We start from the raw sequence: 115,343 nt of genomic DNA, 5'->3' as shown, positions 1-115,343 counted from the left end.
TTGTTGCATTGTCTTATGGTCTGTACTTTAAATTTGGCGCCTCACAACAGGTCATGGAATGGCAAGAGGTGAGCGCTAACTTGCCAGCTCTCTCTAAAAAACTCATGGCCCCTGAGGGTACGGCGCTCAGTGATGATGAGATGCAAGATCTCACGCTTGCATTGCGCACTCGACTTCATTATCAACCTGATGATTCAACAGGTTGGTTATTACTGGGTCGAATTGCGCTTGCCAATCGGGATGTCGAAACCGCTATCGGTGCGATGAAAAAAGCTTATAAGCTGGAAGCTGACAACACCGATATCATGCTCGGGTATGCGCAAGCGTTAATGCTGTCTCAAGACGATGTTGACCAAGATACGGCTCGTAACCTACTTGGTAAACTGGTTCAGCAAGACTATGTCGATTTGCGCGTATTCTCTTTGCTCGCGTTCGACGCGTTTGAAAGGAAAGACTTCCCAGCCGCTGTACGTTACTGGCGTGTGATGCAACAGATGATTGGGCCAGAAGACAGTCGCTATGAAATGCTCTCGCGCAGTATTGATAATGCGAGAAAGCAAATGGGCGAGCAAGTCGGCACTGGTCAGTCAGTGTCTGTCACCATTACTCTTGGGCAAAATGTAATGGCCGACCCAGATGCAGCGTTGATCGTTTCGATTCACTCAGCCGATGGTTCACCAATGCCAGTGGCAGCAGCGAGATACCCAGTGGGCACATTACCACGCACTGTGGTATTGGATGATGGCAACAGTATGCTGCAAGAGCGCAAACTCTCATCACTTGACTCTTTGATGGTACGCGTTCGTATAGATAGTGACGGAAACGTCGCCACTAAACAGGGGGACTGGTTTGGTGAGAGCGAAGCCGTTAGAATGGGCGAACCCGTTGAAGTGGTAATCAATAATCAGTACTAATAAAGGCTGATTATCAGGACGACTAAGGCTGGTGGAGACATCAGCCTTTTTTAATGGATATTATAATAATGAAATCGATCAAACCGCAGCAGTGGCTTTTGCTGTGTACAATGTTAGTGGCATCAGGGTGTGCATCGACACCCGAAGAACAGCAAGGCGAGTTTAGTGAACCTCAAGTTTACGACCCCATTGAAGGCTTTAACCGCTCAATGTGGACGTTTAACTATGACTATCTTGACCCTTATTTTGTTCGACCTGTCTCTCTGGCTTACGTTAATTACGTTCCGGTTCCTATTCGCTCTGGGATCAGTAACTTCCTTGGCAACCTCGATGAACCCGCCAGTATGATCAACAACCTATTAATGGGTAACGGCGGCAAAGCACTGGACCATTTCAATCGCTTTTGGATCAACACCACTATTGGTATTGGTGGCTTGTTCGATGTTGCATCAGAAGCCGGAATCATAGACCACAATGAAAAGACATTCAGTGATGCAGTTGGTCACTATGGTGTCGGCAATGGCCCTTATGTCATGGTTCCTGGTTATGGTCCTTGGACGGCGCGCGAAAGTGTCGACTTGGTTGACAGCACCTACTTACCGCTCTCTTTACTGAACTTTTGGGCAGCAGTAGGAAAATGGGCGTTTGAAGGAATGGAAAGCCGCGCGGCGTTAGTCAGTCAAGAGGCAATGCTCGAAAACTCTCCCGATCCTTACGCACTGACACGAGATGTGTATATTCAGCATCAAAATTTCAAAGCAGAAATTGAAAGCGATGACTATAATGCCGAAGAAGAAGCGTACCTTGATGAGTATCTAGATGATTTCTAAATCAAAAAAGGCTTGGTAACCCCAAGCCTTTTTAGTTTGTACCACGTCGTTTTAGAAAGTGTAGTTGGCTTGAATACCGATAAGCCAAATGCTTCCACTGACTTCGCCGACAAACTCACCTGCGACTTTCTGCGCTGCGTCATCAGAAGCATAGCCACGAGACTCTTTAATTGGTGCGTCTTTAGCAAGGATATAAGTGATACCGCCATCAAGGGTGAATTGCTCACTCACCTCATAACTAGCACCTACACTTAACCAAGTGCGGTCGGTTTCGGGAATAGTAATGGTGCGATTCTTGTCGCTAACCGCTGAGGTATCGTAGGCGATACCGGTACGTAAAGCGAGTTTCGAATCGAGTTGGTAAGTAGCACCGAGAGCAAAACGGTAGTTGTCTTCCCAGTTCTCTTCTTTCACCATTTTAGTGCCGTACGTGTTCAATTCTGCTTCAAGCTTTTCGAAACTGCTCCAATCCGTCCAGTTTACGCTCGCATGGATAGCCCACTTATCGTTTAACTGGTGGAAACTGGCGAGCTCTGCTGTTGCTGGTAATTCCAACTTCATTGAACCACTGTCACGTGCATTGGCAAGTGCTGGGTTAAAACCTAACCCTGTGGCGTAACCCTCAAGATTGAGCTTTACCGCGGACTTGTAGGCGAAGCCAACTCGGTTATCTTCGTTGATTTGCCACGCAGTACCTACTTGCCAGCCAAATGCGGTATCGTCTCCCTCCATGTACTTTAGGGTCGTCCCTTTAGCTGCTGACAATACGTTGTATTGAGGTGTTTTAGCGCCAAAACTACCTTCACCCATCACGTATCTTACACCACCGCCGACACTCCATTGCTCGTTCAATTGGTAAGCAAGGTTGAGGTTGGCTTCCATCGTCATCACACTGGCTTCATTACCAAAGTGCGAGGCAGCAAAGTCATTGCCTAAACTTGTTTCCATGCCATAGTTGGTACCAAGTGCAAAACCGACTGCCACTTTGTCGTTATAGCGATGTGAGATATATAAGTTAGGGATAACCGCATCGTGCGCAAAGTCAGATGAAGAAGCATTTGATGTTGGTAACAAAGGGCTTGCCGATTTAGAACCAACTACCGTGCCATTGACATCAATATTGGGGTCCACATAAATCGCACCAACAGAGATTTGGGTACCTTCAAGGTGTGTCAGCATTGCTGGGTTACGCCACTGCGCACTGGCATTGTCAGCCATCGCAGCCTCACCAGCATAGGCGCGGCCAAGGCCAGTGGCAGAGTACTCTGCCAATTGGAAACCCGCTGCATGAATAGAAGTTGACGTTGTTACTAGGCCGCAGGCCACTGCCAGAGAAAGGAGAGTCTTATTGGTTTTCATTATAATGTTCGCTGAATTAAAGTTATATCCGTGGCAGTGATGATAGGTTTAGAGTTATTGCTTTAAAAATAAAAAACACTGTACTTGATGTTTTTGGAGTTATATTTTGAAAATTGCACATTTTTAAGTTTAAGCGACTGCTTGTTAAGGGGTTGTTTCATTATTTCAGCGTACACTTGTGTTGGATAGAAACCTTTGCGAGTACAGTTGTTCGCTAACAATCAGAGGCTTGGCGAGGAAATTATCAGTCTTTGTAGAGGGTTACTCAGTAAAAAGGCCAGCAGATGCTGGCCTTGAAAGAGTGCTATTGTTAGCTGAGCTTAGAAACTATAGCTGTATTGTAGGCCGTAAAGCATAGCATTAGCATGCGTCGTAGCTGTTAACACTGGAGTGGTTCCGGCATATTCGGTTACCTGAACATCTTTACCCATTAGGTATGTGAAACCAAAGTCGACAGTATGATGATTATTGAACGCATAGCTTGCACCTACAGATAACCAGTTACGATCTGAATCTGGAACGGAAATAGAAGTCAACTGATCTTGAGCGGCAGTATCATGCATATAACCAGCTCGTAAAGTCCAGCTATCATCTAGATAGTAAGTTCCGCCTAGTGAAAGATGGTAACCATCTTGCCACTTATAGTTTTTAATCGTGGTATTGTTGCTAGTTTCTAGCTTCTCGAATACGTCCCAGCCGATCCATTGAAGACTATAATGAACAGCGAATTTTGTATCTTCAATACGATGGTAGCCAGAGAACTCTAGCATACTAGGTAGCGGTAGGATCACGTCCTGACCTGCTACTGCATTTTGTCCAATGAGGGCGTTATTACCTGTTGCAATACCAGCATCTACATACACAGTACCAGAAGCTTTTACTTCAGGGCTGTAGTGGTATGCGAGTCCAAATCTATTGTTTGAATCGAGCTCGAAAACAGTACCAAGATTAAAACCAACACCAACACCGTCAGCGTCTATGTTAAGTGCGTTTACTCCACTATACGCATCGCGTTTAAGTTTACCGCTACCTTGAACTACATCAATACCGCCACCAAGGCTCCACTGCTCATTTATGCGGTAAGCAACATTCAGAGTGTAATTGATAGTTTCAATTTCTGTAATTCCCCCGAATAGACTCGCATCTGGCAAACCTGCACCAGCACTACCGGTACCCACACCAAAGCTAGTCGGGAAGTTGTTTTTTGTTCCGAAGTTAGAATAGATACCCGCACCAATGGCCAGATCTTCATTCAACTTATGAATGTAGTAGATATTTGGAACTGGCGAGCTACTTGAGTTGGTTACACTATCAATGTTGCCAGTCTTGTATTTGATATCGCTGACTTTAATATCTGTGTCGATAATGTTGACACCACCAGAAAACTGGTGAGAGTCAAATAAGGTCATCGCAGCAGCGTTACGAGACATTACTGATGCGTTATCAGCAATGACTGCATCACCGGCAAAAGCACGGCCAAGTCCAGTAGCTGATTGAGAGTTAAGTTGGAAGCCAGCAGCGAGAGCTTGCTGCGAGGCTAGAGTGGCGGTAGTAATGGTCACTGCTAATAGTGATTTTTTAAACAGACGCGTCTTGTTCATTTTTGCTTTTTCCTTTTTGCTTCGCCTCTGCTGGGCGATATTATTTGAGCAAAAGCTCAGTGGTGGCTGATACTAAGCTCAAGTATAAGATATAGAAATCCGACCATTGCCAACTTGGACGATAAAATTATGGAAATGATGTATATCTGGCAGGAAAGTGTTGCAAAAATGGTCTTTTTAGAGTCTTGACTCTAATTTTATGCTAAAAAAATGGCTTGGAGTAAATTTCCAAGCCATGATGGCGATCACAAAATGTTGCTATTTTGTTAAATTGACAGCTTGATGATTGATGACAGCTTTTGGGCGATGATAGCAACATTTTCACCTTGCTCACCGACTAAGATCAGACTGTTATTTCCCATCGGTTCAATCATTCCTGACATGCCATCTTGCTCGAAGTGAGCGCTTTGCTCAGCTGAGACTCCGGTTAAGAACAGGGTGACTTTGCCTTTTTCACCACGAAATACCATATGCAGTGCGTTCGATTTACCAAAACCGCAGTGATTGAGGTAATACACATGGTATGGAAAATTGCTCACCAGCTGGTGGTTAAACGGCGCCATCTTGGCATTGATCTGCGAAGAGGGCACTTGTTCATCCAAATGTTCGACAAACGGCTTCTCATCGACCACATGTTGGATTGCAGTGGAAGCCAAACTTGCCTCAGCAGGCGATACCACAATATTTCCCCAATTGATTTGGCCAACTAGCAAACCGGCCACAAAAGCAATCGATGCGGCCATCGCCATCGCTTTGCGGGCAAAAGTCGGTCGAATGACTTTTCTCTCTTCTAGTGAAGACGTTTGGTTAAACAAGATGCGATCGGCGAGGTCATCAGGGACATCTACCTGCATCGCTTTGGCTATCTTTCTATCCAACTCGGCAATCTCTTCGGCAAATTGGCTGTTTTTATCGCTCGATTGCATCGCCGCTGACACATCTTTATCGCGGCATTTAGGGTCGGACATGATGCGTCGACGGAATTCTAACTCATCCATTTTGCTGTCCTCTTTGCTTGCTATCTGTATCTAACATCTCTTTGAGTTGGTTCCTGGCTCGAAACAGGCGAGTCATTACTGTGTTTTTATTGAGATCCAAAATCTCACCAATCTCCTCACCACTGAATCCCCCAACGACTTGGAGAAAAAGTGGTTCGCGATACTCTTGTTCCAGTTTCATGATTTGCGCTTGAATCCACTCGGTTTGATGGTGTGGGTCATCACTGACCTTGGCATCATTGCCATGGTCGTCAATATCCACTAAATCAAACTGCTTACGTTCGAAGCGGCGAGCGTTCTCGCGGCGTAATATGGTAATTAACCACGATTTGGCCGCTTTCTCATCTTGAAGGCTGTCGAGTGATTTCCAAGCTCGCAAGCAAGTCTCTTGCACTAAGTCTTCGGCGATACTCTGATCTTTGCATAACCAGTAAGCATAGCGAAACAAGTCTCGGTGGTAGGCTCTGACGAGCGCTTCGTATTTTCTTTGTCTGTCCATATCCGAGTTGACCGGAGTGGTTGACTTTTTCTTTCCAAAAAATTTGGCTATAGACACTCAGCCCTCCTTAACTGCCCGGCAAAGTCCCGCGTTGTGCTCTTTATTCATTGTTATTCTCCAGACTCGCTATTGCCCTGTATTCATCACAGCGCCTTTATTAATCTTCCAAAGCATAGGATTTGGTGATGCTGAACTAGGTTAAATTTCACTAATGGGCGATAAATCCACTTAAAATTGATCTAATTCAAAATCTAGCCAACTCTAACGGTTATAGTAATCCCTGTCATCTAGTCGGTGTTTTCACTGACAAGTTGAGCAAGATGACACTTCCTTTTGAAGGCTGACTTTACTTTCTCCTAATCAGGAAACTGATTATTTCAATTGGCGTAAGTTAATTGCTTTATACATTCCAACCACACAGTTCTGTGTGGTTTTTTTTTGCTTTCTATTCACCAATGAACCGAATTTTCTATCCTGCTATAGTTTTTATCCCACACTCGCTGGTTAGGGAATCTGGCTTAAGTCACGTTTATTCAAACGAGCGTTTGATTGAATTAACATTCTCGTTACAATGACCTGGTCAGACCTCTAAAAGATTAAGGAGCAACAATGGGCAAGCAGGAAGTGAAAACTCGCTCAGGAGAACGTGTCGCGATTGTCGCTGGTTTGCGGACGCCGTTTGCACGTCAAAGTACAGAATTTAGCCAAGTTCCCGCTGTCGATCTCGGCAAAATGGTGGTGAGTGATATGCTCGCTCGCACCGAAATCGATCCTAAATTGATTGAGCAAGTGGTGTTTGGTCAGGTTGTGCAAATGCCGGAAGCGCCAAACATTGCTCGTGAGATTGTACTCGGTACAGGTATGCACATTCATACCGATGCTTACAGTGTGACACGAGCTTGTGCCACCAGTTTTCAGTCGGCGGTGAATGTTGCAGAAAGCATCATGGCCGGGACGATTGATATTGGTATCGCAGGTGGTGCCGATTCTTCTTCTGTATTGCCTATTGGGGTTTCGAAAAAGTTAGCGGCCAACTTACTGGCTCTGAGTAAAACCAAAACCGTTGGTCAAAAACTCAGCATCCTCAAAACCCTCTCTTTCAAAGATTTGATGCCAGTTCCGCCTGCCGTTGCGGAGTACTCAACCGGATTGTCTATGGGCCAAACCGCTGAACAGATGGCGAAGTCTCACGGGATCACGCGTCAAGCTCAGGACGAACTGGCGCACCGCTCACATACCCTTGCAGCGCAAGCATGGAATGAGGGCAAAATAGAAGGCGAAGTGATGACGGCTTTCCCAGAGCCTTACAAACAGTGGATCAGTAAAGACAACAATATCCGCGAAGATTCGACGATTGAGGGATACGCGAAGCTTCGCCCGGCCTTTGACCGTCAATACGGCAGCGTTACCGCAGCCAACAGTACCCCACTGACCGACGGTGCAGCGGCGATTATGCTCATGCGCGAAGGCAAAGCAAAAGAGCTTGGTTTAGAGATCATGGGTTACATTCGCTCCTACGCATTTTCGGCGATTGGCGTTGAGACAGACATGCTGATGGGGCCATCTTATGCCACGCCGATGGCATTGGATAGAGCCGGTATCTCGTTGTCGGACCTGACCTTAATCGATATGCATGAGGCGTTTGCAGCGCAAGCACTATCTAATGTGAAAATGTTTGCCAGCGACAAGTTCGCTCAGGAGAAACTGGGCCGCTCGAAAGCGATTGGTGAAATCGATATGGACAAGTTCAATGTGTTAGGTGGCTCGATTGCGTATGGTCACCCATTTGCTGCGACTGGGGCGCGAATGATCACCCAGACCTTGAGAGAGCTTAAGCGCCGAGGCGGTGGCTTGGCATTGAACACCGCTTGTGCAGCAGGTGGTTTGGGCGCGGCAATGGTATTGGAGGTTGAATAATGAGCGAGCAAACAGCATTTAAACTAGCAATTGACGAACAGAATATCGCTTGGCTTTCGATTGATGTGCCGGGAGAGAAAATGAACACCCTCCAGGCGGCATTTGCTGAGGAAATGGAGGCGATTTTTGTTCAGTTAGCTGAGCATAAATCGAGCTTGAAGGGATTAATTTTGCATTCGCTTAAGCCCGATAACTTTGTTGCGGGTGCCGATGTGCGCATGCTCGATGCGTGCACCAGCGCCAAAGAAGCACAGGCTTTGGCAGAGAAAGGCCAACAGATGTTTCAGCAGTTAGCGGACCTCCCGTACCCAGTGGTGGCTGCTATCCACGGCCCATGTCTTGGGGGTGGTTTGGAGCTTGCGTTGGCGTGTGATTATCGCGTTTGTACTGACTCAGATAAAACGCGCCTAGGTCTGCCTGAAGTACAGTTGGGTTTATTACCGGGGTCGGGCGGAACACAGCGCCTACCTCGTTTAATCGGCTTGCTGCCATCTTTGGATATGATCTTAACTGGTAAGCAGCTGCGCGCGAAAAAGGCGAAGAAGCTGGGCGTGGTTGATCAAGTAGTGCCGCACACTATTTTGCTCGATGTGGCAAAGGATTTGGTTGAAAAGCAGAGTGGCAGCAAAAAAGCCAAGCGTAAAGTCTCGGCCAAAGAGAAGCTGATGGCCAATACTGGCCTCGGACGTAAGGTGATCTTTGAGCAAGCGGCGAAGAAAACCCGTGAAAAAACCCGTGGTAATTATCCTGCTGCCGATGCCATCCTTGAGGTGATTCGTTTTGGTCTTGAGAAGGGCTTCGACAAGGGCCAGCAAAAAGAGGCTGAGCGTTTTGGTGAGCTGGTGATGACGCCAGAATCGAAAGCGCTGCGCTCTATCTTCTTTGCCACCACAGAAATGAAAAAAGAGCACGGTAGCGACGCGGAGCCAAAAACGGTATCTCGCGCTGCTGTGTTAGGTGGTGGATTAATGGGAGCGGGTATTAGCCATGTCAGTGTTGCCAAAGCTAAGGTTCCGGTACGCATCAAAGATGTCAGCAATGACGGCGTGCTCAACGCGCTCAAATACAACTATAAGTTGTTTGATAAGCAAAGAAAGCGTCGCATCCTTTCTAAAGCGGAGCTTCAAAGCAAAATGTTGCAACTGTCAGGCGGTACTGACTTTACCACCTTTAACCACACTGACATGGTGATTGAAGCGGTTTTTGAAGATCTTGCCCTAAAACAGCAAATGGTGGCGGATGTCGAAACTCATGCAAAACCGAGCACAATTTTTGCAACTAACACATCGTCGCTGCCTATCCATCAGATCGCGGAAAAGGCGCAGCGTCCTGAGAATGTCGTCGGCTTGCACTACTTTAGCCCGGTCGAAAAGATGCCTTTGGTCGAGGTGATTCCGCATCAAGGTACGTCGGATGAAACCATATCGACCGCGGTCGATTTTGCTCGTAAGCAGGGCAAAACGCCGATCGTTGTCAAAGACTGCGCTGGGTTTTACGTCAACCGAATCCTAGCCCCTTACATGAATGAAGCGGCGCAAGTACTGATGTCTGGTGAACCGATCGAGCAGCTTGATACTGCACTGCTTAACTTTGGTTTCCCAGTTGGACCTATCACCCTACTTGATGAGGTTGGGGTAGATATCGGCGCGAAGATCATGCCGATTTTGGTTGCCGAGCTGGGAGAGCGATTCCAAGGGCCGGATGTGTTCGATAAGTTGCTCAATGACGACCGTAAAGGGCGCAAGAGTGGCAAAGGCTTCTACACCTACAAAGGTAAGAAAAAAGAAGTTGATAAGTCTGTCTACAAGCTGCTAGGACTGACTCCAGAGTCAAAAATGGCAGAGAAAGAGATGGCGATGCGATGCGTACTGCCAATGTTGAATGAGGCCGTGCGCTGTCTTGACGAAGGCATCATTCGCAGTCCACGCGATGGCGACATTGGCGCTATCTTCGGTATTGGCTTCCCGCCGTTCCTTGGAGGGCCGTTCCGTTACATGGACCAGATCGGCATCAAGCAGTTGGTTGAAATCATGAATGAGCACGCGCAGAAGTACGGCGATCGTTTCGCACCGTGTGATGGTTTATTGACTCGAGCAGGCATAGACGCAAGTTTCTACTCTTAACTACTAGTCACTCAAAGGCGAACCGAATGGTTCGCCTTTTTTGTTGATGAGAGTTATTATCAAGAAGAAATAAGAACCTGTTCAAAAGGATAATAAATGGATGCTCTAGATCTCTTGCTCAACCGTCGTTCAATCGCGAAACTCTCCGAACCCGCGCCAGAGGGTAAGGCACTAGAAAATATCATTCGTGCAGGCCTGCGTGCCCCCGACCATGCGGGACTGACCCCGTGGCGTTTCGTTATTTCTCAAGGGGAAGGGCTACACAAACTGTCTAAGATTTTGGTTCAAGCGGCACAAGCGGACCAGAGTGAGGCGAGTGTGGTTGAGAAGGTGAAGAATGCGCCGTTTCGCGCACCTATGGTGATTACCGTAATCGCCAAAGTGACACCGCACGACAAGGTGCCTGCCTTCGAGCAACACCTCTCTGCTGGCTGCGCCGTGCAGGCGATGCAAATGGCAGCAATCGCACAGGGTTATCAAGCGTTTTGGCGCTCAGGCAAATGGATGTTCCACCCTCATGTTCATCAAGCATTTAATCTCAGCGGCGAAGACCAAATTGTTGGTTTCCTCTATTTAGGAACCCCAGGTTGCACGCCGATGAAGGTGCCAGAGCGCGACTTGAGTCAGTTTGTCGAATACCTGTAAAACGCAAGAGCTTGGCAGCATACCAAGCTCTTTTTGTTAATGAATGTTGTAGGCGATGACAAAGTCGATAAACAGCCTCACCTTTTCTGGTAGGTGATCCTTGTGGTTATAAAGCATGTAGATATCGCGCGGGTTAGCGCTCCAGTCTTCTAACACTCGAATCAGACTACCATCGTCAATAAACTCTTTGATCATCACATCCGGCATCAACGTAATGCCTAGCCCGTCAGAGCAAGCGCTGCGCACAACGTTGAGGGTATTCGCCTGAAAGCGCCCCTGGTCGTTGTTAATCACGGTTTCGCCACTATTGTTCGAGAGCTGCCACTTTATTAGTGGTGCGCCTTTGACCAGAGAATGTTGGTGCAACTGCTCGGCATGCTTTGGGGCGGGGTGATGCTTCAGATACTCGGGACTTGCCACCAAAATATCAGCCACAGAGCTGATTTTACGTGCGATAAGACTTGAGTCGCGTTGTGGGCCAACACGGAAAATGACATCCCACTCGGTAGGGTCAAGCTGATCGGCATGGTTACTGGTGGTCAGTTCGATGTTGATGTCGGGATATTGCTTCATAAAAGCATTGAACATCGGCATCATCATTCGCTTGGTCAGATTAGACGGCGAATTGATACGAATCCTACCCGCGGCTCCGCGACATTCATCGCTGATTTCTTCAGCGGCGCTGGTCAAGCGATTAAGTAATGGCGAGCACTCATTGTAAAAACGTTCCCCAGCTTCTGTCAGGGAAAGTTTACGCGCATGGCGGTTAAGCAGTCGCAGGTTAAGAGACTCCTCCAAAGCTTGAATTCGTCGCGTGATAGTGGCGACAGGTATCATGGTTTTACGGGAAGTTGCGGTGTAACTCCCATTTTCTACCACCAATCTGAATAGGTTGAGATCATCTAATTTCATTGCGCTGGACACATACTTTTACGAATTTGATTAATTTATCGTTATATCAAACGTCAAAGCTTGAGTGACATCAACAACTTTGGCGAAATTTGATATTCCATACATATAGTATGCAACCCAGATCAAAAGTGGAAGATTTGTATAAATCGCCTTTCGAGACTACTTTTAAAGAGCAATTTAACAACAAGGGTCTGCTGCCCTAAGAGCAACAGACCCTAATAACTATAACAATATGAGCAGTCTTTCTTTTTAGGTGTGAGGCGAAGATGTATGCATAAAACAATCGAAGTTGGGACTAGTCAGACCCCCTCGGTGTCCACTGGTCAAAAAATGATTATGCTGGTCGACGATGATCCGATTTTTCGTCGCATTACCTCTGGCTTTTTGTCTGCACAAGGCTACCAAGTGGTTGAAGCTCAAGATGGCCTCGATGGTCTACAAAAGCTTCGTTGCAACGCCCCTGATCTTATCTTGTGCGATCTCTCTATGCCAATTCTTGACGGGATCGAGTTTGTCGAAGAGGTGAGCCTAGAATACCCGTCGTTACCCATGATTGTCGTTTCTGCGACCGATGAAATCTCGGATGTGGCTAAAGCGCTGAGGTACGGAATCAAAGACTTCCTCGCTAAGCCAATTAGCAACCATCAACACCTCGCCTGTGCGATTGAGAATACGCTCGATGATTCAGACAATCACTTGAGTGATCAACGAGACTTTTCGAGCCAATGGTTTCGTATTGATAGCGGCGATGTTCCGGAAGAGCAGGAGTTACATTGGCACCTCGAATACCTGGAAGATAACCCCAGTGCGGCCAAAGATCTTCTCCATGCTTTGCTCCCAGATAAAGACACCTCGCAAGGCGATTGGAAATGCAGTTATCGGCTGTTGCAGTCCACCGACGTAATGCCATTGGTTTTTGATTACGCTTGGCTGATCAACGGGCAGTTCGCTTTTTACTTGGTCGACTCGGCCGCTGAAGGGGCGCACGGCGCGGCAACAACCTTGTTAGTGCGAGCCTTGTTCCATGATTACTTACGCAATCTCAAATCGTTTAATGCCGATCTCAAAGACCTTGCTTCTTTATTAGAAAGAGGGATTAAATGCTCAGATTGCAGTACGCCGGTTAGAGCCTTGTTTGGTGTCGCTGACTTGTCTGAAGGGACACTAGATATACTACCAGCTGGCCTTGATGCGCAATGGGCCAATGGTTATTTCTCGCAGCATATTTCAGCAGGTGTGCCACTGGGGGAAAACTGCGTCAAGAACTTTATGACCATCGACTTGCCGATTCAGTCGGGCTGTCAACTCACTCTCAGTTGCCTCGGCTCGAGCAGTTTTAGTCTCGATATTTACCGCGGTAATAAAGCGTAAATCCACCTCTATTAACATTTCTATAAAAACCCTAATTTTACTCGGTGTTTGTCATCGAGTGATTAGGGTATAGTCCGCCACAAACAAAAATAGCCCATCTCGTTAACATCTGAGAATAGGGCGAACGTATCGTCACTTTTTTTAGAGAAGCAAGCTCATGGCAGACAAAGATTTTAAAGAACCTTATAATATCTTCTATTTTCTTGGATTTATCGCGGTGCTGTTGATCCCAACGTTACCCGCGACCTTGACTTGGATTCGCGTATTCAACGGCTACGCGGGTTTCTAACTGAACCACCCAAAGGAGCATACCATCATCATTCGTCGAGTCTTTCTCAATATGGTGGGTATGCTCAGTCTGGCGCTAGGCGTGCTAGGCATTTTTCTCCCTCTTCTCCCAACCACTCCCTTCATTATCTTGGCCAGCGCTTGTTTTATGCGCAGTAGCCCAGCATTCCATTCATGGCTTCATCAACACAAAGTCTTCGGACCGATACTCGATAATTGGCACCGACACCGAGCGGTTACGCGTAAGGTCAAAATCCGCGGCGCATTATGTATGGCGCTCAGTTTTGGCTTTTCTATCTGGGTGGTGCCGCACGACTGGTTAAAGATTATGCTGCTAATGATGTTAGTGGTCATGCTCACTTGGTTTATTCGTTTACCTGTGATTGAGTACCTTGCCGATAGCGAAGAAAATCACTAAGATTGCTGGGAAGTGTGCCCGCTTTTATAGTGGGCGTTTGTTTTTTAGGCACAGCAAACCTGGGTATCTGTTTCGATTGACGGCCGCAGGTAATAATGTGCTGAAACTATGCTAGACCTCGCGATAAAGTGAGTTAGCTAATTGAAGTAAAGAGTTATGACAACTGAAACTATTGCTCTGATCAAATCGAGCATCAAAAGCATTCCAGATTACCCAAAACCAGGCATTCTATTTCGTGACGTCACCAGCTTGATGGAAGATGCTCAAGCTTATCAAGCGACCATTCAACTGCTCGTCGATCGTTACAAAGAGATGGGCTTTACCAAAATTGTTGGTACTGAAGCACGCGGTTTTCTATTTGGTGCGCCGCTAGCGTTAGAACTTGGGGTGGGTTTTGTGCCAGTGCGTAAACCGGGCAAGCTACCACGTCAGACGATTGCACAGTCGTATGAGCTTGAATACGGTACTGACACGCTTGAGATCCACGTTGATGCCATCAACGAAGGCGACAAGGTACTGGTTGTTGACGATTTGCTTGCAACCGGCGGCACCATTGAAGCGACCACTAAACTGATTCGCCAACTTGGCGGAAATGTAGAACACGCTGCCTTTGTGATTAACCTTCCGGAAATTGGTGGTGATAAACGTCTTGAGGGCTTAGGACTCGACGTTTACAGCATTTGTGAATTTGAAGGTCACTAATCAGCTAGGTTATCTATGGGTATAGTTTCATGAGCTATCTTGCTTTAGCACGTAAGTGGCGTCCTACTAAGTTTGATGAAGTGGTAGGACAATCACACGTATTAACCGCGCTGGAAAATGCGCTTGCGCAGAATCGTCTTCACCATGCCTACTTGTTCAGTGGCACTCGAGGCGTCGGTAAAACAACCATAGGTCGATTGTTTGCGAAAGGGTTGAACTGTGAGACGGGCATTACCGCGACACCTTGTGGCGTATGTGATACCTGTCAAGAGATTGACCAAGGGCGATTTGTTGATCTCCTTGAGATAGATGCTGCGTCGCGAACTAAAGTTGAAGATACTCGTGAGCTACTCGATAACGTTCAGTACAAACCGGCCCGTGGACGGTTCAAGGTTTACTTAATCGACGAAGTGCACATGCTCTCGCGCCACAGTTTCAACGCGTTGCTAAAAACGTTAGAAGAGCCGCCGGAGTATGTGAAGTTTCTGCTCGCCACCACCGATCCGCAGAAATTACCGGTCACGATTTTATCGCGCTGTCTTCAGTTTCACCTAAAACCGATCAGTGTCGATACCATCCATCAGCAATTGGATCATATCCTTGCTCAAGAGCAGGTCGACGCTGAGCCGCGAGCACTGGGTATGATTGCCCATGCTGCCGATGGCAGTATGCGCGATGCGCTCAGTTTGACTGATCAAGCGATCGCGTTGGGTAACGGACAAGTGTTGACCGACAGTGTGACTCATATGTTGGGTACGCTTGATACCGATCAAGCGCTGCACTTGTTGGAGTCTGTGGCGTCGAAGCAACCGCAAGCCGCCATGGCTTGCATCGCATCATTAGCGCAAAACGGCGTGGATTGGGATGGATTACTGCAACAACTCGCGAGCCAGTTACATCGCATCGCTATGTATCACGCTTTGCCTGCAACGCTTGATACCGCGCAGCCAGATGCCGAAAAAATTGAACTGTTAAGCCGAGCGCTGTCACCAGAAGACGTTCAGCTTTACTATCAAATTGCGTTGAAAGGTCGTCAAGATCTGCCGTTAGCGCCTTCGCAGCGAGTTGGACTAGAAATGGTTGTGTTGCGAATGTTGGCGTTTCGTCCGGCAATCCCGCAAATCAACCTAGTGTCAACCGCAGTCGATGAGCAGCCTCCTGCTGAACCAGCACCTGTTAGCCAAGCTCAAACAGCGTCGCAGCCAGCGCAAGCCTCTCCAGTTGCGCCGCAACAGCCTAGCTACGAGCCACCTGAGTACATGCCTGAGCCTCCTCCTTATGAAGGGCCAGAGTATCAGTCGGCACCAGAGAGTGAGTCTTATCCACCGCAACCCATGGCTAAGCAAGAGAGCGCTCCTCAGGCAAATGAGACCCGAGCGAGCTCGCCTTTAAGTGGTTTGCGCCATCAACTGCGCTCTCAGCGCAAAGGTTTGGGTGCAACCCAAGGTAACTCGCCAAAAAAGACTAGTGCGACATCTGTAAAAAATGAATCGGTTCTTGAGCGTGTGGCACAAAAACACCCTGGATCGACGCAGATGTCGTCACTCTCTTCCGTATCACAATCTGCGACTGCACCAGCGAAAGATGAGCCGTATCAGTGGAAGCCGACTCAACCTGTCGCTGAGAAACCCACTTCGCAGCTCACGCCGTCATTGCTAAAAAAAGCGCTAGAGCATGAGAAAACGCCAGAAATGGCGCAAAAGCTGGTGGATGAAAGTTTACAGCTTGATGAGTGGGCTAAGTTAATTAGTCAGTTGACCACGGCCAAACTCACTGAGCAGTTAGCCTTAAACTCAAGCTTTCAACGCAATGGTAATACCATCGCCTTGACTCTGCGACCATCGCAAGCTCATCTGAATACAGACAAAGCACAGAGCGAACTGTTGCAGGAGCTAAATAGAGTGTTGGGTGAGGAACTGCATCTCACTGTCGAAGTCGGTGAAGCAGGAGAGACGCCACTCGAACTGAGAGACAGATTGTACCAAGGTCGTTTGCAGCAGGCATTTACCAGCCTAGAGACTGACCCTCATGTTCAGTTTATTGAGCGCCGATTTGCAGCGCAGCTCGATAAAGAGAGCATTAGACCGATTTAACCTCGTGGGGTTGAACTTAACGGTTTTGACCCCATCTAAATAACGAAACAAGCTACACAACCAGAGAGATAAACATGTTTGGTAAAGGCGGTATGGGCAACCTAATGAAGCAAGCCCAGCAGATGCAAGATCGCATGCAAAAGCTTCAAGAAGAGATCGCAAATATGGAAGTCACCGGCGAGTCTGGTGCTGGCCTTGTTAAAGTGACGATCACAGGCAGCCACAGCGTGCGTCGTGTAGAAATCGATGAAAGCCTGATGGAAGACGACAAAGAGATGCTAGAAGACTTGATCGCCGCTGCGTTCAATGACGCTGCACGTCGTGTCGAAGAAACTCAAAAAGAGAAAATGGCGAGCGTTACCGGTGGCATGCAGCTACCGCCAGGCATGAAGATGCCATTTTAATTGAGTTATCGTTAATGCGTACCAGTCATATGCTGGAACAATTGATGGAGGCCTTACGTTGTCTACCTGGGGTGGGTCCCAAGTCGGCACAGCGTATGGCCTTTCATTTGTTACAGCGGGATAGAAAAGGTGGCCTGCAGTTGGCTGATGCTCTAAGCCAAGCGATGACTGAAATTGGTCATTGCAACGAGTGTCGTACCTTTACCGAAGAAGAAACGTGCCATATCTGTACTAACCCCAAGCGACAAGAAAATGGTCAGATTTGTGTGGTTGAAAGCCCTGCGGACATTGCGGCGGTAGAGGCGACCGGGCAATATTCTGGACGTTACTTTGTGTTGATGGGACACCTGTCGCCACTTGATGGTATCGGTCCAAGTGATATTGGCTTAGACGTGTTAGATTACCGTTTGCGCCGCGGTGATATCAGTGAAGTGATATTAGCAACCAACCCGACAGTCGAAGGGGAAGCCACCGCTCACTATATCGCTGAGCTCTGCCGCGAGCATCAGGTTCAGGCGAGTCGGATTGCCCATGGTGTTCCTGTGGGTGGTGAGCTTGAGTTAGTCGATGGCACTACCTTGTCTCACTCACTGCTAGGTAGACAAAAGCTGTAGCTCTTGAACAAACTGAAATAAAGGCGATTCCCTGAGGATCGCCTTTTTTGTCTATTGCAGGATTAACCCGCTGGTTAGGGGTAAGCTCGGAGTGAAGCTAAATGTATCGCCTCCTAGATTAATAGTATCGATATACTCGGCAAGCTGTGCTGCAGATTTGCTGTGTTCAGCGCCCCTGACGCGCAAAGAGACCCCACGCAGCTTATCATTCGCCGCGATAGTCACACATCCTTGCTCTGCATCTGTCCCGGCCAGGCAAAGGCGCATGTTGGTGGTGGTAAGTCGAGTCAGTAAGGCGAGAAAAATTTGGTCATCAAATGCCCCGCTGGCGCTAAAATCCAGTTCGATGTCTTTGGTGGATGATAGTTTCGCTAAGGCAGTGTCGAGCTCTAGTAGTAACGCTTGGCTGCTGAAGGCATGTAACGCGTGAAACGCCACTGTTCCGACCCCGTTGTTTTGTGACCACACCACGGATTGGCCTTTTTCTGTGCTGTTAGCAAGATTAAGCTTGTGCAGTTCGAATGAGTCAGTTTCCAGTTCTTCGACCATCTTAGTCACTAACTCTAGCCATTGTTGATGCGATTCGATTTGGTCAGCCTCGACTAGATAGGGTTGATAGAGAACTTGCCACTCATCCTCTACCGCTGGGTAGCGGTTTGGATCGCTGGCCAACGTATTCCACATTAAATCGTAATCGTCGCTGTAGGTCAGGCTGCTGCGTGCTGCAGCGACTTCGGCGCTCTGGGTGAGAATGATGGTGACACTGTCGGTGTTGCTGCGTCCTCCGCTATCTTTGACATACAGCTCAAACCTATAGCTTCCAGTGATTGTTGGGTTAAGTATGGTCGCTGTCAGTTTGTCAGCGTTGAGAATGGTCAACTGCGCTGGACCCGCCGTTTGAGTCCATTTGGTCTCTTTGATCGAGTAGACGTGTTTAGGGTAAGTCTTCGCTGAGCCAGACAAAGTGATTTGGCTTTGCGGCAAGGTATAGACTTTATCGCTACCGGCATTGACGGTGGGTTTAGTGTATTTCTCGACATCACTACTGCCACTACCACACCCTGAGGCAGCGATCGTCACTAAAACGAACAGTAGTCGCATCAACCCATGCATGGTTTGTTTAAGGTTAACTTGTTCAGTGATTTGATGGCGTTTAACAGAGAAGAGAGATGAACCAGCGTACATGTAAGCTCCTTGAAAGAGTGAGTGGCTTTATCCACTTCACACTAACATTCACGCTGGTTATTATTCGTTAGCAGTTTATGGACGAATTGTGTCCGATTTGGTCACAATCGCTTCTGGCTTATCTAGCTTGTTTGTTGCTGGCCAAGCGAGGACGAACTGAGCTCCACCCATAGGAGAGCCAGAAACCGTGACACTGCCCTGATGCCATTGCATTATTTGGCGCACAATCGCTAGACCTAAACCATGGCCTTTGTCACTGCTTCGCTCTCGATTGTCGAGTTGGACAAAAGGCTCGAAAATGTTGTCATGCTCATGGGGTGGTATGCCTGGTCCATCGTCTTCAATGATGATCCGATATCCTCCGCAGTGGTGGGAGAACGAAATGGCAATCTTGCGCTTGGCGTACCGACTGGCATTAGCCAATACATTCTTCACAGCACGCATCATTGCCGCTTTATCAATCAATAAGGTGAGACTGCGCAGTTCCGGAGAGCAGTAGAATCTGACGTCGATATCGGCGTGCTCCAAGTGGAAAAACTCGACTTCCTTGGCCAAATCATCCGCCAAGCAACATTGGGTAAATTGAGTGATATCGGCAATTCGGCTATAGCGAGATAACAGCAGGTTTTGGTTTATCAAATGGTCTAAGTCATCAATGCTAGAGTGAATCGTGTTGTGGTACTTGTGTTTTTGCGCCTCTGATAGAGATTGATCTTCTAGCATTTCCAACGCAAAGCGAAGTCGATAGAGAGGGGTACGCAGATCATGCGCAACCGCATTGGTCAGCTCTCTTTGGCCTGCGATTAGCCTCTCAATATTATCTGCCATGGTATTAAACGAACGGCTTAACTGGGACACCATAGACAAGCGCGATGCGTTTGCTCGCTCTGATAATACACCTTTACCAAATTCGTTAGCGGTCTTTACCAGTCGCTTCAGATCTCGCCAAAGTGGGAACACCCAAAGTACCAATGCTAGGGATATCAACAAGAAAAACAGCCCGCCGATAGCCGATGTTAGCTTCATCTGAGTGCTTTGCGACATATCGTCTTGCACATGCAACCAGACATCTGGCTCCACTGGCGCGAGCAGTTCTACTTGCCCAGCAGAGTTGAGGTAGCTGACTATCTCACCAGTGGAACGCTCGACCGCTTTGCGCCCTGTAGCAGACAGCTCGTTCGCAGACTTGAGGCTGATTTCAAATGGGATGCGTGCGTTTTTTTCTGCCAAATCTTGCTGCCAAAGCGCTGTTGGCAGGGTACGTAATTGCTCCGAGGCAAGATAGAGAGTGCCCTTGGCCTGATTGAGTACCGCAAGCTCCGTTGACTCATTCAGTGCAAAATAAATCAGATACTCGCTAGCACCAACACGCTTGAGAAGCGCCATAGGATCGCCAAATAAAAAGGCGGTGTCTCCCGTCATCAGGGAGTCGATTACCTGGCTGTTGTGCTGGTAGTTATCAACCCGCTCCAATCTGAGAGGATAAGCAAAGTGCTTGGCGTAAGATCGTACGATGTCTTGCCACTGACTCTCTGGCTTATCAATGAGTTTATCGATTAGGATATCAAAGCTGACGGTGTATATCTGCTTGTAGAACTGCTCAGAGAATGACTCGTTCAAACGTTGGATTGGATTAAAGGAAGTGGGGAGAATTAGCAGGATAATTGGCACGAATACTGCCAACCACAGAACCATGAACGCTCTAATCATAGACTTTTTCCTGATGGGAGACACACAACTGGTAGCCAATGCCGCGTACGGTTTTGATTAAGGTTGGCGCTTGAGGATCATCATCGAGTGTACGGCGCAGGCGGGAAATGCGCCTATCGATGGAGCGGTCGAGACCATCATATTCAAACCCGCGTATTGATTGCGCAATCTCATCACGTGACACCACATGGCCTGCATTTTTCGCCAGTAAAACAAGAAGATCAAACTCTGAAGTTGTCAGCTTTAGCGCTTGACTGTTTACCATCACCGCGCGGTGCTGCAGGTTAATGGTCAGTCGACCTAGCTTCATTTCATGTTGTTGTGATTCGGTTAATTGGCGCTCTTGGCGACGTAGTAATGCGCGGATTCGCGACAAAAGCAGGCGCGGCTTTATCTGTTTAACGACGTAGTCATCGGCGCCAAGTTCAAGTCCCATAACTTGGTCGATATCGTCATCGAGTGCGGTTTGCATCAAAATCATGCCGCGGTATTTCGATCGTATTGCTCGACAGACGTCCATGCCATTGAGCCCGGGTAGCATGATATCGAGAATAACCAAATCGGGTGGAGCGCAAAGAATGGCATCAACAGCATCCATGCCATCTGAAATAATCGTGACGTCAAACTCGTGATTGTGCAGAAAGTCTTTAATTAAATCAGCGAGCTCGAGATCGTCTTCCACCAGAGTGATCGAATAGGTTTTGGCTGCGGTCATAACTCATAAAGCGATAATGAATAATAGCCAACTATAACTTACTCATATGGATTGCAATGTGACGATTTGTGACACGAAGGGAAAGTTGTGACGCGTTTACTAAAAATGGCTAGGCGTTTCGTGAGGTGATAGAAGTGCTCAAGTAGCGAGTTCAAGCTCAGTAATATTCTCCAATGCCTGTTGATTGGATGAGCCACATACCACAGCACATGGCTTAAACTCATGGCACACCTTAGGCCTTTCCGGTTTGCCAAACAGTTGGCACAAGTTGTCGTCGTTGAGTTGCACACATCTTACACCAGCAGGTTTGCCGTTTGGCATCCCGGGAATAGCAGAAGAAATACTCGGCGCGATACAGCAAGCGCCGCAGCCTAATCGACAGTCCATTTTATGTTCCTCAAGTGATAATGGCCGGAATGCTACCATCCAATGTGATCTATGTCACCTCTTGCTGGTCAATTTGTGACCAGTAAGGGCGCATGTTTAAGACATCGGATCAGTCAATTTGTGACCGCGATATCCATACAATTGACTGATGTATCAACAAGTTTGCAACAAGACTAACCCGATAAGACCGAGAAATGGGTGGTGAGTGTATTGATGTTTGCTTAAGTAGCTAGCGCTAATGCCACTTACTAAAGTGTGCTTATATGGGTGGGATTGCTGAATAAGGATAACGTAATTCTATCATCTAATTGACAGTATGCTGTATTAATCTTGTAACCGACATATTTGTCATTAATAACTATTATAGTTAGTGATAATTCTCTTTATTTTAATGGCCTAATTTAATTAAAGCTAAATTAGTTGCAATTACAAAAATACTGGCAGTTTATTGCCTAGTGTCTGGTAAAAATTTGCTTGAAATATACGCTTTATTGCTTAAGGATATAGCGCAAATCAGCCACAGCAGTGTTATTAGCGCTGATATTTATTGGTGTGTTATTTGCTAACAGTTGGTGCTTTGTTATTTGTGAGGTCGAAACCAATATGGGAAATGGAATTATTGTCGGGCACATAGGAACAGACCATGATGGTTTTCCACCCACACCGGTGATTGCTGGTTCCGGCACGGTTAAAATTGATGGTATACCGGCGGCTCGTCAAGGCGATCCCCTTGCCCCTCACGATAAGCCGAAAAACCCGACTCACGGGCGCTCAATTTCCGCGGGGTCAGGCACGGTTAAAATGGATGGTAAGCCAGCGGCAAGGGCAGGAGATGCGGTTAGCTGTGGTGGCGTTTTGCAAGGTGGAAGCAGTGTCAATATTGGTTAATTTACGCTTTTGCCTGTTGTTTTTTTTGCTATCAAGCCTACCGGCTCACGCGACAGAAAATTACCACATCGATCAAATGAGTGCCGATGAGGCGTACGCCCATGGGGCATTATTGCGTGCTCAATTTAAAACTCGTGAGGCTCGCCAATACCTGAAGTATGCAGCAGACAAAGGTCATGCCGATGCCGCGTATTTGTACGCTATGGATTCACTTGAATACCGTCACTCTGCGCGTATTAGTGAGCATGCGCAACAGTATTTAGAGCAAGCGGCTGAAGGGCAAAGCCTGTTTGGTTTAAATTATATTTATCAGTTTGGTGACTGGGTGAGTCGAGCCAAGCGCAGCAACTATCAAACTCAGTACTTCAACCTGCTGATTGAACTGGGCGCAACACAACCCGGAAGAGCATTTTTACTGTTATCCGAATATTTTCATCATAGTGATCCAGAGCTTTCAAACTATTACTTATCCAAAGCGAGAGCGTTTGAGTTGCCGCAAGCCGAAATGACTTACGCTACGCGTTTAGAGCATGGCGAAGGCGATTACTTTTTTGACAGCTCGCGCAATGCGGCGATTAGAGACAGTTATTTTACTGCGGCGAGTGAGGGTTATATCCCTGCGACCAAAAAATATGTGGCTTTGTTAGAGCAACAAGGAAAGTTTGAGCAAGCATTGCAATGGCGACAAAAGGCACTTGCTCAAGGGGATGTCACTTCTTTAGTCACGCTCGCGAGAATATACAGCGGTCAGAGTACACGTTATCGCTTTGTCTCCGCCGACTTGGCTAAAGCCAAAGCCTATCTAGAACACTATTTGGAAACGGCGGGGAAAGATCGCTTGCTTCAGACGTATGAAAAAGTCGAGCAAGATTACAAAGACATAATCGAGATGATGTCTGCCCCACAACTTGCACAAGCTGACCAAATAAAACAAGAGTTAGTCAATCAGCCACCGTTTTATCATCACGATTATTTGTGGCTCGAGAATGCAGAAAGAGTGATTTTCGAGTGAGTTATTCTAATCAGTATCTAGAATAAGTGTGGCATGACAGACAAATAACCAAGCATCGTATTAAATGAGTGCCTTCTTTTTGTCTTGTTATTTTAAAAGTGATGTTAATTCAAAAAAGCAGCTAATTATATATTGAGTCATTAATTAGTCTTTTTTGTGATTGTTTTTAAATAAATAGAATTTGATGAAATGCTTAATAAGCCTGTATTGAAAAAATACATGGGCTGTGGGCTGTTTTGTCATAAATACCACCATCCATTTAATTAATATCGGAGAACTTTGATTATGTCTAAGGAAGGAAGCGTTGCTCCTAAAGAGCGGATTAACATTAAGTATATCCCTGCTACCGGCGACGCTCAGGCTGAAGTTGAACTACCACTTAAAACCTTAGTGGTTGGTGATTTCAAAGGCCACACCGAAGAAACACCAGTCGAAGAACGCAGTACCGTTTCAGTTGATAAAAACAACTTTGAGTCTGTGATGCGTGAAAGTGAGCTGAGTCTGTCGACTTCGGTCAAAAGCAAACTCAGTGACGACGAAAACGCTGAATTGCCTATCGAATTGCGTTTTAACTCTTTAGCCGATTTTGCGCCAGATTCGATTGCCAGTCAGGTTCCAGAGCTGAACAAGCTAATCGAACTGCGTGAAGCACTGGTTGCGTTGAAAGGTCCACTTGGCAACATCCCTGCGTTTCGTGAGCGCTTACAAGAACTCCTCCACTCGCAAGACTCACGCGACAAGCTGCTCGAAGAGCTCAACCTAGTGAGCGAAGAGTCTAAATAGAACAAGAGATCAACTAACAACAATCGTCATTTATTGGATTAGGAAATACCTGATGTCTACAGAAACGGTACTAGAAAGACCCCAGTTAGCTGAGGGCGGCTTACTAGACGAAATCATGGCTCAAACTAAGATTGCGCCAAGTGAAGAAGGCTATGATATTGCGAAAAAAGGCGTTGCCGCCTTTATCGAGAACTTGATTGGCTCACAACAAACAGAAGAAGCAGTAAATAAATCTCTCGTTGACCAGATGTTGGTTGAGTTAGATAAAAAGATCAGTGCGCAAATGGATGAAATCCTCCACGATAGCCAGTTCCAACAGATGGAATCTGCATGGCGTGGACTAAAACTCCTGGTAGACCGCACCGATTTTGGCGAAAACAACAAAATCGATCTGCTCCACGTGACTAAAGAGGAGCTGCTGGAAGACTTCGAGTTTGCACCAGAAACTACTCAATCTGGTTTATATAAGCATGTTTACTCGTCAGGTTATGGCCAGTTTGGTGGCGAACCAACAGGCGCAATTCTGGGTAACTACATGTTCACCCCATCAACGCCAGATATGAAGTTGCTGCAATACATGGGATCACTCGGTGCGATGGCTCATGCGCCATTTATCTCAAGTGTTGGTCCTGAATTCTTTGGGATTGACTCATTTGAAGAGCTGCCAAACATCAAAGACGTTAAGTCTATTTTTGAAAGTCCAAAATACACCAAATGGCGCTCGTTGCGAGAGTCAGAAGATGCACGTTATCTTGGTCTGACCGCGCCTCGCTTCTTGCTTCGTGTCCCATACGACCCAGTCGAAAACCCAATCAAATCGTTTAACTACTCAGAAAGTGTTGCCCAGTCTCATGAACACTACCTTTGGGGTAACACGGCGTTTGCTTTTGCAACGCGCTTGACCGATAGCTTTGCAAAATATCGTTGGTGTCCAAATATCATCGGTCCTCAAAGCGGTGGTGCGGTTGAAGATCTGCCAGTACACGTGTTTGAGTCTATGGGCGCACTGCAAGCCAAGATCCCAACCGAAGTACTCATTACTGACCGCAAAGAGTTTGAACTAGCGGAAGAGGGCTTTATTGCGCTAACCATGCGTAAGGGTAGCGACAACGCGGCGTTCTTCTCTGCCAACTCGATTCAAAAGCCGAAAATCTTCCCGAACACCAAGGAAGGTAAAGAAGCCGAGACCAACTACAAGTTGGGTACACAGCTTCCTTACATGATGATCATCAACCGTCTTGCGCACTACATCAAAGTGCTGCAGCGCGAACAGATTGGTTCTTGGAAAGAGCGTCAAGACCTGGAACGCGAACTCAATACTTGGATTAAACAGTACGTTGCTGACCAAGAGAACCCGCCAGCAGACGTACGTAGCCGCCGTCCTCTTCGTGCAGCCAAGATTGAAGTGGCTGATGTCGAAGGAAACCCAGGCTGGTACCAAGTGTCTCTCTCTGTTCGCCCTCACTTCAAGTACATGGGTGCAAACTTTGAGTTGTCACTGGTTGGTCGCCTTGATCAGGCGTAGATCAGCATGACGTACTTTGCTCCTGAAGAAAGTACGTTCGGTGTTGGCTTCTTCGAACGTTTAGAAGCCAACACTCAGAACGTTTCGCTAACGCAAGGTCCACAGCCAAGTGATGTTGTTAGGTCGATAAAGCGCAATGTATCGATGATTTTGAATACACGCGTTGGTGGGGCGCAGAGCTCTCCAGGCCTAGGGTTGATCGATTTTAATGATGCGACGCTCGACACGTTAGATCTGTCGCTCAAGGTTAAGTTGGCGATTCAAGATTGTCTGCAGAACTACGAACCGCGACTTAAAAACATCGAAGTGGTTGCAGAGACCGACAGTTTTAGCCCGCTATCGCTGCAGTTTCGAATTACGGCACAAATCAATAGTGAGGCGATCCATGACCGAGTGCAAATCAACTTGCTATTGGATCAAAACAGAAAATACCGAGTGATTTAGGGACTATGACTCAAGACAAGTATTTCAGAGAAGAGCTGGCTTTTTTGAAAGAACAAGGGCGTGAATTCACCGAAATTCACCCACAGCTATCTCGTTTCTTGCATGGCCGAACGATGGACCCTGATGTGGAACGGCTACTGGAAGGGTTTGCGTTTTTGACCGCACGCCTGCGAGAAAAAGTAGAAGATGAATTCCCTGAGCTGACTCACTCTATGATCAACATGCTGTGGCCAAATTATTTGCGACCTATTCCTAGCATGTCGATTTTGGCATTTACGCCCGATAAAAGTGTCAGTGAAAAACAGATCATCAACAAAGGAACACAAGTTGACAGCAATCCTGTATTTGGGACCAAATGTCACTTTCGTACTTGCCGCAGTGTCGACCTATATCCATTAACGTGTACTGATGTTAAAGCTCAGCATACGCGAGAAGCAACCACGATCGACATTTCGCTTCAAATTCAAGGAGAAACCACAGTAGGCAGTGCGTTGCTTGATGCATTGCGCTTCTATCTTGGCGGCGATAAGTACAGCTCACAAATGATCTATCTGTGGCTCAATCACTACCTCGACAAGGTGAGCATCGAGGTAAAAGGTACTGAGTTCCCTCTGCCTGTCAGCCATTTTAAAACGGTGGGTTTTGACAGTGATGATGCGTTGCTTCCGTATCCAACCAACGTTTACGAAGGCTATCGGGTACTGCAAGAGTATTTGTCTTTTCCCGAAGCGTTCCACTTTTTTGACTTAACGGGATTGGATAAAGCGCTCCCGAGCAGTGTTACCGGCGCCTTCTCGATACGTCTTCATTTTTCCAAGACGTTACCGGTGGATGTCAGAGTGCAAAAAGACAATTTCCAACTGTACTGCACACCGATCATCAACTTGTTTGAACATGACGCTGACCCGATAGCGCTGTCTGGTCGTCAGTCTGAATATCGGATAGCGCCTTCAAGTCGTTACCCGGCGCATTATGAAGTGTTTAACGTTGAAAGCGTTACCGGTTGGCAAGACTCCGGCGAGCAAGGCAAGCGTGTGCGCGGAGCTAAGCGTGTCTATTCGTCGTTTGAAAGCTTTCAACATGAGGTGGAGCGAGTGCGCAATCGCAATGCGCTTTACTATCGTACTCGGGTCAAAGAGAGCATTCGCGGTGATGGCTTTGACACCTTTATCTCCTTTGTCCGCAGTGATGAAACGGTCTCATTTGATGTAGACGAAGCCGTGTCGATCAAACTTAACTGTACTAACCGTTTGTTACCGCTAGAGCTTGGGGTGGGAGATATCTGTCAGCCCACCGATACCTCGCCGCCCTTTGCGACGTTTGAGAACATTTCAGTGCCTTCTCAGTCGCTGCGCCCTGTGTTGGATGGCAGTTTATTGTGGACACTGATCTCCAACTTATCGCTCAACTATCTATCGTTGCTATCGAAAGATGCCTTGAGCAGTGTGCTGCGCGCCTACGACTTTCGCGCCTTAGTGGATCGCCAGGCTGAGCGCGTTTCTAGGCAGCGTTTAGCCGCGATCGAGAAAATTGAATCTAAGCCCGTTGATAAAGTGCTGCGAGGTCTGCCAGTGAGAGGCCTGCAATCAACCTTGCATATCGATCAGAGAGGTTTTGGCTCTGAGGGCGACCTATTCTTGTTTGGCACAGTGCTCAGTCATTTCTTTGCCCTGTATGCAAGCATCAACTCGTTCCACGAACTCAACGTGGTGAATACCACCAATCAGGAGAGGTACACATGGGGTACTCAGGCGGGGATGCAGCCACTCATTTAGTCGATGAGTTGGGTCAAACCGATGAGGTGGTGTTACCGAAAGACGTTTATGACTACAACTTCTATCAACTGGTTGAGCTACTGCAAAAACTCTTTGAACTGAATCCAGAATCGGATGATTGGGAACGGCAATGTCAGTTGGTCTTTAGTGCCAACCCGAGTTTGGGCTTTTCGCCTTCCGATGTCAGCCGGCTCGACCTACGACAAGACGAACGATTAGTGATGCTAACCAACTTCTTCGGTTTGTCCGGTGCACAGTCACCATTACCAGGGTTTGTGGTTGAGCAGCTATTGAACGAGGAGCCTGGCGGTTTTAAGCAACCTTTTTTCGACTTTTTTAACAACCGCTTAATTAACCTCGTTTATCGAATCTGGCGAAAGTACCGCTACTTTGTGCGCTTTCAGCCTGATGCCCAGGACGACTTTTCTGCTCAGTTATTGTCCTTGGTTGGCCTTGGCTCGCCCGATCTGCGCGGCGATACGCCGATTAACTGGTGCAAGATGCTGGCTTATTCCGGCACATTGGCGGGGCGCAGTCGCTCGCCGCAAGTGGTGTCTGGGATCATTGCCCACTGTTTCGACCTAGATCAGGTTGAAATCCGTCAATGGACGCGGCGTAAAGTTCACATTGATTCTGCTCAGCAAACCAGACTGGGCGAGGCGAACTCGCAACTGGGGGTAACGAGTATGGTGGGAGAGTCTATCGTCGATTGTAACGGTAAGTTCACCATCTGTATTGCTCAGCTGTCGCGCGCGAAATTTTCTGATTTCTTGCCGTCAGGTCAGGAATTTGAGCCATTGTGCAAGTTAGTGGAGTTTATTTTGCGTGAGCAGATGGCCTACGACCTCGAGTTAACGATGGCTGATGATGAAGCGCCTGACTTTATCCTCAATGAACAATCAGGCATTGCTTTGGGCTGGACCTCCTTTCTCGGTACTAGCTCACAACAGAAAAGCGTTTTAATTCAAGTAAGGCAATAACCATGGATTCTTCGGTTCAACCCACACTTACTCTTTTGGTCATCAATGCGCAGCGACTTGAGTCTGGCTTATCTGCGGTGATGCATTGGGATCGCCATGGCGGCACGATTGGCTCCGGCTCTCACTGTACCTGGATGCTTAAGGACTCAAGCGGCGCTGTGGCGAGTGAGCACTGCGAAGTCGTGCTGTTCGATGGCGCTTTCTGCCTGCGAGATCTGAGCGGCGAAACCTATATCAACGCGACAGAGATGCCGATCGGTAAGGGGCTATTGGCTAAATTGGTTCACAAAGATCACATCAATATTGGCCCGTATCAAGTGCGAGTGATGTTGGGCGACTTTGAGGAAGAGAGTACCTCAGGTCCATTGAGTCAGCTGTTTGAAGAGACAAGTATCGATCTGTTGGCCGATGAAGAGCCGGAGTTACCGGCGCAGACGGAAGAGCAACAGCCGGTCAACCACGATCCTTTGGCAGCGCTGGATGACTTAATGGCCGGGAGTGAAGAGGTGTGCCTAATCGATGGTCAAGAGATCGCTGAGGAAGAGCAGCCACATTCTATTGTTCCAGAAGATGACCTCACGTTACGTCAGCCAAGCTTTACCTTACAGGCGGACAGTGACAATGAGATCAGCTCGTCAATGACGCTTAAACGCATTCTTAGCTTTGGTTTTGGCAAAAAAAAGGCCGACCAGAAAAGAGCAGATAACTTAGATAAGCAAACTCAGGCAACTTCGCTTGAGCCACAACAACAAATAATCAACGACAACGTTTCAGAGGGCTTTGATATGGATGAGCAAACATTAGATTTGCTAGAGGAAGAGGTAGCAAAGAGTATTCAACCTGAGTCGCAAGAGGCTGTACAACCTACCACGGGTGGCCACTTATTGACTGGACCTATGCTCAATGGCTTAGGCGTGCAGGTAGAGCAAACGGACAACATTGAACGTATGCACATGCTGTCTCAAGAAATGGGAGAATCACTGCAAGCCTGTATTCAAGGTTTACTCGACCTTCATCAACAGGTGAGCGAAGGGCGCTTTGGCACTTTGAACCGAAATTTACAGCCGATTGAAGACAACCCGTTGCGCTTGGGGCTCTCTTACCAAGAAACCATTAAAACGCTGTATGACTCAGAAAAAAGCGCGGTGCACCTCTCTGCACCTGCGGCCATTGCTGAAAGCTTGCGTAATGTTCAAGCGCACAACGAAGCGATGCAACACGCCACCGGTGAAGCACTCACTCAAATTCTGGGCGCCTTTTCTCCGCAGGTACTGCAACGCCGTTTCCAAAACTACAAACGTTCTCATCAAGAGAGCATCCAAGATCAAGACGCGTGGGCGTGGAATATGTACTGCAACTACTACCAGGAGCTGACGTCACACCGTCAAAAAGGCTTTGAGAAGCTGTTCTGGGAAATTTTTGAGCAGGCGTACGACAAAAAAATTCGCGAGAAGCAATTGGAGTTTTAGTGGTGAGAAACCTGTTATGGATGAGCTTTCTCGCCGTTGTACTCTCTGCATGTAGCAGTGAACCGCAGCCTTATGACCCAACACAGCTCGCCACCAAAGTGACGTTCAGTATTGTCGCTGGTGACGACGTTAACCCAAGCCTGTGGGGGCAAGCGTCACCGGTGGAAATCCAAGTGTTTGAGTTGGTCGACGACTCGATGTTTATGTCCTCGAGTTATGACCAGTTAAAGGCGGATTACAAGAAAGCGCTAAAAAGCAATTTCGTTAAAAGTTACGACTATGTTCTGACGCCCGGTCAGTTCAAGTTTGTCAACCAAATCGAGGTCGATGAGGAGACCAACTACATCGGCATCATGGCGAACTTTTCTGATATCGAGCTTAGCGAGTGGAAGAAAGCGGTCAAAGTATTGAACAAAGGCAGGGAGTATCACCTTTTGATGCTGCTTGATGAGTATGACGTGAAGTTGGAAAAGGTGGAATAAGTAAGATGTTTTCACGCAATCGTGTTATTTGGAATGAAGGTTTGTTTATCAAACCGCAGCACTTCCAACAGCAACAGAGATATACCGAATACTACATCGATGAACGGATGAGTTCGGTCAGCCGCTATCTGTATGGTGTCTCTGAATTCTCATTGAACCCTGAATACTTGTCATTTGGTCGCATCGCGATTGAACGAGCGGTCGGTATTATGCCTGATGGCACAGCGTTCCGCATTCCGCAGGAAGATACTTTGCCCGATGCATTGGAAATCGATGATGCATCTTTAGCTAACCAGTTGGTTTATCTGGCTATTCCACTGCGCAGTGAATCTTTAATGGAAATCAATTGGCCAGAAACCCAAGGGACTGGACGCTATGAAAGTCGCCGTTTAGAGGTGCGCGACGTGCACACTGTTCAGGGGGATATGACCACGATAGATGTATCGCCGATGCGCATCCAACTGATGCTAGAGAAAGAAGATCGCAGCGCCTATGCCTCTATGGCCGTTGGTCGAATTTTGGAAAAACGGCCAGATGGTAGCGTGGTGATGGACCCTGACTTCATTCCGTGTCACCTCAACGTAGTCGGCAACCTAGCACTGCATCGTTTCGTCAATGAAATCTCTGGGCTGATGCGCGAACGAGCGAAAAACATTGCCCAGCGTATCAGTTCGCCATCGCAAGGTGGGGTAGCTGATGTCTCAGACTTCATGCTGTTGCAAGCACTAAATCGCCTGCAGCCGCAGATGCAACATTTGGCCGAGCTGCGCAGTTTGCATCCTGAACGTTTGTTTGAGTGCTTATCAACAGTGGCGGGGGAGCTGGCGACCTTTACCGATGAAAGTCGTTTGCCGCCAAAGACAGTCAGTTACAACCACGATATGCCGACCGAATCATTCTGGCCGCTCATTCGTAATCTGCGTCAATCACTCAGTGTTGTACTCGAGCCAAGAGCGGTCTCAATCCAGCTTGATAAACGCAAGTACGGTCTGATGGTTGCGCCAATACAAGACCCACAATTAATGGATAGTGCGGACTTTATCATTGCAGTGAAAGCGCGTATGCCGATGGATGAGCTGCGCCGTCAGTTCACTCAGCAGACCAAAGTGTCTTCGGTTGAGAAAATTCGCGAACTCATCTCATTGCAACTCCCCGGCATTCCTTTGGTCGCATTGCCAGTGGCACCACGTCAGTTGCCGTATCACGCGGGCTACACCTATTACCAACTGGATAAGACCAGCAGTGCTTGGAGCATGCTGCAACATTCGAGTGGGTTTGCTTTCCATGTGGCTGCGGCGTTTGAGGAGCTGGATCTACAGTTCTGGGCTATCAGGAGCTAATCATGGATATCAGTAAAAAAGAAAGTAAATACAGCAGCTTGCTGTTTGATGATGTCGAGAAAATTAATCACGACCAAGATTATTGGTTCCAGCTGCGTGGCAGTTTGAGTAATCCATTGATTGACGCTGCCACTCCGCTATTGGGGTTGGCGCTGCGTGTTAGGCAGTTGGCTGAATGTGACAATATTGAGTCAATTTACGAACAAACCGTCGAAGAGATTAAAACCATTGAAATCGAGCTGACCGAACAGGGGTATGAACATGCGGTCTTGATGGCATACCGCTATATCTTGTGCACCTTTCTCGACGAAGCGGTGATGGGCACGCCATGGGGAGCGTCGACTGTTTGGGCTGAGCATTCGATGCTATCGCGCTTTCACAACGAAACCTGGGGCGGGGAAAAGGTGTTTACTATCCTCAAGCGCTTAGAAGCGGAACCACAACAGTACAAGTTGCTGCTGGAGTTCATTTATCAATGTTTAGTGCTTGGCTTTGAGGGCAAATATCGCGTGATTGAGTCTGGAAAAATCGAGCGCGAAAAAGTGATAGCGCAACTTCATAAGTTACTCAATCTCGACCAAGACACAGATATTGCTCAACTCACGAGTGCCACTGAACACGTGGTGCGCTCTAAATATAAGCTAAGCAAGCAACTGCCACTGTGGTCGATATTTGCTGGTTTTGTCGTGCTTTGGGTTGGCGCGTTTCTTGGCTACAGCTATTTACTCCACGTCAAAACCAGTGACGTCATCGAACAACTAAATCAAATTCTATAAAAATAACTTATAAAGGCTAGGTGATTGCCGTGATCCGTATTGAACTACCGACTCTTATTGCCAAATTAAATCCACAGAGCAAGCTCGCCTTAGAGCAGGCAGCATCTGTGTGTATTGAGCGTCAGCACAGTGAAATCACATTTGAACACTATCTAGAAGTGTTACTGGATAATCCGCTCTCTGATGTTCGCGCGATTATTAAACAGGCTGAACTCTCGCTCGATGAAATCAAACAGGCGATTGTGACCAGCTTTACTCGTGAGCAAGCGCTCGATAGCTATCCTGCATTCTCGCCACTGCTGGTCGAGTTGATGCAAGAGGCTTGGTTGCTGTCAACCACTGAACTGAATCAGTCAGAGCTGCGCTCAGGGGCAATTTTACTGGCAGCACTGACTCGAGCAGATCGCTATATGGACCAAAAACTGGTGCGACTGCTTGATTCGATCAATCGTGAAAGCTTGAAAAAACATTTTGACACTGTGTTGGCCGACTCTGCCGAAACACAGGTTGAGACAGCCGAAAAAGCCAGCAACGGTTCTATCGGCGCAGAGAGTGGCTCAGTGTTGTCTAAGTACTGCACCAATGTAACAGAGCAAGCGCGTCAAAATGAACTTGATCCTGTGCTGTGCCGAGAGAATGAAATCAATCTAATGATTGATATTTTGTGCCGCCGCCGCAAAAACAACCCCATTGTGGTCGGAGACGCTGGTGTCGGCAAAAGTGCCATGATTGAAGGGTTGGCGTTACGAGTCGTCGCAGGCACTGTGCCACTGAAATTACAAGGCGTTGAACTTTACTCACTGGACCTTGGCTTGTTACAAGCGGGAGCGTCTGTCAAAGGTGAGTTTGAAAAGCGCCTTAAGGGTGTGATTGATGCGATAAAACACTCGCCAAAACCTATCATCCTGTTTATTGATGAGGCCCACACCTTGATCGGGGCGGGTAACCAAGAGGGCGGTGGAGATGCTGCAAACCTGCTCAAACCTGCGCTTGCACGCGGCGAACTGAGTACCATTGCTGCTACAACGTGGAAAGAATACAAAAAGTATTTTGAAAAAGACCCGGCTTTGACGCGTCGTTTCCAACTGGTGAAACTGGAAGAGCCGAGTGTCGAGCAAGCGGTGGATATCCTACGTGGCCTCAACTCCGTCTATGAGAAAACGCACAATGTCTTGATTACCGACGATGCGCTTAAAGCGGCCGCGGAGCTTTCAGTGCGTTACATTTCTGGGCGTCAGCTGCCGGATAAAGCGATTGACGTTCTAGACACCGCATGTGCCCGCATCGCCATCAACCTAACCGCGCCACCTAAGCGTTTAGCCTTCATCGAAACGGCTTGTCATCAGCGTCAACTAGAGATTGCTATGCTGGAACGCGCACAACTACTCGGTAAAGAAGTTGATCACCAACGTCTCGAGGAGCTTAAAATCGAGGAAGCGGCGGACGAGTGTGAACGTGATAAGTTAACCGAGCAGTGGCAACAGCAAAAGCAGCTGGTGGAAGAGATCATTGAGCTTCGTGCGGCGGTGAGTGCAGATGCTGAAGTACCACTTGAGCTAGAGCAGCGTGACCAGGCGTTGGCGACCATTGGCGAAAAGTACCAGCAATTGGAGCAAATTCCTCACAACGAGCGCCTGATTCATCCTCAAGTGGACGCGCAACAAGTGGCAGAAGTGATCGCTGATTGGACGGGTGTTCCCGTTGACCAAATGAAAAGCGATGAGCTACATAAGATTACCCATCTGGCAGAGATTCTTGGTCAGTCGATTAAAGGTCAGGATGTCGCCATTGAGCGTGTACATCAACACTTGCTGACTGCGCGTGCCGATTTGCGTCGTCCCGGTCGCCCTAAAGGTGCCTTTTTGCTTGTTGGTCCTAGTGGTGTGGGTAAAACAGAGACGGTAGTGCAATTGGCTGAGCACCTGTATGGCGGTAAGCAATTCTTAACCACGATTAATATGTCGGAGTATCAAGAGAAGCATACCGTATCACGTCTCATTGGCTCGCCTCCTGGCTATGTCGGTTATGGTGAGGGCGGTGTGCTCACCGAAGCGATTCGCAAAATGCCGTATTCGGTGGTACTGCTCGATGAGGTTGAGAAAGCCCATCCAGAGGTTCTTAACTTGTTCTATCAAGCGTTTGATAAGGGCGAATTGGCCGATGGCGAAGGGCGAGTCATCGACTGCCAAAACATCGTGTTTTTCCTCACCTCGAACTTAGGTTTCCAAACCATTGTTGACCATGCCGAGCAGCTCGACCAGTTAGATGATGCGCTCTACCCAGAGCTGGCCGCTTTCTTCAAGCCAGCGCTGTTAGCGAGAATGGAAGTGGTCCCCTACATGCCGCTAAGCCCAGATGTGTTGGAGTCTATCGTCCGATTTAAGCTTGAGCGCCTAGAAACCTTGTTCAGTGAGCGTTACTCAGCCAAGGTAGAGATCCAAGACTCACTGATCGACGAAATCCTGGCCAGAGCGACACGTTCTGAAAATGGCGCACGGATGCTCGAAGCGATCATCGAAGGCCAGTTGCTGCCGCCCGTCTCTTTAGCGCTACTGAATAAGCTCTCACAGCAGCAACCTGTCACCCGTATCTATCTTGCGGCGCAAGAGGGTGAGTTTATCGGTGAGGTTGAGTAGTAATGGCTAACTGGTTAGAGCGAGTCACAGAGTTAATTGGTATCAAGACCAAGAGTGAGTTGATGACGCGGTTCGTGGATATGCTGGTCACAGAGCTCAGCCTGTCTAACTGCATGGTACTCACGCCAAATTCTGAGGGGCGACGACTTGCCCCTCACCACGCCGAGTCTAGCGTGAGCTGGGGCGTTGATGATCTCAATACCCCTTTTGCGCACGTGCTGCAAAGTGCAACGCCAATGACACTCTCAGCGGATGAACTGTTGTTCTGGCAATCTGATCGCGCTTTCGCCGATTTAGTTGCAGGAGTGGGTATGTTCGAGAGCGTATGCATTCGACCTTTGCCCATGAACTCGAAGCAAGTGCAACTGCTGCTGTTTATGCAAGGAGACCAGCGAGGCATAGAAAAAATGTTTGCTAGTCAGGAGTGCTTGCAGTTTGTGGATGTGTTCACCAAGCAGTGGCAATTGTTAGACGAAATGGAGCGTGAACAGCGCGATATCAAGGTGCTTTCGGAGTCGCTGAGCGACATGCAGCGCGATAGTCAGCAGCGTGATATGGCCGATAAACTGTCACAATCGCTGATCGGAAAAAGTGCGGCGATGCAACGTTTGAGACAGCAAATAGTCAGTGCGGCGGCGTCTCAGTTGTCGGTGATGATTCAAGGGGATACTGGGACCGGTAAAGAGTTGGTAGCGCAGGCCATTCACCAACTCTCTAACCGCAATGCTCAACCTTTGGTTGCGATCAATTGTGCTGCAATTCCGGAAAACCTGTTAGAGAGTGAGCTATTTGGCTATTGCAAAGGGGCGTTTTCTGGTGCGGAGTCAGATCGTAAAGGTCTGATTGCCCAAGCCGATGGCGGCACCCTGTTTCTCGATGAAATCGGTGACATGCCTCTCTCTTTGCAAGCTAAACTGCTGCGTGTACTCGAAACCAAGCAGTTTAGACCTATTGGCGGTAAGGAAGAGCTAAGTTCTGATTTTCGCCTAGTTTCGGCAACCCACGTCAACTTACTGGCTCAAGTGCGCAATAAGCTGTTTCGACAAGACCTTTACTACCGTTTGTTCCAATACCCGCTCACTTTGCCGCGGTTATCAGAACGACTTGAAGACCTGGACCAGCTCAGCCAACACTTCGTGAATGAGTTCAATCAACAACACGGCACTCATATTCGTGGCTTGCACTATCGTGCGCTCGATTGCTTGAAGCAATACAGCTTTCCAGGCAATGTCCGCGAGCTGAAACACTTAGTTGAATTCGGCTGTGCCCAATGCCGTGATGAACTAGAGGTGGGCGAGGGGAGCTTTGCAAATCGCATTGCCTGTTTGAACTTTGAGCTTCAACATGCTGAGCCTACCAGCGCCCAAGCTGTGCAACCCAATTTCATTAATGACAACCCGTATGTGTCGCCAAGCAATGATTTCTCGGCGATCAACGATCTCAAGCAAGCGATGAACGACTACGAAGAGCAAATTATTCGTGAACGCCTGAATCAGTTCGCGGGTGATCGTGGCAAGGCGGCCAAAAGTCTTGGAATTCCCAAACGCACGTTGGCGTATAAATGCCAGAAGTTGGAGATCAAAGCACTATGAGCACGGCAACTTGTAAAGCGATTTCAGCCATCGTGGTGCTGTTGTTTTGTTCTCCATCGTTTGCCGCGGAGACGGCTGAGCAACGTCTCAAGCAAGCACAGCAATGCACTGTAATTGCAGAGCGGCTTGAGCGATTAAACTGCTTTGATCGTGTAATGCAAACCCCCAATCTACATCAGCGTGTGCAAGAAAAAGAGGACAAACCTCAAGCATGGCATAGCGCGTTTGAGAGTGCACGGGCATCTCAGCCGATCAATGTGGTGCAGCAAGGTGATGATGGAGATGCGTGGTTGACCTTGTCCCAGCCACTTGAGTCAGACAAGTTGTCTCCGGTACTGATGATGAGCTGCGTCAACAAAATCAGTCGCATTGAACTGGCGCTGCCTAGTGAGCTAGCTGACGGCCGTGTTCGAGTGTCTGTCGCCTACGGGCCAGAACAGTACTGGCGCAGCGACGACACTGGCGTTCTGTTTTCCTCTGCGCGTGGATTACCAGCCATTGCCATGATGAAGGCGATGAGCCAACAGTCTCGACTGGTGCTACGTTCCAACTCACCACACATTGATGGATTGCAATTTGATGCGGTGGGACTGGCTGAGGCGCTGCAACCATTAAGACAAAGGTGTGGGTGGTAACCATGGATATAACTCAATACCGAGCCAGTGTGATTCGGCCGATTAGTGCAGAGTCTCCTGTTGGTGAGCGCCTGCTTGATGAACCTTTGTTCGACTTTGTTGAAGATCAGATGATGAAGGTTGGCTCTCTGTCTCATGCCAGTGTTCAGTGGCAAGAAGTTGAGCACAGTACCATGACGCTTTTGAATGAAAAAAGCAAAGACATCAAGCTACTGGTTTACCTTTTGCAATGTTTACATCATCAATTGACCCCCCAGCGATTGATCACCTCATTTGGCGTGATGAGTGATTTTGTCGCTCACTACTGGCATGACTGTTACCCCGCGCCGGGTAAGCGTGGCAATCTGCCGCGGCGCAAATTCTTCAGCCAGATCTGTCAGCGTTTTTCGCTAGCGGTCGAGAAATTTGATTTTGCCGCCCTTGATAGCCAGGACCGAGAGGAACTGCAGCAAGCGGTGCAGGAGTGGCAGAGCGTTATTGAAGCCAATGAGTTGAGTTCAGAGGTCGCCGATTCAGTGGTGGTGACGATCCTCAATCAGCTGAAAAAAGCGCAAGAGCGAGAAAAGGTGGCACGCGCCGCGGAGCAAAAATCGCCCACGCCAACAGCAAGTGCCTCATCATCGAGTTCCACGCTAGCGATAGACAATTCTAGCGACAAAGCGGCTAAGCAGACGCTGCTTAAAGTGGCTGAGTATCTCGCTGAACAAGAACACTCTGGCGCGTTAGCGATTCGTGTGCGTCGTCACGCGCTGTGGGGGGCGATTTCAACGTTGCCGGATCACGATCATCTTGGCCAAACTTTGCTGCGAGGGATGCAGACCGAGCGGGTTAAGGAATATCAAGATCAGATGCATCAGCCTGATTTGGCTTTGTGGCGTCGTGTCGAGCAGAGCTTAACCATCGCTCCTTATTGGTTCGAGGGGCAACTGATGAGTTATGACATTGCCAAAGCGCTGGGCCAACAACGTTGGTGTACAGCCATCCTTGAAGAAGCTCAGGTATTTGTTGAGCGTTTTCCAACGGTTATCGACCTTAAGTTCAAAGGCGGGGCCCCCTTTATCAACGATAGTGTCAAGCAGTGGCTCAGTGGTAGTCCTGCCAGTGCCGGGTCGACATCGAAATCTGGCAGTTGGCAGCAGCAGCGTGAAGAAGCGTTTAATCTCGCCAAAGAGGGAGGGATCGCGGTCGCGATGTCGATGCTCAACGACGGGTTAGTCGCAGCGACAGAGCCGCGAGACCGATTCTATTGGCGGCTGATCAGTGCAGATTTGCTCAAGCACAACCAGCTCAATGCGATGGCCGATGAACAGTATCAAACCTTAAAACAAGAAATTATACAGACGAGCGTTACCGATTGGGAGCCGTCACTTATCGAACAACTACAGCGAAATACAGCGTCAGATTAAGCAAGGGACAATCCATGTGGAAAAGTATCATTGGGATAGTGAAAAAATTTAAGCCAGGTATCGCAGCAGCGCTTCCCATTCTGCTGTTTACCCTCTTTATCCTGTTAAATGTCGCCATTTGGTGGGCAGGGCCTTGGCTTGAAATTGAGGGGAGTAAACCGTTATCCAGTGTCATCGCGCGCTCGGTAGCGAGCGCCATTTTTGTACTGTTCTCTCTTTCTGGATGGGGAATATGGCAATGGCGCAAATTGCAAGGTTATAAGAGCCAGCAAAAACGCGAAGAACAATTGAAGCAAGACCCGATTCAACTGTATGAACAGCGTCAGGAAGCAGAGCTCAATGACGTGATGAAGGAGATGAAACAGAGCCTTAACACGCGCAATTACCTCTATGCACTGCCATGGTATTTGGTACTTGGGCTGGAAAATGCGGGCAAAACCAGCTTAATCAATCGTTCAGGTCAAAACTTTGCATTATCGTCCGTGATGCGTGCGTCAGGTCAAAAGAGTGAAAACCCTTACTCGTTTGATTGGTGGATTGGTGATGAGTCGGTATTGATTGACCCTGACGGCGAGCTGTTAACTCAGGGCAATCGCAACCAAGATAATGATGGCGAGCTCGAGCGCCGCTTGTGGTTGAATTTTGTTAACTGGTTAGAGAAAACCCGTAGCCGCCGACCGCTAAACGGTATTGTGCTGGCACTGGATGTTTCGCACCTTGCCACCTCGACGACAAGTGAACGCAAAGCCTACGCAAACTTACTACGAGCCCGAATTCGTGAGCTTATGGAAACGCTGGCCACACGTTTGCCCGTTTATATTACGCTGACCAAACTCGATTTGCTGTACGGCTTTGAACCTTTCTTCAAACACTATTCCAAGTCTGAGCGCGAAGAGGTGTTGGGCTTCACCTTCTCTTTGGAGTCGGTCGATAACCTTGATTACTGGTTGGAAGAGTTTTCCAATGACTATGGCCAATTTGTGGCGCGGATAAACGAGTTGTTTCCGCACGCAGTTGCTGAGCCGATGGAGCAAGAAGAGCGCGACGCCATCTACAGTTTTACCCGCCAGATGTCGGGCCTGCAGAGTATCTTAAAAGAGTTTTTTCAAGATGCGTTATCGAGTGATCAGTTTTCTACTTCCGCGCTGGTACGAGGGGCTTATTTCACGTCAGTGTATCAGCAAGGGGTGCCAAGCAACGCGTTTGGCGATTCCGCGTCTCGACGCTACGGCTTATCGCACGCGGTGAATAAGGCGCAAAACGCTAAGAACTCGACGGTTTACTTCACTCAGCAGCTATTTAGCAACATCATCTACCCAGAAGCGGGCTTGGCGTCGGACAACTTTCGCGTCGCCAAACACAAGCGACGTTTAATGGGACTCTCTTTTGCGGCCTGCTTGGTGGCGTCGGTGATGCTGTTTGGCACTTGGCATCGCTATTACCTGATTAATGTCAATCAGTCAGATGCTGTACTGACTAAGGTCAATGAGTACAAGGATAAGTATCCATCGAATCTAGCGCTTGCGTCGCAGCGAGATATTTTGGAGCCGCTCAATAAGATTCGTCAGGCGACACTGGAGTTCGGTTTCTTCCGCGACAAACCGCGTTACATTTCCGACTTTGGGCTGTACCAAGGTCACACGATTGGTCCTATGGTTGAAGATACCTATCTTAACTTGCTCGAGAATCGCTTCTTGCCGCTATTGATGGCCGATGTTGTGGTCGCTTTAGAACAAGCACAGAGCGAAGAAGAGAAGCTAGCCGTGTTGCGTGTTTATCGCATGATGGTCGACAAGAGCGGTCGATATAAAGACTATGTCCTGGATTACTTTGCCAAGTATTGGCAGCGTGCTTTCGCCGGTCAAAAGCGCGTTCAAGGGGAGCTCATCGAGCATCTTGACTATGCGATGCGTCATACCGACCTTGCTGGCGCACGCGCCGACGGTGACCTGTATGCTGAACAAGTAATGAAACCGTACGACAAGACGATTGCCAGCGTTCAAGCGGAACTGAGCACTATGCCCAACGATCAACGGGTATATCGTAACCTCAAGCTCAATGCACAAACCGTATTGGGGCCCTCGATCAGCATTCGCAACTTAGTGGGTCCGATCTTTGACGTGGTGTTTGAAGAGCGGGTGGCAAACAGCAGTCTTTACATTCCACAAATGCTGACGAAAGAAGGGTTTGAAAATTACTTCATGCCGCGTTCTGAGTCGGTGTCTGAGCTTGCTCTGATCGATGGCTGGGTGCTCGGCCAATCTAAAACCGCCCAGTTTAGTGAAGCGGATAAGCAGGTCCTGCGCGAGAAGATTCGTAATCTCTACGTTGCGGATTACGTCAACACTTGGCGCGCGGCGCTCAATGACATCGACATGAAGTATTTTGGCGATATCAACGATGCTGTGATGGTGCTAGAAAACCTTACCGGAAATGTTGAGCCGTTGCAGCGTCTGCTGCGCACCCTTGACAATAATACTCATGTTGTCGCCGGTTTGGATGCAGACAATGATGCCAAAGACGAGCTGTTGAAAAGTGCCAAGTATCAGGTGGCATCGAATATTCAGTCGCCGTTTGCTGAGTTGAACTTAATGTTAAAACCGGTGGGTGACCAACCTGCGTATATCAATGAAGTACTGTCGTCTGTGGATGAACTCAAGACGTATCTAAAAGCGATTCAAGAGTCGCCAGATGTGGGGATGGCGGCACTCGATGCGACGAAAGCGCGCGTTAAGTTGGTCAGTGCTGACCCTATCTACACGCTGAAACGCATCGCATCAGGGCTGCCAAGACCGCTTGATAGCATGGTGGCGAAACTGGCCGATGAAAGCTGGTATGTGGTTAAGCAAGAGGCCATTAAGCACTTGGAAGTGCGCTGGTATGAGGATGTCTATCAGCCTTACTACACTAAGCTTGCGAGCCGTTATCCATTTAATCAGCAGTCGAGTAAAGACGTTGCACTTGAGGACTTTGAGTCATTTTTTGCCCCTAATGGCACCCTAGATAGCTTCTACAGCAACCAGCTTAAGGTCTTCATCGAAGAAAACATCGCTGTCGATGACGTCGACAATGCTCAATCGATTATTCGACCGGAAGTATTGGCGCAGATTGCCCAGGCGCAGCGTATTCGCCAAGCTTTCTTTAATCGAAAAGGGATTTTAGATGTCAATTTCTCGGTTGAACCTTTGCGGCTAAGTGGCAACAAGCGTCGCAGTGTGCTGAATGTGGATGGTCAATATTTGACATACAGCCATGGCCCGCGCGACGGAGTTGAATTGATTTGGCCGAACACTCTGCGTGACTCGGCAGTATCAAAAGTGACCTTAGTACCGACCAAGTCAAACTTGTCGCCAAGAAGTATCAACCTGAAAGGTCCATGGGCATTTTTCCGCTTGCTGGAAAAGGGTGACGTGTTATCAGCCAGCAAAACCACGGTTGACTATCAGTTTAACGTCGATGGTGGTGAGATGATTTATCGCATCAATGCGGAGTCAGACGCCAACCCGTTTACCGAAAGACTGTTCAAATCCTTCAAACTATCGAAAACCCTCTATTAACCCCATAAAGGAGCAAGGTGACTTGCTCCTTTAACGATTAGGACCGTAGTATTCATGTCCAGCATATTTCTTGAACATCACCTTTACCATATTGCTCTAGACGCCTCGTCGGTCAGGCACCTTGATGGGTATCAGCGAGTTCGCGATGAAATCAATGCGCGCTTTAATCCCCTTTCTGGTGGGACCAATTGGCAAACGGTTTATGAGTGTTGTGAAAACTTAGCCAAAGGGCCAGGTGTCGACCTACTGCTGAGTAGTTATATGACCATCGCCAAGCTCAAAATAGAGGGGCTTAGCGGTTTTGCTAATGGGCTTGAGTTGATGATGCAGTGTTTGCTCTGTTTACCCAAAGCGGACAGCAAATCGGCCAAGATGCGCAAGGAAGTGTTTGATTGGGTTAATGGCAAAGCGATCCCTGAGTTAAAAAAACTGAAACCCACTCAGGAGCAGCTTCGCGACTTGTACCGCAGCGAAAATCTTTGCCAGCGAATCAATGATTGGCTCGCTATCGAGCAGCCTGATCATCAAGTCGATTTCGAAGGGATTGGGTTCGTGTTGTTTGAGCATATCGACCTGATTGAGACTCGCTACCATACCGCGATCAAGCGTCAAGAAAAGCAGCAACAGCAGCACAGTGACAAAGTCAGTCGCCAACGCTTTAGTATTGGTCTATTGGTTTCGGCTGTATCTGGTCTGTTACTGGGGGGCAGTGCGTTGTGGTTGTATAGTCATCCGCAGGTGTTTCATCCATATTATTACAAGCAGTCGATTGAGATACCGAGCCTAGATTCAAACAGTGTCGGGGATTTCGTCGCAGCGACGAGTCCTAGCACACTGGCCTCATTTAGTCGTGAGTTGGTGCCTATGTATCAGGCGGCGATAGAGCGCGAGACACAAGCGTCGATTGAGCAGCCTTATTTGCGGGCGATGGAGCAGTTGGACGTGTTGCAAAAACTCTATGCGGGCAACCAACAAGTGTCGCAGATTGGCAATCAACTCACACAGCAACAGCAGCAAGCGCTGCAACAAGCTGATCAGTTTGTCGCGCGATTTGGCGACATCCGAACTAAGATGGCGAACATCGCATTATTGGCGAAGAAGCGCCGTTGGCAACAAGTGGCAGATGAGACCAAGTCGTTGGAAGCCTTTGCCGTTAGCCTGTCACCGATCTACGGCCGCGTCGGCTATGTTGAAGATCTGATTGCGCAGCAGCAGTATCAGCAAGCACAGCAAGAGTTTGAGGAACTTAAACGTCGACTCAATAATTTAAGCTGGAAAGTTGCTGAGCTAAATCAGCTACTTGAAGATTAAGTGACAGATTGTTAGTCCCAATGGCTTGCACTTTGATGTCAGGATCGATATAAATTCGCCTTTCCGCTTTCCATCACAGGCTCGAGTAGTTGGGGTTAACGCACATGACGCACTTTTGGCAACAAAAATCATTAGAACAGATGACAGAACAAGAGTGGGAGTCTCTGTGTGACGGCTGCGGCAAGTGTTGCCTGCACAAGCTAATGGATGAAGATACAGATGAGGTTTACTACACCAACGTGGCGTGTAGTTGGCTTAATAGCAAGACCTGCGCATGTAAAGATTACCCAAACCGATTTAGTTCAGGTGAAGAGTGCACCAAGCTGACGCGCGAAGATATTGATGATTTTACTTGGTTGCCCCATACCTGCGCTTATCGTTTACTGGCAGAGAACAAGCCGCTGCCTGAGTGGCACCCATTACTAACCGGTTCCAAGTCGGCCATGCATGCGGCGGGAGAGAGCGTACGCAACAAAGTGGTTTACGAGATTGATGTGGTGAATTGGGAAGACCACATTTTGAATCATCCGCACCGTCCATAATCGATACTACAGCCGCGAGTTAGCGGCTGTTTTTTTATCTGTCCTCTTCATTGTCAATCAAACTGCCTCATTGCCCGAGTTGTGGTGTACACTAAAAAGCAATAACTTTTGAAACAAAGACTTGCTCAAGTCTTGTGAGGTGAACATGAATCAACTCGGCCGCGTTAACTACCCACTGTTTTTCGCTCTGCTGGTGCTCAGTCTTGCGTTAGTCACGAGCGTTGTCCATGCCAATGAGGCGGAGACCGCTGCGCCATTGAGCAAAGACGAGATCAGCATACAAACATTAAACGATGAGATGAAAGCGCTGACTGACTCACTCAACAGCGCCAGTGGTGATGAAAAAGATGCACTGCAGCTCAAACTGTTTCAAAAAAATGATGAGTTGAGAGCTCAGCTGAGTAATGCGATTCGCAGCAAGAGTGTTAACGAGCAGACCTTAATTAGCCAAGTTGAGCAGCAACAGAAATACATTCGTAGCGCGACACTCTACCTTGAAAGTCAAATTAAAGCCTTGAATGTGAAGATAGACGAAGCTCAGAACGAGGAACGTCTTTCCTTATTGACGGATTATCAAGATCTTCAACATTATCTCGATCAGATTGTGGCGTCGAACTGGCAGAGTATTCAATGGCTTAAGGAGCTGGGTTTAGATGAAACTGCCGCCGAGCAAAAACTACGCGATCTGGTTGAAAGGCGTCTACGATTGTTGTCGGCATCGGTAGAGTTCTTTAATCAGCAGTTGGGGACGGTAGGCAAACAGCTCTCGGTTAGCCCAGAGTCGGAGAAAGCTGCGCTGCAACTGAGCCAGTTGGTCATTAAGCAGCGAATGAACATCGCCGTTGAAAGCATGTCGACCCTGATTAGTCTCGGCGACAAGCTTGATATTGATACTGCAGAGTACAAACGGCTTCAGTTTGAAGTGACGGGCAGTATTACTCAGGATCTGCTCAATGGACAGGTAATTGCGGCAATCCTAACCACGTGGTCGAATAGCCTGTGGGATTGGATTGCCAACAATGCTCCGCAGCATCTGTTCCAACTTCTTGTGTTTGGTCTGATTCTTTTTGCTACCAGTTTGGTGGCTAAACTGGTGCGCAAGGTGGTGAGCAAAGCGGTGGTTACTAAAAACCTCAATTTGTCGCACCTGATGCAAGACTTTTTTATCGGCATGTCGGGCAAGTTTGTCTGGGTAATAGGGATACTGGTTGCACTATCGCAAATTGGCCTCAATTTAGCGCCGGTGTTAACCGGTTTTGGTATCGCCGGTGTCATCATCGGTTTTGCTTTGCAAGACACGTTATCGAATTTCGCTGCCGGGATGATGCTGCTTATCTATCGCCCATTCGATGTCGGTGATTTTGTGTTTGCCGGCGGGGTTGATGGCAAGGTCAGCCACATGAGCTTGGTCAACACCACAATCAAGACGTTTGATAACCAAATTATCATCATTCCGAACAGCAAAATCTGGGGTGACGTCATTAAAAACGTGACTCATGAACGCATCCGCCGAGTGGACATGGTGTTTGGCATTGGCTATTCCGATGATGTGCTGAAGGCTGAGCAAGTGCTAACCGACATCGTCAACGCGCACCCAAGCGTGCTTCGCACTCCTGAGCCGAATATTCGAGTGCATACCCTGAACACCTCATCGGTCGATTTTATTGTTCGTCCTTGGGTTAAAACGGATGACTATTGGGATGTGTATTGGGATGTGACCAAAGAAGTGAAACTGCGGTTTGATCGTGAGGGGATCTCGATTCCATTCCCACAGCAGGATGTGCATCTGCATATGGTCGAGCGCGATACTACTGCATAACCACCGACGGCGCCCAATGGGCGCTGTTTTTCTAGCGGCTAGAATGTGGTTCGTATCGACAAAAAAACGCCCCGAAGGGCGTTGAAATGTCACAAGCAAAATTATTCAGGCTTATTTTACTTGCGCTTTAATAAACTCACCAAGCTCTGAGTGATGCATAATTTTTGATACTGGCAACACTTTATCCGCAGGCCCCCAAGCAAAGACATTGACCGGCGTATGCGTGTGAGTACCCGTACCCCAGACAATGTTCTGGCTGGTGGCCTGTTCGCGAGCCAGCAAGTTGCCACGGTCGTTGTATGGGAAGAAAGCATCAAAATCGTTGATGGCAGGGACGTCCTCTACCGACAGGTAGCTGTGACCGGCTAAACGGTATGGGTTTGGCTTACTTTTCATTACCTTGGCTGCTTGCTCTGCCGTGATAGGGAACGCGCTGTTTTGATTGACAATTTCAGCCAGTTTCTCTGGGGTTTGTTGCGCTTTGTCTAGCTTCTCAAACTGGCTGATCATCGCGTAATAGCTCAGCTTTTGATTGTATAGGCCGTCTAGGATATCGAATGCGCCAAAGTTGAAGTTTGGTGCGTAGTCACGGTTTTCGAACGCTTTTCCTGGGCGCTGCTGCGGCTTAGGCAGATCTTTTGACGAGTAGCTGAAACCGAAAGAGCCAGTTTCATGGTCAGCGGTGACAATCACAATGGTATCGTCGCGATCTTTGGCCCAATCGTAAACCGACTGTACCGCTTCGTCGAATTTGATCATCTCATGCAGCATTGTACCCGCGTCATTGCTGTGTCCCGCCCAGTCTATTTGACCGCCTTCAACCATCAAGAAGAAGCCATCTTTGTCTTTGGACAGCACTTGTAGCGCCTTGTCAGTCATCTCTTTCAAGCTTGGTTGAGTGCGAGTAGGGCTGTTTTTCTCATTGCTGTATGCAATGCCATCGTTCATGCCAGAGTAAGCAAATAAGCCCAGTAGCTTGTCGCCTTGTGCCTGGCTTAACATGTCGCGGTTGAAGGCCAAGCTGTAGCCTTGTTGCTGAGCTTCGCTGAGTAGATTTCGTTCATCCTTGCGCTTTGACTTGAGGTAAACATCCCCTTGTGTCAGCGCTTCCAGCTGCTTGTAGGTCTCGCCCTTGTCATTGGTGGAGTTTGGAATCCAGTGACGTAAACCACCAGAGAGCATAACGTCGACCCCAGTTGCCAGCATATCTGACGCGATTTCGTTCTCAAGCGAACGGTGTGGCTGATGCGCAGCAAAAGCTGCAGGTGTGGCGTGAGTGAGACGAGTATCAGAGACGAGCCCCGTCGCCTTTCCTGCACGTTTTGCTTTCTCTAATACGGTTTCAACATGATTGCCTTGCCCGTCGATACCAATCACTTCAGAGGCGGTATAGATTCCGGTTGCGAGCATGGTCGCTGAACAGGCTGAATCGACCACAATGGCATCTTCTGGGTAGGTAAGAGAAGATCCAATCACGCCTTGTTCAGCGAGTTGATAGAGCGCGGTTTTTTTGCCCTGATAGATAGAATTTGGCGCTTGGTTTGCGTAAGTTTCTAGCAGGCCTACTTGCTGTGGACCCATGCCATCGCCAATCATCAATATTACATTTTTGATCTCGGCGGACACTGCGCTGAGGGAGAGCGTAGAGGTTGCCACTGCGGCAATAATTGGTTTTATATAGTGCTTCATCAAATTGTCCTTGTTTACAAAAGCAACGCGATTAAAACATTGATTTATTTCAACAAGGTTTCTGTTTGGTTGCAAAAATATAACAAAGACCTCGAGCCCAACTTTGTGTTGGCTAACCAATAAAAAGCTCACCAGTGAGGTGAGTTTTGAGTGACTAAGGAAGAGTAGAGCAATGTCTAAAAAATGAGCATGATTATGTTTTGGCTCAGTTCAGCACGTGTTTATTATGTCAGCGCGCCAAAGAAAGTGGGTTTGTCGATAAGTTGCGCACAACGTCCAATCCATAATGATGAAGAGTACAGATTATGGATTGGAGCATTTAATCGCGACAAATAGAGTTATTTGTCGAAAGGGAAAGAGATGTCAATCAAGGCTAACTAAAGCAAGGCAAGTAAAATACCGCCAACCGTTGCCGCAGCGGAAAGATATTGCCCCGCCGAGTATGACCCGTCTTCTTCTTCTTTGATCTTATCAGGGTGGTCCATACCGAGTGCGCCGTGAGCAAAAGATTCGACTTTTTCACCAACCGTTTTGTCCCCTTTTTCGGCGGCTTTACTCTCTTTGTCAATTTCCTGCAGTGCAGCCAAAAGCGCTCTTCCCTCTTCAGAGAGGGTGACTTTATTTTGCTCCACTTTGAGCGGGGCTGGGCTGGAAGCGGCATCTGCTGCCGTTGCTTGAGGCTTTACCTGCTGGGTAGGGGACAGTTTGGCTGTCTCCATTCCTACTGGTGTCATAATGATCTCCTTACATCATCCTCAGACAATATATCGACTGCTTGATGAAAAACTTGTGCAAAAAATGCATTATTTGCATAAGTTTCCAGCAAGCATAAATCGTGCCTGTTTAACAATTCTTCACCAGCATTCCCGTTAGTGAAGGGAAGGGCGCGTCTGACCGCGCCTGATCATAGACTCTAAAGCAAAAACAGTGCCTATTGACAATTCAGCGAATCATTACGTTTGCCGAGATGTTGATACGCGGCTAAACGGTTTTTCTCTTGCACATAGCGAGTTGGCGGAGCCAGCACTTCCAGCCAATAGTCGTCCCCACTGGTTGAGCGGGGGCTACCTGCAGTCGTAGGCGTGATCACCACAACATTTAAATTCGGGTTACGCCTTGCAATTGAGGACTTTATCCCGAGTCCTTGTTCTGTGTGAAACTTGCCAGCAATATGGACAACTTGCGTTGTGGGGTTTTGTTCAAGATAGCGGACAATACTGTCGGCCATGGTTTCGTCCCAAGTCACTTGTGCGGCAAACTGTCTTTCGGTTTGCTCTGGTTTGCCATGGTGCATCGAGGCCATAAACTTCTGTTTGTATGCGGAATCTGATGTATCAATCTCAGTGGCGATTAAGGCACGTTGAGTGTCATTCAATTGGTCGAGGTAATCGACGCCTTGACGACCAATACAGCGCACGATGAATTTAGGGGCATTGGCCGCGATAATATCGAGGTTCTGAGCTTTGGCTAGCTCCACCAACGGACGGTAGTCACTCTCATAATTGGGCCAAGCGTTGCCCTGGTTAATCAGCACTTGTTCACCAATCGTGCCCGCGAGGTACTGATCGACCACGCTTTGCGCGTCTCGAGAAAACTGTTCCATAGAAACAGCGACGGTATGTCCTTCGTGCACGAGTTGCCTTAACAGATCGGTTTGAAAGCGATGGATCCCAGAGTGGGTATGCCACTCGCCAACCAAAATCACATCAGCATCGACAAGCTGATTGGGCAATGCACTCAATGACACCAGCTCAGAATCTGAGGAGAGTAGGGAGTAATCATAATAGGTTTGGGTAGGTTTGCGTGGCGCTGACGAGCAAGCACTGAGAAAAAGAGTGATAAGCGATGTCGCCAATAAAGTACGCATAAAAAAGCCTCCAGATGATAGTGGGTGCATACTACTGGAGGCTTATTAATGTTGCAATAGAAATGAGAACTATTATCTATTGGGTCTGCTTGCGGTAAATACGTAGCATGAAATCTGCCTCACATTGATACAGTGTAGCTGACTGCAGCTCGGCTCTGAGGGTATCCGAGGCTTTCCACGCAAATGGTGTCATCTGCAGCAGATCGTAGCCATCTCCTTGCGCCAGCGGCATCATGTAGTTCAGCTTAATCTCTTGCTCTAACGCAAAGCCTGGCATTGCTTCGGCGGTTTCATCGTGCAGTCTAACCTCAGAATAGATCGCTTCACGCAATTGATATAGGTGACGTGCGGCTGGGGTCACGGTGATCACCACGCCTTCGGGTTTGATGACACGGGCCAGCTCATCGGCTTTGCAAGGGGCATATATTCGCACCACGGTATCTAGGCTGCTATCGGCAAAAGGAAGACGATGGCTAGAGGCAACACTGAAGGCACAGTTGCTATAGCGCTTCGCTGCATAACGAATCGCCACTTTGGAAATATCAAGTCCGTAAGTTTGTGCTCCCGGCGACTTAGCGAATAGTTGATCGGCGATTTCTGTGGTGTAGTAGCCTTCACCGCAGCCAATATCCAAAAGCTGCGGGTTATCACCTTTGGTATATTGTGCGCACAGCTGCGCCACTTTTTGCCTCATCGGCCGATAGTAGTCTTTCTCTAAAAAGCGCCTACGCGCTTGCATCATCTCCTTATTGTCACCGGGATCTTTTGAACGCTTATGTTGCACCGGCATGAGATTGATATATCCCTCCTTAGCAAGGTCAAAGCTGTGGCTGTTTTCACAGCGATAGCTGCGTTCAGAGAGGGTCAAGGCTTGATGACAAAGAGGGCAGGTGTAAGACATAGCTTGCTCAGTTGATGATTGTTCTAAACGGCGCTAAGAGTACCGAGGAATGAGCTAGGTTTCTACAATAGAATTGTTCAAACGTTCGATTGACGAACCTAAGAAAATGGCAGGTTGTCAAACCTGCCATTGAGACCGTCACTCTAGGCCGAGATTGTGGTCACTAATTGATGGCTTTCACCGGGTTGTAAGGTTTGTCCTTGTTCGATGCTTGCAGCATGCAGGCTAGACTCGACACACAAAAATGTTATGTAGCCGTCGTCTTGCATGTCGCCCATCCCTTGTGCGCCTTGCGCCCACGGGTTCCATAATACCGCAGAGTTATGTCCTTGGTTTTCCACTTTGATAGAGCGATTAAGTACCGGATCTTGCACTGTGATCTGTGTTTGGGGCTGTGTGTAGACGCGGTCGATAGTGTCTGTCAGTTGCAGTACATCACCACCTTGGCAGACTTTTCCGTCTTGTAGGCTATCGATATACTGGTTGCCCATTCCGCTTGTTTGCACTTGTTCGATATCCCCTACGTTGAGGTAGCTGTGCAATGCGCCAGAGAAAGTCCAAGGGTGATCATCGGTGTTGGTCACATCAAGAGTGACCTTTAGTTCATCGCCAATCTCAACCAACAAGTGTGCTTGGAATTGATGATGCCAAATAGCGAGTGTTGACTCTGACGGCAGTAAACCAAGTTCGACAATTACACCGTGTTCATTTTCACGGTGTTCTAGTAGGGTCCATTCACTGTTGCGTGCAAAGCCATGAGCAGGTGCGGCAACGCGTCCAAACCAAGGCCAGCAAACAGGAATTCCACCACGCAGGGCCGCTTTCCCATCAAATACAGCTTGTTCGCTCATCCAAATCAGATCTTGCTGACCTTGCGGTTTGAATGAAATGACGTGACCACCGTGCAGCGCGATACCGGCTGTGGCTTTTTCATGGATGACACGCACGACTTTAACTTGGTCAACCTCAACGATAGTGACCTTGTCTGAAAGGACGGTGAGAGCAGGGAGAGTATTTAGGTTCATAGTCTTGAGTTCCTAAGTCCTAGTTCCTAGCTTCCCGAGTGTCCGTCCATCTAGGAACTAGGCACTGATTTCTAGGAACTTTAAATACAAAAAAGGCGACTCGAGAGCCGCCTTTTACAAGATTCTGCGTTAAACGCTCATCTTAAAGTAATGATTACTTAGAGATGTGAGCGATTAGGTCTAGAACTTTGTTTGAGTAACCGATTTCGTTGTCGTACCAAGATACAACTTTAACGAAGTTGTCAGTTAGAGCGATACCAGCTTTAGCATCGAATACTGAAGTTTGAACTTCACCAATGAAGTCTTGAGAAACAACTTGGTCTTCAGTGTAGCCTAGAACGCCTTTTAGTTCGCCTTCAGAAGCTTCTTTCATTGCTGCACAGATGTCAGCGTAAGAAGCGCCTTTCTCTAGGTTAACAGTTAGGTCAACTACAGAAACGTTAGCTGTTGGTACGCGGAAAGCCATACCAGTTAGTTTGCCGTTTAGTTCTGGAAGAACAACGCCTACCGCTTTAGCAGCACCAGTTGAAGATGGGATGATGTTTTGAGAAGCACCACGACCACCGCGCCAGTCTTTAGCAGAAGGACCGTCAACAGTTTTTTGAGTTGCTGTAGTAGCGTGAACTGTAGTCATAAGACCAGAAACGATACCGAACTTGTCGTTAAGAACTTTAGCAACAGGCGCTAGACAGTTAGTAGTACAAGAAGCGTTAGAAACGATGTCTTGGCCAGCGTAAGTCGCGTGGTTAACGCCCATTACGAACATTGGAGTTGCGTCTTTAGAAGGACCAGTTAGAACAACTTTTTTCGCGCCAGCAGTGATGTGCTTACGTGCAGTCTCGTCAGTTAGGAAAAGACCAGTTGCTTCAGCAACAACGTCAACACCGATTTCGTCCCATTTTAGGTCTTCTGGGTTGCGCTCTGCTGTAACACGTACAGTTTTACCGTTAACGATTAGGTTACCGCCTTCAACTTCAACAGTACCGTTGAAACGGCCGTGAGTTGAGTCGTACTTAAGCATGTATGCCATGTAATCTACATCGATAAGGTCGTTGATACCTACTACTTCGATGTCTGCGCGCTCTTGTGCTGCACGGAATACGAAACGACCGATACGGCCAAAACCGTTAATACCTACTTTGATAGTCATTATAGTTGCTCCACAACTTAATTTCTGATTAAAGATAACTGGTAGTAAAATTACAGAATCCAGTCAAAATCTGCAACTGATAATCGGACTTAACTTGTTTAAAGTCAAAAAAAAGCGTCGCTTTTTTTCACAATTAGTCGCAAATGGTTAACTTTTGAACGGATTACTGGTTTCTTCCTACACCAGTTGACGTAAAATAGTTTAGATGTCGACAGCAAGTTGCTGAAAGTTTAATCATCCATTTATGGTTTCAAAGTATGTGCTACAAAGGTCGATATCCGCAAGTTTTTCGCAAAAAAAGTCATAACTAAAAATGAGAATACGGAGAGATAAAGTCGTGAAACATAAGGTAGAAAATATCACGAAACCTGATGAATACTGGCGTGAGAAGCTATCTGACGAAGCGTACCGAGTGTGTCGCGAGCAGGGAACAGAAGCGCCGTTCTCGGGTAAGTTACTTCACAACAAAGAGACGGGTATATATGCATGTACCTGTTGTGAAACGCCCCTTTTTACCTCTGAGAATAAGTACGACTCGGGATGTGGTTGGCCAAGTTTCGATGCCCCAATAAACAGTGAGGCTATTCGCTATTTAGAAGATCTGAGTCACGGAATGGTGAGAACAGAGATACGCTGTGCGGCGTGTGACAGCCATCTAGGTCACGTTTTTCCTGATGGCCCAGCCACAACCGGTGAAAGATTTTGTGTTAACTCAGTGTCGTTAATTTTCAACAATTCCTAACAATGCGACGATTTAACCACTACTGAGTGTTTTATCCTTTCACTTCACTATTGGGCACTTTCAAACCTAGGGATTTGCTCTGCGTTGAAAGTGCCTGCCCGAATCGAGTCCTCTATCTGCTCAGCAATGTCATCAAGTTGATCATAAATACTCTGTTCAAACCCATATAAAAGCTGCAGTTCACTGTGTGAAGCAATTGGCACATTGAACGCTTCTGCGACACGAGTCCAAATGTAAGCTTCTTGCTTGAGACCAATTTGGTAAGTGGTGCTGGCTAAAGATTTAAAGATCTCTGTGTTGATGTTTTTTCCGCTGCTGAGCTTTAACGCGTTGAGCAGCAGGTGGCGGGTTTTACCATTATCTCTACTGGTGTAGAAGGTAGCCAGAGCATACTGCATTTCGGCGGTTTCGAGGGCAGGGGAGCCTTCGAGTTGCAAGAATCTTCGCCGTGCTTGGTCATCGCCTACTTGACTCCACAAAAAGTATAAGGCTTGTGGAGAGGACGACTTGCCGAGCGTCGCGACTATCGCTTCAAGGTCTTCACCCGCGTTGACGAGCGCGTTGAATCGACGTTGTTTCAGGTCAGTTTGATCCAGTGGCTGTATTTGCGCTGCAAGCTCTAAGCATTTCTTGTACTCCGCAGCCAAGTGATACTCTTTTATCTTATTTTGGTCGGAGGGGTTTTTTAATACTTCAAATCGATGCCAAATAAGGTCGGTGCGAGGCACCCGACATTGACCGTCATTGATGTTTAAGCGCTCACACTGGAGGCGAGGGTTGTCATTACAGAGTTGCTCGGTATTTTTGTTGCCCTCAAAACAGCCACTAAGCAGTAGGCTGGTCGATAAAAGGGTAAGAGTACTAATTGTCTTCATGCTGTCGTTGCTTGTGATCCGTTACACTTATTCATATCAGGTGTCTTGACTCACTCTACTGGCTCGGTACTGTTTGCTTACTTCGTTAGACTTATAGGACATAACATGGACGCAGAGCAGTTAATTAATGCCATCACACCTGAGGCTTATGAGCGTCTACTATTTGCGGTAGAAACTGGTAAGTGGCCTGAGGGTACTCCACTTTCAAAGCAGCAGCGAGACTCTTGTATGCAAGCTGTGATGTTGTATCAATCTAAGCATAATGTACAAGCGCAACATATGACAGTCGCCAAAGGTGGGGAAATCAGTTTTAAGTCGAAAGCCGAGTTGAAAAAACAGTTTCAACCTGAGCAAAGCGATATTGTTCGGGTGAATCCGAACGACGAATAACAAAGATTTTCGGTCGGTAAATACACAAAAGGTAGGAGCAATCCTACCTTTTGTTGTTTGCTATCAGGAAACTTATTAGACCAATGTTCTGATCAGCGATGTATCTTGTTTGGTATTAACCGCAGCACTTTTTGAATTTTTTACCGCTACCGCAAAGACAAGGATCGTTTCGGCCGACTTTAACGCTCGAAACGGTCTGCTCGAGTCGCGGGTCAACTTGGGGCTCTTGTGACGGGAAAGCGCCGTCAATGTAGTACCAAAGTCCGTCCTGCTTGATAAAGCGTGAACGCTCTTCAAGGCAATACTGCTGGCCCTCTTGACGGAAGTACGCTTTGAACGTCACAAAGCCTTCATCAGCATGGCTACCCTGTTCACAGTGGACCACTTCAAGCCCACTCCAATCACTATCAACCGATTCGGTAATCTCAAGGCGCTGCTTCTCCGCTTCACAGCTTGGGTGGTAGGTCGCGACGACAAAATCTACTAAGCCCATAACATGAGCGCTGTATCGTGAGCGCATTAACTGCTCTGGTGTCTTGGCTTGGCTGTGGTCATGGTGAATTAAGGCACAGCACGTTTTGTAAGGGCTTGGGTTGCCGCATGGGCAGGAACTCATAACGTCTCCGACTAATTGGTTTTGACAGAAAGTAGATCCGCTGTCCATTTGACCGATGCGTCATAGCATTCGCTCAAGGTCTCTTGTTCGATCCCTAGTTGCTCACAGTATTGGCCAATTGCGTCCCACTCTGCTTGCTCGTATGCCTTGGTCAGCGTAAGAATGCTGCCCAGTATGCCTTGGTTGTTTAGAATTGCGAGTTTAATTGATTTGTCCACCGAGATTTCATCGATAATTTGCTCGATTGGTCGGTCGAGTAAGCTATCGAGTAGTGAAAACATACCAGTGAGGAAGGCTTGGCCTGACTCAAGTTTGGTGTCAAGGCGTGAGGCTAACAATTCGCAGTAACGAGCTCGTTGGATAGAGAGCCCATAAAGGTAATCGGGTTTGCTGTCTTGGGTCGAGGCGAGCGCAACCAAAGAGATAAACTTTCTTAGCTTATCTTCGCCTAGGTAAACCAATGCTTGTTTAAAGGATTGAATCTGCGTCAGGACAATCGACGACGAGTTGACGAATGTTAGCAGTTTGTACGACAGCGTGAGATCTTGACTGATCAGTGACTCAATCGCAGCAAAGTTCATATCTTCTTTGGCGACTTCAGAAAGCAACTGCACCACAGTAGTAAATGAAGGCTCAAGCGATTTACGAGAGATCATCTCTGGTTTGCTAAAGAAATAACCTTGGAAGTAATCAAAGCCAGCTTGTTTAGCTAGTTCAAATTCTTGATATGTTTCAACTTTTTCTGCGAGGAACTCTATCTTAGTGTTGCTGAGACGAAGAATGAAGTTGCGCGCTTTTTCAATCGGTACTTGGCGAATGTCGAACTTAATGATGGAAATGTATGGTAGGAAGGCTTTCCACTCTTTACGCGGCACGAAATCATCAAGGGCGATCTTATAGCCGAGTTTCGCCATCTCTTTGACTGCTTGAAGCAGTTCTTCGGTCGGCTGACAATCTTCAAGGATTTCAACCACTAAGTTTTCAGCTGGAAATAGTGTTGGTACACGATTTATCAGGCTTTGATAAGGAAAGTTAACAAAGCCTAGCTTGTCGCCCAGCGTCTCGTAATGGGTTGAGAGAAAATGATCAGACAGTAAACGGCTGGTGGCCTGTTCAGGGTCTACTTCTGGGAAAGTGTTGTTGGGCCCGTCCCTAAAAAGAAGCTCATAGCCAACCGTTTGCTTGTTTATGTCTAATATGGGTTGTCTAGCTATATATGAGTATTTCAAGGTCGTAACCTGCTCCGTGTAAAAAATCTATGCGCGCTTGCGACCAAATATGAGGGCGATATTGTGCATAAATGAACGCGCTTAACCAGAAAAAGGTCTTTGTTGTAACTCGAAATTATTTTTATCGAACACCAACACTGAGCCTTGAGTGTACCAATCTCCTAATACAATTCTAGTACAGGGCGTCTGGTTTAGTTCAAATGTGTGAACCTTAGGTCGGTGAGTATGGCCGTGGATCATCAGGTCCACTTGATGGGATTGCATCACTTGCTCAACTTCACTCTGGGTCACATCCATGATGTCTAGAGACTTAGTCTGTTTATCGGTTTTGATATCGGATTGAACCTTACTGACAATCTTCTTTTTTATTGACATCGGAATGCGATTAAACACCCATTGCAGCCATGGCTGATGAACTTTTTTTCGAAATTCGAGATACTTCACATCTTGCGTGCACAGCGTGTCGCCATGGAGCACCACCGCCTTGCGGCCATAGAGGTCAATAACGGTTTCATCGCCAAGAAGCTTGACGCCTGTCTGGCGCGCAAACCGTTGACCGACGAGAAAATCACGGTTGCCTTGAGTGAAGTAGCAAGGGATACCACGCTCGGTGAGCGTTTTAAATTCAGAGCGAATCTGATTGGCGAACTCGGAGCGGTCGTCATCGCCAATCCAAAACTCAAACAAATCACCTAAAACATAGAGCGCCTCGGCTTGTATCGCTTCTTGGCGCATAAAGCGGATAAAGCACTCAGTGGTTTCGGGTGTTGAGGGAGACAGGTGGAGGTCTGAGATAAATAGTGTCGTCATAGGGTCATAAAAAGAGAGCGCAGAATGCGCCCTCAGATATCATCTTATTCTTCGATAGTCGTGCCGGTGATCACAACGTCTTCTAATGGTACATCTTGGTGCATGCCCATTGAACCTGTGCTGACGCCTTTGATCTTGTTCACCACGTCCATACCGTCAATAACTTCACCAAATACACAGTAACCCCAACCATCAAGGCTTTCGCTACGGAAGTCTAGGAATGTATTGTTGTTAACGTTGATAAAGAACTGTGAGCTTGCAGAGTGCGGTTCCATAGTACGCGCCATGGCCAAAGTACCCACTTTGTTGCTCAAACCGTTGTTTGCTTCGTTTTTGATTGGCGCGCGAGTCGGTTTCTCTCTCAAACCTGACTCCATACCACCACCTTGAATCATGAAACCGTCGATAACACGGTGGAACAGTGTGTTGTCGTAGAAACCATCACGGCAGTACTGTAGGAAGTTTGCGCTTGTTTCTGGTGCTTTTTCTTCGTTGAGCTGAATTTTGATGTCACCAAAATTAGTGTGAAGGGTGATCATGATTATGTCCTTTACAGATGTTTTTGACTTGAATGGCAGATTCTAGCTCAACTTGACAGACATTTATACGTCAAAAGTTCACCTTGAGAGGGCGGTATCGGTACCAATGACGGCTTTTTAGTCGCTTGAGGGATTACCTAACCCAGCGTGACTTGATATACTGACCGACCTTTGATATCACCCAACTATTAGAAAGAGATCATGTTAAAGATATATAACACACTCACAAGACAGAAAGAGGAATTCAAACCAATCAATGCTGGTAAAGTGGGCATGTACGTCTGTGGGGTAACCATCTATGATCTCTGTCATATTGGCCACGGTCGCACCTTTGTCTCCTTTGATGTGGTCTCTCGTTACCTGCGTTACTTGGGCTATGACCTAACCTTTGTGCGCAATATCACCGACATCGATGACAAAATCATCAAGCGTGCCAATGAGAATGGCGAAAGCTGCGACTCTTTGACAGAGCGCCTGATTGGTGAAATGCACGCCGACTTCGATGCGCTCAATATGAAGCGTCCAGATATCGAGCCCCGTGCGACCGAATACATTGCTGAGATCGTAGAGCTGGTCGAAAAACTGATTGAACGTGGTTTTGCTTACGTGGCGAGCAACGGCGATGTCATGTTCGAAGTAAGCAAGTTCGATGAATACGGCAAGCTGTCCAAGCAAGATCTAGATCAACTGCAAGCCGGTGCTCGCGTTGATGTCGAAAGTGCCAAACGTAGCCCGTTAGACTTCGTTCTTTGGAAAATGTCTAAACCAGGCGAGCCAACATGGGAGTCGCCATGGGGACCAGGTCGTCCAGGCTGGCATATCGAGTGTTCAGCAATGAACTCGTCTATTTTGGGTAACCACTTTGACATCCACGGTGGTGGCTCTGACTTACAATTCCCACATCATGAAAATGAAATTGCTCAGTCTTGCTGCGCACATGGTACAGAGTATGTGAATACTTGGATGCACAGCGGCATGGTAATGGTTGATAAAGAGAAGATGTCTAAGTCACTGGGTAACTTTTTCACCATTCGTGATGTACTAGAGCACTATGACGCCGAAACGGTTCGTTACTTCCTGATGTCGGGTCACTACCGCAGTCAACTTAACTACAGTGAAGAGAACCTCAATCAAGCGCGCGCCTCTCTCGAGCGTTTGTACACTTCGTTGCGTGGCCTAGACCTTAGCGTCCCTGCGGCGGGTGGTGAAGAGTACGTTAAACGCTTTACTGAAGCGATGAATGATGACTTCAATACGCCAGAAGCCTACTCAGTGCTTTTTGATATGGCGCGTGAAATTAACCGCCTTAAAGGTGAAAACCTCGAACAAGCCAGCGCGTTGGGTTCATTGATGCGTGAGTTAGCGGATGTGATCGGTATTTTGCATCAAGAGCCAGAGGCTTTCCTCAAAGGTGATGCAGGCAGTGATGATGAAGTAGCTGAAATCGAGGCATTGATCAAACTGCGCAATGACAGTCGTGCGGCTAAAGATTGGGCGAATGCCGACATGGCACGCGATAAGCTGACCGAGATGGGTATTGTGTTAGAGGACGGGCCAGAAGGAACGACTTGGCGCCGTAAATAATTTTTAAGGGCTGTATTTGCAGCCCTTTTTTCTACGCTTTTTTATTTTTATGGGAATTAATCTGTGGCTCAGATGTACTTCTACTACTCAGCAATGAATGCGGGTAAATCAACCACTCTTCTTCAATCATCTTTTAACTACCAAGAGCGTGGCATGACGCCAGTCATTTTTACTGCTGCGCTTGATGATCGCTACGGTGTTGGCAAGGTCAGCTCTCGCATTGGCTTACAATCAGATGCGCATCTTTTTCGCGCTGAAACGAACCTCTATCAAGAAATTGCAGCGCTGAATGAGGCAGAAAAACGCCATTGCATCTTGGTCGATGAGTGTCAGTTCCTGACCAAAGAGCAAGTTTACCAGCTGACTGAAGTGGTCGACAAACTGCATATTCCCGTTCTCTGCTACGGCTTGAGAACCGACTTTTTGGGCGAGCTATTTGAAGGCAGTAAGTACCTGCTTTCTTGGGCAGATAAGCTGGTAGAGCTTAAGACAATTTGTCACTGTGGACGCAAAGCGAATATGGTGATCCGAACCGATGAAAACGGTGTCGCGATCAAAGAGGGTGATCAGGTCGCGATTGGCGGTAATGATAAATATGTGTCTGTTTGCCGCGAGCATTACAAACAAGCCCTAGGAAAATAGCAGTAGGGCAGAGTGTTCATCACCCGTTGAACACAAAAAAGCGAAGCTCAGGGCTTCGCTTTTTTGTTGGTATTCGAAAAATTCGATTGCCTAAAGCAGTTCGAGATTAACGAGCACGGAAGACGATGCGACCTTTTGATAGATCGTATGGAGTCATCTCTACAGTTACTTTGTCACCAGTAAGAATACGGATGTAGTTCTTACGCATTTTACCAGAGATGTGAGCAGTAACTACGTGACCGTTTTCTAGCTCAACACGGAACATTGTGTTTGGAAGAGTATCAAGGACAGTGCCTTGCATCTCAATTACGTCTTCTTTAGCCATTTAATCCTCTTTTAAAAAATGGGCAATTTTCAGCGGCTTATCATGCCGACAAAAATGAAATAAGTAAAGTTGGGGCGTATTCTACCCTTGCCAACGCTGATTTACTAGCCTTTGATGACGCTGAAATCGGACTTTGTAGTTCATCGCCGGGCATTCATCAATCTGATAACCCAGATAAAGCCACTGTTTTCCTTGCTGTCGACAATACTCTGCTTGATACAGCACCGCCAGAGTGCCCAGAGACAATGGATGAGCGGGATCGAAAAAGGTATAGAATGCGCTGGCGCTATTGGACAAGATATCAGTCACCGCAATCGCGATCAGTGTGCCGCTTTGATACAGGTGTAAAAACTGGGTATTAAGCCAATTACACTGAGAAAATTGGGCGAATTCGTTGCGCTTTGGCGGGTACATCGACCCATTACGGTGCCTTGCCTCGATATAGTGTGAATAGAGATCGAACCAATTGTCATCCATGGACTCTTTCAATTGCCACTCTATCGAGTGGGCTTTATTCAGTAGCCGCTTTTGGTTGCGAGAAAGAGTAAAGTCTGGAATGGATACTCGAATTGCCTGACAGGCTTGGCAACGATCACAATGCGGTTTGTATATGGTATCCCCACTGCGACGAAAGCCATTGGCCAGCAAGACTTCGTAGCTCGACCCGCAATGCATTGCCGGATCCAGCGCCACAGCGACCCGCTCTTGGCGATCACTCAAGTAACTGCACGTATGATTGTCAGTTAAACCGATTCGAATTTGCTGCAGGTCTGAACTCATCAAGGTTTAGGTCTCGCTCTGTAAACGCTGTTTTGCATAACAGTTTTCTAATACGGAATGGCTCTTAAAGGATAGCAGCGTTTGCAGAAAATCGGCTCGCGGTAACTCATAGGCACCCAGCGAGGCAAGGTGAGGGTTCATCACTTGGCAGTCGATCAGTTGCCCATGGTGAGATTGGAAATGCTGACAGAAATACCAAAGCGCAATCTTAGATGCGTTGGTTTTTAGGCTAAACATCGACTCACCACAGAAGATTTGTCCCACCGCAACGCCGTACAAACCGCCTATCAGCTCACCGTTATCCCACACTTCAACCGAATGACAATCGCCTTGTTGTGCTAGGCGTTTATAGGCGACTCGCATCTCGTCGCTCAACCAGGTCTCTTCTATACTGCGGGTGGAAGCACAATGGTCAATCACTGCCTCCGTCGCATGATTAATTGTGACTTTATATTGATGCTTGCGTTGAAACTTTTTGAGACTTTTGGCCGGTTTGAAGGTCTTAGGATCAAAGACGGCGCGAGGTGATGGGCTCCACCATAAGATGGGCTCCCCCGGACTATACCAAGGAAAAATGCCACTTTGGTATGCCAGAAGTAAGCGTTCAGGTTGGAGATCCCCACCCAGGGCGAGCAGTCCATTGGGATCGGATAACGCCTCATAGGGCGAGGGAAACCAAAGCTCGTCGGTGTCTAGCTCAGTCAGGTACAGCGCCATGATAGATAGGAGTCGTGAATGAAAAAGTGGATATGGATCATATTGGTTTTTCCTTTGATTGCCAATGCAGCCTACGAAAGAAATCGCGCCCGGCCAGTCAACCAAGTGGTGTTTGGTCAGGTCGACAGTGTCAGATACATCACCCAGCAACAGTGGGTACAATCGCAAGCCAACGGATGGGAGACGCTGCTCGGTGCGGTCGTCGGTGGTTTGGTTGGTGCTCAGTTCGGTGATGGGCGAGGTCAAGAGGTGGCAACGGCGGTGGGAGCGGTTGCTGGCGCCGGAGTTGCTCGTCACCAAGCGCAGCAAGAGTATCGCATTGAATTTCAATTAGTGGAGTTACTGGTGCAAACCGAGCAGGGGCAATTGATCGACATTATTCAAGATGTCGATAACAACATGCTTTTCAGCCGAGGTGACCAAGTACGTATACTCTATTTTGATGATGGTGTGAGGGTTGATAAAGCCTACTGATAAGATTTCAAGACCGTGTCTATCCGTCGACATAATTATTCAGTTTTAATCGCTGTTTGGCTCTGGTTTTACGCGAGTTTTTTAGATAGTCTGCAACAACGAAGAATTTTTCATCATCCCATTTAGGAAGGTGGGATGAGCAAGGACTAACAATTTTAATGGAAAGCCTTACGTTACAACCTATCAGCAAAGTCAATGGTGAGGTCAACTTACCCGGTTCAAAAAGTGTGTCAAACCGCGCGTTACTGCTTGCAGCATTAGCAAAGGGAACGACCCGTCTTACTAACCTACTCGATAGTGACGACATTCGTCATATGCTTAATGCCCTGACTCAACTTGGTGTCCGTTACACCTTGTCCGCCGATAAAACGGTATGTGAAGTGGAAGGTCTGGGGCATGCTTTTCAGTCGGAGCAAGGACTGGAGCTATTTCTGGGCAATGCCGGCACAGCTATGCGTCCCTTGGCGGCGGCGCTCTGTTTAGGCAGCGGCGAATATGTGCTAACCGGTGAGCCGAGGATGAAAGAGCGTCCAATTGGTCACTTAGTGGATGCACTACGACAAGCAGGCGCACAGATTGAATACCTTGAGAATGAACATTATCCGCCGCTGAAGATTCATGGCACGGGTTTAAAAGGGGGCACGGTCGAAATTGACGGCTCAATTTCTAGCCAGTTTCTTACTGCGTTTCTAATGTCTGCGCCACTGGCACAAGGTGACGTGACGATCAAAATCGTCGGCGAGTTAGTGTCTAAGCCTTACATCGATATTACATTGCATATTATGCAGCAGTTTGGTGTTGAAGTAGAAAACCGTGATTACCAAGAATTTGTGATTCGCCAAGGTCAATCTTACGTCGCTCCTGGTGATTTCCTGGTAGAAGGGGATGCCTCTTCAGCGTCGTACTTTTTGGCTGCTGCTGCCATCAAAGGCGGTGAGATTAAAGTCACGGGTATTGGTAAGAACAGTATTCAAGGCGATATTCAGTTTGCCGATGCACTGGAGAAAATGGGCGCGCAGATCGAGTGGGGCGACGATTACGTTATCTCACGAGTTGGTGAACTAAAAGCGGTGGATATGGATTTCAACCATATTCCTGATGCGGCGATGACTATCGCTACCGCTGCACTGTTTGCTAAGGGAACGACGGCAATTCGCAATGTCTACAACTGGCGAGTCAAAGAAACAGACCGGTTGGCGGCGATGGCGACTGAGCTGCGTAAAGTCGGCGCTGAGGTTGAAGAGGGGCATGACTACATTATTATCACGCCACCAGAGCAGTTGACCCACGCGGCGATTGATACCTACGACGATCATCGGATGGCAATGTGTTTCTCTTTGGTTGCCTTGAGCGATACGCCGGTGACCATCAATGATCCTAAATGTACGTCCAAGACGTTCCCAGACTACTTCGATAAGCTGGCTGGATTGAGTTGCTAATTGCGATAAAACCATCACTACCAAAAGGGTTGCCCTATTAAGGCAACCCTTTCTGCATTTATGAGCTTAAGGTGAATTCTTTCGACAAGTGATGGGCTAAGTACTTGAACATGTTAAATACAGCCGTGGTTTGCGTGGTTGGCAGTCCTTGTTCATCAAGAAAATAGTTACCTTTAAACACCAGCACATCTTCTTTTTCCTCGACGCTGTCAGCGCGCATTCCTTCAATATAATCGTCGTGTGATTGAATGATATGGTTGGCGATCATCAATAGCTCATTTTCAGAGATGACTTTCTTCTCGCTCATCGGGTTCTACCTTCTTTATTGGGGCGTTTAATACAGTGTGAATGGCCTGATTGTAGGGACTTGAAGGTAAAAATCCAATGCGTCAGATCAACCCCGCTTTATACCAGGGTGGATTGGGTTTTGTGACTAGTGGCAAAAATTCTTTCGATAAGTTGGTAACTTTTTGCTCCTGACGTTTAGTATGTCCCACCTTTTACGCCGTTTTGTACTCAGTCTTGCATTGATTGTCTTGATTTGACTGATTTAGGGTACATCGCCGATTTGTCGAGCAATCAAGATCGAATTTTAAAAAAAGATATTGATCTTCTAGCATTCTCGCTCAATAGTAAAAAAAGAAGCAAAGTATTAAGTATGTCGTGCGATAAACTCGCACTCGTTAAAGGACACTTGAGTCAATTATGGGTAAGTCACTGGTTATTGTGGAGTCGCCAGCCAAAGCGAAGACCATCAATAAGTATTTAGGTAAGGACTTCATTGTAAAGTCCAGTGTAGGTCACGTTCGTGATCTACCTACTGCTGGCCAAAGTACTGGCCAGAAAGCAGCCGCGGTATCCACTAAAGGCTTAAGCGCCGAAGAAAAAGCACGCATTAAAAAAGAGAAAGATCGCAAAGCTCTGATCAAGAAAATGGGCATCGACCCATATCATGGTTGGGAGGCGAACTATCAAATTCTTCCCGGCAAAGAGAAAGTTGTCGCAGAGCTACAGAAGCTGGCTAAAGATGCAGACAGCGTCTATCTCGCAACCGATTTGGACCGCGAGGGAGAGGCTATCGCTTGGCACCTTCGTGAGATCATCGGCGGCGATGAACAGCGATACAAACGAGTCGTATTTAACGAGATTACCAAAAATGCCATCCAGCAAGCGTTTGAAAAACCGGGCGAGTTGAGCATGGATGGGGTGAACGCTCAGCAGGCAAGACGCTTTCTTGACCGTGTTGTGGGCTTTATGGTGTCACCTCTGTTATGGAAAAAAGTGGCGCGTGGCCTTTCCGCTGGTCGTGTCCAGTCGGTGGCAGTGAAGCTATTGGTTGAACGCGAGCGTGAAATCAAAGCCTTTGTACCAGAAGAGTTTTGGGATATTCACGCCGACACCAAAACACAAGACAAAACCGACTTCCGATTGCAAGTCGCCCAGAAAGATGGCGTTGCTTTCAAACCGGTAAGTGAAGCCGAGACCAAAGCTGCGATGGCGGTGTTGGAAAAAGCGCGCTACGAAGTGTGCAAACGCGAAGACCGCCCAACGTCGAGCAAGCCTTCTGCCCCATTCATTACTTCCACACTGCAGCAAGCGGCGAGTACTCGTCTTGGCTATGGGGTTAAGAAAACCATGATGTTGGCCCAGCGCCTGTATGAAGCGGGTTACATCACCTATATGCGTACCGACTCGACCAACTTAAGTGCTGAGGCCGTGGAAACGGTTCGTGGCTTTATTGGTGACGAGTTTGGCGATGCTTACTTGCCTGCTAAGCCAAATGTCTATGGCAGCAAAGAGGGCGCACAAGAAGCGCACGAAGCGATTCGTCCTTCTGATGTGACGGTGAAAGCAGACGACCTTAATGGAATGGAAGCGGATGCGCACAAACTGTACGCGTTGATCTGGAATCAGTTTGTGGCGTGTCAGATGACACCAGCCAAATACGACTCAACCACGGTCAGCGTAAAGGCTGCCGAGTACACCTTGAAGGCCAAAGGCCGCATCTTGAAGTTTGACGGTTGGACGCGTGTTCAGCGCCCTCTGGGTAAAAATGAGGACCAAATTCTTCCTGCGGTTCAGGTGGGTGATAGCGTTGATCTGATCAAGCTTGATCCGAAACAACACTTTACTAAGCCGCCAGCGCGCTTCACCGAAGCCGCGTTAGTGAAAGAGCTGGAAAAACGAGGTATTGGCCGTCCTTCGACTTACGCTTCTATCATCTCGACCATTCAAGACCGAGGTTACGTCAAAGTCGAACAGCGTCGTTTCTATGCCGAGAAAATGGGTGAGATCGTTACCGATCGCCTAGATGGCAGCTTCGATGACTTGATGAACTACGAGTTCACCTCGCGCATGGAAGAGAAGCTTGACCAGATTGCGGAAGGAGAAGCCAACTGGAAGGCCGTGTTGGATGATTTCTTCAACGACTTCACTGGCGACTTGGCAAAAGCGGAACTTGATGAAGATGAGGGCGGCATGAAGCCAAACCACATCGTTTACACCGACATTGAGTGTCCGACGTGTTCAAGACCTATGGGTATTCGTACTGCCTCTACCGGCGTTTTCCTAGGTTGTTCGGGTTATGCGCTGCCACCAAAAGAGCGTTGTAAAACCACCATCAACTTGGGTGATGAAGAGGGTATCATCAACGTCCTTGAAGAAGACGTTGAAACCGCAGCTCTGCGCGCTAAGAAACGTTGTCCGATTTGTGAAACCGCAATGGATGCGTACTTGATCGACGATAAACGTAAAATGCATGTTTGTGGTAATAACCCTAACTGTGAAGGCTATGTTGTCGAGTACGGTGAGTTCAAAGTCAAAGGCTATGATGGTCCTGTTGTCGAATGTGATAAATGTGGCAGCGACATGGTGCTCAAGAATGGCCGTTTTGGTAAGTACATGGATTGCACTAGCGATGATTGTAAGAACACGCGTAAGATACTAAAAAATGGTGAAGTGGCGCCGCCGAAAGAGGATCCAGTTCACTTGCCAGAGCTGCCATGTGAAAACTCTGATGCTTACTTCGTACTTCGCGATGGTGCCTCTGGGCTGTTCTTAGCCGCGAGCACATTCCCGAAATCACGCGAAACTCGAGCGCCTTTGGTTGAGGAATTGGTCCGTTTCAAAGACCGTATCTCGCCAAAATTCCATTATTTGACCGAGGCGCCGCAGCAAGATCCTGATGGTCGTCCTATGGTGGTGCGTTTTAGCCGTAAAACCAAAGAGAACTATGTTCGTTCTGAAATCGACGGCAAACCATCGGGTTACACTGCGCTCTACGTTGATGGTAAGTGGGAAATCACTGACAAGCGTAAGAATGCCGCCAAGTAATAACAACTAAACTAAAAAGCAGCCAGTCGGCTGCTTTTTTTGTGCTCATAAAACAGTGCTTCATACCACTCGCTAGCGCCACCAATGATGGCTTTGGCCAATCTTTTGCACCGGCCCGATTAATACCAAACAGCATAAATATCTGGTCATTCTTGCTGGTTAAAATCGCTGATAGCGTCGTTATAGATTTTGTAGGTAGGTCAACTAGCTAGCTGCAATCTATGCCTTGCTCTCAACGATTTTTCCTGCGCAATTATCTGATCACCTATTTATCCCGTTTGGTATAACACGGCCATGAGTCGCGCTAATGTAGAGTGGGTGTTACTAACTTGTATCTCGTTACGCTTAGAGTGTGAGCTAACGCAGGCGGCGAAAAAGTAATTAATGTGAGGCCGAGAGTACAGCATATTTTAAATTGTAATCTTCACTGAATAAGATAACTTATATCTAACCCCTTGCACACATCATCGCGGGAACACCTTCTCCCCCAACTACTTGATGTGATATTGCTTAAGCTGCATATGGCACCTGACCAATGGGTGCAGTTGATGGAATTATTAGGATGGATCTCCCCAAACCAAACGATTCATCCACAGACAAAAATAAAATGGAGAACAATACATGGCTGGAGTTTTGGGAATGATCCTAGCAGGAGGCGAAGGGTCTCGCCTGCGCCCTCTGACGGAATCTCGTAGTAAACCCTCTGTACCTTTTGGCGGTAGTTATCGTCTTATCGACTTTGCTCTAAACAACTTTGTTAACGCTGACCTGATGCGTATCTACGTGCTTACGCAGTTTAAGTCTCAATCCTTGTTCCACCATATGAAGAAAGGCTGGAACATCAACGGAATTACTGATCGCTTTATCGACCCGATTCCTGCGCAAATGCGTACTGGTAAGCGCTGGTACGAGGGCACCGCCGACGCCATCTATCAGAACTTACGTTTTATGGAGCTGGCCGAGCCTGAGCAGGTGTGTATTTTTGGTTCCGACCATATTTATAAAATGGATATCAAGCAAATGCTTGATTACCATAAAGAAAAGAAAGCGTCGTTGACGGTGTCCGCACTGCGCATGCCTCTTTCTGAAGCGTCTCAGTTTGGTGTTATCGAAGTCGATGAAGAGGGAAGAATGATTGGCTTTGAAGAAAAACCCGCGTCACCAAAGTCTATCCCTGGCGACCCAAATTCGGCACTAGTGTCTATGGGCAACTATGTGTTTGAGGCCGAGAAACTGTTCTCTGAACTGATTGAAGATGCAGACAATCCTGACTCATCACACGACTTCGGCAAGGACATCATTCCTAAAATGTTCCCTCATGGTGATGTGTATGTTTATGACTTCAGCACTAACCGTATTACTGGTGAAAGAGAGGAAGTGTATTGGCGTGATGTGGGCACCATAGATGCGTACTGGGAAGCGCATATGGACTTGCTTGAAAAAGACGCGCCTTTTTCTCTCTACAACCGTAAGTGGCCACTGCATACATACTACCCACCGCTACCACCGGCGACATTCACCGATTCTGATAATGGGCGAGTCCAAATCATTGATAGCCTAGTTTGTAACGGCAGTTATGTCCGAGGCTCTCGAATTGAAAAATCGGTCCTCGGTTTTCGCAGCAACATCGCTTCGGCTTGTGATATCAGCGAATCGATTCTTCTTGGCGATGTGAAAGTCGGCGAGGGCTGTGTACTGCGCCGTGTGATTGTTGATAAAGACGCAGACATTGCGCCAGGTACACAAATCGGGGTTAATTTGTCCGAAGATAAAAAACACTTCCACGTGTCAGACGACGGAATTGTGGTGATTGCTAAAGGAGCACGAGTTGGCTACTGAGAATTTATCCGTTCTATTTGTAGCATCAGAAGTTGAAGGGTTAATTAAAAGCGGTGGCTTGGCAGACGTTGCCAAGGCACTCCCTCAATCGCTGCGCGAGCTGCAACAAGATGTACGTTTGACGCTACCAGCATACCGAAATATCGCTAATATCTCAGACGCTGAGGTGTTACTCAGCACCCAGCTTGATCATTGGCCGCACACTGAGTATCAAGTTAAACGGTTAGAGGTCGGCGGTGTGCCTGTCTATGCGATTGACTGTCGCCAGTACTTTGACCGCCCAGAGATGTACGCTGAGAACAATCAGGCTTATGCCGACAACGGTGAGCGCTTCGCATTTTTTAGTGCAGCGTGCCTCGATATGTTGCCTAAGCTTGGCTTTCAGCCGGATATCGTCCATACCAATGATTGGCATACTGGTTTCGTCCCTTACTTGCTTAAGCATCGTTACGCTGCAAACCCTTTTTACACATCGATCAAGAGTATTCTATCGGTGCACAATGCGGTGTTTAAGGGCGTGTTTAGCTACGATGAAGTGCAATTTCTCCCTGAAATGCATACTCGATTTGCGCCTGACGCGGCGATCAGCAGCAGCCACATCACCATGCTAAAAGCGGGTGTGATGAATGCGGATAAGATCAACGCTGTCAGCCCTACTTATGCGCAAGAGCTGACGACAGAGCTCGGTAGCCACGGTATGGCGGTCGAGTTTCAAAGTCGAGCGCTGGATTTGGTAGGGATTCTCAATGGCTGTGATTATTCGGCCTGGAATCCGCACACAGACCCACTGTTGCCGGTGAATTACCAAGCAATACTTGAGAGTATGGTGAGTGGTAAGCAAGCTTGTAAGCGAGAGCTACAGCAGCGGGCGGGTCTTGAGCAATCTGATGTGGCGATGTACGGCATGGTTTGTCGTTTGACCCATCAAAAAGGCGTGCACTACTTACTGCCTATATTACAAGACTTCCTACAAAACCAACTGCAAGTGGTGATTGTCGGCACGGGCGACCCCAAACTGGCCGCAGAATTGCGCTCAGTTGCGGATAGGTACCCAAACAAGCTGGCATTTATCGAGGCGTACGATAATGAGTTAGCGCATTTGGTGGAAGCCGGCAGCGACTTTTTTGTTATGCCGTCAGAGTTTGAGCCTTGCGGGCTTAATCAAATCTACAGTATGGCTTATGGGACTTTGCCGATTGTACGTGGCGTCGGTGGTCTGCGTGACAGTGTCCATGATTATGATACGGACCCATGCAATGCGACGGGTTTTGTATTTGAAGAGCCTGAGCCTTTAGCCTTGCTGGCAAAGCTGCAGCGCACTCTCTTGCTGTACCTACAGCAACCAGATGAACTCAAGCGAGTCCAACTGCACGCAATGCAACAAGACTTTTGCTGGAAAAAATCAGCTGAGGAATACATCGCGCTGTATAGAAGTGCACTTGGGCTATAACCAAACCAGAGATAGGCGTCGTTAAGGCGCCTTTTTTGACGACTACTTACAATTTTATCGCTACAATCATCAACAAATCTCTTTTGTTGACGTAATTTCCGCTATCTTTATGGTAACCTCCTATTCCAGATCGAAATCCTGTTAGTTTTTTTGACTATGAGTGACACTTTGCTATTCCACAAAACCTTTGCCCACCCAACCAGTGATGAATGGGTGGTATTTGTGCATGGTGCTGGTGGCAGTTCGTCGATATGGTTTAAGCAGATCAAAGCCTACAAACAGCACTTTAATATTTTGCTTATCGACCTGCGCGGTCATGGTAAGTCAAATCAATTGTTGAAAGAGTTGATGTCCAACCGCTATACCTTCAAAGCGGTCACACTCGATATCCTTAAAGTATTAGACCATTTAAAGATTCAGTCGGCGCATTTTGTAGGGATGTCGCTAGGTACGATTATTGTGCGCAACTTGGCAGAGTTGGCGACTGGGCGGGTTAAGTCAATGGTGCTTGGCGGTGCGGTGACGCGCCTTAATACGCGTTCTCAACTGCTGGTTAAATTGGGCAATTTGTGCAAGCACATTGTGCCTTATATGTGGCTCTATAGCCTGTTTGCATATATTGTGATGCCACAAAAAGCGCAAAAAGAGTCGCGACATTTGTTTATCCGTGAAGCGAAGAAGTTGTGCCAAAAAGAGTTTAAGCGTTGGTTTATTTTAACCGCTGAAGTGAACCCTCTAATGCGTTATTTCAAAGACCGAGAGCTGCCCATTCCCACTTTATATTTGATGGGCGAGCGCGACTATATGTTTATCCAACCGGTCAAAGAGATGGTGGCTGCGCACCGCAAAAGTCAGTTGTTAGAAATCGCTGATTGTGGTCATGTATGCAACGTAGAACGTCCAGATGAGTTTAACCATCACTCAATCGCATTTATCAAGCAGCAAATCTCTAGCGTGGGTTAAGGCGCATTACAACCGCACTGCCAGCATAATCCAAACTGAGCCTCATTCATTTCTCCGCACTGTTCACAGCGCCAAGGCGCCTTGCCATCGGCGCTGCGATACTCATCGATAAGCTGCTGTGCCAGCTGTCTAGACTCACTATCCAGCAGCCAGATGTATGGGGCACTGCTTTCCCCGAATGGAACCTCACCTTGTAAACTGAAAATGCCTTCGCCGCGCACCTCACAGTGAACCTGGTGGGATTTAAGGAGCTCACAAACAATGTGCGCTTCGGTTGGCGTTTCTGCGCTATATATCTTCACTAGGCGTTACCATTCGATGCGGAAGGGGAGGCTTTAACTTTGCTCATAATCCATTTAGCCACGATTGGAAAGAGCCCTAACAGCGCAAAAGAGATCAGCACGCTCGGTGAAACGATACCTGATAGACTCTCTATTTGTGCCAGCTGGGTACCCGCGTTTAAGTACACCGCTGTACCGGGCAGCATGCCTATTTGACTGACCAAGTAAAACCTAAAAGTGGTGATTGGCGTCAACCCCATCAAGAGGTTAATCAGAAAGAATGGGAAAACGGGTATTAACCGCAATGAAAACAAGTAGAAGGCGCCATCTCGTTCGACCCCTTGATTGAATGCGCTGAGTTTGTCGCCAAACTTTGATTGAACCCAATCGCGAAGTAAGTAACGACTACTTAAAAATGCCAATGTGGCACCAATGGTACTGGAAAAAGAGACCAACAATAGACTTGTCCAGAATCCAAACAGTGCCGCTCCCAATAAGGTGACCACCAGTGCACCAGGAATAGAAAAGGCGGTCACTGCAATATAGGCCACAAAGTACATAGAGGCCGCTAGAGCAAAGTTATTATCGATAAAGCTGGTCAGCTCGGCTTGCTGCGCTTTGGCGTTGTCTAAAGTGAGGTATTGGCCAAAGTTCATCCCAAGGATAACAATCAGAGCAACAAACACGGCCCCAAAAATAATCTTTTTATTCATTGCTTAGCTCCGTAGCGTAAAACAGCAAGTGCGATTTAAGTGTCATCAGACAAGACCGAGAAAGCAAGGGTTAAATTTCAGAATCAAAAAAGTCAGCCCGAAGGCTGACTTTTGAAAATGGGGTTAGTGGTTGAGCTGATTGAGCAGCTCTTCACGCCGCTGCTGCGGAATGACCGACCAGTGGGTGCCATTGATCGCGCCTTCCAAAGCCCATAGCAGCTCAATGTTAACATCAGCTGAATGGCTGGACTGAATTGCTTGGAAGGCTTTTACCGCGCCTGTTTGCTCAAGGCGTTCAACAGTTTCAATACCGGCCTTTTTTAACATACGCTCAGTCGCTAAGCGTAAGTTTGGTAGGTCTTTCAATCGGTTAGGCTTAGCCTGAGATTGAGTTTGCTTCTCTTTGTTTGCCGCACTCAGCGCATGACGGGCGATCTTCAGCGTTTTATTGGTATCTGAGATTAAGTCGTCATCGAGAGCGAAGTATTTGGTGACCACTGGGAAACCGCGCTTTTTGTAAACATACGGTTCTAGGCCTTGAGATTTGAACTGTTTTGCAAGTGCCGCATCGGCACGTACATGAAGTTTGTTGTTAACCACAAGTGCGAACATGGTGTCATCGGCAAAAATACCAAAACCACCAAACATCGAGCGAGACTTGATGCTTCCAAGCTGCTCAAAAAGTCGCATTGAGTCTTTTAAAATAGGTTTATCCATGCTGTCTTTTCTCGGTGTATAAATATACGCCACCAATTCAGGTCCGAGAGTGTAGCAAAATAATGCAGGTGCTGTGTCAGTATGATGTCATGCCGTTATTGGCCTGACGGACGACTCTATGCATATTTGCCATCGGCAACCCCGCTACCTGACATAAAATGTTTAAGGCCGGAGGCTTTGCGTCCCATCCTTTCGGAATGGTTTGCCCTGTTCGTGGCTGGTTTCGAACAGTAAAAGCATAAATAAAATATGCGCAGAGCATCACATTAAGATGAAATAAATGTGATTCAGTTCACGGAAAAGGTCGATATTGATTCACGAGGCCGATGGGTTTGACCCTCGGCCTCGAGAGTAGGCGGGCGCTATTTGTTGAGATGGCGAACGGTGTTGCGCTCGACAATCTCTGGATGCATTTCAAAGATGCGCTTTTCGTGCTCTTTATCTTTGATGCGCTCTAGAAGAATTTCGAAAGCATTTTTGCCGACACGTCGCTTAGGCTGATGGACGGTCGTCAAAGGTGGCGAGAAGTACTCGGCAAGCTCAATGTTGTCGTAGCCAATCACCGACATATCCTCTGGGATACGAATGCCTTTTTGCTGCAGACGGCTCATTAAGCCCAGTGCCATAGTGTCATTGAAACAGAAGATAGCGGTCGGCTTGTTGTCCATTGCGACGATTTGATCGGCGGCTAGAACCGCTGTGTCGCATTCGAAGTTGCCTTCCAAAATCCAATCCTCATTGACACTGAGGTTTGCTTCTGCCATCGCGCGTTTGAAGCCGCGAATTCGTTCCTGACATGCCGCTTTTTCAAAATGACCGCTCAGACAAGCAATCTCTTTGTGGCCGTGTTCAATCAAGTATTTGGTCGCAAGATAGCCACCTTCTTCAGAGTTGTCGATGATCTTATCGGCCTGTGAACTCTCAGGGCCCCAGTCCATGACAACTTTCGGAATGTCTTTATGGCGGTCCAGCATCTCACTTAACTCTTCAGTTAAATCAGAACACATCACCAAGATGCCGTCGACGCGTTTTTCCGCCAGCATGCGAATGTAGTCGCGTTGCTTTTCGTAGATGCCACCTGTGTTACACAAGATTAAGGTGTAACCTTGTCGATAGCAGTAGCTCTCTACGCCATCGATCACTTCTGAAAAAAACAGGTTAGTTGATTGAGTGACAAGCATGCCAATCGTGCGCGTTGTATTGCACTTTAAGCTACGTGCAACGGCACTTGGTGCGTAATTCAATTCCGCAACGGCTTCCATTACTTTTTCTTGAGTAGCTTCAGCAACAAAGCGCGTTTTGTTGATTACATGAGACACAGTGGTCGTTGAAACGCCAGCGAGGCGAGCAACGTCTTTAATAGTGGCCATAGTTTTGTCCTGTCGATGACTGCCTCGGGGGTATATTCAGTTTAGAATATTTGGGCAGAAGTATCAGAAACACAAAAACCGCTCTTAACTAGCGGTTTGTATTTAAGTCGTTAATTTTTATCGTTTGCGGTCACGATTTTAGACCGCAATTGATATAAGGGCAATCAAAAAACGCCGCAGTGGCATGCCCAAGTTCACATCGTTCTCTATTCATCACCGCTTAAGTAATGGCAATCTAGCTTGAGAAAAGCCTCGGTTAAACTGGTGATTGCTGAATAAAAGCCAAATTGGTCGAGGGTTTGGCATTTGGCACTAAATGTCGGGACCCAGCTCAATAAGTGGGTCTGAATAAAGGCTTGTTGCTCCTTGAGGGCTTCTTCCATGTGGCGCTCTTGCTCAAGCTCGTTTGAGCGAATGATCAGGTTACCCAAAAAGTCGAGTACGATGGCAATGTGATCCGCTGGTTCGTTGAGGCCTTTTTCGACACTCACGCCATGCTTGGCCATTAAGGCTTCGAGCTCTTTGGCTGGTGTGTCATTGAGTAGACCACTTTTTCCTATGTAGATTGAGGCGTATGGGAGCGCGGAGTCTCTATCCGATTTAAGAAACAAATCGCAAAAGTCTGCGGCCAGTTCAAGCTGAGCATCATCGCGGTCAAGTAACCGGTTGAGTGCGTCAATCACACGCTCAATCGCAGGTTTGAGTTGTGCATTTTCACCCAAACCACTTAAAAAAGAGCGAATCTGAGCAGAATGGTACTGCTGTAAGTTCTCTTCGGTGAGTTCGGTGGCAAACAGACTGGACAACCACCAGTAGATCTCTGCGCGTTTTTCATTAAATGCTTTAATTTCTTGCATTATCGGCAACTCCTAAAATATCTATTGATAAGTGTAACCAATAAAAATGAATAGCGGTAATGGCTTAGATGACAGTTTACGTCTGAATGTGAAAGAGTATGAATAGCACAGCAGTTTTGTCTTGCATCAAGAAAAAATCACCTTTCTCATTTTTCACTCTATATTTACTAGAAATGTTACTGTTTATGAATAGAATGTGGACAAAACCCAATGCAAATAAAGTGGTGTAGATGAGCTATCACGTACTCGTTGTAGAAGACGACCTAGTGACGCGCAGTAAACTAGTGGGTTACTTTCAAAATGAAGGCTACCAAGTAAGTGAAGCTGACAGTGGTCAGCAGATGCGCGATATACTGAGCAACAATGCGGTCGATTTGGTGATGTTAGACATCAATCTTCCTGGTGAAGATGGGTTAATGCTCACTCGAGAGCTTCGCAGCCAATCTGATATTGGCATCATCTTAGTCACAGGACGTACCGACAGTATTGATAAAATCGTTGGCTTAGAAATGGGGGCTGATGATTACGTGACGAAACCGTTTGAGTTACGTGAGCTGCTAGTGCGAGTGAAAAACCTACTGTGGCGTATTGCTTGTGCACGCGAAGGAAGCGTGAAAGGCAAGTCGTCTTCGGGCAACGACAATGTGGTCTGTTTTGGTGATTGGACTTTCGATATCCAGCGCCGTGCATTAAGCCGCAACGGTGAGCCAGTCAAGTTGACTAAGGCGGAGTATGAGTTGCTGGTCGCGCTCTCAAGTTACCCTAATCAGGTACTCAGTCGAGAGCGAATTCTTAATATGATCAGCCATCGTGTCGATGCACCGAATGATCGCACTATTGATGTCTTAATTCGTCGTATGCGAGCAAAGATGGAGTTCGACCCGAAAAATCCGCAAATATTTGTCACTGTGCACGGCGAGGGCTACATGTTCGCTGGCGATTAACTTCAGCACAAGATGAAAAAGACCGAGGCTTGCCTCGGTCTTTTAGCATTGCAACAAAGGGAATTTAACTACACTTGGCTCTCAGACGCTTTGAGTGCCTTCTCTTCATAATCAGAAGCCCAGTCGCGTAATGACTGCCAAATGCGACCTAGTGTCTCGTGCCAGTATCGCTCGGTTTGCTCTAGATAGACCGCTTTGGGGATGTATTTCGCCCAAGGTTGGGTCACTTTATCGTGCGCGAGATAGTTGGTCGGCGCAGGATAAGGTTTCAAACCAGCCGAATGAAATTCATTCAGTGCACGCGTCATATGGCTTGCCGAGGTGACCACGACCAGCTTTTTGGTGGACACAAAGGCAGCGGCTTGACGAGCCTCTTCCCAGGTGTCTTTGGCGGTTTCGAGTAAAATGATGTCCGATTTAGACACCCCAAGTGATAGCGCCACTTTCGCCATCATACGTGCGTTGCTCACCTCAGAGCCCCCCGAGTAACCCGATAGGATTAGCTTGGAACCAGGATAGATACGCATTATCCGAATGCCTTCAGCAAGGCGCATTAAACCGGTGCGACTCAGCTCTGAAGTCGGCGGGATTTTGTCATCGACGACGTGGCCACTGCCTAGCACCATCACATAGTCGATGGACTCATCAACGGGGAAGAATGCAGAGTAATGACGTTCTAGTGGCATTAATAATCGGGAAGAAACGGGTTGGAAGGCGATAAGAAAAATGCCGATAAAGGAGAACAGAACAATAAAGCAACCACTCTTTTGCTTACGGGTGAACATGATAAGCATCAGGCCAAACAGGCCAATGATCAACATGGCTGGAAGCGGCATGAGTAAAGAAGACACTACTTTTTTCAGCTCAAACATACTAAATAGTCCGAAAAAACATCAATTGATTATAATTTAAGAGAAAGCCTCTTTATTCCTGCTTTTCTTGTGACAGAATAGCAGCACGATTAGACATGATAACTCAAGCTGCTGTGACTGAAGACCGCAATTTCGACGATATTGCCCACAAATTTGCAAAAAATATATATGGCTCTGACAAAGGCGAGATTCGTCAAGTCATTGTTTGGGAAGATCTTCAACAACTACTGACCGCTGTCGCAGGCAGTGAAAACGGATTAGATATCTTGGATGCGGGCGGCGGGTTGGCACAAATGTCGCAAAAGCTTGCTCAGCTCGGACATCGGATTACATTATGTGATCTATCTTCTGAAATGCTGCAATTAGCTCAGCAGGATATTGCAAATAATGGTCTGCTTGAGCAGTATCGCTTCGTCCATTCACCGGTTCAATCTATTGAGCAACACCTCACTAAACAAGTGGATGTCGTACTGTTTCACGCGGTAATGGAATGGCTTGCAGACCCGAGACCCGCGCTTGAAACTGTCCTCAATCAGGTCAAGCCGGGGGGAATGGCCTCGGTGATGTTTTATAACCATCATGGATTGGTCTACAAAAATGTTGTGTGTGGCAATATCCCCCACGTGTTGGAGGGCATGCCGCATCGAAAACGATTTAAGTTACAGCCACAAAAAGGCTTAAAGCCGGAGCAGGTCTATCAATGGATAGAGCAAGCTGGGTTCACAATTTGTGGCAAGTCTGGAATCCGCTGTTTTAGCGATTACATTGGTGATCGCCAATATATGGGGGATTACCAGCCAGAAGATGTGTTGGCACTAGAAAGACAATTGTGCAGACAAGAGCCGTACCTCTCGTTAGGCCGATACATACATGTATGGGCACAGAAGAAAGATAAGCAGGACTAACAATGAGTGAGATGACTCTAAATGCTGCAGAGCAGCCGATCGATGAGTTGGTCGGTTGGGTCAAACAGCACGATTTCTCATTGAACCTATCCAATGAACGCCTCGCATTCTTGATTGCGATCGCGGTATTGAGTAACGAAAGGTTTGATGAAGAATTGGGTGAAGGTGAATTGCACGACGCATTCACTATCGTTACCCGCCTGTTCGCCGATACGGGCGAGGCGTCAGCGTTTCGCGCCAACAACGCGATCAATGAGTTGGTCAAGCAGCGCTTGATCAGTCGCTTTACCAGTGAAATCAATGAAGGTGCGAGTATTTATCGCTTGTCGCCGCTGGCGATTGGCATTACCGATTACTACGTACGCCACCGAGAGTTTTCTAAACTCAAACTCTCAATTCAGCTGTCGATGGTGGCGGATGAAATGGCGAAAGCGATTGAATCGGCAAGGCAAGGCGGCACCCCCGGCCATTGGCGCAAAAATGTTTATGGTGTGCTCAAGTACTCTGTAGGTGAGATTTTCGACCAAATCGACCTTAACCAAAGGGTGATGGATGAGCAGCAGCAGTCGGTCAAAATCCAAATTGCCGAGCTGCTTAACAAAGACTGGCGCGATGCCATCAATAACTGTGAAGCCTTGTTGTCAGAAACCTCGAATACCTTAAAAGAGCTTCAAGACACCCTCCAAGCGGCAGGCGACGAGCTACAAACGCAAATTCTCGATATCCAAGAGCTGGTCTATGGCGACGAAGAGTTAGAGTTTATCGCCGAGACACTATTTGGTTTGCAGATGAAACTCGACCGAATCACCAGTTGGGGACAACAAGCGATTGACCTATGGATAGGCTACGATCGCCACGTACATAAGTTTATTCGAACCGCTATTGATATGGACAAAAACCGAGCATTCAGCTCGCGTCTACGTCAGTCGGTCAAAGACTACTTTGATATGCCTTGGTATCTGACTTATGCCGATGCCGAGCGTCTAACAGATCTTCGTGACGAGGCCCTAGTGCTTAGGGATGATGAGGTGACTGGCCAAGTCCCACTTGAAGTGGAATACGAAGAATTTCAACAGGTCAACGATGAGTTGTCTGAGCGAATCGGCCGCATGCTGACCGTGCATAAACAGCAGGGCACGCCGATTGACTTAGGTTTGGTTCTACGCGACTACCTAGCTCAACACCCACACACTCATCATTTTGATTTAGCCCGAATTGTTATCGATCAAGCCGTGCGTTTAGGGTATTCCGAATCCGATTACCAAGCGATTCAACCTGACTGGCAAGCGATCAACGATTATGGTGCAAAGGTACAAGCAAATGTCATCGACCGATACTAATGAATACATGTCAGATAGCCTGGCAAAAGCAATTTCTAACCCTTTGTTCCCTGCGCTAGACAGTATGTTGCGTGCAGGACGTCATATCTCTAGCGACGATCTCGATAATCACGCTTTGTTGTCTGATTTTGAAGTTGAGCTGAGCTCTTTTTACCAACGCTACAACGCTGAACTGGTAAAAGCGCCTGAGGGATTTTTCTATCTTCGCCCACGTTCGACCTCGTTAATTGGTCGCAGCGTACTGTCTGAACTGGACATGCTGGTTGGCAAAGTATTGTGTTTCCTTTACTTGAGCCCAGAGCGTCTGGCTCATGAGGGCATCTTCACCAATCAAGAACTCTATGATGAGCTGTTGGCACTGGCTGATGAAGCTAAGTTAATGAAGTTGGTCACGCATCGTGCGTCGGGCTCCGATCTAGATAAAGAAAAACTGTTTGAGAAAGTGCGCACCTCGCTGCGTCGATTGCGCCGTTTGGGCATGATCATCAACATCGGAGAAACCGGCAAGTTCAGTATTAGCGAGTCGGTGTTTCGCTTTGGTGCTGACGTGCGCGTCGGTGATGACATGCGCGACGCTCAGCTACGCCTGATTCGAGATGGTGAAGCAGTTGTCCATACCAAAGAGCCAAGCCAAGGCAGTTTATTAGAGCAAGCAGACGATGAGTCAGAAGAGCAAGAGATGATGAAAGAGGGCGAAGCATGATTGAACGTGGTAAATATCAATCGCTGACCATGGTCAACTGGAACGGCTTTTTTGCGCGTACCTTCGATATTGATGGCTTAGTGACAACTCTCTCAGGTGGTAACGGTGCAGGTAAATCGACCACCATGGCGGCATTTATCACCGCATTGATTCCAGACCAAACCTTGCTGCACTTTCGTAACACCACGGAAGCCGGTAGCAATCAGTCCTCACGCGATAAAGGGCTTTACGGTAAGCTGCAAGCGGGGGCCTGTTATGCCGCCTTGGATGTGGTTAACTCGCGTCATCAACGACTGCTGTTTGCCGTCAAATTGCAGCAGGTGGCGGGACGTGACAAGAAAGTGGATATTAAGCCATTCGTTATCCAAGGTCTGCCAAGCCATGTGAAGCCGACTGATGTGCTGATCGAAAGCGTCTCAGACACTCAAGCGCGTGTTCGGCAAATTAATGAAGTAAAACAAGCGGTTGCTGAGTTTGAAGGTGTGCAATTTAAAGCCTTCTCTTCGATTGTCGATTACCACGCGCAAATGTTCGAGTTTGGTGTGATTCCAAAGAAACTGCGCAACTCCAGCGACCGTTCTAAATTCTATCGCTTAATTGAAGCCTCGCTCTACGGCGGGATCTCCAGCGCCATCACTCGTTCACTGCGTGACTATTTGTTGCCACAAAATGGTGGCGTTAAAAAAGCTTTCCAAGACATGGAATCGGCGCTGCGCGAAAACCGCATGACACTGGAAGCGATCAAAACCACTCAAGCCGATCGCGACCTGTTTAAACATCTAATTACCGAATCGACCAACTATGTAGCCGCCGATTACATGCGTCATGCCAACGATCGCCGCAACAAACTCGAACAAACCTTGTCGTTGCGTTCTGAGCTATTTAGTTCACGTGAGGTATTGCATGAGCAAAACAGCTTGCTTAATCGAGTGCAAGAAGAGTTGGAGCTATTGATTGAGTCGGAATCATCGCTCGAGCAAGATTTTCAAGCGGCTTCGGACCACTTGCAGCTAGTGCAAAATGCACTGCGCCAGCAAGAGAAGATTGAGCGCTACCAAGAAGATCTTGAGGAGCTCAGTGAGCGCCTTGAAGAGCAGATGATGGTGGTCGAAGAAGCGCAAGAGCGGGTAATGATGGCCGAAGAGCAAGCCACCCTCGCCGAAGACGAAGTCGATAGCTTGAAAACCCAATTGGCCGATTACCAACAGGCGCTGGATGTGCAGCAAACCCGTGCGTTGCAATATCAGCAAGCGGTGCAAGCTCTGGACAAGGCCAAGCAGCTATTGGGCGATGAAAGTCTTACGGCAGAATCGGCGCAAGCGCTGGTGGCTGAGCTTAAAAACCAAGAAGCGGAGCGTACCAACCGATTGTTGTCGCTCAAGCACAAGCTAGACATGTCTTCAGCCGCCGCGCAGCAATTTGACACTGCTTTGCAGCTGGTACAGAGCATTGTCGGGCCCGTTGCGCGTCAAGAGGCTGCAGATCAAGCCAAGCAGGTGCTAGTAAAAGCACGTGACGCTCAGCAAGTGGTACAAAACGAACAGCAATGGCGAGCGCAGCATCGTGACCTTGAGCGCCGCTTGGATCAGCAGCGCCAAGCTCGTGAGTGGGCGACCCAGTACCATAAGCAGTATCAAGTAGAGCTCAGCAGCGAAATGGTCTTTGAGCAAGAGCGTGAACGTCACGCGCTGCAGCTTGAAAGTTTACAAGCGGCTCAGGATGAGCTCCGTGACCAACGCAGCGAGCAACGCCGCCTTGAACAAGACGCATCGGCTGAAATCAGTAAATTAGAAGCGCTCGCCCCAACCTGGATTGCGGCCAACGACGCGTTGCAGACCTTGCGCGAGCAAAGTGGTGCTGAGCTTGAAAGTAACTCGGCAGTCATGACGCAGATGCAGCTTGTGCTTGAGCAGGAGAAGCAGCTCTCCCTCGCCAAAGACAAGTTGGCTGAGCGTCGTCAACAGCTCGAAGGTGAAATTGAGCGTCTTGCCTCACCGGGCGGCTCTAATGATCCTCGTCTGAAAGGGCTGGCCGATACCTTAGGTGGTGTGCTTTTATCTGAGATCTATGATGACATTACCATTGATGATGCGCCTTACTTTAGTGCTATGTATGGTCCTGCGCGTCATGCGATTGTGGTATCAGATTTGTCTGACATTGAGCAAAAACTGGTCGAGTTAGACGATTGTCCAGAAGACCTTTACATCATTGAAGGTGACATCGACGCTTTTGACGACAGCACCTTTGATGCCGAAGAGCTTGAAGGCGCGGTGTGCGTGCGCATGAATCAGCGTCAGATGCGCTACTCGCGTTTGCCTGAGATCCCACTGTTTGGTCGTGCGGCCCGAGAGCAGCGTTTGGAGCTGCTACGAAACGAACGTGAAGACGTGGTAGAGGCGCATGCGAAGGCGGCATTTGACGCACAAAAAATGCAGCGACTCTATCAAGCGTTCAACCAGTTTGTTGCTAAACACATTCATGTGGCGTTTGAGGCCGATCCAGAGCAAGCGCTAGTGACTCAGCGTGATAAGCGCAATCAGATTGCTCGTGCGCTGTCTGATTTAGAGAGTCAAGAGCAACAGCATCGCTCGCAGCAACAACTGAGCAAACAAGCGTTGGCGTTACTCGACAAGCTGGCGTCTACCATGTCGCTACTTGAAGACGAGACTCTGTCCCAACGCTTTGACGAGCTGGAGCAGAAGATCGAGCAGTTAGTTGAGGCCAAAGCGTTTTTGAGTCAACACGCGAAATCCGTGGCTGAGCTAGAGCAAGTTATTGGCTCGCTTGACGCAGACCCAGAGCAGTTTGATGCACTTGAGGCACAATATCACGCCGCCGATCAGCAGTTGCAAAGTCTTAAAAAGCAAATCTTTGCCTTGGCTGATTTGGTTGAGCGCCGCCACTATTTTGCTTACTCGGATTCGGTCGACCTTCTTAACCAGAGCAGCGAGCTGAGTGAGCAACTCAAAGCCAAGCTTGGCCAAGCAGAACAGCTGCGTACTCGCGCTCGCGAAGAGCTCAAGCAAGCTCAAAGCCAGATTAACCAATACAACCAAGTATTGGCGTCATTGAAGAGCTCTCATCAAGCCAAACAAGAGACGGTCCAAGAGTTTAAGCAAGAGCTACAAGAGTATGGTGTGACTGCAGATGAAGGAGCGGCAGAACGCGCGATGCGACGTCGTGACGAGCTCAATGAGCGCTTACATACTTCTCGTAGCCGTAAGAGCGAATACGAGCGCACCATCACCTCAACCGAACTTGAGATGAAAGCCTTGGCTAAACGCCTGAAGAAAGTGCAGAAAGAGTATGTAGAGCTGCGCACTTTTGTTGTCGCAGCCAAAGCCGGTTGGTGCTCAGTTCTGCGATTGGCGCGAGAGAATGATGTAGAGCGCAGGCTCCACAAGCGTGAGTTAGCTTACCTGTCGGATAACGAGTTGCGTTCTATGTCGGACAAATCACTCGGCGCGCTTCGTTTAGCGGTAGCGGATAACGACGATCTGCGTGATGCGCTGCGTCTTTCGGAAGACAACGCTCGTCCTGAGCGTAAGGTATTGTTCTATATCGCGGTTTACCAACATCTTCGTGAGCGCATTCGTCAGGATATTATCCGCACCGATGATCCTGTTGAAGCGATTGAAGAGATGGAGGTCGAGCTTGCTCGTTTAACCGAAGAGCTCACTCAACGCGAACATCGCTTAGCCATCAGCTCTGACTCTGTGGCCAGCATCATCAAGAAGACGATTCAACGCGAACAAAATCGTATTCGTATGCTCAACCAAGGTCTGTCGAACATTTCGTTTGGCCAGGTGAAAGGCGTGCGTCTGAACGTGAAAATTCGTGAGAGTCATGAGGTACTACTCAATGGTCTTTCTGCTGGACAAGAGCAACACAAAGACTTATTCGAGTCATCACGTTATACCTTCTCAGAAGCCATGGCGAAGTTGTTCCAGCGTGTCAATCCACACATCGACATGGGGCAGCGTTCGCCGCAAGTTCTCGGTGAGGAGCTACTGGACTACCGTAACTACCTAGAGTTGAGCGTTGAGGTAAACCGTGGCTCTGATGGCTGGTTACAGGCTGAGTCTGGTGCGCTATCGACCGGTGAGGCGATTGGTACAGGTCAATCGATTCTGTTAATGGTGGTCCAAAGCTGGGAAGAGGAGTCGCGTCGACTGCGCAGTAAAGACATTGTTCCTTGTCGTTTGTTGTTCTTGGATGAGGCGGCTCGTCTGGATGCGAAATCGATCTCAACGCTGTTTGAGCTATGTGACCGACTGGATATGCAGTTGCTCATTGCAGCCCCAGAGAACATCAGTCCGGAGAAAGGCACCACCTACAAACTGGTGCGTAAAGTGTTCAAAGATCACGAGCACGTGCATGTGGTCGGCCTACGCGGTTTTGGCCAAGAGCAAAAAAACAAGCGAGACATTCAACAACTGGTTGAAGAACTCTAAAAAAGCGCCCACCAAATGGTGGGCGTTGTTGTAAGTCGTGTTAGGTTAGGTGCCAACCATATATCTACTCAGTTTGATATACTGCAGATATCGGTATTAAAGGGAATGATTATGAATGCATTAGTACAACCTCAACCACCGTCACAGCAGGCCACTGACTCGAAGTCACAGGTACAGCAGTGGTTCACAGCACTGGAGGTAGGATACCGCAATGAATCTATGCCGGCGTTTGAGGTAAGGAAACAGCGTTTGGTCGCGTTGAAGACGCAATTGCGCCGCTATCAAGACAAACTTGCCGAGGCGATGAGCGACGATTTCGGCGGGCGCAGTGAAACAGAGTCGAAAATGGCCGATGTGCTGGCGCCGATCTTGGACATCAACCATGTGCTGCGTCATCTCAAAGGTTGGATGAAGCCTAAACGCCGTCCGACCGAGTGGTTATTCAAAGGCAACAAGCTACAAGTTCGTTATCAACCCAAAGGTGTGGTCGGCATCATTTGTCCTTGGAATTTTCCAGTGTATCTGTCGATTGGCCCACTGATCACGGCACTGGCCGCAGGTAACCGCTGCATGATAAAAATGCCGCCAAACTGCCCAAATACTGCTCGGGTTCTTGAGCAAATGCTGGCGGAAGTTTTCCCCGATGATCTAGTACGTATTGTCCCGGGCGATCATCCGCAAGCGATGGAAATCTCGCATTTGCCGTTTAATCACTTGGTGTTCACTGGGTCGCCGAACAGCGGCAAGCTCATTATGGCCAATGCCGCTGCAAACCTCACGCCGGTCACACTGGAATTGGGTGGCAAATCGCCAGCGATAGTTGCGCAGGACTACGATGTGAGTAAAGCGGCTCAGCGTTTGGCCCATGGCAAGGGATTCAATTCAGGGCAAATTTGTATCGCACCCGATTATGCCTTTGTGCATGAAAGCAAACTGGATGCGTTTGTCAGCGCGTTGCGTGACGCTCATGTCGCTATGTATCAACAGATTAAAGGCAATGACGATTGCACTTCATTAGTTGATGAGCCTCAACAGCAGCGTTTTCACGCACTGCTTGATGACGCGAAGCAAAAGGGCGCTAACATTGTTCAGTGTTTAGCTGAAGGGGAAGGGCGTAAAACGCCACTCTATATCGCAACCAACCTCAGTGCGGATATGCGTATTTGCCAAGAGGAAATCTTTGGTCCGCTACTCCCGGTGCACAGCTATACAGACATTGAGCAAGTGTTAGAGTACATCAACGATAGGCCCAGGCCACTCGCTTGTTATTTGTTTACCCACAACGCAGCTCTGCGTGAGAAGATTTTGGTTCAAACTCATAGCGGCGGTGTCACTATTAATGATTGGGGATGGCACGTGCTCAACCACTCGGTTCCGTTTGGCGGGATCGGCAATTCTGGCATCGGAAACTACCATGGCGAAGAGGGTTTTCGTGAGCTGAGCCATGCGCGAAGTGTGTTGCAGATGCGAGAGTGGTTCCCAATTTCACTGTTTACGCCGCCTTACGGCACTTGGGTGCAGAAATTAGTGGTGAAATTGTTCGTCGGTAAATCTGACCCTACACTGTAATCAACAAAAAATAGCCGCTTGTAGAAACGGCTATTTTTATCCAGATTTGAAAAGTGGGAGCGTTACGCGGTGACTTCTTTGGCAAAGATACCAAATTGCTTCGCTGCGTACGCGACCCGTTCGGCAGGTTTTGGATATTCGGCTGGCGAGCCCAGGCTCTCAATATGATGCAGGCGAGGCAATAAACCGGCGCCATTGGCAATCTGAATCGCCAACCCAGGTCGAGCATTGAGCTCAAGTACCATAGGGCCCTCTTCCTTATCGAGCACCATATCCGTACCCATGTAGCCTAGCCCGGTCATTTCCCAAGCACTCGAGGCCAAAATCAGTAACCGCTCCCAATGGGGCACTTTCAGCGTTGATAGCTCTTTGCCGGTATCGGGGTGGTGAGTGATAGGGTGGTCAAACTGAACCGCGCGTACAGCGCGACCGGTGGCAATGTCAATACCAACCCCAACCGCTCCTTGGTGCAGGTTGGCTTTACCATCCGAAGCGGCGGTCGAGCAACGCATCATCGCCATGACAGGGTAGCCTTTAAATACGATAATGCGCACATCTGGCACCCCTTCGTAGCTAAAACCATCAAAGCAGTTGTCGAACTTAATCAGGTTTTCCACCACAGCCACATCGTTTTTGCCCCCGAGAGAAAACAGCCCGGCTAAAGCATTACTGATATGGCGCTCGACGTCTTCTTGGTTGATGGTCGCTCCAGACGGTTTGGTATAGACCCCATCTTTGTGGGAAACAATCACCAAAATGCCTTTGCCACCACTACCTTGGGCGGGCTTTATCACAAAGCCGGGCCAATTCTTTACCATGTTGTGGATGGTTTTCACTTCTGCCTGATTGCTGATCACACCAATCAGTTCAGGAGTGGTTGCACCGTGCTGCTGGGCGATGATCTTGGTTTTCAACTTATCATCGACCAAAGGATATTTAGAGCGATCATTGTAGCGACCAATATAACTATGGTTGCGCTTGTTCATTCCCATAATGCCCTTATGGCGCAGTTTGCCCGGTGAAGTAAACTGCTCAGCAAAACGTGAAAGCATAATCAGTCCTCCGCCAATGGCTTAAAGCGACGAAGCTCAGTGAGGCGATAGCCTGTGTAGGTACCTAAGAGCAAAATTGCCGCTAAGACGATCAATTGCAATCCGATAAAGTTAAAGGTCAAATGCTGAATAAACGGGTTGGTCATCGCTAAGTAGACCAGCACTGCGGTAAGCAGTGAGCCGCCGCCTTGCATCAACACCTCTTTTGCTCCTTCTTCCTCCCACAGGATCGACATTCGCTCGATGGTCCAAGACAGGATGATCATTGGGAAGAAGGTAATCGAGAGACCTTCAGTGAGACCAATCTTGAACGCCACCACGGTAAAGACAGAAATGATCATAATCACCGTAATGATGACCGCAGAAATCCGCGCAACCAGCAGCAAGTTGAGCTTAGACAGGTAGCTTCGGATTACCAAACCGGTGCCGACGATAAGCAGGAATCCGACAATACCCGTGACCAGTTGTGTCTGTACAAAGGCAACGGCGATAAGTACCGGCATAAAGGTGCCCGATGTTTTCAGACCTATGATGACGCGTAAGAACACCACAATTAGAGCACCGATCGGCACTAGCATAATGGTTTTGAACATTGCCTGCTCTTCAAGAGGCAAGCTGTGAATGGAGAAGTTAAGTAGCCCGTCGGCTTCCACTTTGTTGGCTGTGGCTTGGGAAGGCGTTACATCAAGAGCAATCATTGAGAAGTGCACTTGGCTGTTTTGTCCACCTACAAGGTCGAGCAAAGAGACGTTAGACTCATCCCAGACCAGAATATTGTCGGCGATGATCTGATTGATCTTGTTTGGGTTAAATAGCACCCAATTGCCACCATCCCACACTTGGTTCATGTGCTGAATGGTTTGGCGGCGTCGACCGTCTTCAAGCTCAATCACGCCGACCACTTTATTCGGGATTTTGGCGTAAGACAGAATGGCGTTGACCGCGTCGACTTTAGACATGCTGTTAAGCACCAGAGAGGCGTTTTGACTGTCTGTGTCGTTAAGCGATTTGATCAGTTCACGAGTAAAAGTGACATCATCGGCAGAGCGTTGGTTGGCACGTTCAATCAGTGCAATCGCCGCGGCTTCGACCGGACCCTCAAAAGCTGGTGCCTCGATCTGCTCGCTTGGGGGGGTAGGCTCAACTTTCGCGTTAGGGTCGACTAAAAATTGGGTTTTGTAGTAAATGGTTTGCGGACCGCTTGCTTGGCGAATAGACCACTCTGCTCGTCGTCCGGTTTCGGTATCAAGATAAGAGACGCCGTAACCGGAAGATGACGAGGACTCACTGATTAGAGTAAAGCCGGTTTGTGTATGAGGAGCCGCTAGCGAGGCTTTTACTGGCTTTGATTGACCATCAAACTCGATACGCGCTTCGATATCCCAAACTTGACGAGTTTCGCCCGGAGTCCATGGCACGCCGTAGTTTTGATGACGGAACATGCTCAAAGCGATGCCGGCCAAAATCAGTAGCACCACTGAAATATAAAAAGGAACTTTTGACGTCATAAATTCACGCTACCTTGATTGTTTTTGAGAAGAGGTCGCATGAATATACTGTTGACTAACATCAACGACTGCGATGTCACGAATAAACTCACGACCTAGAAGTATAGGATGACTCATTTGCGAGCGATCTGCCAAGGTAAATTGCGCTTTTTCATGGATTTTTCCGAGCCTTACCCATAACTGGACCACGGCACGTCGTTCCACCTCATCATTGCTCGATTGACGAATTTTTACAAAACGTATAATTGGCGCTTCGATCCAGTTGGTTTCGTCGAGTGGCGTTTTGCCATCAGAGAGGTGAAAACGTACCCAGTTTTTGCCGTTGCGCTCAAATTCTTGGATGTCTACCGCGTTGAGTGACGATGTCGCAGCGCCAGTATCGATGCGCGCATCAAACACTTGTTCAATTGAATCTATGGTGACTTTTTCTACTGCGCCGAGTAGTAGCTCGTTGCGCGGCGCAGGCGCGGGTAATGTAACAGGCTGTACTTGCACGGCTTTCGCCGTTTCACAGCGGTGTGCAAGTGACTCGTATTTGAAGTCTTTGAGTTCACTTTCCAGTTCACTCAAGCGCGTCTCCAAGCTTTCAATGTAGTCGTTTTGGCTGTTGAGATGGGTATTAAGATGTTGAAACTGTTCGGTTAGGTTGGTCTCAGACGACTCAATCGCTGCGATCGTTTGTTGGTGATACTTTTCACTATTGGTTAGGGTACAGCCAGATAGAAGAATAAGGGCTACGACGGGAAGAGTTTTTGTAAACATTGATTCGCCTAAGTCAGTTGTAATGGTGCGCTTGGTAATATCGAAGAATCGGTTGCTAATATTTTGATTGCTATAGGGTAAGTACAAAAAAGGATGCCATCACAGCATCCTTGATATTGTAAGTTGGATAACAGCAGAGAGGAATCCATTTACCAGCGGCTTGAGTTAACTCTCTGTCAATTCGTTACTTTTATGGCTTATTGGCAATCAACACCGCGCGTCTTGGCGCCGGGTGACCTTCCACCGTTTTGCTCGGGTCACTTGGGTCGAGGTAGTCAGGCAGCGAGTTGTGTGTCATCCATTCCGTCGTGCGCTGTTCGCCTGTCGTGGTGACGTTTTCATCAACAATACGTACATTTTCAAAGCCGACTTGTTCTAGCCACACCTTGAGGGCTCGCGCTGATGGGAAAAAGTAGACGTTGCGCATTTGTGCGTAGCGATCAACGGGCACCAGAACTGAGGTTTCATCGCCTTCAATCACCAACGTCTCTAACACCAACTCACCCCCAGATACGAGCTGATCTTTCAACTGAATCAGGTGATCCAGCGGCGAGCGGCGATGGTAGAGCACACCCATACTAAACACGGTATCGAAGGCTTCAAGTTGAGGCAGTTGCTCAATGCCGAGTGGCAGTAGGTGAGCACGTTGGTCATCGCCCATCAGTTTGCGAATCGCTTCAAATTGAATCAAAAACAGGTGGGAGGGATCGATACCGACCGTCAGACGTGCGCCTTCGCCGAGCATGCGCCACATGTGGTAACCATTGCCACAGCCAACGTCGAGCACACTACGATTCTTAAGCGGCGAAATATGTGGCAAGACTCGGTCCCATTTCCAATCGCTACGCCACTCTGTGTCAATATGAATACCATGCACGGTATAAGGACCTTTGCGCCACGGATGGAAAGTGCGCAGCAAGCTCTCGAGCTTTTTCAGCTCGCCGGGCGCCATCGGGGTGTCATTAGCAATGGTCACTGAGTGCTTGAGGTCGATTTGATTTGGCGCGCCATGCGGGATTTTGTTTAGCGCTTTGAGCCAGCGGCCAAAGTCACCATGCTCTGCAATCTGCCAATCGGTAAGTTGTTGAGGCAGGACGTTTAGCCACGGCTGAAGACGCGTATCTTGGGCGATCAACTGGTAAAAATTGGCAAAGTTAAACATAGATTTTTCACTGATAATTAATTAATAATTTGACGCGAAATGAGTACTAATAAACACTTTCTCGCTTCTCGCTTCTCGCTTCTCGCTTCTCGCTTCTCGCTTCTCGCTTCTCGCTTCTCGCTTCTCGCTTCTCGCTACTTAATCGCGAACATTGAGCCGAAGTTAAAACACTGGAACCAAATATCGAAGCTACTGAAACCGATCTTGGCAAAGCGGTCTTTGTGCTCTTGCTTGGAGTCAGGTCGCATCACATTTTCAATAGCACTGCGTTTTTGACTGATTTCCAACTCGCTGTATCCATTGGCACGTTTAAAGTCGTGGTGCAGATCGATCAGCAGTTCATTTGCGGCCTCGTCTTCGAAGACGAATTTTTCTGACAAAATCAAAATGCCACCAGGACGTAAGCCAGCATAGATTTTTTCTAGCAGGGTGTAGCGGTCTTCCGGTGAAAGAAACTGCAAAGTAAAGTTGAGTACCACGACAGAGGCATTCTCGATCTCAATATCGCGGATATCGGCTTCTACCACATCAACGGGAGTGTCACTGCGATACGCGTTTACGTGCAGTTTGCAGCGTTCTACCATCGCTGAAGAGTTGTCCACCGCGATGATCTTACACCCTTCCTGTTTTATATGGCGGCGCATCGATAGGGTTGCGGCTCCAAGAGAACAACCGAGATCGTAGATGTGAGTGTGTGGCTTAACGAAGCGCTCCGCCAGCATACCGATGGCTGAGATGATATTGCTATAACCGGGCACAGAGCGTTGAATCATATCCGGGAAGACTTCGGCAACACGCTCATCAAAGGTGAAATCGCCAATTTTATCGATTGGCGCTGAAAAAATGGTATCCGGGTTGCTTTTCGGGTTCATCGCGAAATTCTCATCACACATTAACCGCAGATGACTCGCACCTGCACCATAAAAAAGGCGCGTATTTTATGTGAAATCTACGCTCGTGTCATGTTTTGTGGTTATCTTCTTTAGAACATCTGGATTTGTGTGTTGCCATCGAGCGCAGGGAAGGGCGCTAAGTCAGGCAAAGTGACATGTTGTTGCAGCTGCTGATACAGATCGGCGGCAAGCTCAGGCGCCACAATGTTATCGGCTGTGTGGATCATGACATAGGGCTGCTTGCCTGCATTGATCCAGTCAGCCAGTTTGCTCAGCCACGGCGTAAAGAACTCAGCGTTGAGGTGCTGCTGTGGGTGACCAATAAACCGCACCATGGGGTGATTAGCGGTGGCAATAGCGTGTACCGGCACTTTAGGCTTCTTGTTTTGCGCGTCGATGATGGCTTCGGTGTCCGGTTTTGCGGCGAACACTGGCCGGCTGTCCATGATGATTCGATCGTATCCTTGCTCAACTAGCCAGTGATTGAGTGACTTTTCTGCATCGCCTTTGGCAAAAAAGGCAGGATGGCGCACCTCTACCCCAAGCGGGTAGTTAGGCGGGAATAGTGCGCAAAATCGCTTAAGTTGAGCCAAGTGCTCTGGGCCAAAAATGGCAGGCAGTTGCACTGTCCATTGACCAATGCGCTCATGCAAAGGCGCCATGATCGACATAAAGCTTTTTAACTCCGCCTGACAGCCTCGCAACATGTGCTGGTGAGTAATCGCTTGTGGCAGTTTGAATGTAAACCGAAACGCATCGTGGGTGGCGGCTTTCCAATTGTTTACCGTATTGGCGTTGGGGGTTGCGTAGAAAGTGGTATTGCCTTCAACGGTATGGAATACGCGAGCGTATTTCTCCAGCCTTTCACTGGTTTTGGTTCCGCTGCCATAAAAGCTTTGCTGCCAATTATTATGTGACCACATGGTCAGCCCTAATCGAAGCGGTAGTGGGTCCATGATTCTACTCTTTGTTTTTCATTCAAATCGGATCAATCAGAGCTTTGCCGAATGGCGCGGTAAAAGGCTATAATCAGCGCCATTCGATTCACTGGATGTCGGTTTTGCCTAGTTATTGGCGTAAAAAGCATCAACAGAGAATAAATCGCAATAAATTGTACGCTGAATAGTCGATCTAAACGCACTTTCAGCGTATAAATGGAACTTTGCTCTATCGGTAAATCTATCATCGATAGAGAGTAATCAACAAATTTAGAGAGATTGGGAAATTCATTATGCGTACCCATTACTGTGGTCACCTGAACAAGTCCCTTGCAGGACAAACTGTAGAACTTTGCGGCTGGGTTAACCGTCGCCGTGATTTAGGCGGTCTTATTTTTATTGATATGCGAGATCGTGAAGGCGTTGTTCAGGTTGTGGTCGACCCAGATATGGCGGACGCTTATGAAGTGGCCAACACGCTTCGTAATGAGTTCTGTATCAAACTAACCGGTGAAGTTCGTGTTCGTCCAGACAGCCAAGTCAATAAAGATATGGCGACGGGCGAAGTAGAGATCATCGCTAAAGGCCTAGAGATCATCAACCGCTCAGATGTGCTACCTCTAGACTTCAACCAGAAGAACTCAGAAGAGCAACGTCTGAAATACCGTTACCTCGACCTTCGTCGTCCAGAAATGAGTGATCGCATCAAGCTACGTGCTAAAGCGTCTAGCTTTGTTCGTCGCTTCCTTGACGACAACGGCTTCCTCGATATCGAAACGCCTGTACTGACCAAAGCGACGCCAGAAGGCGCACGTGACTATTTGGTACCGAGCCGTGTTCATAAAGGCAGCTTCTACGCGCTACCTCAATCTCCACAGCTATTCAAACAGCTGCTGATGATGTCGGGCTTTGATCGCTACTACCAAATCGTGAAGTGTTTCCGTGACGAAGACTTGCGTGCTGACCGTCAACCAGAATTCACCCAAATCGATATCGAAACGTCATTTATGACGGCAGACGAAGTACGTGCAACGACTGAGAAAATGGTTCGTGATATGTGGCAAGAGCTGCTAAACGTTGACCTTGGTGAGTTCCCAGTCATGCCGTTTAGTGAAGCGATGCGTCGTTTTGGCTCTGACAAGCCAGACCTGCGTAACCCACTTGAGCTTGTTGATGTCGCAGACCTAGTAAAAGACGTTGAGTTTAAAGTCTTCTCAGGTCCGGCTAACGACGAGAAAGGCCGTGTAGCCGTGATTCGCGTTCCGGGCGGTGCGTCGCTCACTCGTAAACAAATTGACGGTTACGGTGAGTTCGTAGGCATTTACGGTGCGAAAGGCTTGGCATGGATGAAGGTTAACGACCGCGCTGCTGGCATGGAAGGTGTCCAATCTCCAGTGGCTAAGTTCCTAAATGAAGAAGTGATCAACGGCATTCTTGACCGCACTCAAGCAGAGTCGGGCGATATCATCCTGTTTGGCGCAGACAAAGCTAACGTTGTAGCTGAAGCTATGGGTGCGCTGCGCCTTAAGTTAGGTAAAGACCTCGAGCTGACCGACGAGAACGCGTGGGCACCACTATGGGTTGTCGACTTCCCAATGTTTGAGGAAGATGACGAAGGCAACCTACACGCAATGCACCACCCATTCACGTCACCGCTTGGTGTGACTGCTGAAGAGCTAAAAGCCAACCCAGCGGCAGCCAACTCTAACGCTTACGATATGGTGTTAAACGGCTACGAAGTGGGCGGTGGTTCTGTCCGTATTCACAACGCAGAAATGCAGGCAGCCGTGTTTGATATTCTAGGTATCGATGCCGAGGAGCAGCAGCTTAAGTTTGGCTTCCTACTCGACGCACTTAAGTTCGGTACGCCTCCACATGCGGGTTTGGCATTCGGCCTTGACCGTTTGGTGATGCTACTGTGTGGTACGGAAAACATCCGTGATGTTATCGCATTCCCGAAAACAACCGCAGCATCATGTCTACTGACTGACGCTCCAAGCCTGGCTAATCCAGCCGCGCTTGAAGAGCTAGCGATTGCCGTTAAAGCGGCAGAGAAAAAAGAAGATTAAATTTTTGTCCTAACGGTTAGCTAAATAAAAACGGCGCTTCAATTGAAGCGCCGTTTTTATGTTTATCGAGATTGGAGCGACTTGTTTCCTTCTAAACCGTTATCTCTTTCCATTCGCCGGGCTGCAAGTTACCTAGCGTCACATCACCCATCGAATAACGAATTAAACGCAGTGTCGGATAGCCGATATGTGCGGTCATACGCCGCACTTGCCGATTACGGCCCTCAATAATAGTGATGGCTAGCCAAGTTGTTGGGATGTTGGCTCTGAAGCGAACGGGCGGGGTGCGCGCCCAAATATCAGGCTCGGCGATAATTTCAACTTGTGCGGGTAGCGTCATCCCATCTTTCAGTTTCACGCCGCGACGCAGTTGGTCAAGATCTTGCTCACTGGGTGCACCATCAACTTGAACCCAATAAGTTTTGGCTGATTTAGACGACGGCTGGGTCAGCTTGGCTTGCAAAATACCGTCGTTAGTGAGCACCATCAACCCTTCACTGTCTCGATCGAGGCGACCGGCAGCGTAAACGTCTTTGACTGGAATGTAGTCAGCGAGGGTTTTTCTTCCATCTCCATCAGTAAACTGGCTCAAGGTATCATAAGGTTTATTGAATACCAGTACCTTGCGTTCTGCTGCTGTCACTCGCGGTTTTTGTTTAATCGGTTTATGGCGCTTCTTAGCGCTGCTTGCCCGAGGTGAAATAGGGGATTTATTGCGTTTAAAACCAGACGATGGCTTGCTTTTAGAATTCGGCGCAGAGCCTCGACTTGAGCGTGGTGGCATGTTAACTACCTTGCAAAAATGTAAATAAAGTGTGTTTGAAAGTTTCTTAAATATCCAATTTAAGCTATCATTTGCGCGCCAAAAAACAGGATTGTCGAGCAAGATGATAGACTATTCTCTTGTTTTTGTTTAATTATAATTAATCGCTCTCATGGATGTCACTGGTCAGTGACGAAAACAACAAAGAGACGGACAAATCGCGACAAGTGAGGGGATGAAGCATCAACTTGTTAGCGGCCATTCACACAAGGCTACTCATCCGATGGCTTTGTTAGAACAATAGGGAAATTTCATGCCTACAGAAAAACCTACAATTATTTACACCATTACCGATGAAGCTCCTGCGCTAGCGACGTATTCACTACTACCGATTATTCAATCGTTTACCGCTTCTTCTGGTATTGATGTTGACACTCGCGATATCTCTCTGGCTGGGCGTATTATTGCTAACTTCCCAGAACATTTAACTGAAGAGCAGCGTATCGGCGATGCACTATCAGAGCTTGGTGAACTTGCTAAAACGCCACAAGCAAACATCATCAAACTGCCAAACATTTCAGCGTCAGTTCCTCAGTTGAAAGCGGCAATCAAAGAGCTGCAAGAGAAAGGTTACAACCTACCTAATTACCCAGAAGAGCCAAGCACGTACGAAGAAGAAGCGATCAAAGCAACGTACGACAAAATCAAAGGCAGTGCGGTAAACCCAGTATTGCGTGAAGGCAACTCAGACCGTCGTGCGCCTCTGTCTGTTAAGAACTACGCAAAGAAAAACCCGCATTCAATGGGGGCATGGTCTGCAGATTCCAAATCGCACGTAGCGAGCATGACAGACAAAGATTTCTTCGGCAGCGAAAAATCAGTCACGGTACAAGGTGCCACTGAGGTGAAAATTGAGTTCGTTGCAACAGATGGCTCAGTTAAGCAGCTCAAAGCGCCATTCCCAATTCAAGATCAAGAAATCATCGACTGCTCAGTGATGAACAAGAAAGCGCTGGTCGAGTTCTTCGAAGCGCAAATTGCTGAAGCCAAAGAGCAAGACGTTCTTTTATCACTTCACATGAAAGCCACCATGATGAAAGTGTCTGACCCTGTGATCTTTGGTCATGCGGTTAAGGTTTACTACAAAGATGTGTTTGCGAAATACGGTGAGCTATTCGACAAGCTCGGTGTAGATGTCAACAACGGTATCGGTGATGTTTACGCGAAGATCCAATCACTGCCTGCCGCTCAAAAAGAAGAGATCGAAGCCGCACTACAAGCGGTTTACCAAACTCAGCCTCCTCTAGCTATGGTGGACTCTGACCGCGGCATCACTAACCTGCATGTACCAAGTGACATCATTGTTGACGCGTCTATGCCTGCAATGTTGCGTTCTTCTGGTCAAATGTGGGGTCCAGACGGTAAGCAGAAAGACACCAAAGCGATGATCCCAGATCGTAGCTACGCGGGTATCTATCAAGCAGTTATCGATTTCTGTAAAGAGAACGGTGCTTTTGACCCAACAACTATGGGTAGCGTGCCAAACGTCGGTCTTATGGCGCAAAAAGCGGAAGAGTACGGCTCACACGACAAGACTTTCATCCTAGACGCCGCTGGCACAGTGCGTGTTGTTGATGCTTCTGGTGCTGTTCTACTAGAACAAGCAGTGGAACAGGGTGACATCTTCCGTATGTGCCAAGTGAAAGACGCACCAATCCAAGATTGGGTTAAGCTTGCCGTAAGCCGCGCGCGAGCGACAGGTGCGCCTGCGGTATTCTGGTTAGACGAAAACCGTGCCCATGATGCTGAGCTGATTAAGAAAGTTAACGCTTACTTACCACAGCATGATACCGATGGTTTGGAAATCAAGATTCTTGCCCCGCTAGAAGCGTGTCAGTACTCGCTGGTTCGCATCAAAGAAGGTCTAGATACGATTTCGGTAACGGGTAACGTACTGCGTGACTACCTTACTGACTTGTTCCCAATTCTTGAACTGGGTACCTCTGCTAAGATGCTGTCTATCGTTCCACTGATGAATGGCGGCGGTCTATTTGAAACTGGCGCTGGTGGTTCTGCACCTAAGCACGTTCAACAAGTAGAGAAAGAGAACCACCTACGTTGGGACTCACTGGGTGAGTTCTTGGCGCTAGCCGCGTCTCTTGAGCACCTAGGTACAGTCACTGGCAATGCCAAAGCGCAAGTGTTGGCTGAAGCCCTCGATAAGGCAACGGGTGAGTTCCTTGATAACAACAAGTCGCCATCGCGCCGCGTTGGCGAGCTTGATAACCGCGGTAGCCACTACTACCTCGCGACTTACTGGGCAAAAGCTCTGGCTGAGCAGACTCAAGACGCAGACCTCGCGGCTGAGTTTGCACCAATCGCTAAAGCGCTGGCTGAGAACGAAGAGACTATCGTCTCTGAGCTGAACCAAGCTCAAGGTGTTCCTGGCGACCTAGGTGGCTACTATGCACCGGTTGCAGAGAAAGCAGCCAGCTTGATGCGTCCGAGCAACACATTGAACATGATTATTGGTAAATAATCGTTCGTCATCATGTAAAAAACCCGCTGAATAGCGGGTTTTTTTATTTAACTAAACCATTTATTTAAGTTGGCAGCGGTTATTTGGCTGGTTGGCTTTCAACCGGAACCACAGAGCTAGCGTGATAGCCTTTTGGTCCCTCTTCCACTTCAAAACTCACTTGTTGGCCTGCTTTCAGAGTACGATAACCGTCCATTTGAATGGTAGAATAGTGTGCAAACACATCTCCGTCTTCTCCCTCTGGACAGATAAAACCAAATCCTTTGGCGTTGTTAAACCATTTTACTGTACCTGTAGCCATGCTTTACATCCCTCATGCATTTGTGTGTCTGATGTTGTTTGATCGTTTACATATCATCCTTGTAAACAGAAAGTGAATATCCATTCAGCCGCTGCCAAATTTTCAGTCACTTATTGACCAATGTAGCCAATGATGTAGCGCAGTCAATAGGAAAAAGGTCTTACAGTCTACATATTTGCAAACAAATCACTTTTGCGATTTACATTTGTGCAACTTATGAGGCAGCGTTACGTATCAATATGATAGTGACAATACGGCTTTTTGGTCTCTTTTTAATCAATCAGATACAACACTTCTGTAGATTAATATCTTTTATTTGCAGCCACTCCATTGCTGGATTAGTCTCTAAGTAAGGTCAAAACTTTTTACATCGAATTGACCTTGGATTAAGAGAACTAAATTCAAAACTTCTGCTCGTCGAAGTGGTAAAATTAAGAGAGTCAAACATCAACGTCGTATAGTCATGAGCAAACATTTTGAATGGGTTACTCCAGATTCTGATTTACTGGAGCGAGAAAAAACAAAAGTTAAACCACCATCTATGTACAACGTTGTACTCAACAACGATGATTACACCCCGATGGATTTTGTGATTGAAGTTTTAGAGCGATTTTTCTCGATGGATATCGATAAAGCAACACAGGTCATGCTTCAAGTGCATTATGAGGGTAAGGCAATTTGTGGCACATTTACTGCAGAAGTTGCTGAAACCAAAGTAGCGCAAGTTACTATGTATTCGAAAGAGAACGAGCATCCTTTGCTTTGCACAATGGAACAAGCGTAACGCGAGTTCGAGCAACCTAAGTTGTTCTTAAAGGAGGTACTTATGCTGAATAAAGAATTAGAGTCGAGTCTCAACGGTGCTTTTGCCCGTGCTCGAGACAAAAGACATGAGTTTATGACTGTCGAGCACCTCCTGTTAGCATTGTTAGAGAACGATGCTGCGCGAGAGGCTCTGCAAGCTTGTCAGGCAGATATCGACGTGCTTCGTAGTGAGCTAGACATCTTTATCGATCAGACCACACCGCTGATCCCTGACAACGATGAAACTCGCGAAACGCAACCCACTTTGAGTTTTCAACGCGTTTTGCAACGCGCCGTGTTCCATGTTCAGTCTTCTGGGCGCAGTGAAGTGACCGGCGCGAACGTGCTGGTGGCGATTTTCAGTGAGCAAGAATCACACGCCGCCTATTTGCTGAAGAAAAACGATATCAGTCGCCTAGATATCGTCAATTTTATCTCGCATGGGATCACCAAAGCGTCAAGTTCCGGTGACGAACCTTCGTCTCCTGACTCATTTAGCAGCGACAATGTCGATGAGGGGAGCAATGAGGACCGTCTGGAGAGCTTTGCAACCAACCTTAATCAAGTGGCCAAGCAGGGCCAAATCGACCCATTGATCGGTCGTGAAAAAGAGTTGGAACGTACTATCCAAGTGTTATGTCGTCGTCGTAAAAACAACCCGCTACTTGTGGGTGAGGCGGGTGTTGGTAAAACGGCAATTGCCGAAGGACTAGCATGGCGCATCGTTGAAGGTCAGGTGCCGGATATTATCGCCGACAGCGTGATCTATTCGCTTGATATTGGTTCGTTGCTTGCTGGTACTAAATACCGCGGTGACTTTGAAAAACGCTTCAAGGCGATTCTTAAACAGCTAGAAAAAGAGCAAGATGCAATTCTGTTCATCGATGAAATTCACACCATCATAGGGGCAGGGGCCGCTTCTGGCGGCCAAGTAGACGCCGCCAACTTAATCAAACCACTTTTAAGTAGCGGTAAGTTGCGCTGTATCGGTTCCACCACTTACCAAGAGTACAGCAACATCTTTGAGAAAGAGCGCGCGCTGTCGCGTCGCTTCCAAAAAATTGACATTGTCGAGCCATCGCTTGACGACACCACCAAGATCTTGATGGGTCTTAAGCCTAAGTATGAGGCTCACCATGAGGTGCGCTACACCAACAAAGCGTTGCGCGCTGCGGTTGAGCTGTCGGCTAAATACATTAACGAACGTCACCTGCCAGACAAGGCTATTGACGTTATCGACGAAGCAGGTGCGCGCAGCCGCTTAGCTCCAGCGAGTCGCCGTAAGAAGACCGTGGGTGTGGCCGATATCGAAGCGATGGTCGCCAAAATGGCGCGTATTCCAGAAAAATCAGTGTCATCTTCAGACAAAGAAATCTTGAAGAAGCTCGATGAGAAGATGAAGATGCTGGTGTTTGGTCAAGACGATGCGATTGATGTTCTAAGCGAAGCGATTAAATTGACGCGCGCTGGGCTGGGAGCCGACCACAAACCGGTCGGGTCTTTCTTGTTCGCCGGGCCAACTGGGGTGGGTAAAACAGAAGTCACGGTTCAGCTTTCTAAGTTGCTGGGCATCGAGTTACTGCGCTTTGATATGTCTGAATATGGTGAGCGTCACTCAGTCAGCCGTTTGATCGGTGCGCCTCCTGGTTATGTCGGTTACGACCAAGGCGGTCTATTGACGGATGCAGTAATCAAACATCCGCACTCAGTTGTTCTGCTCGATGAGATAGAAAAAGCGCACCCAGATATCTTCAACCTACTGTTACAAGTAATGGACAACGGTACCTTGACGGATAACAACGGTCGCAAAGCAGACTTCCGTAATGTGATCCTTGTGATGACCACCAATGCCGGTGTGCAAGAGACGGTGAAAAAGTCGATTGGCTTGATTCAGCAAGACCACAGCCATGACGCTATGTCTGAAATCAAGAAGGTGTTCACACCGGAGTTTCGTAACCGTCTAGATAACATCATTTGGTTCAATAGCCTAGATGAGCATGTGATTCATCAGGTAGTGGATAAGTTCATCGTCGAGCTGCAAGCTCAGTTGGATGTTCGCGGAGTGTCACTTGAAGTGTCTGACGACGCTCGTCATTGGTTGGCTGTCAAAGGCTATGACAAAGCGATGGGAGCTCGCCCAATGGGACGCGTAATTCAAGACCAATTGAAGAAACCGCTAGCAAACGAGTTGTTGTTTGGTTCTTTGGTCGATGGCGGGACAGTGAAAGTCGACTTGAAAGATGATGAGTTAAAGTTCACCTACTTGAATGAAAAGGAAGCCGCTGTTCATTGATGTTAGATCGTTAACAGAATAGATAAAAGCCAGAGCATGCCGAGCTCTGGCTTTTTATTTTCAGATTAGATTTATGCTGTTTGGTATTAGCTCAGTGCGCTTTTGATCACCTGGTAAGAGTGCAACACTTCTGTTGGGATAGGTTGTTCTATCTGATAACCGAGCGCAGGATAGTCTCGTATGCGCTCGAAATCCCCCAACATAGCCGTTAGCGTGGTATACATGTCTATCTCTTCATTGAAGTAGTCACAAAACGCCTGTTTGGCTGAGCTGACACACACATGGTCGATATCATCGGGCCACTGCTTAACAAACGTCGCGTAAGCACGTCGCTCCATGTATGGTTTCTGCACCAGAATAAACGAGCGGATGTTCAGCGTTTTTTGCTCAATAAGCTGATGAGTAAACGTGACATTTTCGCCACTATTGGTTGCTTGGTTTTCAATCAAAATAGCTTGGCTAGGTACACCTAGATCTCTCGCGATTTGGGCAAAGGTGTCGGCTTCGCTCTGCTCGAATAGTCCTTGAGTTAAACGCCCAACGCCACCGGAGAAAATTAATAAGTCCGCCCATCCCTCTAAATAGAGCTTAGAGGCGTGTTCGGCCACCCGAACATCATTGCTACCGAGTACGAAAATACAGTCAGATTTGACTAACGTATCTGTACACTGCATGAATTGCCAAAGTCGCTCGATATGTTGATATAGCTTCATTACGCCTCGCTATCTAAACCAACTCTAAAGTGTGGTCAAAGTGAAATCGGTAACCCAGTGAGACAATCTTATCTGCAAGGATGCGTTTGTCGGCTTGATGGACGACAGGAGGAAGGGGGTCGTTGGCGCCTACGCTCTCCAAAGCGGCTTGATAAAACTCTGCCTTACTCACGGTATTTGGGGTAGTGGCATTCACCACGCAATTTTCTTTATACAGTGCCATGTAACTGACGGTGCCGATCGCATCTTTAAGTTCAATCATGTTGGCCGGGGCCTGGTCACTGACTTGTTTGAGGCGAGCAGCGAAACGAGAGGGATGTCTATCCGGGCCGACTAACCCGCTGCAGCGAACCACAGCATACTCTAGCCCAGAATCGATTAGGCACTGCTCCGCAGTCAGCATAGTGATGGCATTGTCGCTGAAAAGCGCGCTGCTAGTGGCTAAACTGAGGCTGGCATCTTCTTCGCGCATATCCTTGGCGAGCGAGGGATAAACCGTTGTCGAACTGACCATCACCACGCGCCGTACTTGGGCCTGCTTCGCGGCGTCAATCAAATGCTGCCAATGCGTTACGTAATCTTGTCCACCTCCGCGGCGAAACCCAGGGGGGAAACAGCCAATCACGATATCGCTTGGATTGTTCTTTAAGTGCTCAACCAGCGCTTCTGAGCCGTTGGCAAGGTTGCAGGCAAAACCGTGTAGGCCTTGTGCTTGCAACTCTTGGGCCCCTTGTTGGGAAGTTTTGCTGGTAAAGACCTGGTAGCCAATCGACATCAAATATTGACTCAACGGCTTACCAAGCCATCCTCCACCAATAACGGTAATTGTTTTCACCTTTTACTCCTCCCTACAGTCAAGTCGTTTGCTATGCGAGCAATGATGCTGCGATTCATCCATTCAATCTTTTATTAAACACCTTTTAACAATGATGCGATTGTCAGCATATCAAACATTGGCAAGGTAAGCTTTTTAAAACTGCTAGATTATTGCTCCCCTGATCCTATGCTTAAATAAGGATGAAACGCATTGTAGGAGAAGGGAATGAAGTGGTGGCTGATTCTACTGTTCTTTTGCCACAATGTTCAGGCGCAGCGAGTCTTTATGACGTCTCTGGATTGGCCGCCCTACTCAGGGGAGGAGTTGCAACAGAATGGTCTATCAGTTGCTATTGCTCGAGAAGCTTTTGCTGTGATGGGTTATGAATTAGTGGTTGAGTTTAAACCTTGGGTCAGAACCGTGACCACAGCGTCAAAGAGGGATAAGTACATAGGTTACTTTCCGGAATACGCTTTCGAGACACAAGAGTTTGTGTTCTCCGATTCCATAGGTACGGGACCGTTAGGGTTTGTGCAAAATCGCAACAATCCGATTTACTGGTCTAAACTGACCGACTTGTCAGACTATCGAATCGGTGTTGTCCAAGGCTACATCAATACGCGCAGGTTTGATCAATTAGTCGAGCAGGGACAACTAAAAGTGGAAGCGGCGGAAAACGATCGGATTAATATCCAAAAGGTCGCAAAAGGCAGGCTAGATCTCGCGGTCATCGACGCCAATGTGCTGAAATACTTGGTTGATACGGATAGACACAACACAGTGTTAGCGACTCGAGTCGAAATGAACGACCAATTGTTAGAGGTGAAGCAACTCTACCTTGCGTTCAAAAACACGCCAGAGGGTAACGATTGGCGGCGTATCTTTAATCAAGGGCTGAGCCAAATTGATATCAGTCGCGTTGCCGACACACTCGATCAGGCCAGCAACGCCAAAGATTCGTTGTTTGAGCCCCAAACTGCGAATTAGCTACTCAGAACGCGTAGGATCTTGTCCGCATGCTCCGCGACTTCAATCCCCTCATCGGTAAGATATCCTCCATCCGGAAGCGTACACAAACCTTTTGAGTACAGACGCTGCACCGCTGCCTGCATCTCCTCTGACGCGTCATGGTGAACTTTGATACCGGTTGCTGCACTGCTGAGATCAAATTGAAGTAGCAAGTTGAGTTCAGATAGGTAGTCAGGCGTAAATTTCATGCTCTATTCCTTATAGAAAGTATTGAATCAACTTAATCACGAAGTGCAGTTACAGCAATCCCATCAATAGAGAATTGTTACCTAAGCCAGAGTTTGACCAATGAATCACGCTTAATTGGTCAGTAGTTAGGCAACCCCGCCAACATTAGAGCGAGATCAAAGAGGCGATAGCTGTTACCCCTGTTACGTTACTTTGCTACCTGCCTAAATGAGAAAACAATATAAAAAGTCGATTCATTATGCGCAATCTTGCTAAAGCCCTCTAATGCGACAAAATTTTAGATGAATTTGTATTTAAGTAATTGAAATTTATGGCTTAAATTTTAACTTCCTCCAGGTGCTTTGATCTGATTGTTTTGACTAAATGTGGCTGCGCATCAAGATTTAGTCGATATAAATGCCGTTTTGGTTAAAACCGTACAATTTGTGCTTGAATTTGATCACATTTCAAGTAATTATCCGCGCCCACTGACTCTAATGTTGCAAAATGTTTCCAAATGATGAATCTCAATCAATTTGACTCTTTATTGCCACCACAAATGGCCGAGCGTGCCGCTGAAATTGGTGTGGGTAAAGCGACCAAAGACCCGATTAAATCCTTCCTACTGGCGATTTCTGCTGGCATTCACATCGGTATCGCTTTCGTTTTTTATACTGTGGTTACCACAGGTGCGGGTGATCTTCCTTGGGGATTAACTCGGCTGTTAGGTGGCTTGGCTTTCAGTCTTGGTTTGATCCTGGTCGTCGTGACAGGAGGCGAGCTATTTACCAGCTCAGTGCTGACTTTAGTGGCACGCGCGAGTGGAAAGATTTCATGGCAAACCTTGTTCAAACATTGGCTAGTTGTCTACAGCGGTAACTTGGTCGGTGCATTACTATTAGTGGTCTGCATGTTGATGACCAAGCAATATATGTTTGACCATGGCCAAGTTGGGCTCAATGCGATGGCGATATCACAGCACAAACTGCATCACAGTTTTCTATCGGCGGTGGCGCTAGGGGTGATGTGTAATGTGTTGGTGTGTATCGCGGTGTGGATGACTTTCAGTGGTCGAACTTTGACCGACAAAATTGCCGTGATGATTTTGCCCGTTGCGATGTTTGTCTCTGCCGGTTTTGAACACTGTATCGCCAATATGTTTCAAGTGCCGATGGCGATTGGAATTAAAACTTTTGCACCTGCTGAATTTTGGCAGATGACCGGGGCATCGATTGCTGATTACGCCGATCTCAATATGGTTGACTTCATTACTCATAACCTGATTCCAGTGACGCTAGGCAACATTATTGGCGGTGGGGTGTTTGTTGGTATGTGGTATTGGTTGATTTACTTGCGTGACTAGCCATCACATCAATAGCCTTCCATCCTATCTGCAAAAGCTCACTTCGGTGAGCTTTTTTGTTATGCGTATCCGCTGCAGGTGTTGGAGCGGTGTTATTTATTACGGAATTTGAATTAAATGCTAGGCGTATGAATGCAAAGTAAATTATTTGAGCGGGATAAAACAAAATCAGGTTTGACCAGTTGACTTATAGGTATCACCACGGTTATCCACAGAATCTGTGGATAAGATCCATAGGTTCAATTAGTGAGGCTGACTTGACTCCACCTTCACCAATACTCTCCCGTGGGGGTGAATACAGCGCTTGACCACGAGCTTGAGCGATACCGCAATAGACAGTGACATGGTAACAAAGATAGCAATCATGATCATGATTTGATATTTAATCGCTACGATTGGGCTGGCGCCACCAAGAATTTGACCTGTCATCATTCCGGGTAATGTGACTAGGCCTGTGGTCGTCATCGTCGCCAATGATGGGGCGAGTGACAATGCAATCGCATCACGGACGAAGGGCAAGGTGGCATAACTGGTCGATGCACCGAGTGAAATCGCTGCTTCATATTCCGACTTTCGTTCTTCGAAAGCGTTAAAAAAATTCTGCAATGCGACGATATTGCCACTCATTGAATTACCGAGCAACATACCGGCAAGTGGCACTAAGTACTGGGCATTGTAACAGGGGATCGGTTTAACCACAGCAAGGACAATAATAGCGAGCATAGGGACTAAAGCGATCAGTAGCCCACAAGCTACTGGCAGCATCAAATGAGCGCGAGGCAGTTTGGCTTTGCTAGCAATCGCGCTTGCGCCTATCAATGTCATCACCAGGATCCAGGCAATGTTTATCGTCAAGCTATTGAGTTTAAATAAGTACTCAAGATACACACCGACCAACATCAGTTGTAGCGTCATGCGAGCGACGCTGACGAGTATCTCTCTACTTAACCCCAATTGATAATATCGGCTGATGGTAAAGGGCACGACCAGCGAGGTAAAAAATAGCGCCAAAGTGAGCCAAGAGATATCCACCACACTGTCCATAATACCCTCCAAGGTTGCGGTCACATTGTACGCAAAAATGCTAAAACGTCACCCTGTCTCTGATTCGACACTTCCCTGATTTAACCCGATCTTTGATAACAACTGATTCACAACTGGTCTAAATTAAGCACATAGTAAGCGTGCTTCTTAAAGACTGGGTGTTGCGTTATGTAATCACGATGTTAATTAATTGGTGTTTTTTTGCTTACTGTAAACTGTTCATATTTCTTCATATTTGGTGGCATGTTTTCACATCAAATCATGACTCTATACATCTCTGGATGAGCTCAAAAAAGTGTGGAATAACAAGGCTTGCAAGCGATGAATTGATTGAACCCTACTAAGAGTATGGTCTAAGATTTTTGAATAGAGATTGTAAATAAATTAGCTCATCCGACTGAGCTAACCAAAAACACCAAATACAAAATAGGCAAATGTATGAGTGATGTTAACAAAATCGAGAGTGGTGAGAAGCGCTCTCTAGAATGGAAGTCATTCCTCTTTATCGCGGTTGTTCTTTTCCCGGTTTTAAGTGTGGCGTTTGTCGGGGGATACGGTTTCTTGGTGTGGATGCTCCAAGTCTTCGTAATGGGCCCTCCGGGCGCGCACGGCATGTAAGCCTGTGAGCTCAACTCCACATTTTTTAAAAAGATTTTAAGAGAGCAAACCATGAAATCATTGATCGTAAAGCTGTGGCGCACCATGACGCGTCCGGCAGTCCACATCAGCCTTGGCGTGCTGACCATGGGCGGCTTCATCGCTGGCGTTATTTTTTGGGGTGGCTTCAATACGGCACTTGAAGCAACCAACACCGAAGAGTTTTGTATCAGCTGTCATACCATGCGTGACAATGTGTACGTAGAACTTCAAGAAACGGTTCACTGGAAAAACCACTCAGGGGTTCGAGCAACCTGTCCAGATTGTCATGTTCCACATAATTGGACCGATAAGATAGCTCGTAAGATGCAAGCCTCAAAAGAGGTCTTTGCTCAAGTGTTTGGCAACTACGACGAACCTGGAGTGTTTGAAGAGCGTCGAATTGAGTTGGCTAAACATGAGTGGGACCGCTTCTCCGCCAATAAGTCGTTAGAGTGTAAAAACTGCCACAACTACGACTCGATGGATTTTGAACTGATGTCACCGACTGCGCGCATTCAGATGAAACAGGCCGCTGAAAAAGATCAAAGTTGTGTGGATTGCCATAAAGGTATTGCACACAAACTTCCTGCCGGTATGGACAGCATCGGCGGCATTGTTAGTGACTTAGAAAACCTAGCGTCTAATACTAAGTACGATGTTGGACAAACACTGGTGAGTGTTCGTCATCTGCCGATTTACTTCGATGCAGAAGGCGCGAAAGAAGCCGGTCTACTTAACCCTGCGTCATCGGTCAAAGTGATCGACGAAAAAGGCGAATACGCCGAAATCGAAATTGACGGTTGGCGCAAGGCGAAAGGCTTCGGTCGTGTTATCCAGGAAGATTTCGGTAAGAACATTGCCGTGGCTTCTCTGCTAAAAGAAGCCTCAACCGACGACTCAGTAGTGACCACTGGTGAACAGAAGGTGGATGAGTTGACGGGTCTTCCATGGGAAAAAGTGGCCGCGAAGGTGTGGATCAAAAAAGAGTCGATGTTGAACGACATTACGCCGGTTTGGGAAAAGTCTGCAGAAGCATACAAAACCAACTGTTCGGTTTGTCATACCCAGCCTGACGAAGCGCACTTCGATGCGAACACTTGGCCTGGTATGTTCGATGGTATGCTTGCGTTCGTTAACCTCGACACGGATAGCGAAGCGTTGATCTTGAAATACCTACAAAAACACTCTTCAGATTATGCTGAAGGTCACCACTAATACGCGCCCAATGGAGTAAATAAAATGGCTATTACACGAAGAAGTTTTCTTAAAGGCGTAGCAACAACCAGCGCGGCGTCGGTGATCGGTCCTAGTTTATTGGCGTCGACATCGGCCGTGGCTGCCGAGTCGACCGGTACTTGGAAGGTGTCAGGCTCGCATTGGGGGGCATTCCGTGCTCATATCTATGCAGGTAAAGTACAAGAGATCAAACCACTTGAGTTGGACAAAAACCCAACCGAGATGCTCAATGGTATTAAAGGTATCATCTATAGTCCGTCTCGCGTTCGTTACCCTATGGTGCGACTCGATTGGCTGAAAAAGCATAAATACAGCGCCGATACCCGCGGTAACAACCGCTTTATCCGCGTGACTTGGGATGAAGCGCTAGACCTGTTCTACCGTGAGCTAGAGCGTGTACAAAAAGAGTACGGGCCTTGGGCGCTCCACGCTGGGCAAACTGGCTGGAACCAAACCGGTTCTTTTAACAACTGTACCGCGCATATGCAGCGCGCGGTTGGTATGCATGGTAACTTCATTACTAAAGTGGGTGACTACTCAACGGGTGCAGGCCAAACCATCCTGCCTTACGTGTTGGGCTCGACTGAGGTTTATGCGCAAGGCACCTCTTGGTCTGAGATTTTAAATAACTCAGACAACATCGTTCTTTGGGCCAATGACCCAGTGAAAAACCTCCAAGTAGGTTGGAACTGTGAAACGCACGAATCGTTTGATTACCTTGCGCAGTTAAAAGAGAAGGTCGCCAAAGGTGAGATCAACGTGCTGTCGGTTGATCCGGTGAAGAACAAAACTCAGCGTTATCTAGAAAACGATCATCTGTATATCAATCCACAGACTGATGTGGCATTCATGCTCGCTGTCGCTCACGTTCTATACACCGAAGATCTCTACGATAAGCAGTTCATCGATACTTACTGCCTTGGTTTCAAAGAATTCATTCAATATGTTATGGGTGAAACCAAAGACAAAGTGGTGAAAACACCGGAGTGGGCCGCGGAGATTTGTGGTGTCAAAGCCGACAAGATTCGAGAATTCGCTCGTATGTTGGTCAGCGGCCGTACTCAAATCTTGATGGGCTGGTGTATTCAGCGTCAAGAGCATGGTGAGCAGCCGTATTGGGCCGCTGCTGTGATCGCAGCAATGGTTGGTCAAATTGGCTTGCCTGGTGGCGGCATCTCTTACGGGCACCACTACTCAAGTATTGGTGTTCCATCTACGGGCTTTGCTGGACCGGGTGGTTTCCCGCGTAACCTAGATGCGGGCATGAAGCCAAAATGGGATAACAACGACTTCAACGGGTACAGCCGCACCATTCCTGTGGCGCGTTGGATTGATTGCTTGCTCGAGCCGGGTAAAGAGATCCGATACAACGGCGGTAAAGTGAAACTGCCTGACTTTAAGATGATGGTGATATCGGGGTGTAACCCTTGGCACCACCATCAAGACCGCAACCGTATGAAGCAAGCTTTCAAAAAGCTGCAAACTGTGGTGACAGTTGAGTTTGCTTGGACGGCAACGTGCCGCTTCTCAGACATCGTACTGCCAGCGTGTACCCAGTGGGAGCGAAACGATATCGATGTGTATGGTTCGTATTCAAGTAAAGGTCTGATTGCGATGCATCGCTTGGTCGATCCTTTGTTCCAATCGAAACCAGACTTCCAAATCATGAGCGAGTTAACTGAGCGTTTTGGTCGACGTGAAGAATACACGCGTGGTATGAGTGAAATGGAGTGGATCGAAAGCCTCTACAACGACTGTCGTAAAGCGAACGAAGGCAAGTTCGACATGCCTGAGTTTTCCGAGTTTTGGGACAAGAGCGTGCTTGATTTTGGTCAGGGTAAACCTTGGGTTCGTCATGCCGACTTCCGTCAAGATCCTGAAATCAACGCGCTGGGTACTCCGTCGGGCTTTATCGAAATTACCTCACGTAAGATCGGTCGTTATGGTTACCAGCACTGCCAAGAGCACCCAATGTGGTTTGAGAAAACGGAACGTTCACACGGCGGTCCAGGGTCAGACAAACACCCTTACTGGCTGCAATCATGCCACCCAGATAAACGTCTGCACTCGCAAATGTGTGAATCGGAAGAGTTCCGAGCCACTTATGCGGTCCAAGGTCGTGAGCCGGTCTACATCAACCCACTCGATGCTAAAGAGAAAGGGATTAAAGATGGTGACTTGGTAAGAGTGTTCAACGATCGCGGTCAATTACTCGCCGGTGCGGTTTTAACCGACAGTTACCCACGAGGTGTGATTCGCATTGAGGAAGGGGCGTGGTACGGTCCGCTGAACGAAAAAGAAGGGGCGATTTGTACTTATGGTGATCCCAATACCCTGACCATGGACATTGGTACCTCTGAGCTGGCTCAGGCGACATCTGCCAATACCTGTATTGTCAACTTCGAGAAATTTACCGGCAAAGTGCCTCCTGTCACCTCATTTGGTGGGCCTATCGAAGTTGCTTAACCGCACAAAACCAAAAAACCAGCTACGGCTGGTTTTTTATACCCGTCGGAATAAGTAGGTGTTTAGATAATGGCGCAGGAAAAATCGCTGAGATTGAGGCTGGCCTTACTGGCTAGGTGTTTGGGTCGACACCCCATACTTCTCTTTTAATAGTTCTAACTGCGCTTCGCCTTGGGTGCGGAAGTACTCATTGAGCATGGAAACAATGGATTGAGCCTGCGGGTGATCGCGGCGGACTCCGGCATACAGGGGAGTGGAGTCTATATATGTCTCGCTGAACTTAAACTGGTTGATGTCGAGCTTCATCTGCTGAATCGTCCAGCGGGCGACAATTTCATCTGACACCAAAAGATCAGCGCGCTCGGTTAAAACTAAGCGTAGGCTATTGGGCAAATCGATTGAGTTGACCGGTATCATATCCGGGTAATCCAGTAGCTTTGGCGTGTATGCATAACGATGAATTAATGCGACCTTTTTGCCTTTCAAACTCTCGATGGCCGTATATTCAAAATCACTGCGACTGCGTGATACTACCGCCATCTGATTGTTCATATAAGCGTCGGTATACAGAAAGTGCCGCTCGCGCTCCTCGGTTTTCCACATAGCGACAATCACATCATTTTTACCGTGAATGGTCTCTTTGAGAATTCGACTCCAGGGCTTTTGATCAAACTGGACTTGATAGCCTGCGTCTATCAGTGCGTCGACAATAATATCGTGCGCAACACCGCCTCCAAGTGGAGAGTCCATAATAAACGGTGGCCACTCAGTTTGTGCGACACGTAGTGTCTCGGCAGTGGCCACTGAGCCAAATTCGGTGCTAAAACAGAGCATTAGAGTCGCTAGTGCAGGTAACGGGAGGCGTTTTTGTTTCATTCAGTTAGTCAATGTTTTCTTTCTGTTATTGTAGTTGATGAATTGGACAGTCTCACGATAAATGCGCGCACAAGGCGAGGTTTCGTAAACGTGAGCTAGATGACACCGCTGATTGATGAGCAAATAGACAATAGCGAGGCATAGTGCTCTAATTGAGAAAAATCTAATAATAATGAGTGAGATATGTCGCAGACTTTTCAAGTGTCCGGTGAGCGAATGATCCAAGTGACCAACACCGACCTAGCGGTAGAATTGATGGGCAATCAGGTCAGCTTTTTCTATCGTGGCCTTTCTAACGATCCGATCAGCGATCGCTATTTGCTTTTTAGCACCGATTTTGATTTCGAAAAGCAGGCCATGTTACTAGGGGATGGTTTTCAAATGTTGGCGCAAACCAGTGGGACTTGGAATAATCCTCTTGATATTGGTCGTTGCCCTGATAACAGTCCTAGTTATCGTATTTATCCATCAAACCAGCCCAAGCGTTATTATAACTACTTGGTGGTCGAAGACTCACTTGGCTATGCCTTACTTGGTTTTACCTCGTGCCATCGCTTTGCTGGCTACTTCACGATAGAAGAGCAAGAGGATCGGCTGCGGGTATTGGCTTATATTGATGGCGAAAACACCTGTCCAGCAGATTGGAGTACTCAGCGACTCGAGTCCGTGGTCATGTTGCGTGGCGACTCATTGTCAGAGCTGTATCAACAATTTAGTCAATGTATCTCCGAGCACCATCCGGCTCGTCCTGGTGTGACAAAACCTTCCCCGCTGGGTTGGTGCTCCTGGTATGCCTACTACGCAGAAGTGACTGAGCAACACATTGACAACAATGTTCAAGAAATGCGCGCTCATCTAAAGCAACTCGATTACGTATTGCTCGATGACGGCTATCAAGCATTTATGGGCGATTGGCTGACGCCTTCTGCCAAGTTTTCGTCGGGAATCAAACATGTGCTTGGGGAAATTCGAGCGCATGGTAAGAAACCCGCGATCTGGCTTGCTCCGTTTATTGCTCAGCCAGAATCGCAGATATTTCAGCAACACCCGGATTGGTTCTTACGTCACGCAGACGGCAGCCTGCTCAAAGCAGAAGAGGTGACTTACGCCGGATGGCGTTGTACACCTTGGTATATTCTCGATACCACCAACCCCCAAGTCCAACAGCACCTAACACAGGTTGTGCGCACCATGCGAGAAGAGTGGGGCGTTGAGCTGTTTAAGTTGGACGCCAATTATTGGGGCACGTTGAAAGGCGTGCGCAGTCAGCGAGGTGTCACAGGTGTCGAGGCCTACCGGTTGGGAATGCAAGCGATAATCGAAGGTGCGGGTGATGCGCTTATCTTAGGCTGCAATGCGCCGATGTGGCCGTCGCTGGGTGTGGTAGATGCGATGCGGGTGTCAGACGACGTTGAGCGAAGTGGCAGTCGATTTGAACAAATCGCAAAAGAGACCTTTTACCGCAGTTGGCAACACCGTAAGTTATGGCAAATTGACCCCGATTGCGCAACGTTTGTCTCTTTACCCAACCAAACCACTGAGCGGCGCAATTATGAGTTCCACCGTGATGTGTTGCTTGCTTGTGGTGGACTATTGTTATCTGGTGATCCGCTCGATGAGCTCACGCCTTTTGCAAAGCGAAGTTTGGCCAAGTTGGTGGTGCGTCATCGTCACAACCAAGAGGCGGCGCGATTTACCGCGCTAAACCTACATCATGCCTATTTACCACTGACAAACCGTAATGACTTACACTGTTTGTTCAACTATCGAGGTTCGGCTCGTGATGTCACCTTGACCGCAGACCATCCGGTGTATTGGTACGATTATTGGTCGGGAGAGAAGCTGGTGGCCGAGCCGACTCAGGTACTGGAAGTGGGGTTAGAAGCTGGATTGTCCAGTCGAGCGATAATTACCTCGCTATAGCGGCGCGGCTAGATTAAGATCAGCGGCTAACTTAGCGATAATTTACCAAACTATGTCAATTATTTTGGGTATCGACCCCGGATCTCGTATCACAGGTTATGGCGTGATCCGACAAACGGGTCGCCATCTACATTATCTCGGTAGTGGTTGTATTCGGACCTCAGAAAAGGAGTTGCCGGGGCGACTTAAGCAAATCTATGCGGGAGTCTCGGAGATCATTACTCAGTTTCAACCGGATGTGTTTGCTATTGAGCAAGTCTTTATGGCGCGCAATGCAGATTCTGCACTGAAACTAGGTCAAGCGCGCGGCAGTGCGATTGTTGCGGCTGTGAACGCTGATTTGCCTGTTTATGAATACGCCGCACGCTTAATCAAGCAGGCGGTAGTAGGAACCGGCGGTGCAGACAAAGAGCAAGTGCAACATATGGTGCAAAATATGCTCAAGCTTCCAGCCAAACCGCAAGCCGACGCCGCCGATGCGCTGGGTGTGGCTATTTGTCATGCCAATACCAACAAAACCTTAGTGGCGTTAGCGGGCAAAGCCACCAGTGCTCGGCGTGGACGCTACCGCTAACGGATTTTAGTCTATGGATTGAATCGCTCTGCGTCATCGTTTTTTTTCCTCTCAAAAATCCGCACTAATAAGATAAAGAACTGGATGTCTATCCAGTTCTTTATTATCCTGTCGCAAATTCATTTCCAAAGAGAACTCACCGTGATCGGACGTCTACGCGGCATTCTAATTGAAAAACAACCTCCCGAACTGCTTATCGAAGTGAATGGTATCGGCTATGAAGTCCAGATGCCGATGAGCTGCTTTTACGAGCTACCCAATATTGGTGAAGAAGCCATCATCTATACTCATTTTGTGGTACGCGAGGATGCTCAATTGCTGTATGGATTTAACACGGTAAAGGAGCGTGCGCTATTTCGCGAGGTGATCAAAGCAAACGGAGTTGGTCCTAAGCTTGGCCTAGGCATCTTATCGGGAATGACAGCCAGTCAGTTTGTTGCGAGTGTAGAGCGTGAAGATGTCTCTTCTCTCGTCAAGTTACCGGGTGTTGGCAAGAAAACCGCAGAGCGCCTAGTGGTAGAGATGAAAGACCGCCTGAAAGGATGGGGTGCTGGAGATCTGTTTACGCCCTTTACCGAAGCTGCGCCAACGGATTCTGCGCCGCAGTCGGCTCAGTCGAGTGCTGAAGAGGAGGCGGTGAGTGCCTTGTT

General features: G+C 47.8%; 102 protein-coding genes and 1 riboswitch (2 of these 103 running past the window's edge). Of the genes, 59 read left to right on the top strand and 43 right to left on the bottom strand.

Annotated elements, in window-relative coordinates; all coding sequences use genetic code 11:
* Positions 1 to 914, top strand: partial view of a c-type cytochrome biogenesis protein CcmI gene (ccmI, locus tag MTO69_RS09125; RefSeq protein ID WP_248328535.1) — the 3' portion only. Its footprint begins 304 nt before the window's first position; 914 of the gene's 1,218 nt are visible here — the last part of the coding sequence; its start codon lies off the left edge, out of view; it ends in the stop codon at positions 912 to 914.
* 68 nt (positions 915 to 982) lie between these two features.
* Complete coding sequence (locus MTO69_RS09120) at positions 983 to 1,744, top strand: MlaA family lipoprotein (RefSeq protein ID WP_248328533.1); 762 nt, start codon at positions 983 to 985, stop codon at positions 1,742 to 1,744.
* Between the two features lie 51 nt (positions 1,745 to 1,795).
* On the opposite strand, the gene MTO69_RS09115 is transcribed toward MTO69_RS09120, so the two are convergent.
* The 4 genes from MTO69_RS09115 to MTO69_RS09100 all read right to left on the bottom strand — a co-directional run bounded on the left by MTO69_RS09115 (position 1,796) and on the right by MTO69_RS09100 (position 6,201).
* Complete coding sequence (locus tag MTO69_RS09115; protein WP_248328531.1) at positions 1,796 to 3,103, bottom strand: outer membrane protein transport protein; 1,308 nt, start codon at positions 3,101 to 3,103, stop codon at positions 1,796 to 1,798.
* Between the two features lie 320 nt (positions 3,104 to 3,423).
* Positions 3,424 to 4,704, bottom strand: coding sequence for an outer membrane protein transport protein (locus MTO69_RS09110; protein ID WP_248328530.1), 1,281 nt, complete (start codon positions 4,702 to 4,704; stop codon positions 3,424 to 3,426).
* A 266-nt stretch (positions 4,705 to 4,970) separates the two neighbouring features.
* On the bottom strand, positions 4,971 to 5,702 hold the full coding sequence (locus MTO69_RS09105; RefSeq protein ID WP_248328528.1) for a DUF3379 domain-containing protein: 732 nt from the start codon (positions 5,700 to 5,702) through the stop codon (positions 4,971 to 4,973).
* Positions 5,695 to 6,201: a sigma-70 family RNA polymerase sigma factor gene (locus tag MTO69_RS09100; protein WP_248334447.1), complete on the bottom strand. Its 507-nt coding sequence runs from the start codon at positions 6,199 to 6,201 to the stop codon at positions 5,695 to 5,697. The genes MTO69_RS09105 and MTO69_RS09100 overlap by 8 nt, the downstream gene beginning before the upstream one ends.
* A gap of 609 nt (positions 6,202 to 6,810) precedes the next feature.
* Between MTO69_RS09100 and fadI the strand changes: the two genes are divergently transcribed.
* From fadI to MTO69_RS09085, 3 genes are all read left to right on the top strand, one after another.
* On the top strand, positions 6,811 to 8,118 hold the full coding sequence (fadI, locus tag MTO69_RS09095; protein ID WP_248328526.1) for an acetyl-CoA C-acyltransferase FadI: 1,308 nt from the start codon (positions 6,811 to 6,813) through the stop codon (positions 8,116 to 8,118).
* Complete coding sequence (gene fadJ, locus MTO69_RS09090) at positions 8,118 to 10,241, top strand: fatty acid oxidation complex subunit alpha FadJ (protein ID WP_248328524.1); 2,124 nt, start codon at positions 8,118 to 8,120, stop codon at positions 10,239 to 10,241. Before fadI ends, fadJ begins: the two co-directional genes overlap by 1 nt.
* Positions 10,242 to 10,337: 96 nt before the next feature.
* Entirely contained in the window at positions 10,338 to 10,886 is a 549-nt protein-coding gene (locus MTO69_RS09085) for an NAD(P)H nitroreductase (protein ID WP_248328522.1), read from the top strand.
* Positions 10,887 to 10,922: 36 nt separating this feature from the next.
* On the opposite strand, the gene MTO69_RS09080 is transcribed toward MTO69_RS09085, so the two are convergent.
* Positions 10,923 to 11,798 (bottom strand): LysR family transcriptional regulator, encoded by an 876-nt coding sequence (locus MTO69_RS09080; RefSeq protein WP_248328520.1) that lies wholly within the window; start codon positions 11,796 to 11,798, stop codon positions 10,923 to 10,925.
* A gap of 270 nt (positions 11,799 to 12,068) precedes the next feature.
* On the opposite strand from MTO69_RS09080, the gene MTO69_RS09075 reads away from it, so the two are divergent.
* The 7 genes from MTO69_RS09075 (at position 12,069) to recR (ending at position 17,688) form a co-directional block, all read left to right on the top strand.
* Positions 12,069 to 13,169, top strand: a complete 1,101-nt coding sequence (locus MTO69_RS09075; RefSeq protein ID WP_248328518.1) for a response regulator — start codon at positions 12,069 to 12,071, stop codon at positions 13,167 to 13,169.
* Between the two features lie 157 nt (positions 13,170 to 13,326).
* A complete protein-coding gene (locus tag MTO69_RS18870; RefSeq protein WP_008080664.1) occupies positions 13,327 to 13,458 on the top strand; it encodes a hypothetical protein in 132 nt (43 codons plus the stop codon).
* A gap of 51 nt (positions 13,459 to 13,509) precedes the next feature.
* Positions 13,510 to 13,875 (top strand): YbaN family protein, encoded by a 366-nt coding sequence (locus MTO69_RS09070; RefSeq protein WP_248328516.1) that lies wholly within the window; start codon positions 13,510 to 13,512, stop codon positions 13,873 to 13,875.
* Between the two features lie 156 nt (positions 13,876 to 14,031).
* On the top strand, positions 14,032 to 14,577 hold the full coding sequence (gene apt, locus MTO69_RS09065; protein ID WP_248328514.1) for an adenine phosphoribosyltransferase: 546 nt from the start codon (positions 14,032 to 14,034) through the stop codon (positions 14,575 to 14,577).
* Between the two features lie 29 nt (positions 14,578 to 14,606).
* On the top strand, positions 14,607 to 16,670 hold the full coding sequence (gene dnaX, locus MTO69_RS09060) for a DNA polymerase III subunit gamma/tau (protein WP_248328512.1): 2,064 nt from the start codon (positions 14,607 to 14,609) through the stop codon (positions 16,668 to 16,670).
* Positions 16,671 to 16,744: 74 nt separating this feature from the next.
* Entirely contained in the window at positions 16,745 to 17,074 is a 330-nt protein-coding gene (locus MTO69_RS09055) for a YbaB/EbfC family nucleoid-associated protein (RefSeq protein WP_005432961.1), read from the top strand.
* A gap of 14 nt (positions 17,075 to 17,088) precedes the next feature.
* On the top strand, positions 17,089 to 17,688 hold the full coding sequence (gene recR / locus MTO69_RS09050) for a recombination mediator RecR (protein WP_248328510.1): 600 nt from the start codon (positions 17,089 to 17,091) through the stop codon (positions 17,686 to 17,688).
* A gap of 51 nt (positions 17,689 to 17,739) precedes the next feature.
* Here the strand turns inward: recR and MTO69_RS09045 are convergent, their stop codons facing one another.
* From MTO69_RS09045 to MTO69_RS09030, 4 genes are all read right to left on the bottom strand, one after another.
* Entirely contained in the window at positions 17,740 to 18,873 is a 1,134-nt protein-coding gene (locus tag MTO69_RS09045; protein ID WP_248328508.1) for a PKD domain-containing protein, read from the bottom strand.
* Between the two features lie 75 nt (positions 18,874 to 18,948).
* Complete coding sequence (locus tag MTO69_RS09040) at positions 18,949 to 20,583, bottom strand: ATP-binding protein (protein ID WP_248328506.1); 1,635 nt, start codon at positions 20,581 to 20,583, stop codon at positions 18,949 to 18,951.
* Entirely contained in the window at positions 20,576 to 21,298 is a 723-nt protein-coding gene (locus MTO69_RS09035) for a response regulator transcription factor (RefSeq protein WP_248328505.1), read from the bottom strand. Before MTO69_RS09035 ends, MTO69_RS09040 begins: the two co-directional genes overlap by 8 nt.
* 138 nt (positions 21,299 to 21,436) lie before the next feature.
* Positions 21,437 to 21,685, bottom strand: a complete 249-nt coding sequence (locus MTO69_RS09030) for a YkgJ family cysteine cluster protein (RefSeq protein ID WP_248328504.1) — start codon at positions 21,683 to 21,685, stop codon at positions 21,437 to 21,439.
* A gap of 603 nt (positions 21,686 to 22,288) precedes the next feature.
* Between MTO69_RS09030 and MTO69_RS09025 the strand changes: the two genes are divergently transcribed.
* From MTO69_RS09025 to MTO69_RS08935, 19 genes are all read left to right on the top strand, one after another.
* Complete coding sequence (locus MTO69_RS09025) at positions 22,289 to 22,573, top strand: type VI secretion system PAAR protein (protein WP_248328503.1); 285 nt, start codon at positions 22,289 to 22,291, stop codon at positions 22,571 to 22,573.
* Entirely contained in the window at positions 22,557 to 23,585 is a 1,029-nt protein-coding gene (locus tag MTO69_RS09020; protein WP_248328502.1) for a sel1 repeat family protein, read from the top strand. The genes MTO69_RS09025 and MTO69_RS09020 overlap by 17 nt, the downstream gene beginning before the upstream one ends.
* Positions 23,586 to 23,870: 285 nt before the next feature.
* Entirely contained in the window at positions 23,871 to 24,368 is a 498-nt protein-coding gene (gene tssB / locus MTO69_RS09015) for a type VI secretion system contractile sheath small subunit (protein ID WP_248328501.1), read from the top strand.
* A gap of 49 nt (positions 24,369 to 24,417) precedes the next feature.
* Positions 24,418 to 25,893, top strand: a complete 1,476-nt coding sequence (gene tssC / locus MTO69_RS09010) for a type VI secretion system contractile sheath large subunit (protein ID WP_248334446.1) — start codon at positions 24,418 to 24,420, stop codon at positions 25,891 to 25,893.
* Between the two features lie 6 nt (positions 25,894 to 25,899).
* Positions 25,900 to 26,337, top strand: a complete 438-nt coding sequence (gene tssE, locus MTO69_RS09005; protein WP_248328500.1) for a type VI secretion system baseplate subunit TssE — start codon at positions 25,900 to 25,902, stop codon at positions 26,335 to 26,337.
* Positions 26,338 to 26,342: 5 nt separating this feature from the next.
* Positions 26,343 to 28,112 carry a type VI secretion system baseplate subunit TssF gene (gene tssF, locus MTO69_RS09000; protein WP_248328499.1) on the top strand — a complete coding sequence of 590 codons (1,770 nt, stop codon included), beginning with the start codon at positions 26,343 to 26,345 and terminating at the stop codon, positions 28,110 to 28,112.
* A complete protein-coding gene (gene tssG, locus MTO69_RS08995; protein WP_248328498.1) occupies positions 28,076 to 29,092 on the top strand; it encodes a type VI secretion system baseplate subunit TssG in 1,017 nt (338 codons plus the stop codon). The genes tssF and tssG overlap by 37 nt, the downstream gene beginning before the upstream one ends.
* 2 nt (positions 29,093 to 29,094) lie before the next feature.
* A complete protein-coding gene (gene tagH / locus MTO69_RS08990; protein ID WP_248328497.1) occupies positions 29,095 to 30,561 on the top strand; it encodes a type VI secretion system-associated FHA domain protein TagH in 1,467 nt (488 codons plus the stop codon).
* 2 nt (positions 30,562 to 30,563) lie between these two features.
* A complete protein-coding gene (gene tssJ, locus MTO69_RS08985; protein WP_248328496.1) occupies positions 30,564 to 31,043 on the top strand; it encodes a type VI secretion system lipoprotein TssJ in 480 nt (159 codons plus the stop codon).
* A gap of 5 nt (positions 31,044 to 31,048) precedes the next feature.
* On the top strand, positions 31,049 to 32,383 hold the full coding sequence (gene tssK, locus MTO69_RS08980; protein WP_248328495.1) for a type VI secretion system baseplate subunit TssK: 1,335 nt from the start codon (positions 31,049 to 31,051) through the stop codon (positions 32,381 to 32,383).
* 2 nt (positions 32,384 to 32,385) lie between these two features.
* On the top strand, positions 32,386 to 33,159 hold the full coding sequence (icmH, locus tag MTO69_RS08975) for a type IVB secretion system protein IcmH/DotU (protein WP_248328494.1): 774 nt from the start codon (positions 32,386 to 32,388) through the stop codon (positions 33,157 to 33,159).
* Positions 33,160 to 33,179: 20 nt separating this feature from the next.
* Positions 33,180 to 35,795, top strand: coding sequence for a type VI secretion system ATPase TssH (gene tssH / locus MTO69_RS08970; RefSeq protein WP_432715634.1), 2,616 nt, complete (start codon positions 33,180 to 33,182; stop codon positions 35,793 to 35,795).
* Between the two features lie 2 nt (positions 35,796 to 35,797).
* Positions 35,798 to 37,387, top strand: a complete 1,590-nt coding sequence (locus MTO69_RS08965; RefSeq protein ID WP_248328490.1) for a sigma-54 interaction domain-containing protein — start codon at positions 35,798 to 35,800, stop codon at positions 37,385 to 37,387.
* The gene (vasI, locus tag MTO69_RS08960; RefSeq protein ID WP_248328488.1) at positions 37,384 to 38,022 is read left to right on the top strand and encodes a type VI secretion system-associated protein VasI; all 639 of its coding nucleotides are present in this window, start codon (positions 37,384 to 37,386) and stop codon (positions 38,020 to 38,022) included. Before MTO69_RS08965 ends, vasI begins: the two co-directional genes overlap by 4 nt.
* A 2-nt stretch (positions 38,023 to 38,024) precedes the next feature.
* Positions 38,025 to 39,428, top strand: coding sequence for a type VI secretion system protein TssA (tssA, locus tag MTO69_RS08955; RefSeq protein WP_248328486.1), 1,404 nt, complete (start codon positions 38,025 to 38,027; stop codon positions 39,426 to 39,428).
* A gap of 59 nt (positions 39,429 to 39,487) precedes the next feature.
* Positions 39,488 to 42,985 carry a type VI secretion system membrane subunit TssM gene (gene tssM / locus MTO69_RS08950; RefSeq protein ID WP_248334445.1) on the top strand — a complete coding sequence of 1,166 codons (3,498 nt, stop codon included), beginning with the start codon at positions 39,488 to 39,490 and terminating at the stop codon, positions 42,983 to 42,985.
* A gap of 54 nt (positions 42,986 to 43,039) precedes the next feature.
* Positions 43,040 to 44,296, top strand: coding sequence for a type VI secretion system ImpA family N-terminal domain-containing protein (locus tag MTO69_RS08945; protein ID WP_248328484.1), 1,257 nt, complete (start codon positions 43,040 to 43,042; stop codon positions 44,294 to 44,296).
* 104 nt (positions 44,297 to 44,400) lie between these two features.
* The gene (locus tag MTO69_RS08940; RefSeq protein ID WP_248328482.1) at positions 44,401 to 44,838 is read left to right on the top strand and encodes a YcgN family cysteine cluster protein; all 438 of its coding nucleotides are present in this window, start codon (positions 44,401 to 44,403) and stop codon (positions 44,836 to 44,838) included.
* Positions 44,839 to 44,983: 145 nt separating this feature from the next.
* Entirely contained in the window at positions 44,984 to 46,657 is a 1,674-nt protein-coding gene (locus MTO69_RS08935) for a mechanosensitive ion channel family protein (protein ID WP_248328480.1), read from the top strand.
* A 111-nt stretch (positions 46,658 to 46,768) separates the two neighbouring features.
* Here MTO69_RS08935 and MTO69_RS08930 read toward each other — a convergent pair whose 3' ends face one another.
* The 6 genes from MTO69_RS08930 to gap form a co-directional block, all read right to left on the bottom strand.
* Entirely contained in the window at positions 46,769 to 48,346 is a 1,578-nt protein-coding gene (locus MTO69_RS08930; protein ID WP_248328478.1) for an alkaline phosphatase, read from the bottom strand.
* Positions 48,347 to 48,723: 377 nt separating this feature from the next.
* A complete protein-coding gene (locus MTO69_RS08925; RefSeq protein WP_248328476.1) occupies positions 48,724 to 49,080 on the bottom strand; it encodes a hypothetical protein in 357 nt (118 codons plus the stop codon).
* Between the two features lie 197 nt (positions 49,081 to 49,277).
* A complete protein-coding gene (locus MTO69_RS08920) occupies positions 49,278 to 50,213 on the bottom strand; it encodes a ChaN family lipoprotein (protein ID WP_248328474.1) in 936 nt (311 codons plus the stop codon).
* 76 nt (positions 50,214 to 50,289) lie between these two features.
* Positions 50,290 to 51,114: a 23S rRNA (guanine(745)-N(1))-methyltransferase gene (rlmA, locus tag MTO69_RS08915; RefSeq protein WP_248328472.1), complete on the bottom strand. Its 825-nt coding sequence runs from the start codon at positions 51,112 to 51,114 to the stop codon at positions 50,290 to 50,292.
* 143 nt (positions 51,115 to 51,257) lie between these two features.
* Complete coding sequence (locus MTO69_RS08910; protein ID WP_248328470.1) at positions 51,258 to 52,139, bottom strand: D-hexose-6-phosphate mutarotase; 882 nt, start codon at positions 52,137 to 52,139, stop codon at positions 51,258 to 51,260.
* Between the two features lie 154 nt (positions 52,140 to 52,293).
* Entirely contained in the window at positions 52,294 to 53,289 is a 996-nt protein-coding gene (gene gap, locus MTO69_RS08905; RefSeq protein WP_248328468.1) for a type I glyceraldehyde-3-phosphate dehydrogenase, read from the bottom strand.
* A 337-nt stretch (positions 53,290 to 53,626) separates the two neighbouring features.
* Here gap and msrB point away from each other — a divergent pair, with 337 nt between their 5' ends.
* The gene (msrB, locus tag MTO69_RS08900; protein WP_248328467.1) at positions 53,627 to 54,031 is read left to right on the top strand and encodes a peptide-methionine (R)-S-oxide reductase MsrB; all 405 of its coding nucleotides are present in this window, start codon (positions 53,627 to 53,629) and stop codon (positions 54,029 to 54,031) included.
* 47 nt (positions 54,032 to 54,078) lie between these two features.
* Here the strand turns inward: msrB and MTO69_RS08895 are convergent, their stop codons facing one another.
* Positions 54,079 to 54,906, bottom strand: coding sequence for a DUF2989 domain-containing protein (locus tag MTO69_RS08895; protein WP_248328465.1), 828 nt, complete (start codon positions 54,904 to 54,906; stop codon positions 54,079 to 54,081).
* A 105-nt stretch (positions 54,907 to 55,011) separates the two neighbouring features.
* Here MTO69_RS08895 and MTO69_RS08890 point away from each other — a divergent pair, with 105 nt between their 5' ends.
* The gene (locus MTO69_RS08890) at positions 55,012 to 55,296 is read left to right on the top strand and encodes a YeaC family protein (protein WP_248328463.1); all 285 of its coding nucleotides are present in this window, start codon (positions 55,012 to 55,014) and stop codon (positions 55,294 to 55,296) included.
* A 115-nt stretch (positions 55,297 to 55,411) separates the two neighbouring features.
* Here the strand turns inward: MTO69_RS08890 and MTO69_RS08885 are convergent, their stop codons facing one another.
* The 4 genes from MTO69_RS08885 to MTO69_RS08870 form a co-directional block, all read right to left on the bottom strand.
* Positions 55,412 to 55,912 (bottom strand): YchJ family protein, encoded by a 501-nt coding sequence (locus MTO69_RS08885; RefSeq protein ID WP_248328461.1) that lies wholly within the window; start codon positions 55,910 to 55,912, stop codon positions 55,412 to 55,414.
* A gap of 11 nt (positions 55,913 to 55,923) precedes the next feature.
* Complete coding sequence (locus MTO69_RS08880; protein ID WP_248328459.1) at positions 55,924 to 57,141, bottom strand: EAL and HDOD domain-containing protein; 1,218 nt, start codon at positions 57,139 to 57,141, stop codon at positions 55,924 to 55,926.
* Positions 57,142 to 57,222: 81 nt separating this feature from the next.
* Entirely contained in the window at positions 57,223 to 57,951 is a 729-nt protein-coding gene (lpxH, locus tag MTO69_RS08875; RefSeq protein ID WP_248328457.1) for a UDP-2,3-diacylglucosamine diphosphatase, read from the bottom strand.
* 44 nt (positions 57,952 to 57,995) lie between these two features.
* Positions 57,996 to 58,490 carry a peptidylprolyl isomerase gene (locus tag MTO69_RS08870; protein ID WP_248328455.1) on the bottom strand — a complete coding sequence of 165 codons (495 nt, stop codon included), beginning with the start codon at positions 58,488 to 58,490 and terminating at the stop codon, positions 57,996 to 57,998.
* 201 nt (positions 58,491 to 58,691) lie between these two features.
* On the opposite strand from MTO69_RS08870, the gene cysS reads away from it, so the two are divergent.
* Complete coding sequence (cysS, locus tag MTO69_RS08865; protein WP_248328453.1) at positions 58,692 to 60,074, top strand: cysteine--tRNA ligase; 1,383 nt, start codon at positions 58,692 to 58,694, stop codon at positions 60,072 to 60,074.
* A gap of 63 nt (positions 60,075 to 60,137) precedes the next feature.
* Positions 60,138 to 60,716, top strand: coding sequence for a thymidine kinase (locus MTO69_RS08860; RefSeq protein ID WP_248328451.1), 579 nt, complete (start codon positions 60,138 to 60,140; stop codon positions 60,714 to 60,716).
* A gap of 106 nt (positions 60,717 to 60,822) precedes the next feature.
* On the opposite strand, the gene infA is transcribed toward MTO69_RS08860, so the two are convergent.
* From infA to aat, 3 genes are all read right to left on the bottom strand, one after another.
* Entirely contained in the window at positions 60,823 to 61,041 is a 219-nt protein-coding gene (infA, locus tag MTO69_RS08855; protein WP_001040192.1) for a translation initiation factor IF-1, read from the bottom strand.
* Between the two features lie 81 nt (positions 61,042 to 61,122).
* Positions 61,123 to 61,821 carry an arginyltransferase gene (locus MTO69_RS08850; RefSeq protein ID WP_248328449.1) on the bottom strand — a complete coding sequence of 233 codons (699 nt, stop codon included), beginning with the start codon at positions 61,819 to 61,821 and terminating at the stop codon, positions 61,123 to 61,125.
* A gap of 6 nt (positions 61,822 to 61,827) precedes the next feature.
* Positions 61,828 to 62,538, bottom strand: coding sequence for a leucyl/phenylalanyl-tRNA--protein transferase (gene aat, locus MTO69_RS08845; RefSeq protein ID WP_248328447.1), 711 nt, complete (start codon positions 62,536 to 62,538; stop codon positions 61,828 to 61,830).
* 18 nt (positions 62,539 to 62,556) lie between these two features.
* Here aat and MTO69_RS08840 point away from each other — a divergent pair, with 18 nt between their 5' ends.
* Together MTO69_RS08840 and aroA are read left to right on the top strand one after the other, a co-directional pair.
* On the top strand, positions 62,557 to 63,012 hold the full coding sequence (locus MTO69_RS08840) for a glycine zipper 2TM domain-containing protein (RefSeq protein ID WP_248328445.1): 456 nt from the start codon (positions 62,557 to 62,559) through the stop codon (positions 63,010 to 63,012).
* 158 nt (positions 63,013 to 63,170) lie between these two features.
* Positions 63,171 to 64,451, top strand: a complete 1,281-nt coding sequence (gene aroA, locus MTO69_RS08835) for a 3-phosphoshikimate 1-carboxyvinyltransferase (RefSeq protein ID WP_248328443.1) — start codon at positions 63,171 to 63,173, stop codon at positions 64,449 to 64,451.
* Positions 64,452 to 64,509: 58 nt separating this feature from the next.
* Here the strand turns inward: aroA and MTO69_RS08830 are convergent, their stop codons facing one another.
* Positions 64,510 to 64,758 carry a YciN family protein gene (locus MTO69_RS08830; RefSeq protein WP_248328441.1) on the bottom strand — a complete coding sequence of 83 codons (249 nt, stop codon included), beginning with the start codon at positions 64,756 to 64,758 and terminating at the stop codon, positions 64,510 to 64,512.
* Positions 64,759 to 65,156: 398 nt separating this feature from the next.
* On the opposite strand from MTO69_RS08830, the gene topA reads away from it, so the two are divergent.
* The 4 genes from topA to MTO69_RS08810 all read left to right on the top strand — a co-directional run bounded on the left by topA (position 65,157) and on the right by MTO69_RS08810 (position 72,036).
* A complete protein-coding gene (topA, locus tag MTO69_RS08825; RefSeq protein WP_248328439.1) occupies positions 65,157 to 67,784 on the top strand; it encodes a type I DNA topoisomerase in 2,628 nt (875 codons plus the stop codon).
* A 621-nt stretch (positions 67,785 to 68,405) separates the two neighbouring features.
* Entirely contained in the window at positions 68,406 to 69,623 is a 1,218-nt protein-coding gene (gene glgC / locus MTO69_RS08820; protein ID WP_248328437.1) for a glucose-1-phosphate adenylyltransferase, read from the top strand.
* Positions 69,613 to 71,073, top strand: a complete 1,461-nt coding sequence (gene glgA, locus MTO69_RS08815) for a glycogen synthase GlgA (protein ID WP_248328435.1) — start codon at positions 69,613 to 69,615, stop codon at positions 71,071 to 71,073. Before glgC ends, glgA begins: the two co-directional genes overlap by 11 nt.
* Before the next feature lie 156 nt (positions 71,074 to 71,229).
* Complete coding sequence (locus tag MTO69_RS08810; protein WP_248328433.1) at positions 71,230 to 72,036, top strand: alpha/beta fold hydrolase; 807 nt, start codon at positions 71,230 to 71,232, stop codon at positions 72,034 to 72,036.
* On the opposite strand, the gene MTO69_RS08805 is transcribed toward MTO69_RS08810, so the two are convergent.
* From MTO69_RS08805 to torD, 5 genes are all read right to left on the bottom strand, one after another.
* On the bottom strand, positions 72,033 to 72,338 hold the full coding sequence (locus MTO69_RS08805; protein WP_248328431.1) for a DUF2007 domain-containing protein: 306 nt from the start codon (positions 72,336 to 72,338) through the stop codon (positions 72,033 to 72,035). The genes MTO69_RS08810 and MTO69_RS08805 overlap by 4 nt on opposite strands.
* The gene (locus MTO69_RS08800; protein WP_248328429.1) at positions 72,338 to 73,030 is read right to left on the bottom strand and encodes a TVP38/TMEM64 family protein; all 693 of its coding nucleotides are present in this window, start codon (positions 73,028 to 73,030) and stop codon (positions 72,338 to 72,340) included. The genes MTO69_RS08805 and MTO69_RS08800 overlap by 1 nt, the downstream gene beginning before the upstream one ends.
* A gap of 123 nt (positions 73,031 to 73,153) precedes the next feature.
* Positions 73,154 to 73,747 (bottom strand): TfoX/Sxy family DNA transformation protein, encoded by a 594-nt coding sequence (locus tag MTO69_RS08795; RefSeq protein WP_248328427.1) that lies wholly within the window; start codon positions 73,745 to 73,747, stop codon positions 73,154 to 73,156.
* 131 nt (positions 73,748 to 73,878) lie between these two features.
* Positions 73,879 to 73,964: riboswitch (cyclic di-GMP riboswitch) on the bottom strand.
* A gap of 145 nt (positions 73,965 to 74,109) precedes the next feature.
* Positions 74,110 to 75,117 (bottom strand): substrate-binding domain-containing protein, encoded by a 1,008-nt coding sequence (purR, locus tag MTO69_RS08790; protein ID WP_248328425.1) that lies wholly within the window; start codon positions 75,115 to 75,117, stop codon positions 74,110 to 74,112.
* A 206-nt stretch (positions 75,118 to 75,323) separates the two neighbouring features.
* Positions 75,324 to 75,974, bottom strand: coding sequence for a molecular chaperone TorD (gene torD, locus MTO69_RS08785; RefSeq protein ID WP_248328423.1), 651 nt, complete (start codon positions 75,972 to 75,974; stop codon positions 75,324 to 75,326).
* Between the two features lie 230 nt (positions 75,975 to 76,204).
* Between torD and torR the strand changes: the two genes are divergently transcribed.
* On the top strand, positions 76,205 to 76,918 hold the full coding sequence (gene torR, locus MTO69_RS08780; protein WP_248328421.1) for a two-component system response regulator TorR: 714 nt from the start codon (positions 76,205 to 76,207) through the stop codon (positions 76,916 to 76,918).
* Between the two features lie 68 nt (positions 76,919 to 76,986).
* On the opposite strand, the gene elyC is transcribed toward torR, so the two are convergent.
* Positions 76,987 to 77,790, bottom strand: coding sequence for an envelope biogenesis factor ElyC (elyC, locus tag MTO69_RS08775; RefSeq protein WP_248328419.1), 804 nt, complete (start codon positions 77,788 to 77,790; stop codon positions 76,987 to 76,989).
* 95 nt (positions 77,791 to 77,885) lie between these two features.
* Between elyC and cmoM the strand changes: the two genes are divergently transcribed.
* From cmoM to MTO69_RS08750, 5 genes are all read left to right on the top strand, one after another.
* Positions 77,886 to 78,695, top strand: a complete 810-nt coding sequence (gene cmoM / locus MTO69_RS08770; protein WP_248328417.1) for a tRNA uridine 5-oxyacetic acid(34) methyltransferase CmoM — start codon at positions 77,886 to 77,888, stop codon at positions 78,693 to 78,695.
* Between the two features lie 2 nt (positions 78,696 to 78,697).
* A complete protein-coding gene (gene mukF / locus MTO69_RS08765; RefSeq protein ID WP_248328415.1) occupies positions 78,698 to 80,035 on the top strand; it encodes a chromosome partition protein MukF in 1,338 nt (445 codons plus the stop codon).
* Entirely contained in the window at positions 80,016 to 80,738 is a 723-nt protein-coding gene (gene mukE, locus MTO69_RS08760) for a chromosome partition protein MukE (RefSeq protein WP_248328413.1), read from the top strand. The genes mukF and mukE overlap by 20 nt, the downstream gene beginning before the upstream one ends.
* Complete coding sequence (gene mukB, locus MTO69_RS08755) at positions 80,735 to 85,192, top strand: chromosome partition protein MukB (RefSeq protein ID WP_248328411.1); 4,458 nt, start codon at positions 80,735 to 80,737, stop codon at positions 85,190 to 85,192. The genes mukE and mukB overlap by 4 nt, the downstream gene beginning before the upstream one ends.
* 111 nt (positions 85,193 to 85,303) lie before the next feature.
* The gene (locus tag MTO69_RS08750; protein WP_248328409.1) at positions 85,304 to 86,761 is read left to right on the top strand and encodes a coniferyl aldehyde dehydrogenase; all 1,458 of its coding nucleotides are present in this window, start codon (positions 85,304 to 85,306) and stop codon (positions 86,759 to 86,761) included.
* 62 nt (positions 86,762 to 86,823) lie between these two features.
* On the opposite strand, the gene MTO69_RS08745 is transcribed toward MTO69_RS08750, so the two are convergent.
* The 6 genes from MTO69_RS08745 to MTO69_RS08720 all read right to left on the bottom strand — a co-directional run bounded on the left by MTO69_RS08745 (position 86,824) and on the right by MTO69_RS08720 (position 93,094).
* The gene (locus MTO69_RS08745; protein ID WP_248328407.1) at positions 86,824 to 87,813 is read right to left on the bottom strand and encodes an alpha-L-glutamate ligase-like protein; all 990 of its coding nucleotides are present in this window, start codon (positions 87,811 to 87,813) and stop codon (positions 86,824 to 86,826) included.
* A gap of 2 nt (positions 87,814 to 87,815) precedes the next feature.
* On the bottom strand, positions 87,816 to 89,321 hold the full coding sequence (locus MTO69_RS08740; RefSeq protein ID WP_248328405.1) for an inactive transglutaminase family protein: 1,506 nt from the start codon (positions 89,319 to 89,321) through the stop codon (positions 87,816 to 87,818).
* 9 nt (positions 89,322 to 89,330) lie between these two features.
* The gene (locus tag MTO69_RS08735; protein ID WP_248328403.1) at positions 89,331 to 90,083 is read right to left on the bottom strand and encodes an ATP-dependent zinc protease family protein; all 753 of its coding nucleotides are present in this window, start codon (positions 90,081 to 90,083) and stop codon (positions 89,331 to 89,333) included.
* A 190-nt stretch (positions 90,084 to 90,273) separates the two neighbouring features.
* A complete protein-coding gene (gene cmoB, locus MTO69_RS08730; RefSeq protein WP_248328401.1) occupies positions 90,274 to 91,245 on the bottom strand; it encodes a tRNA 5-methoxyuridine(34)/uridine 5-oxyacetic acid(34) synthase CmoB in 972 nt (323 codons plus the stop codon).
* Between the two features lie 134 nt (positions 91,246 to 91,379).
* The gene (gene cmoA / locus MTO69_RS08725) at positions 91,380 to 92,117 is read right to left on the bottom strand and encodes a carboxy-S-adenosyl-L-methionine synthase CmoA (RefSeq protein WP_248328399.1); all 738 of its coding nucleotides are present in this window, start codon (positions 92,115 to 92,117) and stop codon (positions 91,380 to 91,382) included.
* 110 nt (positions 92,118 to 92,227) lie between these two features.
* Complete coding sequence (locus tag MTO69_RS08720; RefSeq protein ID WP_248328397.1) at positions 92,228 to 93,094, bottom strand: DUF72 domain-containing protein; 867 nt, start codon at positions 93,092 to 93,094, stop codon at positions 92,228 to 92,230.
* 275 nt (positions 93,095 to 93,369) lie between these two features.
* Between MTO69_RS08720 and aspS the strand changes: the two genes are divergently transcribed.
* Positions 93,370 to 95,145: an aspartate--tRNA ligase gene (gene aspS / locus MTO69_RS08715; RefSeq protein ID WP_248328395.1), complete on the top strand. Its 1,776-nt coding sequence runs from the start codon at positions 93,370 to 93,372 to the stop codon at positions 95,143 to 95,145.
* A gap of 91 nt (positions 95,146 to 95,236) precedes the next feature.
* Here aspS and MTO69_RS08710 read toward each other — a convergent pair whose 3' ends face one another.
* Positions 95,237 to 95,929, bottom strand: coding sequence for a pseudouridine synthase (locus tag MTO69_RS08710; RefSeq protein ID WP_248328393.1), 693 nt, complete (start codon positions 95,927 to 95,929; stop codon positions 95,237 to 95,239).
* 292 nt (positions 95,930 to 96,221) lie between these two features.
* On the opposite strand from MTO69_RS08710, the gene MTO69_RS08705 reads away from it, so the two are divergent.
* Positions 96,222 to 98,447, top strand: a complete 2,226-nt coding sequence (locus tag MTO69_RS08705) for an NADP-dependent isocitrate dehydrogenase (RefSeq protein WP_248328391.1) — start codon at positions 96,222 to 96,224, stop codon at positions 98,445 to 98,447.
* A gap of 79 nt (positions 98,448 to 98,526) precedes the next feature.
* Here the strand turns inward: MTO69_RS08705 and cspD are convergent, their stop codons facing one another.
* Complete coding sequence (cspD, locus tag MTO69_RS08700; protein ID WP_176287465.1) at positions 98,527 to 98,748, bottom strand: cold shock domain-containing protein CspD; 222 nt, start codon at positions 98,746 to 98,748, stop codon at positions 98,527 to 98,529.
* Positions 98,749 to 99,211: 463 nt separating this feature from the next.
* Here cspD and clpS point away from each other — a divergent pair, with 463 nt between their 5' ends.
* Both clpS and clpA read left to right on the top strand, forming a co-directional pair.
* Positions 99,212 to 99,532, top strand: coding sequence for an ATP-dependent Clp protease adapter ClpS (gene clpS, locus MTO69_RS08695; protein ID WP_176287466.1), 321 nt, complete (start codon positions 99,212 to 99,214; stop codon positions 99,530 to 99,532).
* Positions 99,533 to 99,574: 42 nt separating this feature from the next.
* Positions 99,575 to 101,845 (top strand): ATP-dependent Clp protease ATP-binding subunit ClpA, encoded by a 2,271-nt coding sequence (clpA, locus tag MTO69_RS08690; RefSeq protein WP_248328389.1) that lies wholly within the window; start codon positions 99,575 to 99,577, stop codon positions 101,843 to 101,845.
* 86 nt (positions 101,846 to 101,931) lie between these two features.
* On the opposite strand, the gene MTO69_RS08685 is transcribed toward clpA, so the two are convergent.
* A complete protein-coding gene (locus MTO69_RS08685) occupies positions 101,932 to 102,558 on the bottom strand; it encodes a YdcF family protein (protein ID WP_248328387.1) in 627 nt (208 codons plus the stop codon).
* A gap of 13 nt (positions 102,559 to 102,571) precedes the next feature.
* Complete coding sequence (locus MTO69_RS08680) at positions 102,572 to 103,393, bottom strand: NAD-dependent epimerase/dehydratase family protein (protein ID WP_248328385.1); 822 nt, start codon at positions 103,391 to 103,393, stop codon at positions 102,572 to 102,574.
* Between the two features lie 207 nt (positions 103,394 to 103,600).
* Between MTO69_RS08680 and MTO69_RS08675 the strand changes: the two genes are divergently transcribed.
* Positions 103,601 to 104,362, top strand: coding sequence for a substrate-binding periplasmic protein (locus tag MTO69_RS08675; protein WP_248328383.1), 762 nt, complete (start codon positions 103,601 to 103,603; stop codon positions 104,360 to 104,362).
* On the opposite strand, the gene MTO69_RS08670 is transcribed toward MTO69_RS08675, so the two are convergent.
* Positions 104,359 to 104,592: a TIGR02647 family protein gene (locus MTO69_RS08670; protein WP_248328381.1), complete on the bottom strand. Its 234-nt coding sequence runs from the start codon at positions 104,590 to 104,592 to the stop codon at positions 104,359 to 104,361. The two genes, MTO69_RS08675 and MTO69_RS08670, sit on opposite strands and share 4 nt — an antisense overlap.
* Positions 104,593 to 105,092: 500 nt before the next feature.
* On the opposite strand from MTO69_RS08670, the gene focA reads away from it, so the two are divergent.
* Complete coding sequence (gene focA, locus MTO69_RS08665) at positions 105,093 to 105,935, top strand: formate transporter FocA (RefSeq protein WP_248334444.1); 843 nt, start codon at positions 105,093 to 105,095, stop codon at positions 105,933 to 105,935.
* Between the two features lie 243 nt (positions 105,936 to 106,178).
* Here focA and MTO69_RS08660 read toward each other — a convergent pair whose 3' ends face one another.
* Positions 106,179 to 106,979 carry an ABC transporter permease gene (locus MTO69_RS08660; protein ID WP_248328379.1) on the bottom strand — a complete coding sequence of 267 codons (801 nt, stop codon included), beginning with the start codon at positions 106,977 to 106,979 and terminating at the stop codon, positions 106,179 to 106,181.
* A 438-nt stretch (positions 106,980 to 107,417) separates the two neighbouring features.
* Between MTO69_RS08660 and torE the strand changes: the two genes are divergently transcribed.
* Genes torE through torA form a run of 3 tightly spaced genes read left to right on the top strand, consistent with a single transcriptional unit; the run spans position 107,418 to position 111,320 of the window.
* Positions 107,418 to 107,597: a trimethylamine N-oxide reductase system protein TorE gene (torE, locus tag MTO69_RS08655; protein WP_004744302.1), complete on the top strand. Its 180-nt coding sequence runs from the start codon at positions 107,418 to 107,420 to the stop codon at positions 107,595 to 107,597.
* Positions 107,598 to 107,648: 51 nt separating this feature from the next.
* Positions 107,649 to 108,833 (top strand): pentaheme c-type cytochrome TorC, encoded by a 1,185-nt coding sequence (gene torC, locus MTO69_RS08650; RefSeq protein ID WP_248328377.1) that lies wholly within the window; start codon positions 107,649 to 107,651, stop codon positions 108,831 to 108,833.
* Positions 108,834 to 108,857: 24 nt separating this feature from the next.
* Positions 108,858 to 111,320, top strand: coding sequence for a trimethylamine-N-oxide reductase TorA (gene torA / locus MTO69_RS08645; RefSeq protein ID WP_248328375.1), 2,463 nt, complete (start codon positions 108,858 to 108,860; stop codon positions 111,318 to 111,320).
* 105 nt (positions 111,321 to 111,425) lie between these two features.
* On the opposite strand, the gene MTO69_RS08640 is transcribed toward torA, so the two are convergent.
* A complete protein-coding gene (locus MTO69_RS08640; RefSeq protein WP_248328373.1) occupies positions 111,426 to 112,196 on the bottom strand; it encodes a substrate-binding periplasmic protein in 771 nt (256 codons plus the stop codon).
* Between the two features lie 183 nt (positions 112,197 to 112,379).
* Between MTO69_RS08640 and MTO69_RS08635 the strand changes: the two genes are divergently transcribed.
* From MTO69_RS08635 to ruvA, 3 genes are all read left to right on the top strand, one after another.
* Entirely contained in the window at positions 112,380 to 114,119 is a 1,740-nt protein-coding gene (locus MTO69_RS08635; RefSeq protein ID WP_248328371.1) for a glycoside hydrolase family 36 protein, read from the top strand.
* Between the two features lie 52 nt (positions 114,120 to 114,171).
* Entirely contained in the window at positions 114,172 to 114,693 is a 522-nt protein-coding gene (ruvC, locus tag MTO69_RS08630; RefSeq protein WP_248328370.1) for a crossover junction endodeoxyribonuclease RuvC, read from the top strand.
* 141 nt (positions 114,694 to 114,834) lie between these two features.
* Positions 114,835 to 115,343: the 5' portion of a Holliday junction branch migration protein RuvA gene (gene ruvA, locus MTO69_RS08625; protein WP_248334443.1), read on the top strand. The gene runs 109 nt beyond the window's last position; 509 of the gene's 618 nt are visible here — the first part of the coding sequence; it begins with the start codon at positions 114,835 to 114,837; the stop codon falls past the right edge of the window.

Source organism: Vibrio sinaloensis, assembly GCF_023195835.1.
GTDB classification, from domain to species: Bacteria; Pseudomonadota; Gammaproteobacteria; order Enterobacterales; family Vibrionaceae; genus Vibrio; species Vibrio sinaloensis_C.
The sequence above is the reverse complement of the archived record's forward strand: the minus strand, read 5'-3'. Positions and strand labels throughout refer to the sequence as shown.

Coding starts and splice junctions, on each gene's coding strand:
- MTO69_RS09040 (WP_248328506.1), bottom strand. CDS start 20,583: ATGATTAGAGCGTTCATGGTTCTGTGGTTGGCAGTATTCGTGCCAATT.
- MTO69_RS08940 (WP_248328482.1), top strand. CDS start 44,401: ATGACGCACTTTTGGCAACAAAAATCATTAGAACAGATGACAGAACAA.
- MTO69_RS08890 (WP_248328463.1), top strand. CDS start 55,012: ATGGACGCAGAGCAGTTAATTAATGCCATCACACCTGAGGCTTATGAG.
- MTO69_RS08965 (WP_248328490.1), top strand. CDS start 35,798: ATGGCTAACTGGTTAGAGCGAGTCACAGAGTTAATTGGTATCAAGACC.
- MTO69_RS09080 (WP_248328520.1), bottom strand. CDS start 11,798: ATGAAATTAGATGATCTCAACCTATTCAGATTGGTGGTAGAAAATGGG.
- elyC (WP_248328419.1), bottom strand. CDS start 77,790: ATGTTTGAGCTGAAAAAAGTAGTGTCTTCTTTACTCATGCCGCTTCCA.
- MTO69_RS09105 (WP_248328528.1), bottom strand. CDS start 5,702: ATGGATGAGTTAGAATTCCGTCGACGCATCATGTCCGACCCTAAATGC.
- torC (WP_248328377.1), top strand. CDS start 107,649: ATGAAATCATTGATCGTAAAGCTGTGGCGCACCATGACGCGTCCGGCA.
- mukB (WP_248328411.1), top strand. CDS start 80,735: ATGATTGAACGTGGTAAATATCAATCGCTGACCATGGTCAACTGGAAC.
- torR (WP_248328421.1), top strand. CDS start 76,205: ATGAGCTATCACGTACTCGTTGTAGAAGACGACCTAGTGACGCGCAGT.
- cspD (WP_176287465.1), bottom strand. CDS start 98,748: ATGGCTACAGGTACAGTAAAATGGTTTAACAACGCCAAAGGATTTGGT.
- MTO69_RS08850 (WP_248328449.1), bottom strand. CDS start 61,821: ATGAGTTCAGACCTGCAGCAAATTCGAATCGGTTTAACTGACAATCAT.
- MTO69_RS09120 (WP_248328533.1), top strand. CDS start 983: ATGAAATCGATCAAACCGCAGCAGTGGCTTTTGCTGTGTACAATGTTA.
- tssA (WP_248328486.1), top strand. CDS start 38,025: ATGGATATAACTCAATACCGAGCCAGTGTGATTCGGCCGATTAGTGCA.
- MTO69_RS08935 (WP_248328480.1), top strand. CDS start 44,984: ATGAATCAACTCGGCCGCGTTAACTACCCACTGTTTTTCGCTCTGCTG.
- infA (WP_001040192.1), bottom strand. CDS start 61,041: ATGGCTAAAGAAGACGTAATTGAGATGCAAGGCACTGTCCTTGATACT.
- MTO69_RS08795 (WP_248328427.1), bottom strand. CDS start 73,747: ATGGATAAACCTATTTTAAAAGACTCAATGCGACTTTTTGAGCAGCTT.
- tssG (WP_248328498.1), top strand. CDS start 28,076: ATGGGGTACTCAGGCGGGGATGCAGCCACTCATTTAGTCGATGAGTTG.
- tagH (WP_248328497.1), top strand. CDS start 29,095: ATGGATTCTTCGGTTCAACCCACACTTACTCTTTTGGTCATCAATGCG.
- glgC (WP_248328437.1), top strand. CDS start 68,406: ATGGCTGGAGTTTTGGGAATGATCCTAGCAGGAGGCGAAGGGTCTCGC.
- MTO69_RS08710 (WP_248328393.1), bottom strand. CDS start 95,929: ATGCCACCACGCTCAAGTCGAGGCTCTGCGCCGAATTCTAAAAGCAAG.
- MTO69_RS09070 (WP_248328516.1), top strand. CDS start 13,510: ATGGTGGGTATGCTCAGTCTGGCGCTAGGCGTGCTAGGCATTTTTCTC.
- MTO69_RS08840 (WP_248328445.1), top strand. CDS start 62,557: ATGAAAAAGTGGATATGGATCATATTGGTTTTTCCTTTGATTGCCAAT.
- MTO69_RS09055 (WP_005432961.1), top strand. CDS start 16,745: ATGTTTGGTAAAGGCGGTATGGGCAACCTAATGAAGCAAGCCCAGCAG.
- gap (WP_248328468.1), bottom strand. CDS start 53,289: ATGACTATCAAAGTAGGTATTAACGGTTTTGGCCGTATCGGTCGTTTC.
- mukF (WP_248328415.1), top strand. CDS start 78,698: ATGAGTGAGATGACTCTAAATGCTGCAGAGCAGCCGATCGATGAGTTG.
- MTO69_RS09075 (WP_248328518.1), top strand. CDS start 12,069: ATGCATAAAACAATCGAAGTTGGGACTAGTCAGACCCCCTCGGTGTCC.
- dnaX (WP_248328512.1), top strand. CDS start 14,607: ATGAGCTATCTTGCTTTAGCACGTAAGTGGCGTCCTACTAAGTTTGAT.
- MTO69_RS08685 (WP_248328387.1), bottom strand. CDS start 102,558: ATGAAGCTATATCAACATATCGAGCGACTTTGGCAATTCATGCAGTGT.
- tssK (WP_248328495.1), top strand. CDS start 31,049: ATGTTTTCACGCAATCGTGTTATTTGGAATGAAGGTTTGTTTATCAAA.
- MTO69_RS09100 (WP_248334447.1), bottom strand. CDS start 6,201: ATGGACAGACAAAGAAAATACGAAGCGCTCGTCAGAGCCTACCACCGA.
- MTO69_RS08705 (WP_248328391.1), top strand. CDS start 96,222: ATGCCTACAGAAAAACCTACAATTATTTACACCATTACCGATGAAGCT.
- lpxH (WP_248328457.1), bottom strand. CDS start 57,951: ATGACGACACTATTTATCTCAGACCTCCACCTGTCTCCCTCAACACCC.
- ruvC (WP_248328370.1), top strand. CDS start 114,172: ATGTCAATTATTTTGGGTATCGACCCCGGATCTCGTATCACAGGTTAT.
- MTO69_RS08910 (WP_248328470.1), bottom strand. CDS start 52,139: ATGAACCTAAATACTCTCCCTGCTCTCACCGTCCTTTCAGACAAGGTC.
- MTO69_RS08635 (WP_248328371.1), top strand. CDS start 112,380: ATGTCGCAGACTTTTCAAGTGTCCGGTGAGCGAATGATCCAAGTGACC.
- MTO69_RS08735 (WP_248328403.1), bottom strand. CDS start 90,083: ATGTTTACAAAAACTCTTCCCGTCGTAGCCCTTATTCTTCTATCTGGC.
- tssE (WP_248328500.1), top strand. CDS start 25,900: ATGACGTACTTTGCTCCTGAAGAAAGTACGTTCGGTGTTGGCTTCTTC.
- tssF (WP_248328499.1), top strand. CDS start 26,343: ATGACTCAAGACAAGTATTTCAGAGAAGAGCTGGCTTTTTTGAAAGAA.
- cmoA (WP_248328399.1), bottom strand. CDS start 92,117: ATGAACCCGAAAAGCAACCCGGATACCATTTTTTCAGCGCCAATCGAT.
- icmH (WP_248328494.1), top strand. CDS start 32,386: ATGGATATCAGTAAAAAAGAAAGTAAATACAGCAGCTTGCTGTTTGAT.
- MTO69_RS09085 (WP_248328522.1), top strand. CDS start 10,338: ATGGATGCTCTAGATCTCTTGCTCAACCGTCGTTCAATCGCGAAACTC.
- MTO69_RS08750 (WP_248328409.1), top strand. CDS start 85,304: ATGAATGCATTAGTACAACCTCAACCACCGTCACAGCAGGCCACTGAC.
- MTO69_RS09110 (WP_248328530.1), bottom strand. CDS start 4,704: ATGAACAAGACGCGTCTGTTTAAAAAATCACTATTAGCAGTGACCATT.
- MTO69_RS09030 (WP_248328504.1), bottom strand. CDS start 21,685: ATGGACTGTCGATTAGGCTGCGGCGCTTGCTGTATCGCGCCGAGTATT.
- fadI (WP_248328526.1), top strand. CDS start 6,811: ATGGGCAAGCAGGAAGTGAAAACTCGCTCAGGAGAACGTGTCGCGATT.
- MTO69_RS08720 (WP_248328397.1), bottom strand. CDS start 93,094: ATGGACCCACTACCGCTTCGATTAGGGCTGACCATGTGGTCACATAAT.
- cmoM (WP_248328417.1), top strand. CDS start 77,886: ATGATAACTCAAGCTGCTGTGACTGAAGACCGCAATTTCGACGATATT.
- MTO69_RS08895 (WP_248328465.1), bottom strand. CDS start 54,906: ATGAAGACAATTAGTACTCTTACCCTTTTATCGACCAGCCTACTGCTT.
- MTO69_RS09115 (WP_248328531.1), bottom strand. CDS start 3,103: ATGAAAACCAATAAGACTCTCCTTTCTCTGGCAGTGGCCTGCGGCCTA.
- MTO69_RS08740 (WP_248328405.1), bottom strand. CDS start 89,321: ATGACGTCAAAAGTTCCTTTTTATATTTCAGTGGTGCTACTGATTTTG.
- MTO69_RS08660 (WP_248328379.1), bottom strand. CDS start 106,979: ATGGACAGTGTGGTGGATATCTCTTGGCTCACTTTGGCGCTATTTTTT.
- tssB (WP_248328501.1), top strand. CDS start 23,871: ATGTCTAAGGAAGGAAGCGTTGCTCCTAAAGAGCGGATTAACATTAAG.
- focA (WP_248334444.1), top strand. CDS start 105,093: ATGAATCTCAATCAATTTGACTCTTTATTGCCACCACAAATGGCCGAG.
- MTO69_RS09025 (WP_248328503.1), top strand. CDS start 22,289: ATGGGAAATGGAATTATTGTCGGGCACATAGGAACAGACCATGATGGT.
- MTO69_RS08885 (WP_248328461.1), bottom strand. CDS start 55,912: ATGAGTTCCTGCCCATGCGGCAACCCAAGCCCTTACAAAACGTGCTGT.
- clpS (WP_176287466.1), top strand. CDS start 99,212: ATGAGCAAACATTTTGAATGGGTTACTCCAGATTCTGATTTACTGGAG.
- MTO69_RS09035 (WP_248328505.1), bottom strand. CDS start 21,298: ATGACCGCAGCCAAAACCTATTCGATCACTCTGGTGGAAGACGATCTC.
- aat (WP_248328447.1), bottom strand. CDS start 62,538: ATGGCGCTGTACCTGACTGAGCTAGACACCGACGAGCTTTGGTTTCCC.
- MTO69_RS08800 (WP_248328429.1), bottom strand. CDS start 73,030: ATGAATAAAAAGATTATTTTTGGGGCCGTGTTTGTTGCTCTGATTGTT.
- torA (WP_248328375.1), top strand. CDS start 108,858: ATGGCTATTACACGAAGAAGTTTTCTTAAAGGCGTAGCAACAACCAGC.
- torE (WP_004744302.1), top strand. CDS start 107,418: ATGAGTGATGTTAACAAAATCGAGAGTGGTGAGAAGCGCTCTCTAGAA.
- fadJ (WP_248328524.1), top strand. CDS start 8,118: ATGAGCGAGCAAACAGCATTTAAACTAGCAATTGACGAACAGAATATC.
- MTO69_RS08675 (WP_248328383.1), top strand. CDS start 103,601: ATGAAGTGGTGGCTGATTCTACTGTTCTTTTGCCACAATGTTCAGGCG.
- aspS (WP_248328395.1), top strand. CDS start 93,370: ATGCGTACCCATTACTGTGGTCACCTGAACAAGTCCCTTGCAGGACAA.
- MTO69_RS08920 (WP_248328474.1), bottom strand. CDS start 50,213: ATGCGTACTTTATTGGCGACATCGCTTATCACTCTTTTTCTCAGTGCT.
- MTO69_RS08745 (WP_248328407.1), bottom strand. CDS start 87,813: ATGCTTTCACGTTTTGCTGAGCAGTTTACTTCACCGGGCAAACTGCGC.
- MTO69_RS08670 (WP_248328381.1), bottom strand. CDS start 104,592: ATGAAATTTACGCCTGACTACCTATCTGAACTCAACTTGCTACTTCAA.
- aroA (WP_248328443.1), top strand. CDS start 63,171: ATGGAAAGCCTTACGTTACAACCTATCAGCAAAGTCAATGGTGAGGTC.
- MTO69_RS08830 (WP_248328441.1), bottom strand. CDS start 64,758: ATGAGCGAGAAGAAAGTCATCTCTGAAAATGAGCTATTGATGATCGCC.
- cysS (WP_248328453.1), top strand. CDS start 58,692: ATGTTAAAGATATATAACACACTCACAAGACAGAAAGAGGAATTCAAA.
- MTO69_RS08925 (WP_248328476.1), bottom strand. CDS start 49,080: ATGACACCAGTAGGAATGGAGACAGCCAAACTGTCCCCTACCCAGCAG.
- MTO69_RS18870 (WP_008080664.1), top strand. CDS start 13,327: ATGGCAGACAAAGATTTTAAAGAACCTTATAATATCTTCTATTTTCTT.
- cmoB (WP_248328401.1), bottom strand. CDS start 91,245: ATGTTTAACTTTGCCAATTTTTACCAGTTGATCGCCCAAGATACGCGT.
- rlmA (WP_248328472.1), bottom strand. CDS start 51,114: ATGTCTTACACCTGCCCTCTTTGTCATCAAGCCTTGACCCTCTCTGAA.
- MTO69_RS09045 (WP_248328508.1), bottom strand. CDS start 18,873: ATGTACGCTGGTTCATCTCTCTTCTCTGTTAAACGCCATCAAATCACT.
- MTO69_RS08640 (WP_248328373.1), bottom strand. CDS start 112,196: ATGAAACAAAAACGCCTCCCGTTACCTGCACTAGCGACTCTAATGCTC.
- vasI (WP_248328488.1), top strand. CDS start 37,384: ATGAGCACGGCAACTTGTAAAGCGATTTCAGCCATCGTGGTGCTGTTG.
- clpA (WP_248328389.1), top strand. CDS start 99,575: ATGCTGAATAAAGAATTAGAGTCGAGTCTCAACGGTGCTTTTGCCCGT.
- mukE (WP_248328413.1), top strand. CDS start 80,016: ATGTCATCGACCGATACTAATGAATACATGTCAGATAGCCTGGCAAAA.
- MTO69_RS08930 (WP_248328478.1), bottom strand. CDS start 48,346: ATGAAGCACTATATAAAACCAATTATTGCCGCAGTGGCAACCTCTACG.
- topA (WP_248328439.1), top strand. CDS start 65,157: ATGGGTAAGTCACTGGTTATTGTGGAGTCGCCAGCCAAAGCGAAGACC.
- MTO69_RS08870 (WP_248328455.1), bottom strand. CDS start 58,490: ATGATCACCCTTCACACTAATTTTGGTGACATCAAAATTCAGCTCAAC.
- recR (WP_248328510.1), top strand. CDS start 17,089: ATGCGTACCAGTCATATGCTGGAACAATTGATGGAGGCCTTACGTTGT.
- purR (WP_248328425.1), bottom strand. CDS start 75,117: ATGGCCACTATTAAAGACGTTGCTCGCCTCGCTGGCGTTTCAACGACC.
- MTO69_RS08945 (WP_248328484.1), top strand. CDS start 43,040: ATGTCCAGCATATTTCTTGAACATCACCTTTACCATATTGCTCTAGAC.
- apt (WP_248328514.1), top strand. CDS start 14,032: ATGACAACTGAAACTATTGCTCTGATCAAATCGAGCATCAAAAGCATT.
- MTO69_RS08810 (WP_248328433.1), top strand. CDS start 71,230: ATGAGTGACACTTTGCTATTCCACAAAACCTTTGCCCACCCAACCAGT.
- torD (WP_248328423.1), bottom strand. CDS start 75,974: ATGCAAGAAATTAAAGCATTTAATGAAAAACGCGCAGAGATCTACTGG.